Source organism: Mesorhizobium sp. M0243 (assembly GCF_040321775.1).
Classification (GTDB): domain Bacteria; phylum Pseudomonadota; class Alphaproteobacteria; order Rhizobiales; family Rhizobiaceae; genus Mesorhizobium.
The window spans coordinates 1-115,343 of record NZ_JAMYSF010000006.1 but is presented as its reverse complement, the minus strand read 5'-3'; the positions used below and the strand labels follow the sequence as shown (position 1 = coordinate 115,343).

Sequence of the window (115,343 nt, the reverse complement as noted above, 5' to 3'; positions counted from 1 at the left end):
GCGTGCTCAGCCGCGACCTGATGGCGCCGGTCGCGGTGGCGCCGGGAGACTGGGTGTTCACCTCCGGCTACACGCTAAGCTATCCCAAGAGCCGCGATGCGCTCACCGATTGGATCGAGGCACTTCCGGCAGATATTCCCTTCGTCTTCGATCCGACGCCGGTCATCTCGGACATTCCGCGTCCCATCCTGTCGCGGGTGCTTGCCCGCACCACATGGCTGAGCTGTAACACGACGGAAGCCGCCGAGATTGCCGGCCCAGGCGATGTCGAGGGACTCGCGGCACGACTTCTCGCCGACCACTGCCCCAAGGCTGCTGGCGTGATCATTCGCGCTGGCGCGAAGGGTTGCCATATCAGGCTGGCCGACGGCACAGCGCAGACCATTGCCGGCTTCAACGTCAGCGCCATCGACACCAATGGCGCCGGCGACACCCATATCGGCGGTTTCGTCAGCGCGCTGGCGCACGGCATCCCGCCCTTCGAGGCAGCGCGCTATGCCAATGCTGCAGCGGCCATTTCGGTCACCCGCCATGGCGGCTCGTCGGCGCCGACGAACCGCGAAATCCAGACATTCCTGAGCCATGCCGCCGACCCATCGGGAGCAGGCCGGACACAGAAGGCCAATGCATAACAGCTGGAAAGCCTGACAAGCCCGGGAAGCGGGCAAACCCACAGAGAGGAACCAACCATGCGCATGCCTGACTTGACTGCTCTGCTGACGGCGACCGCCGTCTTTACCTCCGCACTCACGTTCGCCGCCAAGGCCGACGAAGTGCATGTGCTCAACTGGAAGGGCTACGGCGCCGACGAGCCGTGGGCCGTCGAGGCTTTCGAAAAGGCGACCGGCAACAAGGTCGTCAACGATTTCTTCAATTCCGAACAGGAAATGCTGACCAAGATCCGGACCAATCCCGGCCTCTACGACGTCGTCATGATCAACGCCGCCTTCAACGACCAGGCGATGGACGGCAAGCTGATCCAGCCGATCGACGTTTCCAAGCTGCCGAACTACGCCGACATCAGCAAGGACAAGGCGGGATCGCCGATGCTCGTCCACGACGGCAAGGTCTATGGCGTGCCGTGGGTATGGGGCCTGACGGCGCTCGCCATCAACGAAAAATCCTTCGACAAGCCGCCGACGAGCATCGCCGAGATGTGGGATGCCGCGCACAAGGGCCGTGTCGTCATTCGCGACGACGCCGTTGAAGCGGTGCAGTTCGGCGCCATCGCCACTGGCCAGAACATCAACGACATCAAGGATATGGATGCGGTCAAGACGAAGCTGACCTCGCTGATGCCGCAGATCAAGACCTTCTGGAGCTCGGAGAACGACTGGAACCAGATGGTCGCCTCCAACCAGATCGACATCGGCACCTACTGGAGCGGCTCGGCCGATCGCGCCAAGACGCATTTCAAGCTGCCGGTCTCGCTGGTCGTGCCGCAGGAAGGCGCCGTCGCCTGGCTCGACGCGTTTTCCATTCCGGTCGGCGCCAAGAACGTCGCCGGCGCCGAGGCCTTCATCAACTACATGATCGACCCGAAATTCTACGTCGAATGGGTCACCAAGGTCGGTGCTCCCGTCTCCGCCAACACCAAGGCGGTGGAAGCGCTGCCCGAGGATGCCTTCAACCGCAAGGTCATGGGTGATCCCGAAGTGGCCAAGCGCATCCAGTTCCAGGCGCCGATCACCGACGCCCAGCGCGAAGCCTATCTGGCGCTCTGGCAGCAGCTTAAGGTCGACGTGAAGTAAGATCACAGCCAGGCCAGCCGGCGGTTCGCGTCGGCTGGTTCTTCCAATACTGGGAGGAGGGTACCATGGCAGCTGCGACAGCGTCGCGAAGCGGGCTGAGATCGGCATTGCCGCTGCTGGCGCCAGCCTATCTCTGGCTGACGGTGGCGATCTTCCTGCCGCTATCCGCTATGGTCTTCTTCTCGTTCATGACCGAGCTGCCGCTGTCGGGAAAGCCGTGGGCGTTCACGCTTGGCAACTATGCCGCCTTCTTCTCGCAAAGCCTCTATCTGACGCTGCTGCTGGCCTCGCTGCGGCTTGGCCTCGAAGTGACGCTGTGGTGCGTCGTCATCGGCTATCCCGCGGCTTACGTGCTCGCCAAGGTGCTGAAGGGGCGCAGCCGCGAGGCGATCTTCCTGCTCGTCATCCTGCCGTTCTGGTCGAACGGGCTGGTGCGCATCTTTTCCTGGGCGATGGTTTTGCGCGAGGGCGGCATTCTCGACACCGCGCTCAACGCGGTGCTGCCGTTCAAGATCAACATCGACCTGATGTATTCCTATCCAGCCGTCATCATCGGGCTGGTGCACTCCTATGTGCCCTACATGGTGCTGACCTGTTATCTGACGCTGCAGGCGATCGACGACTCGCTGATCGAGGCCGGGCGCTCGCTTGGCGCATCGCGGTTGCAGGTGCTGAAGCGGGTGATCATCCCGCTGTCGATGCCCGGATTGGTCGCGGGTGCGGCGCTGATCTTCGTGCCGGTCGTCGGCTCGTTCATGGAACCGCGCATCCTCGGCGGCCGCACCGGCACCTTCTACGGCACGGTCATCGAGGACCAGTTCGTCGCCGTGTTCAACTGGCCGCTCGGTGCAGCGCTCTCCTTCATCCTGCTGGCGGTGGTGCTGGTCATCCTGGCGGTGGCGTCGCCGGTGCTGCGGAGGGCCGCGTGATGGTGACGACCCGCATCCTCGAATGGCTCGGCCGTCTCTACATCTTTATGCTGCTCGCCTTTCTTTATCTGCCGATCATCATCATGGCGCTGATGTCGTTCAATGTCTCGCCCTTCTACCAACTGCCGTTCGAATGGACGACCGAATGGTACGCCTCGCTGTGGCAGAACGACCAGCTGATCGCGGCCACCTGGAACAGCGTCGAGATCGCGGTCATCACCACGATCATCTGCGTGGTGCTCGGCTCGGCTGCATCATTGGCGCTCTATCGCTACGAATTTCGCGGCAAGAAGTTCCTGCAGGCGATGCTGTTTCCGCCGATCGCCATACCGTGGCTGATCACCGGCACGGCGATGCTGATTTTCTTCTTCGGTGTCGGCATCGGCCGCGGCCTGCATGCGATCCTGCTCGGCCATGTCGCGCTGGCGCTGCCCTATGTCATCGTCGTCGTCTCGGCCCGGCTGCAGACCTTCGCGCCGGAGCTGGAAGAGGCGGCGCGCTCGCTCGGCGCCAACCAGTGGCAGGTGACGAGGCGCGTTACGCTGCCCTGGATCATGCCCGGCGTCATCGCCGGCGGGCTGTTTGCGTTTGCCGTTTCGTTCGATCAGTTCGTCGTGTCCTATTTCCTGGCGACGCCGGGCCAGACGACGCTGCCGGTCGAAATCTACGCCGCGATCCGCAAGGGTTTTACGCCCGAGATCAACGCGGTCTCGACCATCATCATTGTCGTGTCGATGGCGCTGATGCTGCTGACAGCGCGGTTCTTCAAATTCGGCGGAGAGAAATAATGGCCGGCGTGCAGGTATCTGATGTCTCGCGCAGTTTCGGCGCGCACAAGGCACTGGACGATGTCTCTATCGATTTCGCCGATGGCGGCTTCTATGCGCTGCTCGGGCCATCGGGCAGCGGCAAGACCACGCTGCTCAGGCAGATCGCGGGGTTCGATTTTCCCGATTCCGGCCGCATCACCATCGGCGGCGAAAGCGTTGAGCGGGTGCCGGTCGAAAAGCGGCGCATCGGCATGGTGTTTCAGAACTATGCGCTGTTTCCCAATATGAGCGTCGCCGACAATGTCGCCTTCGGCCTGTCGGTGCGCGGCGAGGCCAGGGCGATCATCGCTACCGAGGTGCAGCGCGCGCTCGATCTGGTGCAACTCGGCAAGCTCGGTGGGCGGCGGCCGCATCAGCTGTCGGGCGGCCAGCGCCAGCGCGTGGCGCTCGCCCGCGCCATCGTCACCAAGCCGCGCGTGCTGCTGCTCGACGAGCCGCTCGGCGCGCTCGACAAGGCGCTGCGCGTCGATATGCAGATCGAGCTCAAGCGCATCCAGCGCGAGATCGGCATCACCACCATTTTCGTTACCCATGACCAGGAAGAAGCGCTGACGATGAGCGACCGCATCGGCATATTGCGCGACGGCAGGCTGGTGCAGGAAGGACCACCGGAGGAGATCTACGACCGGCCGAAGAGCGAATTCGCCGCCACCTTCCTCGGCGACGCCAACATTTTTCGCGGCGATACGACGGGCGATGGCATCCGGCTGCCGGACGGCACGGCGATTGCCGCCGGCGCGGGTGCTCGCCTTGCTGCTGGTGCCAAGGCGAGTTGTGCGGTGCGGCCCGAACGCATCCGTATTGCTATTGATGGCGGGGCTTCGGATGGCAACGCCAACATGCTCAAGGGGCAGGTCTCCAAGCGCATTTTCGCCGGCAACAACAGCACATACTTTGTCGAGCACGCTGGTCAGACGTTGAAGGTCATCGTGCAGAACACCGGTGCCGAAAGACTGGCCGAGGGTCAGGAGGTAATGCTCAGTTGGTCGCCGAAAAGCACCGTGCTGATTGCGGCAAACTAGTCGACGCGGTTCGATAGCAGGGACTGTTGGCGTTCCTTCGCACCCCCCTCTGTCCTGCCGGACATCTCCCCCGCAAGGGGGGAGATTGGCGGTTTGAGCGTCACTGCCCTTTTTGCAACGTCGAAAATTTGCGAAAGCAGGTATGACGGCTAATCTCCCCCCTTGCGGGGGAGATGCCCGGCAGGGCAGAGGGGGGTGCTGTCCCTCCATCGGGCTAGATAGGGCCGGGAGCACATCTATGACGCTGGAATTGACGGCTAAGGACCGATCCATGCTCGACGGCGAGCAGGGCCCGTCCGCCGCCGCTGCCATGAAAATCCTCGTCGCATTTTCCAATGCGGTTGGGGCGCGCGGTCTGCTCGACATCACTGGCGCCCATATCGATGGCTGTCTCTACCACGGCAAGGCAGGGCTCGATTTCGTCGAGCGGCTGGTCGAAGGCGGTGGCCGGGTCCAGGTGCCGACGACATTGAATGTCGGCTCATTCGACCTCATCCATCCCGGCATGGTGAAGATGCCGGCAGCGGAAGAGGTGCCGGCGCGGCGGCTGATGAAGGCGCATCTGGAGCTCGGCTGCCAGGCGACCTTCACTTGCGCACCTTACCAGACGCGGTTCAGGCCGGAGTTCGGCGAGCAGATCGCCTGGGGCGAATCCAACGCCATCGTCTTTGCCAATTCGGTGATCGGCGCGCGCACCAACCGCTATGGCGATTTCATCGATCTGTGCTGCGCCATGACCGGCCGCGCGCCGGCCTGGGGTCTGCATCTGAGCGAGAACCGGCGCGGCCGGATCCTATTTGAGCTGGATGTTCCGGACGGCGAGCCGAGCGACAGCCTTTTCGTCGGCGTCGGGCTATTCATCGGGCAAGCGAGCGGCGACCGCGTTCCGGTGATTGCCGGTCTGCCGCAGCCGCGCGATGAGGACCAGCTAAAGGCGCTGGGCGCGGCGGCTGCAACGACGGGTGCTGTGGCGCTGTTCCATGCGGTCGGCATCACGCCGGAAGCGATGACGCTCGATGAGGCGTTCCAGGGTCATGCGCCTGACGAAACGATCCGCATCACCCGCGCCGATATCGACCATGCGCTGGCCAGGCTATCGAGCGTACGGGATGGCGCGCCGGTGGCGGCCGTGTCGCTCGGCACGCCGCATTTTTCGTATGAGGAGTGGATGCGACTGTTGCCGTTGCTGCGCGAGGCAGCACCCGGAAGGCGCATCCCGATCTACGTCAACACGGGCCGTGCGACCTTGGCGCGACTGCAGGAGGAGGGCGCGCTGGCGGGGATGGAGGCGTTTGGTCTGGTCCCGGTCGCCGACACCTGCACCTATGTCACATCGATCCTGGAACGCCTCGACGGCGTCGTGATGACCAATTCCGGCAAATGGGCGCATTATGCACCGGGCAATATCGGCGTGTCCGTCGCCTTTGCCGAGATGGAGGATTGCATCCGCTCCGCTGCCGTCGGGCATGTCGTGCGGAGCGCCTCATGACGCGACCGGTGGCACGAACCGGCACCTTCCAGTTGGCCGGCGAAGCCAAGGGCCAGGCGCTGGTGTTCTCGCAACCCCTCAGCTTCTGGGGCGGTATCGATGCCGAGACCGGCGACATAACAGACCATTCGCATCCCGGCCTCGGCCAAAATGTCGCCGGCAGGATTTTGGTCATGCCGAGCGGGCGCGGCTCATCGTCTTCATCCTCGGTGCTGGCCGAGGCGATCCGCAGAGGCACGGCGCCGGCCGGTCTTCTTCTGGAGCGGCCGGACCCGATCCTGGCGGTGGGCGCCATCGTTGCCGAGTTTCTTTATGACATCCGCATGCCGCTGGTGGTGTGCGATATTTCGAACCTTGTCTCCGGTGATCAAATTGATATCGGCATCGGCAAAGACGGCGGGCCGATCATCAGAGTTCACCCCGCCATCAATCCGGCAGAGCCACGCCGCCAATAGGCAGCCGCCAGCGTCTGATCGCGACCAAGTCCCAGCGTGTCGCGCCAATATTCGCGCACGATCTTGGCGGCAGCGGCTTCCGCCGCGAACCAGCCGAAGGCCGAACCGTCCTGCGGCCACGCCACCGAGCGGACAGCCTCGGCCAGCCGTCTGTCCTCGCCCGCCGCCACGCCATCCCGTGTCAGCCAATGCACTTCGATGCGGGTGGGGTTGGCGATCTTCTGCCGTTCACCGTCATTGGCGATCTCGACGAAGGCAACGCCTTTTGTCTCGGCCGGCAGCGTCTCCAGCAGCCGCGCCAGCGCCGGCAGGCCGGTTTCATCGGCACCCAAGACATACCATTCTGCCTGCCGCACCGGACGGCCGACCGGTCCCATGATGCCGACCTTCATGCCGGGCGCTGCCTGCATGGCCCAGGTGGAGCCGACGCTCTCGCCGGTATGAATCAGGAAGTCGACATCGATGATGCCCTTTTCCACGTCGAGCGCGCGGATGGTGTAGACGCGCGCCACCGGGCGCCGGTCATCGGCGGGCCAGACCGGCAAGCCATTGCCGCCGAGCACCGGCCACAGCGGATCGGGCACCTCCCTGGTCGGAAACAGCATGCGGATATGCATGCCGCCGAATTTGGCGAAACGGCTGAGATCCTCGCCGGCCAGCCGGATGCGGCGCATATGCGGGGTGAGGTCGCGAATATCCGTCACCACCATCTCGCGGAACTGAGCGAGGCTGGTTTCGCCTGAGAGATCGCCGGTCCAGACGATCTCGGGATTTTCCTCCTTGGCGTAGACCTGTACGGCCGTGGCCAGCAGGTCCTTGATACGGGCCAGCCCGTCGCGGTCGGCGGCATTGGCCCGCATCACCAGCCGTTCCATGTCGAAAGAGGCGCCACCGAAGGCAAAGCGGAAATCGATGCGCTGTCCCTGATGCGAAGCATCGGCCTCGAAGCTCTGCAGTCTGTCGCTGATGCTGTCCATGTAATCGGGCAGATGTCGCAGGTTGAGCTGTGCCTCACAGGCCAGTTCACGCACCGATGCTTGGCTCATTGTCAGCCTCCGATCCTGCCGGTGAGCGCCACCTTGAAGGTGCGGCCCTTGCCCTGTTCGGTTGCCGCCGAGGTCGACCATGCGCTTTGCGGGTCGGTGTAGGCGGTGTTGAAGATGTTATCGACGCCGAAGCCGAGCTTGAGGTTGTCATTGACGCGCCAGTTGGCGAAGACGTTGACCAGATCGAAACCGTCATCGACGACCGGCACGGCGTTGGGATTGGTGCGGCTGGTGCGGGTGATCTTGCCGACGCTGAGATATTGCGCGCCGACGGTGAGCTGGTCCTCCAGCATGCGGAAGCCGATGGTGGCCGAGAAGCGGTCGAGCGGCGTGTTGTTCAGCGCCTGGCCGGAATAGACGCCGCTGACGACCTTGGCGTCGATCAACGCGCCGGCAAGGTTCACAAAACCCCAGTTGTAGTCATAAACCATCTCGGCCTCGATGCCCTTCAGCCGGGCGTCGCCGATGTTGATCGCGGTGCGCGGCAGGACGGTCAGGTCGACGTCGATGTAATCCTCGACGGCAGTGTGGAAGACGTTGAGCTTGGCGCGCAACCGGTCGCCCGCCGTCAGAACATCGTCATACTTGACGTTGATGCCGGCCTCCCAGTTCTTCGCCGTCTCGGGCTGCAGCAGAAGATTGGGCCGGTATGTATCGCCGCCGCCATGCGCGCCGCCGCCGCGGAAGACATCCTGCAGGCCCGGCGCCCGATAGCCTTCGGAATAGGTGCCATAGAGCTGGAAGCCATCGAATGGCGTGACGCCGACGGTGAGGCGCGGCGACCAACGATCGCCGGAGATCGAGGCTTCCTGCGGCGACGGGATGCGCGTTTCGCCATCGAGCTGGTAGCCGTCATACCGCATCGCAGTGATAACCTGCAGCCAGTCCTCGTAATCGCCCTGCCACTGCAGGAAGCCGCCATAGCCCTGCTGTTCGCCAGCGCCGAAATGCGCCGCTTCCGAGGAGGCCTCGAGATAGTAGTAATCGAGTCCGTAGGTCAGCGTATGTGCTAGTCCCCAGGCGTCGAAACGTGAGGAGTTCTTCACGTTGAAGCCGGATGTGGCGACATCGTAAAAACGGAAATTGCCGATCCCTGAGGCAGGCGCGACCTGCGTCTGCTCGGTGCGGGTGCGGTTGTGGTAGGCATTGGCGCTGAAGTCGATCAGCTCGTTGTCGTCTGGCTTCCAGGTGTAGGCGGCGGTGTAGGTCTGGTTGGTGGTGTTGGTGTCGTAGCGGCTCAGCGTCGGCGAGGTCGAGCCGCTGGATCCGGTGATCTGGTCGTTGTAGCGCTGCAGGATGGCGCCGAGCTTCAGCTCATGGTCATCGGCCGGCCGCAGCGTCGTCTTCAGATAGCCGCTGGTCACCCGCTCGCCGGTCCATGGCACGGTCTCGCCATTGCCGTCGGTGTAGCTGTCGCGGTCGCGGTAGATGAGGTTGCCGATGATGTCGGCATCGTCGCTGAAGCGGTAGGCACCGGTGGTGCTGGTGGTGAAGCCGTCGCCATTGTCCTCGTAGCCGAGCTTCTCGCTCAGCGCCCAGCGCTCGTCCTTCTTGAGGAAATCGCCGGCGTCCTTGGTCTCGAAGGAGACGACGCCGCCGATGCCGCCTGACCCATAGGCATTCGACACCGGGCCACGAATGACGGTGGCTTCCTTGATCAGGTCCGGTTCGACATAGAACGAGCCAGAGCCATGACCGACGCGCCAATAGTCCTGACGGGCGCCGTCGAGCGTCACGACGACGCGGCCATATTGCTCCAGGCCGCGAATGTTGATGGCGGTTGCGGGATCGTCGCCATTCATCGAGGCAGCGACGCCGGGCGTGGTGCGGAAGATGTCGGCCGCTGTGTCGGGCTGAATGCGGTCGAGTTCGTCCTGATCGACGGCGCTGATGGCGGCCATCGATTCGATCACCGCCGTTTTGATCATCGTCGCCGAGATGGTGATCACGTCGAGCATCGTCGCCGGCTGATTCTGCGCGGCACTGGCCGGCGCCAGGCGGCCGGCCTTGGCGGCGGCCTTTTTCTCCTGGTCCTGTTCCTGCGCGCTGGCAAGAGGCACGGCGCAGAGGCCGAGCACGAAGGCGAGCGCGGTGCTCGCCATCAAGGTCGTGTTTGTTGTCGTTGTCATCGTCATGCAGCCCCCAAGCAAAAGCAAAACTGCTGGCGGTGGCTGAAGGGCCTTGGCTGGCATGATCGAGAATCCCTCGACCAGGCGGGCCGGGGCAGGGGTCACATATTAAAACATGATGACACAAGTCAACTTTAAATTTATAGCCGACCATCATCGAGAAGCATCTGGCACGGGAACAGCGGCATGGTCGGCAGTTTAGGCGAAGGCAAGACGACCCACTGGTCGCAACCTGGCAGGATCGCGGCGGTGCTGCTTCTGGCGCTGTCGGTGCTGGCGCCTTCCTGTGGTTTCCAGGCGCTGGCCGCCGAGGGCGTTGTCGACGCGCTGGGGCGAACCGTCGTGCCGGGCGCGGCGACCCGAATCGTGACGCTCGGCTCCGACGTCACCGAGATCGTCCACGCGCTGGGCGCCGGCGAGCGGATCATCTCCGTCGATCGCGGCAGCAAATATCCGCCTGAAGTCGCGCAAAAACCCAATGTCGGCTACCGCCGCCAGCTTTCGGTCGAGGGGCTGGCCAGCCTGCGTCCCGACCTGATCCTGGCGGCCGAGGACAGCGGACCGCCGGAGGCGGTCGAGGTGCTAAAATCACTGGCGATCCCGATCGTCTTCGTCCCGCAGGACAACAGCCCGCAAGGCATCGAGCGGAAGATCACCCTGATCGCCGCCAGCCTTAGGCTCGAGGACAAGGGCAAGGTGGTTTCCGCCGAGGTGCTCACCGCCTTTCAGACGGCAGCCGATCTGGCAGCAAAAATCCCGCCGGAGCGGCGCAAGAAGGTGGTGTTCTTCCATGGCCTCGTGAAGCTGAGCGCTGCCGGCGCCGGCACCTCTGCCGACGCCATCATTCGCTATGCCGGCGGCCTCAACCCGATGGATGTCGTGCATGGCTACAGGGCGGCATCGGAGGAAAAGCTGATCGAGATGGCGCCTGACGTCATCCTGATGATGAGCGACGGCAAGAGCGGGCCGACGCCCGAGCAGGTGTTCGGCAACCGCGCGCTGGCGGCAACGCCGGCGGCGGCCAACAAGGCGCTGGTCGTGCTTGACGGCGCCTACATGATCGGCTTCGGGCCGCGCACATCAGATGCGATCCGCGATCTGGCGAAGGCGCTTTATCCGGAAGGGGAATGACGCCGTAAAATCGCAAGGCGGTTCGGCTGGGCAGTACCAATTCGTCGGCGAACCAGTTGAGCTTGATAAATCCTGTCCGTCCGGATTTCTCCGGATCGGCTTCCGCCCGAACAAACTTGGCGGCTCGGCCTGAAACATTGGCACGATATTCTAAGCCGCGCGGTTGACCGCGAATGCGCTATCCAGCCTATAATTATACTAAATTCATAGACTAACTGCGGACGTTCAGGGCGCTCGCACCTTGGCCTGTGAAAATAGTTGCACAAGGGAGCGCATCGATGCCGAAGACAGAGTCCAATCCGATCGACCTCGGCACCAGGGCGGCCGATTTCCTGTTGCCCGACGCGCAAGGCGTGCTGCACCGCCTCGCCGATTTCGACGCCAAGCCGGCCCTGCTCGTCGCCTTCATTTCCAACCGTTGCCCGTTCGTCGTGCTGATCCGCGAGCAGCTTGCCGCTTTCGCCAGGGATTATGCGGGCAAGGGGCTGCAAGTGGTGGCGATCAACGCCAACGACCACGAAGCGCATCCGGAAGAAACGCTTGCCCGTATCGGCGAAGAGGCCGAAAAATTTGGCTATTCCTTCCCCTATCTCAAGGATGCGTCGCAGCAGACGGCGAAAGCCTATGGCGCGGCCTGCACGCCCGACTTCTTCCTGTTTGATACCGACCGGCGGCTCGCCTATCACGGCCAGTTCGACGAGGCGCGGCCGGGCAACGGCAAGCCGGTGACGGGTGCCGATCTGCGAGCGGCGGTCGACACGGTGTTGGAGGGCGGCAGGCCCATTGCCAGCCAAGTGCCGTCGATCGGCTGCAACATCAAATGGAGTGCCGGCAACGAGCCGGTCTGGTCTTCCAGCGCGGCGCGCGCGGCCTAGCGCCGGCCTCGACGCATTCGCCAGGTGTCCATGCACAAGCCGCAAAAATCCGCTTCCGACAGCTTGCTGCTCCAGGCAGACGTGCTGGTGCTGGGCGGCGGCCCGTCGGCCGCCTGGGCGGCAGTCGCGGCGGCCGAGGGCGGCGCCAAGGTGGTGCTGGCCGACAAGGGCTATCTCGGCACCAGCGGCGCCACCGCGCCGTCCAACACCGGCACCTGGTGCGTGCCGCCGGGTGACAACAGGCACGCCGTGGTCGAACGACGCTGGCAGCGCACCGGCGAACTCGCCGACCCGCGCTGGATGCTGCGCTGCGTCGACACCGCCTACCGCAACCTGCTCAGGCTGTCCGAATGGGGCTATCCCTTTCCGAGCGAGGATGACGGACGGCTCTACATCGCCAATCTGCGCGGCCCGGACTACATGCGCTTCATGCGCCGCCGGGTGCTTTTGGCCGGCGTCACCGTGCTCGACCATCATCCGGCGCTCGAACTTCTGTCCGACGGCGATGCCATTGTCGGCGCCGCCGGTGTTGCGAGACAGATCGGCCAGGACTGGCGCGTCGACGCCAACGCCGTGGTGCTGGCGACCGGCGGCTGCGCCTTTCGCGAACGCATCCTCGGCGCCACCGGGCTGACTGGCGACGGCTATCTGATGGCGGCCGAAGCCGGCGCCAGCCTGTCGGGCATGGAGTTCACCGGCAAATACACGCTGGCGCCCTATGGCTCATCGCTGAACAAGGGCCTGCCGTTCCGCTGGGCCTCGTTCCATCGCGAAGATGGCTCGCCGATCGTCGGACCGACCGGCGAGCCGTTGCGTAACGGCATCGGCGACCGCGAGGAGGAAGTGGCGCGCGCGCTGATCGACGGCCCGGTCTATGCGCGGCTCGATCAGGCCGAACCGGCGCTGCAAGGCTGGCTGCGCCAGGGCCAGCCGAATTGCTTCGTGCCCTATGACCGCGTCGGCATCGACCCGTTCAGCGAGTTGTTCCGCATCACCTTGCGCGCCGAAGGCACGGTGCGCGGCACCGGCGGCATCGACATCGTCTCCGACGATTGCGCCACCGGCGTGCCCGGCCTCTACGTCGCCGGTGATGCCGCCAGCCGCGAGATGATGACCGGGGCCGTGTCGGGCGGCGGCGCCGTCAATTCATCCTGGGCGCTGGCCAGCGGCTGGTGGGCCGGCAAGGGCGCCTCGACCCATGCCAAGCGCCGCACCGGCAAGGCGTTCCGCAGTGCGGTGCAGTCGCTCGGCCAAGCCGGGTTGCGTCCGGCATCGTCGGCGAGTGCCGACATCTCGGCGAGCGAAGTTATCGAGGCGGTGCGTAGCGAAGTGACGCCGCTCGGCAAGAATTTCTTCCGCACTGGCGAGGGCCTGGAGAAAAGCGGCGAGCGGCTGGAGAGTGTCTGGCGCGACGTGCGCGACCATCTGCAAGGCGAGGGGCTGGATCGGGTCCGCACGCGCGAGGCGGCATCGATCGCCGCTGCCGGGCGCTGGTCCGTGGCCGCAGCGCTGCACCGCACCGAGAGCCGCGGCATGCATCGCCGCACCGACCTACCGGGCAAGAGCCCGGCCTTCGCGCACCGGCTGGTCATCACCGGTGTGGATGAGTTCCGCATCGCAGGTGCGCCTGAGCGGCTGGCGGAGCTGGCGTCATGATCGAGATCGTCTCGGCCACGCGCTGCGTCGAATGCGACATCTGCGTCAAGGTGTGCCCGGCCAACGTCTTCGACGCGACCGACAATGGCGTGCCGGTGATCGCTCGCCAGGAGGACTGCCAGACCTGCTTTCTCTGCGAGATCTACTGCCCGACCGACGCGCTTTATGTGGCCGAGTTCGCCGAAGGGCCGACCGGCATCACGGAAGCTCAGGCCGACGCCCGACGGCTGTTCGGCTCCTATGCCCGCGCGCTTGGCTGGAAGCGCGGCAAGGCGGGCGGCTCGGAATTCGACCCGACGCACCGCATCCGCGTGGCGCAGTGAACCGATCGGAGACAGATATGGATCGCCCGAACATGGACCGGATCGTCGTCAGCGACATCAGCAAGACGTTCCAGCTCAAGCCGGGGCAGTTCGTCACCGTCGATGGCGAGGCGACCGACCGCGTCACCGTGCTCGACGGCGTTGATCTCTCGATCCGCAAAGGCGAGTTCATCACGCTGGTCGGCCCGAGCGGCTCGGGCAAGTCGGTGCTGCTCGATATCATTGGCGGGCTGACGCAGGCGACCGGCGGCAATGTCCAGCTCGACGGCAGGCGCATCACCAGGCCCGATCCAAAGACCGGCTATGTCTTCCAGCAATATGCGTTGTTTCCCTGGCGCACGGCGCTCGCCAACATCGAATATGCGCTGGAAGTGCGCGGCGTGGCCAAGGCCGAGCGTACCGCCACAGCCCGCCATCTGTTGGCGCTGTTCGGCCTTGCTGGTTTCGAGGACCGTTTTCCCAACCAGCTGTCCGGCGGCATGCAGCAGCGTGTGGCAATCGCGCGTGCGCTGGCCAGCAACCCGGAAGTGCTGCTGATGGATGAGCCGTTCGCGGCGCTCGACCAGCAGACGCGTGAACTGCTGCAAGGCGAGCTGCTGCGGATCTGGGGCAAGATCAACACGACTGTCATTTTCGTCACCCACTCGATCGACGAGGCGATCTTCCTCGCCGATCGCGTGGTGGTGATGACGGCGCGGCCGGGCGCGGTGAAGGAGATCATCGATATCGACCTGCCACGGCCGCGCGACGGCGACATCCGCGCCAGCGCCGAATTCAACGCCTATCGCGCCCGCGTCTGGGACGTGCTGCGCGACGAGGTCAACAAGGCGCAGAAGGACTGGACCCTGTCGCCAGCCTTCAGTCACTGAGGAGCTGGACCAATGGCCTATCTGACCGAGAAGTTTGGCTCCGCTGGAGCGCTCCACCTGTTTGCCGGCGCTGGCGAAACGGTCGCCGTCGCTAGGGTCCCGGCCATCAAGGCCAGCGCCAAGAACCGGAGCAAGAAAGCGAGCCACGGCACGTTCCTCTATGGCTTGCCGCTGCTCGGCCTGTTCTTCCTGCTGTGGGAGATCGCGCCCCGGCTCGGCTGGCTGAACCGGATCTTCTTTCCGCCGCTGAGCGAGGTGCTGGTCGCCTGGTGGGCGCTGCTCGCCTCGGGCGTGCTGATCGAGCATATCGGCATAAGCCTGCAGCGCGCTGCGATCGGCTTCGCACTCGGCGTGGTGGTGGCCATCCCGCTCGGTCTGTTGATGGGGCGCTATTGGCTGTTCGAGAAGGTTTCCGACCTTCTGGTGCAGACGCTGCGCAACACATCGCAATTCGCACTGCTGCCGGTGTTCATCCTTTTGCTCGGCATTGGTGAGGAATCGAAGGTGGCGATCACCTTCTACTCCTCGGTTTTCTTTCTCCTCGTCAACACGATCAGCGGCGTCAAGTCGGTGGATCCGCTGCTGATCAAGGCGGCGCGCTCGATGGGCACGTCCGACTTCGATCTGTTCCGGAAAGTCATCCTGCCGGCCAGCATTCCCTCGATCGTCGCCGGCGCGCGGCTGGCGGTGAAATCCTCGCTGTTCGCGGTCATTGGCGCCGAGATGCTGGCGGCCAAATCCGGCCTCGGTTTCCTCATCCAGAACTCGCAGCTGATGATGGAAACGGCCGACATGTATGCCGGCATCCTGACGCTGACCGTCATCGGCCTGACCGTCAACTACCTGCTTGTCTGGTTCGAGCGCTGGGCGACAGCCTGGAAAGGCCAGTCCGAGACCTCGCTCATCTGAGCCGTCCATTCATTCCAATCAGGAAGGATTTTTCCCATGCCCAGCATTCCATTCGATGCACTTCGCCGACTGCTCCTGAAGGGCGCCATTGCCGTCGTCATCGGCCTTGGCGGCATGCCTGCCTTCGCCCAGGACAAGCCGGAAATCATCCGCATCGGCAGTACCGCGCCGGGGCATCTCAAATTCATCCTCGCCCAGAAGGACGGCTGGTGGGAGAAGGAATTCGCCAAGGACGGCATCAAGGTCGAACTGGTGACTTTCAATGGCGGTTCGGAGGCGACGACAGCGTTGGCCACCGGCGCGATCGAATTCACCTATACCGGCAACAATCCAGCGCTGCGCGTTGCGGCGTCCGGCGCCGACATCAAGCTGATCGGCCTGTCGAGCTATGTGAAGGCTGGCGGTTCCTACATCGTCGTCAAGACCGACTCGCCGCTGAGGACACTGCAGGATCTCAAGGGTAAGAAGGTCGCCTATTTGACCGGCACGGTGCGGCATTCGAATTTCAGCAAGGCGCTGAACAGCGTCGGCCTGACCACCAATGATGTCGAAGGTCTGAACCTGCCTTTCGAGGCATCCGGCCCGGCGCTGCTGCGCGGCGATATCGACGCCATTGTCGAGACTGATTCGACGGCGGCCAAGCTGGTCGACACCGAGGCGCGCGTCCTGTTCGACACCAGCACCCATCCGGAATGGAACGTGCCCAACGTCATCTCGGTCAACGGCGCCTTCGCGGCGAAATATCCCGATCTGGTCAAGCGGCTGCTGAAGGTCGATATCGAGATTTCGCGCTGGGCCGACGCCCATCCGGACCAGACGATCAAGACCTTTGTCGAGGCGACCAAGTCGTCGGAAAAATCCGTCCGCAAGACCTATGCCGACGGGGTGTTCCATCAGGATCCGAAACTCACGGACGACGCGATCGCCGCCTTGCAGGGCGAGGAGAAATTCATGGCCAGCGCCGGGCTCCTGAAGGGCTCGATCGACTATGGCAAATGGGTCGACAAGAGCTTTGTCGATGGCGCCGCGGCTGAGGTCGCTGCCGTCCAATAGGCCCGGAAAGATCGAGTTGGCGGCGCTTTGCGGCGCCGCCTCGTACAGGTCAAATCTCCGGAATGTTCTCCTTGAAGATCACCTGCAGCCTTGGCTGGTGCAATTCGTAGGGCAGCCCCCGGACCGCATGGATCAGGGTGTTGAGCGCTTCGCGGGCCTCGACGCGCGGGTTCTGGTCGATGACCGCGTCGAGCGTGCCGTCGAGCAGAAGGTCCTTGGTGCCGTCCGTCACTTCGTGGCCGAGGAAGACCATGGATTGGGCGCGGCCGCGCTCCTTGAGCGCGCGGGCGATGCCGGTGTTGCCGGCGCCGACATTGTAGATCGCGGCAAGGTCGGGGTGCCGCTCCAGCAGGGCCGATGCCTCCGAATAGGCCTTCTCGCGGTCGTCGAGCATTTCGCGCATCTCGACGATCTGCAGACTGGGCGATTCCTCCGTCAGGATATGGCGGAACCCCATCTCGCGTTCTTCGTGGCCGCGATAAGACAGCGAGCCGGCGAACAGCGCCACCTTGCCCGGACGCCCCGATCCCATGAAGCGGTTGAGCAGATAGCCGGCCAGCCGCCCGGCGGCGCGGTTGTCGATGCCGATATAGGCGACCCTGGGCACATGCAGGATGTCGGAGGCGATGGTCACCACCTTGATGTCGTTGGCCGACAGGGAGCGGATTGCTTCGCGCACCGTCGGATGGTCGAGCGCGATGACGCCGACGCCTTGCGTCTGTCCGCGTAGATCCTGCAACAGGCGAGCGAGCCGGTCAGGATTGAAGCCCTCGATGGTGGCGATATGGACATCGAGGTCGGGCCGCGCCAGAGCCTGTGCCTCGATCTGGCGGTGCAGCATCTTGATGAAGGAATTGGTGCCGGCCGGCAGGGCGAAGTCGAGCCGGATGACCTCGCCGGGCGAGGGTCGTGGCGGCGCGCCGTTCGGACCTTCGGCGATGTAGCCGAGGCGCTGCGCCATTTCGAGCACGATTTCCCGCGTGCGCGCCCGCACGCCGGGTCGGTTGTTGAGCACTCGGTCGACGGTGGCGGCCGAGACGCCGGCTTCCCGGGCTATGTCAGTCAGGGTGGAACGCACCGTCTTTCATCTCCTGCATGCGTCGGATCGGCTGGTGACGGCTTCCCCGCCATCCGCGATTCTGATGGGAAATGATGTATCCGCCCTTGGCCGATGTGCAAGCCGCCGCGCTAAATCAAATGGTCCGGCAGGGCTGCGCGGGGCAGGGAAGGGCCGGGCGCCCTCAAAATGAGGCATCCTGCGTGACGTATGGGTCCCGTTTTTGTGCATTTCCTTGCCCTGTTGCAATATTATGAGGTGTTTTGATTATTTATGATGTTGACAGCCTTGCCATGCTGCCGTCAATATCCCTCATAAGGGTCGTGGAGGAAACGTGGCCCTGAGGGAGGAGTTTCAATGTCTGACTTGATCCGCATCTCGCGGCGCCGGCTGCTGGCATCCGGAGGAAAGGCGGCTGTGATCATGACCGCCGCTGGTATCGCACCCCAATTCATTCGTCCCGGTCGCGCCTATGCGGCCGACGCGCTGGCGCCCGGCATGATCGGCGGCCCGACGGGCTTCGAAGGGGCCGAGCGCTACCAGTATGGCGCCGACACGCCGGAAGGCCGTGCCATCGAGGCAGCCAAGGCGCTGAAGGGCGCCGGCAAGGCGCCGGCCAAGATCGTGCTCGGCCTGTCCGACGGCTCGATCGGCCAGCTCACGCAGCCGTTCCCGGCCGGTGCGCCGTCGATCAAGGAGCTGTGGGAAAAGGAAACCGGCATCGCGATCGAAATCGTCGGTTTGCCGAACGGCCAGGAATTCACCAAGACGATGCAGGACATCTCCACCAAGGGTGGGGCCTACGACATCTACTCGACAGAATGGAACCGTCTTGGCGACCTCGCCGAAACCGGCGGCATCGCCAAGCTCGACGACTTTGTCGCGCAGCATAAGCCTGAATGGGACGATCCGGTCAGCGGCTATGTCAACGGCGCCAAGGGCGTGTCGCTGCTCAACAAATACCGCGGCTCGAACTATGGCGTGTCGCTGGACGGCGACTTCCAGACCTGGGTCTACCGCACCGACCTGTTCGGCGACGAAGCCGAGAAGAAGGCCTTCAAGGACAAATACGGCTACGATCTGGCGCCGCCGAAGACCTGGAAGCAGCATGGCGACATAGCCGCCTTCTTCCAGCGACCGGACAAGGGCCTGTTCGGCTCGACCGACCTGCGCAACCAGGGCTGGGGCTATACCAACTGGTACCAGCGCTATGTTTCGATGGCTTCGCCCAACCAATTCCTGTTTGGCGATGACGGCAAGCCGATGATCAATTCCGAGCAAGGTATTGCCGCCACCAACGAATATGTCGCTTCGCTCGCGCATCATTCGCCGGATGCGATCTCCTGGGGTTGGCCGGAGCAATACGGCAACTTCGCCAAGGGTGGTGCGGCGATGACCTGCGCCTTCTCCAACTTGCCGAAATTCCTCGACAATGCCGGCAACAAGGATTCAGCCGTCACCGGCAAGATCGGCTCGATGCTGCCGCCCGGCCGCGAGATCGGCGGCAAGCTGATCAGCCGTTCCGTGCTGTGGTTCTCGCTGACCGGCATGGTCTCGTCGCAGTCGAAAAACCAGGAGGTCGCCTATCTCCTGCTGCAATGGCTGGGCTCGGCCCGTATCTACGCATGGATGAGCGCCAACCCCGGCGGTTACCTGGACCCGTTCCGGCTTTCGGACTTCTCCGATCCGCTGGTGCGCCAGACCTATCATGCCTACCACATGGACGTCGTGCGCGAGACGGTCGCCCGCACCGTGCCAACCATCAATTATCCCGGCGCGACAGCCTTCCACAATGCGCTCGACGAGAACCTGATGGCGGCGCTGACCAAGGCCAAGACATCGGAGCAGGCGATGGCCGATACCGAGGCAGAGTGGAAAAAGATCGCCCGGCGCACCGGCGAGGACAAACTGCTCGAAGCCATCAAGACCAACAAGGAGGCCTGGCCGACAGTTCTCGATCCAATCGTCTGATCCTCCTCCCGGGATCGCACCGAAGGAGGGGAGGAGCTTGCTTCTCCCCTCCGCCCACAACGCCACCAGCAAAGCCGCCAGATGAAGCGTTCCGTTCCTTTCCTGATATTCCGCTATGCCGCGATCTTCGCCGCTATGGCGGTGACGCTGGTGCCGATCCTGTGGATGGTGTCGATGGCTTTCAAGCCGATCGCCGAATGGTCGGCGACCGGCGCCGACCTGACATGGTGGCCGAAGAACCCGACGCTCAGCAATTTCCGTTTCGTCTTCGGCGAGTCGACCAACAATCTGATCGTCGCGCTCGACCGTAACGCGCTGAAGCCGATCCTCGCATCGCTGCTGTCGGCGGTTTTCGGCACGGTGATCGCCATGTCGGCGGGCACTGCCGCGGCTTATGGGCTGTCGCGTTTCGGCTCCGGCCAGAACCTGCCGCTGGCGCTGATCCAGCTCCGGATCTTTCCGCCGATGGCGGTCATGATCCCGGTGATGATCATGTGGGCTTTCCTCAACTTCACCGATAGCTGGTGGGGCCTGGCGCTGATCTACGGCATCGTCACCTTGCCGTTCGCCTTCTGGCTGATGAAGACCTTCTTCGACGACATGCCGCGCGAGATCGAGGAGGCGGCGCTTGTCGAAGGCTGTTCGCGGCTGCGCGTCTTCACGCGCATCACGCTGCCGATGATGCGCGCGCCGCTCGCCAGTGCCGCGCTCTTCGTCTTCATCCTCAACTGGTCGGACTATTTGATCGCGCTGCTTCTGACGACGCGCGAATGGGTGACCATCCCGGTCTACATGGCCTCTCTGTCCTCCTCGATGACTGGGCAGCTCTATGGCGCCAAGGCGGCGCTTGGGCTGATCGCGGCCGTGCCGCCGGTCATCATGGGCATCGCCATCCAACGCCATCTGGTGCGCGGGTTGACGTTCGGGGCGCTCAAGCAATGAGCGCGGTGACTGTCATGACTTCCAAGGATGAGATGAAAGCCGTCGGAACAAGGCCGGGTTCGCGTGACGAGGGCGCAAGGCTGGGTTTCCGGCTGACATTGCCCGCTCAGATCCTCGTGCTGTTCATCTCGGCCTTCCCGCTGTTGATGCAGCTCTACATCAGCGTCACCGACTGGTCGCCTCTGTCGGGCACCGGCTGGTGGAGCGCCTGGTCGATGTGGAACAGCTTTGCCAACTACACCGATCTCGCCGCCGACGCGCGCTTCTGGAGCGCGCTGAAGCGTACGGCCATCGTCATGATCGTCTGCGTGCCGGCGGAATTCCTGCTTGGCCTGGCACTGGCGACGCTGTTTGCCGACGATTTCCCGGGCAAGCGCGTCTTCTACTCGATCCTGCTGATGCCGATGATGGTGGTGCCGGCGGTGGCCGGCTACATGTTCTTCATGCTGTTCCAGTCAGGCGGCCCGGTGAACGACATCTTGTCGTCGCTGACCGGTTCTCCCGTCACCATCGCCTGGCTGTCGGATCCGACGCTGGCGCTGATCGCGGTGATGGTCGCCGATATCTGGCAATGGACGCCGCTGATGTTCCTCATCCTGCTCGCCGGCCTGGTCGGCGTGCCGGAGGACCAGATCAAGGCGGCGACGCTGCTCGGCGCCAATCCCTGGCAGCGCTTCGTCACCATCGTGCTGCCGAAGATGAAGACGATCATCATCATCGCGCTGGCGATCCGGGTGATAGAGAACTTCAAGATCTTCGACACGCTCTACATCATGACCGGCGGCGGTCCAGGCGTCGCCACCGAAACCATCTCGGTCTACATCTACAAGCTCACCACGCAGGACCTGATCTGGGGCTATGTGGCGGCGATCGCGCTGGCCATTTTGGTCGTGCTGTCGATCGTCGCGGTGTTCGCGATGAAGCGCATGGCGCGGGCACGCGAGGTAGCGGCATGAGCGCGATCCACTTGCAGAACCTGGTCAAGAAATTCGGCGACTTTACCGCGCTCAAGACCATGGACCTGGCAATATCAGACGGCGAGTTCATGGCGCTGCTCGGCCCGTCGGGCTGCGGCAAGTCGACGACGATGAACATGATCGCCGGCATGGAAGAGCCGACCGGCGGCAAGATCCTGTTCGGCGAGCGCGACATGGCCGGCGTACCGATGGGCCGGCGCGGCGTCGGCTTCGTCTTCCAGAACTACGCCATCTTCACGCATATGACGGTGCGCCAGAACCTTGCCTATGGACCAAAAATGCGAGGGGCTGCCAAAGCCGAGATCGATCGCCGTGTCGGCGCCATCGCCGAGATGCTGCAACTGACGCCGCTGCTCGACCGCAAGGCCGACAGGCTGTCAGTCAACATATTGCAGCGGGTGGCGATCGGCCGCTCGGCGATCATGGAGCCGGCGATCTTCCTGCTCGACGAGCCGCTGTCCAATGTCGACGCGGCTTTCCGGGCCGTCATGCGCACCGAACTGAAGCAGCTGCAGCGGCAGTTCCGCCAGACCATGGTCTACGTCACCCACGACCAGCTCGAGGCGATGACCATGGCCGACCGCATCGCGGTCATGGATCATGGCGTGCTGCAGCAGGTCGGCACGCCGCTCGAGGTCTACAACGATCCAGCCAATGTCTTCGTCGCCCGCTTTATCGGTGCGCCGGGCATGAACCTGCTCAAGGGCAGGCTGGCGGAGAGCGATCGCGGACTGGTCGTCGATCTCGGGCCGTTGGGCGTCACGCCGCCGCTGCCGGGCGAACTCGCGGCGGCCATGCGCGGTGCGCGCGGCGAGGTGCTTTACGGATTCCGTCCTGAACAGGCGACGTTGGTGCAGAATGGGCAGGGCCTCGCAATGCCGGTGACCTTCGTCGAACGGATCGGTGCGCGCACCATCGTTCATCTCGGCCAGGGCGAGGCGGCTGTGAAAACGGTGTTCGACAATGATGTCGGACTGGCTATCGGCGACACCGCTGTCATCGCTCCCACTACGTCGTCGGTGCGCGTCTTCGACGCCGCTACCGGCCTTGCGATGAAGGCAGGTTGAGATGGCCGATATCGTCTTCCGCAATGTGACCAAACGCTACGGCAATACACTCGCCGTCGACGACGCCTCGTTCACGGTCAACGACAATGAGTTCTTCTGCTTCTTCGGACCGCCGCTATCGGGCAAGTCGACCATCCTGCGCCTGGTGCTTGGGCTTGAGACACCCGATACCGGAGAAATCCTGATCGGAGGCAGGCCGGTCAACGCGATGTCGCCGGCCGAGCGCAACGTGGCGATGGTGTTCCAGAACCTGGCGCTATTCCCGCATATGAGCGCGCTCGACAATGTCCGCTTTCCCCTGGTCGAACGCCGGGTCGCCGAGGTCGAGATCAAAAGGCGGGTCACGGACGTCGCGGCGAAGCTGCACATCGGCCATATCCTGCACAAGCCGCCGGGACAGCTTTCGGGCGGGGAGCGGCAGCGCGTGGCGATCGCGCGGGCTCTGGTGCGCGATCCCAATGCCTATCTGATGGACGATCCGATCTCGGCGCTAGACGCCAGGCTGCGCGAGGAAACGCGCGTCGAGCTGAAGCGCATCCAGCGCGAACTCGGCAAGACGCTGATCTATGTCACGCATGACCAGGAAGAGGCGATGTCGGTCGCCGACCGCATCGCTATCCTGGAGGACGGCAAGGTCAGGCAGATCGGCACGCCGGCAGAGATCTACGACCGCCCGGCCAGCACCTATGTGGCAAGGCTGCTTGGCTCGCCGATGATGAACATTCTCAGATCGGCGCGCGGCGAGGGCGGTGTCGAAGCGGCTGAAGGCACGATCCGCATCGAAGACAAGACAGCGCCCGCCGACGCCGTGGAGATCGGCCTGAGGCCGGAAGACATCAAGGTCAGACCGTGGGCGGATGGGGGCCCGGGCCGCCCGGCGCGAGTGTTCGAGGTCGAGCCGCTTGGCGGCTACACCGTGGTGACGCTCGCTGCCGGGCAGGCGCGGCTGAAGGCATTGCTGCGCGGCCAGCCCGACATTCGGCCGGATGCCATGGTGGCGATATCCTGCGAGCCGGCCAGAGTGCATTATTTCGAACAGAGCGGCGGGGCGTTGGCACGATGACGGCCGCCGCAAGGAAAGACTTTCGGGAGGAAGAGATGGCAAACAAGGGCTTCGAGCCGGACGTGAAGGTCCGCACGAAGGAATACAGGATCGGCTGCGTCGGCGCCGGCATGATCATGGCCGAGTGCCATCTCGCCGCCTACAAGGAAGCTGGATTCCCGGTGGTGGCGATCGCCTCGCGCACCAGGGCCAGCGCCGAGAAGGTGGCGACGCGCTGGAGCATCCCCACGGTCCACGACACGCCTGAAAAACTGATCGAGGACGAGAATGTCGAGATCATCGATCTTGCTTTCCCGCCCGACCTGCAGCCGGCGCTGATCCGTCACGCGCTGAAGCAGAAGCACATCAAGGCAATCCTGGCGCAGAAGCCGTTGGCCTTGTCGGTCGATGAAGCGGTCAAGCTGCGTGACGAGGCGGCCAAGGCCGGCAAGATCCTCTCGGTCAATCAGAACATGCGCTACGACCAGTCGATGCGCGTCTTGAAGCAGATCATCGACAGCGGCGCGCTGGGCGACATCGTCTTCGCCCAGATCGACATGCACGCCATCCCCCACTGGCAGAGCTTCCTCGAGGATTACGACCGGCTGACGCTGGCCAATATGAGCGTGCATCATCTCGACGTTCTGCGCTTCCTGTTCGGCGATCCAGATGAAATCACCACGCTGATGCGGAAGGATCCGCGCACGACATTCGACCATTCCGACGGCATCACCGTGTCGACGCTGCGCTTCCCGTCCGGCGTGCTCGCCGTGTCGCTGGAGGATGTCTGGTCCGGTCCGCGCCAGGATGGCTACAAGGACGACCAGCACATCAACTGGCGCGTCGACGGCACCAAGGGCGTCGCGAAGGGCACCATCGGCTGGCCGACGGGCGCGGCCTCGACGCTGACCTATGCCTCGACCGAGACGACCGGCGGCGAATGGGTCAGCCCGAGTTGGGACACGATGTGGTTCCCGCATGCCTTTATCGGCGTGATGGAGCAGCTCCAGCATGCGGTGAAGACCGGCACGCCGCCGGCGCTGTCGGTGGCCGACAACGTCAAGACCATGGCGCTGGTCGAGGCGGGCTATCGCTCGATCGACGAGGGCCGCACTGTCAAGCTTTCCGAAATCGCTATCTGATCACCGCAACTGAAACACCAGACAACTGAATCGCTTACAGGGAGGAATTCACACCATGATGCAGGCAGGTATTTTCACGGGCTATTTCCCGTACGGCCTCGAAGAGACGGCGAAGAAGATCCGCGGGCTCGATTTCAACACGGTGCAGCTCGACCTGCATTTCAAGGACGTCGACCTGTCGGCGGGGCAGATCACCAAGGACAAGGCCAAGAAGGTGCGCGACGTCTTCCGCGATCATCACCTGCCGGTGTGCTGCATTTCCGGCTACACAAACATCATCCATCCCGACAAGGCCGAGCGCGACAAGCGTGTTGGCTATCTCAAGGAGATTATCCGCAACGCCCGCCATTTCGGCAGCCCGTATGTGATCTCGGAAACCGGCACCTACAACACCGAATCCGACTGGGTGCATCACCCCAAGAACAAGACCGAGGAAGGGTTCGAGGAGTGCCGCAAGGTGGTCGCCGAGCTCGCCCAGACGGCCTATGACCACGGCGCGGTCTTCCTGCTCGAAACCTACGTCAACAACGTCGTCGGCTCGGTCGAGGAGACGGTGAAGATGTTCGCGCAGGTCGACCATCCCGGCCTTGGTCTGCTGATGGACCCGACCAATTATTTCGAGACGCATAACATCGACAGGATGGACCAGATCCTGAACCAGGTGTTCGACACGCTGACCGACAAGATCAGAATAGCTCACGCCAAGGACGTCAAGCGTTCGGGCGGCGACAAGTCCGAGAAGCACGCCGATATCGGCGACGAGGACGCGCTGGAGAGCCACACCTTCCGTGGCGTCGGCGAGATCGAGCTGCCGGCACCGGGCCTCGGTTCGCTGAACTATGATCTCTACCTCCAGCGGCTGGCGGAAAAGCATCCGAACATTCCTGTGATTATCGAGCATCTCTCGGAAGACGACGTGCCGCGCGCCAAGAAATTCCTCGATGGGAAGTTCCGCGCCAACGGTCTGTGACGGTCACTGCGCGCTGTCGGTTCGCGGCGGCGCGGCCCAAAAGCAAGGGAGGAAAGAATGTTGAAGTTCGCATTGAAACTGGCGGCTGCCGCAACGCTGCTCGCCAGCGTCGCGCTAGGCTCGCCGGCAATGGCGCAGGATGGCCAGAAGACGTTTTACCTGCTGTCGCATGGCGGTCCCTCGGATGCGTTCTGGCTCGACTGGAATGCCGGCGCGACCAAAGCCTGCGACCAGCTCAAGGTGACCTGCAAGATCTCCTTCAGCGGCGGCGACATGGCGGCGCAGAAGGAGGCCTTCAATTCCGCGCTTGCGGCCAAGCCCGACGGCATCGCCACCACCTCGGCCCAGCCGGGCTTGTGGACCGAGGAAGTGAAGGCTGCCAAGGCGGCCGGGATCCCGATCGTGTTCTTCAACACAGACGATCCGGCGACCGGACGGCAGGCCTATGTCGGCGCCGATCTCAAGGAGGCGGGCGTCATCTGGGCCAAGTATCTCGTCGACCGCAAGATGGTGAAGCAGGGCGACAAGGTGTTCCTGCCGGTGGAAGTGCCCGGCGCCAGCTATCAGCAGCTGGAGACCGAAGGCATCGCCAGCGTCTTCGATCCGTTGGGGATCAAATATGATGTGGTCGATTGCGGCACCGACCCGGCCGGCATCATTGCCAAGATGACCGACTATATGGTGGCCAACAATCCGCCGGCGATCATCGCGCTCGGCGATTCCGTGGCGGCCAGCGTCAAACGGGTGTTCGACGGCGCAGGTGTGCCGGCCGGCAAGATCCCGGTCGTCGGCTGGGGCAATTCGAAGGAAACCGCCGAGGCCGTCAAATCCGGCTTCGTCAACGCGGCCGCCTGGCAGTTTCCGTCTGCGCAGGGCTTCATGCCGGTGGCGCTGCTCGGGCTCGCCGCGTCGGGCGAACCGATCGGCTACGACATCCATACTTTCAGCCTCTACGACGCCTCGAGCGTCGAACCGATCCTGAAACTCTACGACACGAAGTGAAAACCGGTGCCCGCGGCGCAGGCCGCGGGCACCATTTCAAAGCATGGTTCAAGCAGTCATGATGATCGCCGCAGAAGACGAAATGCCTGTCGGGAAACGCAGATCGAGCCTTATGCGCTCGCCGCAATTCTCCTCGCTCATCATCCTCATTGTCCTGCTCGCGGTGTTCGCCATCGCCGATGCCAATTTCCTGTCGCCGCTCAACATCTCCAACATGATGGCGTTCCTGCCTGAGCTCGGCATCATCGCGCTCGGCATGACGCTGCTTCTGACGGCGGGCGAATTCGACCTGTCGGTTGGTGCCGTGTTCGGGCTGGCGCCGGTCGTCGTCATGCTTCTGGTGCAGAACGGAGGCGTCGATATCGGCATCGCGCTTCTGGCCGGGCTTCTGCTGTGCGTCGCCATCGGCGCGATCAACGGGTTGATCGTCACCAAGATCGGCATCTCCTCCTTCCTGGTCACGCTGTCGATGCTGCTCGTGGTGCGCGGGGCGGCGCTCTACATCACGCAGGGCTTTCCGCTGAAATCCTGGGACCAGCCAGGCTTTTTCGTCACGCTGCTGGCCGGCAGCTTCAATGTCGGGTCGTTCCGGTTCTACACCTCGCTGTGGTGGTTCATCGGTCTCTCGCTGCTGGCGATCTACGTGCTGCGCTATGCCAAGCTCGGCAACTGGATCAGCGCCATCGGCTCCAACCGGAACGCGGCGGTGGCGCGCGGCGTGCCGGCGGACGCCGTCAAGGTGTGGCTGTTCATCCTGACTTCGGTCCTTGCGGGACTGGCCGGCATGATCAGCGCCTTCCGCATCTCGGCCGCCTCACCGGTGGCCGGCACCGGCTACGAGCTCGAAGTGATCGCCATGGTGGTGGTCGGCGGCACGGCGCTGACCGGCGGACGCGGCACGATCCTCGGCACCATCGTCGGTGCGCTGATGCTGCGCGCGATCCGCAACGGCATCGTGCTGATCGGCGTGCCGGGCCTCGCCTACAACATCTTCGTGGGCCTCATCATCCTCGCCATGCTCATCCTGCACGCTTTGCTGCAGAAGAACGCCGCAAGGGGCTGACGATGGAAGTGCTTCGGCTGCAGAATCTGCAAAAATCCTTCGGCAGCGTTCGGGCGCTGAAGAATGCGTCCTTTGCCCTCAACGAAGGCGAGGTGGTGGCCTTGCTCGGAGACAATGGCGCCGGCAAATCGACGCTGATCAAGGCGATCTCGGGCGTGTTTCCAGCCGATCGGGGCGACATCTATGTGCGCGGCGAAAAGGTCTCGATCCGCTCGACGCGCGATGCGATGGACCTCGGCATCGAGACCATCCACCAGGATACGTCTCTGGCGCCGGATCTCAGCATTGCGCGCAATCTTTTCCTTGGGCGCGAACCGGTCAAGCTGAAATGGCTGGGCGTGTTCGCGCCGCTCGATTTCGCCAAATTGCGCGACGCGGCGTCGGCGCTGTTGAGGCGCGTCGGCATCTCGAAGAAACTCGACGCCGATGCGCTGGTCTTAACGCTGTCGGGCGGCGAGCGGCAGTCGATTGCGATTTCTCGCGCTATGCAGTTCGCCGCCAAGGTCATCATCCTCGACGAACCGACCAACAATCTCGGCGTCGAGGAAACCCACGGCGTGCTGCGCTTCGTCAAGGAGGTGCGTGACGCCGGCCATTCGGTGCTCTTGATCACCCACAACATCCATCACGTGTTCCAGGTAGCCGACCGCATCATCGTCATGCGCCGCGGCGAGATCGTTGCCGAGCAGACGGTTGCCGATACCGATCTCCTGACCGTGGAAAGCATTATCACCGGCGCCGACATGTCGGCCCTGCTGAAAGAGACGAGAGCGAAGTGAAGAAGTTGGCCGTCACATGGTAGAACTCTATGGCAAGACGCTTTCGCGCCGGCAGGTGTCGGAACGTTCGGGCATGCTGTCGCAATTTGCCGGCGTGCGGCTGATGACGCTTGGCGACGGTGTGGAACGCGGCATTCGCATGCTGGAGTTCCGCACCGGCTCAGGCCTGCGCTTCACCGCGCTGGTCGACCGGGCGCTCGACATCGCCGACTGCGACTATAGGGGACAGGCGATCGGCTGGCATTCGCCAAGCGGCTTTCGTCATCCCGGCCTGCACGATTACGAGGGGGAGGGCGGGCTCGCCTGGGCGCGCTCGTTTTCAGGTCTGCTTGTCACCTGCGGCCTCGACCACATATTGGGCCGCGAAGAGGTGCCTGCCGATAGCTACAACTACCCGGGCAAGAAGACCGTGATCCATTCGCTGCATGGCCGCGTGGGCACCATTCCAGCGCGGCTGACCGGTTATGGCGAGGCCTGGGATGGCGACCGCTGCGTGCTTTGGGCCGAAGGCATCGTTCAGCAATCGGCGGTGTTCGGCGAGGATTTGCATCTGATCCGGCGTATCGAGGCCGATGTCGGCGGCAACGAGATCCGGCTGTCGGACCGCGTCGTCAACCATGGCTTCAATCGCACGCCGCATATGTATTTTTACCACGTCAATGTCAGCCACCCCTTGCTCGACGAGGGTTCGCGCTATCTGGCGCCGATCCGCGACGTCGTCTGGGCTGGCCATGCAGGCGAACGCTACGAGGCGCAGAAGGTCGGTTACCGCACCGTGCCGGCGCCGCGACTGGGCTTCAGCGAGCAGGTCTGGCAGCACGAGATGGCGGCGGACGCCAATGGCGAGGTGCCGGTGGCGGTGGTCAATGACGGCATAGGGCTTGGCCTGGAAGTGATCACGCGCAAGGACCAGCTGCCTTGCGCCTATCAATGGCAGAATTTCCAGGCGGGGCAGTATGCGTTGGGCATCGAGCCCTCGACGCACCATGTGCTCGGCAATCTCGCCGCACGTGAGCGCGGCGAAATGATCTGGCTGGAGCATGGCGAAAGCCGTTCCTACGACGCGATGTTCCGAGTGCTCGACGGTGCCGGCGAGATCGCCGCGACGGAAGAGAGGATCGCTTCGATCGCCAGGCAACCGCAACAGGATTATCCTGCGCCGTCGGGCAATTTTCCGGGATTGGCGGACAGGGCATGATGCGAAACGAATGCTCCGGCTGGCGGGCCGGAAATCGGAGGTCGATGTGATGGCGAAAAAGCGCGACTACAGCCTGGTCGGGGAAAGCACGCGCACCGCGATCGAGACCGGGCTGGCCTCGGCCGAGTGGTATCACACCGATGTGCCGCGCAAGGCGATGAAAGAGCTGATGCAACGCTCGGACGGGCCGGCGATCCGCGACACGATCATCTGGATCGTTGCCATATTGGGCTCTGCCGCCGGGATCGCCTGGTTCTGGGGCACGTGGTGGGTGGTGCCGTTCCTGCTCGTCTATGGCGTGCTCTACGGCTCGTCCAGCGACTCGCGCTGGCACGAGTGCGGCCACGGCACCGCTTTCCGCACGCGCTGGATGAACGATGCCGTCTACCAGATCGCCAGCTTCATGCTGATGCGCAACCCGGTGACCTGGCGCTGGAGCCATGCGCGCCATCACACCGACACGATCATCGTCGGCCGCGACGCCGAGATCGCGGTGATGCGTCCGCCGGACCTGCTGCGCGCCGCACTCGCCTTCACCGGCATTCTCGATTTCCGCTATTCGCTGCCGACGCTGGTGCGCAATGCGTTCGGCAGCATCTCGCCCGACGAGAAAAGCTTTATCCCCGAGATGGAGCTTCACAAGGTGGTCACCGCCGCGCGCTGGCATGTCGCCATCTATGTCGCGGCGATCGTGCTGGCGCTTTATCTGTGGTCGTTCCTGCCGCTGGTGCTTATCGGCCTGCCGCGCCTCTACGGCAGCTGGCACATGGTGCTGACCGGCCTGCTGCAGCATATCGGCCTGGCCGATAATGTCACCGACCACCGGCTGAACACGCGCACCGTCTACATGAACCCGATCAGCCGCTTCATCTACTGGAACATGAATTATCATGTCGAACATCACATGTTCCCGATGGTGCCGTATCACGCGCTGCCGAGGCTGCATGAATTGATCAAGCATGATCTGCCCGAGCCGAACCCTTCGATGTGGCATGCCTATCGCGAGGTCTGGCCGGTGCTGCTGAAGCAGCTTCAGTACGAGGACTATTTCCTCAAGCGCGAGCTGCCGCCGACGGCGCGGCCGTATCGGGACGAGTTCCATGCGCTGACCGTTCCGGCGGCGGCGGAATAGGGGAGAGGCAGATGGCCGACTGGGTTGAAGCGTGCGGCGTCGACGATGTCGAGGAAGAGGATGTCATCCGCTTCGATCATGGCGGCCGTACCTTCGCCATCTATCGCAGTCCCGATGACGAGTACTTCGCCACCGACGGATACTGCACGCACGAGAAGGCGCATCTGGCCGATGGGCTGGTGATGAACGACATCATCGAATGCCCCAAGCACAATGGCCGCTTCAACTACAAGACGGGTGTGGCCCGAGGCGCACCGGTATGCGTCAATCTCGCCACCTATCCGGTGAAGGTCGAGGCTGGCAAAGTGATGATCCAGATCGGCTGACCTGCCGCCGAATGCAACTGAGGGAACCCATTTGATGAGCCGAAAAAGACCAACGGTGGCGGATTTGCGCGCCATGAAGGGCAAGCGACAGCTGACCATGCTGCGCGTGCTGACGATGGACGAGGCCGAGGCCGCCGAGCGCGCGGGGGTCGACATCGTCTCGGTGCCGCCCGAACTGGTGCTCAACCCGCAATACCGGGACGCCGCACCCAGCCTGTTCACCATGCCGGGCGACAATTTCTACGAGATCGGCACGGCGGACGATTTCGTGCGCTGGGCTTTCCTGCTCTACAAGGCCGGCGCCGACGCGGTCTATTGCAGCGCCGGCTACGCCACGATCAAGCGGATGGCCGATGACAATATCCCGGTGATCGGCCATGTCGGGCTGATCCCCTCGCGGGCCACCTGGACCGGCGGCTTCAAGGCGGTCGGCAAGACCGCCGATACCGCCATGGAGGTCTTCGCGGCGGTGAAGCAGCTGGAAACTGTCGGCGCCATCGGCGCCGAGATCGAGGTCGTACCGGTCGAGGTGGCCAAGGCGATCTCTGAACGGACATCGTTGATCATGCTGTCGATGGGAGCGGGCACCGGTTGCGATGCGCAATATCTGTTCGCTGACGACATCCTCGGCCAGAACCGTGGCCACATGCCCCGTCACTCCAAGGTCTACCGCAACTTCGCCGCCGAGTATGATCGTTTGCAGGCCGAGCGTATCGCCGCGTTCTCGGAATATGTTGCCGATGTCAACAGTCTTGCCTATCCCGAAGACAAGCATGTGGTGCATATGGATCCGGCTGAACTCAGCCTGTTCATGAAGAGGGTCGACGGGGCGTGAAATCTCAAGACAATGATGCGACGGGCGAAGTCGCGCCGGTTCATATTCTTACGCTTTCCTGCGAGGACCGGCCGGGGATCGTCGCCGCTGTCACGGCGGAGCTTGCCGCGAACGGCGCCAACATCGCCGAAAGCAGCCAGTTCTGGGACCGGCAGACCAATCGCTTTTTCATGCGCATCGCCTTCATCAGCCCGCCAGGCTCGACCAGGGACAGCCTGGAACGGGCCCTGAAATCAAGCGTCGATCGCTTCGGCATGAAGACCGCGCTGGTCGATCAGGGACGCCGCCCGAAGATCATCGTCATGGTCTCCAAGTTCGACCACGCGCTTCTGCATCTGCTGTACCAGATCAGGGTCGGCTGGCTGAACGCGGAGGTTGCCGCCGTCGTCTCCAACCACGAGGATGCCCGCCGCTTCGCCGAGCTGGAGGGCATTCCCTACCACCATTGGCCGACCACCAGGGAGAACAAGGCCGAGCAGGAACAGAAGCTGCTGGACCTGGTGCAGCAAACAGGGGCCGAACTGGTCATCCTGGCGCGCTACATGCAGGTGTTCTCGAAAAGCCTGTCGGACCGGCTGTTCGGACGGGCGATCAACATCCACCATTCCTTCCTGCCGAGCTTCAAGGGCGCCAAGCCGTATCACCAGGCCTTCGACCGCGGCGTCAAGCTGATCGGTGCGACGGCGCATTACGTCACCTCCGACCTCGACGAGGGCCCGATCATCGATCAGGAGACCGAACGCGTCACCCATGCGATGAGCGCCGAGGATTTCGTCGCCGTCGGGCGCGACATCGAAAGCCGGGTGCTGGCGCGCGCGGTCAAGCTGCATCTCGAAGCCCGCGTCATGCTCAACGGCCACAAGACCGTCGTCTTCTGAGAAGCCGCGTCAGGCCGGCCAATTTCCACCGGCGAGCGCGGCGTAGAGCGTCTCGGCGTCGATGCCGAGCGGCCGGTCCTCCTTCAGAGCAGGGACCAGCGCGCGGATCGCCGTGTGAATTGCGGCGGTGCGTGGCGCTGGCGTGAAACCGTCGCGCAGGTCGACCGCTTGTGCGGCCGCCATCAGCTCGAAAGCGATCAGGCGGCGCCATAGCGCGATCATCCCGGCGCATTTCGCAACCGCCAGAGGTGTCTGCGTGGCGTGATCCTCGACGCCTTCCGACACGGCCAGGAAGTCGAGCATCACCGGATTGGCCTTGTGGCGGATGGCGGCCAGGATCGAGGTCACTGTCTTCTGTAGCGGCACGAAGCCGGCCGAGGCGCCGCCGACCGGCGACAGATATTTCGGCAGGCCATTGCGGCCCGAACCGGTGAGCTGGATGAAGCGCGCGGCACTGGCCGCGGCACATTGGGCGATCGCCAGGCCGAGCGTCTCAAAGGCGAGCGCCAGTGCGGCGGTGTGGAAATTGCCGGTCGACAGCACCAGCTCATCATCGCCCAGCACCAGCGGGTTGTCGGCGGCGGCGTTGAGTTCGATCTCGACAGCCTGTCTCGCCTGACCGATCGCCTCGATCAGCGCGCCATGGATCGACGGCATGCAGCGGATCGACAGCGGGTCCTGCAAGGTGGTCGGCACCAGCGCCTCGTCGCGGACGAGCAGATCGTGCAGCACCTTGGCTGCTTCCTGCTGGCCGGCCGCCGGGCGCGCCATATGCAGGCGCGGATCGAGGATGGTGCGGTTGGCACCAAAACCTTCCATGGTCAGCGCCCCGGCCTGCTGTTGCTGGGCAAGGGCGGACAGCGCATCCGTCACCGCAAGCGCGCCGCTGCCGGCGGATACCGCCGAAGCGTTGATCAGCGACAGCCCGTCCTTGGGCGCCAGGCTGATAGGGGCGAGGCGCGCCATCATCAACGCCTTGGCTGCCGGCATGCGACGGCCCTGATAGTCGGCTTCGCCTTCGCCGGTGAGCATGCGGGCGAGTGCCGTCATCAGCACCAGGTCGCCGGCGCCGATCGAGCCGAGCGACGGCATGACGGGATGGACGCCGGCATTGAGCGCGTCGACCAAAGCGACGAAGACGAAGGGCGAAAGGCCGGAGCCGCCAACCGACAGCATCGCGGCGCGGGCAAGCATAGTAGCGCGCACGGCTTCGACCGGCAGCGCTTCGCCGACCGCGCCGCTGCGTCCCTCCAGCAATTGGCGCTGGAAAGCGCTGGCGTCGCCCTCTACAGCAGTGCCGAGATTGGCGCCGAGCCCGGTGTTCAGGCCATAGATCTGCTGGCCGGATGCGGCGGCCTGGTCGAGCACTTTTCGCGCCTTCTGCAGCCTGCCGATGACATCGGGTCCGATCTCCACCTTGCGACCATCGCGGGCCACGGCGGCGACATCGCCAATGCCGACGCCGGCTCCGGAGAGGACGAGCACGGTCATGCGAAGCGCAGCCGCTGGCCAATGCCTTGCACTTGCGCCTTGGCCAGCATCGCCTTGCCCAGCGCAATGTCGGACAGCGACAGGCCACGATGCCAGAACAGGATCGTTTCGTCGTCGCTTTCGCGCCCGACTTTCAGACCGGCGGCGATCTGGCCAAGCTCGGCGTGCAGCGTCTTCTCGCTCAGCCGCCCGGTCTCGACATGGGCGCGCAGCGAGCCGAACTTGCCGCCCTTGCACTGGCCCCAATCGTCGACGACAATTTTCTGCATGATCTCGGTCAGCGACAGTTCGACCGCGCTCATCGTGCCATAGGGCACGACCAGCGCGCCGGGCTTGATCCATTCGGTCTTCAGCAATGGCTGCGGCTCCGGCAGCCGCGAGGCTTCGACGACGATGTCGGCGCCCTCGATGCAGCTCTTCCAGCCGGCCACCGCCGTAACCGTCTTGCCGAGATCGGCGGAGAGTTTGGCGGCAAAACCGTCGCGGCTTTCCGGCCGACGCGAATGGACGCGGATTTCGTCGAAGTCGAAGAGATGGTCGAGCAGGCGCACATTCCAGTAGGCGGTGCCGCGCGCGCCGATATGGGCCAGCACCTTCGAATTCCTGCGCGCCAGATGTTTGGCGCCGATGGCGGTGACGGCGCCGGTGCGCATGTCGGTGATGACGGTGGCGTCGAGGATGGCGCGGGGCGCGCCGGTGCGCGGGTCGAACAGGTTGAGGATGCCGAATTCGGAAGGCAGCCCGTGCAGGTAATTGTCGACATAGTCGCCGACGATTTTCACGCCCGCCGTGTCGAGCGGCGCGACGTAGCCACGCAAGACATTGAAATGACCGTGGAAGGACGGGTCCGGTTCGAGATGGACGCGCGGCTCGATCACCGTCTGGCCGTTGCCTTGCGCCACCAGGCCAGCCTCGACGGCGGCAATGATTTCACCATCGGTCATGGCAAGGGCATCGATGTCGAGGGCATTGAGGTAGTCGATATAGATGGGCTTCATTTTACGCAGACACTTTCCTCGGCCACCCCGTCCATCCCATAGCAGGCCATAGCGGGACACGAAAGTTTGTTGCGCCGTCTCTGGACGCGGCCGGTGAGATGCTGTTCAAACCGGTTCCGTCATGACTGCCATTCCCGAGACCGCAACCTTATCCGAAACGGCCACCAATGCGCGGCGCGTGGCGCTGATCGTCGCCATCGCCTTCTTCATGCAGTTGCTGGATTCGACGATCATCTCGACCTCGCTGCCGCAGATGGGCGCATCCTTCGGCGTGTCGCCGGTGGCAATGAGCATCGGCATCACCGTATACATGCTGACCATGGCGGTGTTCGTGCCGCTGTCGGGCTGGCTCGCCGACCGGTTCGGGGCGCGAAACATCTTCCTGCTGGCGATCGTCCTGTTCACCCTGGCTTCGCTCGCCTGCGGCCTCTCGCAAACCCTGACCCAGTTTGTCGCCGCCCGTGTCGTGCAAGGGCTCGGCAGCGCGCTGATGACGCCGGTCGGGCGGATTCTCGTCCTGCGCAATGCGTCGAAATCCGAATTGCTCAACGCCACGGCGCTGATCACCTGGCCAGCACTGTTTGCGCCGGTGGTCGGGCCGGTGCTCGGCGGCTTCATCACCACCTATCTGTCCTGGCACTGGAATTTCTTCATCAACATCCCGCTCGGCGTGATCGGGCTGTCGCTGGTCGCCCGCTTCATTCCGGGCGACCGTGAGGCTGACCCCAAGCCGCTCGACTGGCCGGGTTTTTTCCTGACATCGGCCGGACTTGCCCTGCTGCTCTATGGCCTTGAACGCATTGCTCATCCGGAGGACGGCGTGCTGCCGACAGCGCTGCTGATCGTTGCCGGCATCGTCATAGGCTGGCTGGCGGTACGGCATCTCCGGCGGGCGCCGCATCCGCTGCTCGATCTCTCCTCGTTCAATGTGCTGACCTTTGCCATCTCGACATTGGCCGCCGGCACCATTTTCCGGGTGGCGATCAACGCCACGCCGTTCCTGCTGCCACTGCTGTTCCAGGTCGGCTTTGGCCTCTCGCCCGTCGATGCCGGCTTGATGATCCTGGCCTATTTCCTCGGCAATCTTGGCATGAAGACGGTGACGACGCCAACGCTGCGGCGTTTCGGTTTCCGCTCGGTGATGGTCGTCAACGGCATCATCGCCTCGGTCTCGATCATGGCTTGCGGGGCGGTCTCGCCGCAGACGCCACAGGCGCTGGTGGTGGCGCTGATGCTGATTGCCGGCCTGACGCGCTCGATGCAGTTCACCGCGCTCAACACACTGGCCTTCGCCGACATCGATGCGGCGCAACGAAGCTCGGCGGCGACCCTGTCCTCGATGCTGCAGCAGGTGGCGATGCTGTTCGGCGTCGCGGTGGCGGCGGCGATCCTCAATTTGTCGCAGATCGTCAGGGATCGCCCCGCTCTCGACCTTCTGGATTTTCGAATCGCCTTCCTGGCGATCGGCGCCATCGGGCTGGTGGCGGCGTTGCGTTTTCTCGTGCTGCCGCCAAGTGCGGGCGCGGAGGTTTCCGGCCACTCGCCGGGAAATTGAGATCGATTTTTCCGCCTGATGCGGAGATAAATTCCGTCTCGTCCTTTCGCCGTAGTGCAGCGCTTTCGCGAGCGGCCGCAATGGCGCAACCAATTGCCAAAAGTGCAGGCCTTTCCATGCATTGCGCCAGCTTCGGCAATCGACGCGTCCACTCGGTGAATATCGCTGCCGGCCTGGGTTCCGAGCGCGGATTCATTTGACGAACCGGCGTTGGGCCGATTAGCGTTCTTTCCCAGGGATGGCAGCGCTGCCATCGGGGCAAACGCAGACATGAACACGATCGGCTGGCCGAATTTCAGGAGCCTGAATCAGGAAGGCATTGTCTTTGCCATCGCGGTGGTGCTGTTCGTTGCAGCGGCCATCGGCCTGCCGGGCTTCATCGACCCCAACAACCTTGTCGCCATTGTCCGCTCGGTGTCGGTGCTCGGCATTCTGGCCCTTGGCATGGCTGTCGTCATCATCGGCCGCGGCATCGACCTCTCCGCCGTCGCGATCATGGCGATGTCTGTCGCCTGGTATCTGCAACTTCTGAATTCGGGGACGCCGGACGGGCTGGCCTTCGCCTATGTGCTGGCTGGTGTGCTGGCCATCGGCCTGCTCAATGGCTTTCTCGTCGCCTATGCCGACGTGCCGGCGATCTTCGTGACGCTGGCGACAGGCTCCTTCGTCTTCGGCTATGTGCGCTCGCAACTGATCACGCAGGATGCCGTGCCGGTGCCGCAGGGCCATTGGGTCGAGCTGCTCGGCGGCCTGCGCTTCCTCGATGTTCCCATCGAGGTGTTCGTCTTCGCCGGCCTGGCATTCCTGTTCTTCCTGTTCCTGCGCTACACCAAATGGGGACGCTACATCTATTTCGCCGGCGACAATCCGGTGGCGGCGCGCAACATCGGCATTCCGGTGCGGCCGATGCTGGTGCTGCGCTATGTGCTTTCCGCCCTGGTCGCACTGGTCGCCGGCCTGCTGACGGCGGCGAGCCTGCATTCGATCAACACCCGGGTCGTCAACTCAACGCTGCTCTACGATATCGTGCTGGTGGCGGTGATCGGCGGCATCGGCCTGTCCGGCGGGCGCGGCGGGGTGCGCAACGTGCTGGTCGGTGCGGCACTGATCGGCATCCTGCTCAACGCCATGACCATCATCGACATTCCGCTGCTCTACCAGAACCTGATCAAGGCAGCGATCCTGCTCGGCGCCATCATCGTCGACGGCATCATCAATCCACGTGACGAGCAGACCGCCCAGCAAGGCGATATCTAAACCTACCGCGGACGGTTGGGGCCGGCCGTGAACAGCAACAGCAAAAATAGAGGATCTGACATGAAACTGATCAAGACACTTATGGCCGCCGCCACGGCGCTTGCCGTTACCACTTTCGTGGCGCCAACCTTTGCCGCCGATGATCCCGGCCCGGCCGCCTATGCGCAGGCGCTCAAGGGCAAGCGCGTCATGCTGGTGCCGCTGGCGATGGGCTTCGACCTGGCGCAGGGTTGGTCGCATTACCTGAAGACAGAAGTCGAGGCCTGGGGCGGCGTATTCGAGACGCGTGACCCGAACTGGGTCGTCGATGCCGGCGCGCAGGCGATCACCGACGCCATCTCGTCGGACACCAGGCCGGACGTGCTGATCATCCATGCGCCGGACCTCAACTCCTATTCCAAGCTGATGAAGAAGGCGCAGGCCGCGGGCACCTACGTGATACTGGTCGACAATCCGGCGAACTTCCCGGCTGATGCCTTTGTCGGCAGCGACTGGGACCGGCTCGGCCAGCTCGAGGCCGAAGCGGCGATCAAGGGCTGCGGCCCGAACTCGTCAAAGAAGATCGGCCTTGTGCAGGGTGACCAGGCCAACTCCTCCAGCCTCTATCAGTATGCCGGCATCATGAAGGTGCTGGACAAGAATCCCGACTTCAAGGTGGTGGCAAAGCCCGATTCAAACTGGGATGCGACGACCTCGCGCAACGTGACGACGACGATGCTGCAGCAGAACCCGGACATCTGCGCCATCATCGATTTCTGGGATGGTGACGCCACCGGCGCTTCCGCCGCGATCCGCGACGCCAAGCTCGACGGCAAGGTGTTCCTAGTCACCACGGGCGGCGGCGAAAAGGCGGCCGATTGCGACAAGCTGCAGGACGGCACCTATGGCGCCGTGGTGATGACCGATCTTGCTCGCCAGTCGGGCGACATGAACGCGATCATCAAGTTCCTGCTGCAGAGCGGCCAGCCGGCCGGCACCTCGCACACCTACATCTACACGCTGGAAAAGGCGACGACCAAGGCCGACCTGAAGCCCGACAGCTGCTGGGACCTGAAGGCGCTGCAGGCGCAAGCGGCTGCGAAATAAGCCGATCCTTGCCAACACCGATCAACGAGGTGGCCGGATTGCCCGGCCACCTCTTTCTCATGGAATAGCAGCTGCCGATGTCCTTTCGCGAACGCCTCCAGTCCTGGCGCTACAATCTCGTGCCCGACCACGTCGTCGGCGAGATCCTGACCAAACGCTGGACCGACAACGCCATTCCGTTCCTGGCGCTGGTGGCGACGCTGGCAACCTTCGGCTCGATCATCCCGGGCTTCTTCAAGCTGACCGCGCTGCAGGAATCGACCCGGCAGCTCGGCGAGTTCTCGATGGTGGTCACCGGCATGACGGTGGTGATGCTGGGCGGCGGCATCGACCTGTCGGTCGGCTCGATCTTCGCGCTATCCTGCTTTTCCGCTGTCTATGTCTTCTTTATCCTCGAACAGTCGATCTGGCTGGCACTGGCCGCTTCGCTCGCCACCGGCCTCATCTTCGGCGCCATCAACGGCTATCTCGTCGGCTATCTCAGGCTGCGCGCCTTTCTCACCACGCTGGTCACCTTCATCTTCGGACGGGCACTGTTCGACATCCTGGTCACCACCTATGCCGCAGATGTGCAGCTCTCGACAGCCACATCGGATGTGCTCGACTTCATCGGCGACAGCACGTTCTGGGGGCTGTCGGTCTCGGTCTGGCTGGCGATCATCCTGGCCATCGTCACCCATATCGCGCTGACGCGCTCGCGGCCGGGCTGGCACGTGCTGGCGGTCGGCGGCTCCAGGCGCTCGGCGCACAATGCCGGCATCCGCGTGCGCCGCACGGTGTTCATGACCTATGTCTTCTCGGGCTTCTGCGCCTCGATCGGAGGCTTCCTTATCGCCTGCCGCCTAAGCGGGGCAGGGCCGGGCACCGGCCTCAACCTCGAGATCATGGTACTGACGGCGGCGGTGGTCGGCGGCGTCAGCCTCGGCGGCGGGCGCGGCTCGGTGATCAAGGGGCTGATGGGCGCGATCATCGTGCTGACCATGACCAACGGGCTGATCCGGCTGGGCTACGGCACCGGCACCAACCAGATGGTGCTGGGCATCATGCTGGCGGTGGCGGTGACCATCGACATCCGCTGGCTGAAGAACCGCCACAAGGTGCTGAACGAGGTCTATGTCGCGCCTGTCTATCTCAAGATGGGCGTGACACAGTCGGCCGCACCCGGCTCAGGCACACCCTACGAGCTCGACAACAGGCTGTCGGCCGCCGACCATATCGGGCTTGGCGAGCTGGAAGGGCCGGAAGACGTCATCCTCGACCGCGACGACAACCTCTATTGCGGCACGCGCCACGGCGAGATCGTCCGCTTCTTCGCGCCGGATTATGTCAGGTCGGAAGTGTTTGCCCACATCGGCGGCTTTCCGCTGGGCCTCGCCTTCGACAAATCGGGCAATCTGATCAGCTGCGTCGGCGCCATGGGCCTCTATTCGGTCTCGCCGGATCGGGAGGTCAAACGCCTGTCAGCGGAGACATCGCGTTCGTGGACCTCGATCGTCGACGATGCGCGGCTGCGCGACCCCAACGACTGCGACATCGCACCCGATGGCCGCATCTATTTCACCGACTCGACCAAGCGCTATGACGCGCATGACTGGGCGCTGGACTCGATCGAGAACCGCGCCACCGGCCGGCTGCTGGTCTACGACCCGAAGGACGGTTCGACGAAGACGCTGCTCGACGGCTACCGCTACACCAATGGTGTGTGCATGGCGCATGACGGCAAGTCGCTGTTCTTCGCCGAAAGCTGGGCCTGCCGCGTGCATCGCTACTGGCTGGAAGGGCCGAAGGCCGGCACCGCCGAATGCGTTATCCGCGACATGCCGGGCTATCCCGACAACATCAACCGCGCCTCCGACGGCAATTACTGGATGGCGTGGCTGGGCATGCGCACGCCGAGCTTCGACCTGTCGTTGCGGCACCCCGATATGCGCAAGCGCATGACGCGCCGGCTGCCGCAGGATGAATGGCTGTTCCCCAACATCAACACCGGCGGCGTGGTGAAATTCAACGAAAAGGGCGGCATCGTCGAGGCGATGGGCGATCTCACGGGTGGCGCGCACCCGATGGTCACCTCGATGCGCGAGCACAAGGGATATCTGTTCGTCGGCGGCATCCTCAACAACCGCATCGGCCGCTACAAGATTTCAGGCGCAGACCCGAACTGGACCAGCCCCGCTTCCTATTGGGGAGCAAAGCCATGATCCTCGATCCTGTGCTGGACCTGTTTCGCGGCAAGGCGGTGACCATCCCGCCGCTCGATGGCGCTTTCCGACCCAACACATTGCTGGATGACGCGCTGGCTTTTACTGAGCTGACCGAGCCGGACAATCTGCTGGTTGCCGATGGCAGGCTGCTGGCCTCCAGCGGCAACGCAATCTATTCGATTGCTGCCGGAACCGAGCCCAGGGTTGTCGAAACCTTTCCGTCTCCGGTCACGGCGCTGGCGCTGTCGCGATCCGGCGAACTGACGGTCGGGCTGGAGAGCGGCAAGCTGCTGGTATCAGGCGAGGAGGTTTCGCTGCCGGCTGACCTCAGCTGCATCACCGCACTTGCCTATGCGGATGACGGCACGCTGTGGCTGGCCAACGGCTCGGCCGAGCATGCGCGGTCGCAATGGGCCGCCGATCTGATGAAGAAGGGCGCGTCCGGTTCGCTTTGGAAGCGAGACGCCGCGGGCGGTGATTTCCGCAAACTCGCCGGCGACATTGCCTTTCCCTATGGCCTGCACCCCGTCGGCAGGGATGTGCTGGTCAGCGAGAGCTGGCGCCATCAGTTGGTGCGCTTCAGCGCAGACGGCAATCGCGCCACGGCGCTGACGCATCTGCCCGGCTATCCCGCGCGGCTATCGCCGTCCGCCGATGGTGGCGCCTGGCTGACCTTGTTTGCGCCGCGCAACCGGCTGATCGAATTCGTGCTGCAGGAAACGCATTACCGTCAGGACATGCTGAGCCAGGTGCCGCCCGCCTACTGGATCGCGCCGGCGCTGGCCTCCAGCCGCAGCTTCCTCGAGCCGCTGCAATGCGGCGGCATCCGCACCATGGGCATCCACAAGCCATGGTCGCCGAGCCGCTCCTACGGGCTGGTGGTCAGGCTCGACCAGAAGATGCAGCCGCAATTCAGCCTGCACAGCCGCGCCAACGGCACGCGCCACGGCATCTGCAGTGTTGCGGAAAAAGACGGCCTTCTGTTCGTCGCCTCCAAAGGGGGCGACTGCATCCTTTCCGTCGCCACGGGAGGTTTCTGATGGAACCGATCGTCCGTCTGGAGAATGTCACCAAGAACTACCGCGGCGTGCCCGCGGTGAAGAATGTCAGCTTCGACCTGCGCAAGGGTGAGATCCATGCGCTGCTCGGCGAAAATGGCGCGGGAAAATCGACGCTGACCAAGATCATCGCCGGCGTGGTCGATGCCACCTCAGGCAAGATGTTCCACAAGGGCCGGGAGATCGCCTACGCTTCGCCGCATGCGGCCCTCGAGGCCGGCATCGCAATGGTGTTCCAGGAGACCAGCCTGGTCCCATCGATGACGGTCGCGCAGAACCTCTATCTCGGCACCGAAAAGTTCCTCAACCGGCTGCGCGGCACCTACATCTCCGCGCAGCAGTTCCTGCAATCGCTGAATTTTCCAGTCGACCCGAACGCGATGGTGGCGACGCTGGGTGCTGCCAAGCGGCAGATGGTCGAGATCGCGCGCGCGGTGCACCACAATGCCGAGATCATCATCTTCGACGAGCCGACGGCGACGCTGACGCCAGAAGAAAAGCGGCACTTCTTCGCGTTGATCCGGCGGCTGAAGGCGAGCGGCGTGTCGATCGTCTTCATCAGCCACGCGCTGGAAGAGGCGCTCGATATTGCCGACCGCATCACCATTCTGCGCGACGGCGAGCTGGTCATCACCGACGACACGTCCGCCTTCGACCGCGACAGGATCGTTTCCGCCATGGTCGGGCGCACTTTATCGGGGGAGATCTACCGCCAGCGCGACGAAGCAAAACTGCGCAAGGCCGGCAAGAAAGTGCTGTCGGTGCAGGACATTTCGATGAGCAATGTCGTGCGCAACACGTCCTTCTCGATCTTCGAGGGCCAGATCACCGGCGTGTTCGGGCTGATCGGCTCGGGCCGCACCGAGACCTTCAAGATCGTCTCCGGCATCTACAAGCGCGATTTTCTGCGCGGCGGCGCCATCGAGCTGGACGACAAGCCAGTGCGCTATCTCGTGCCGAGCGAAGCGGTGGCCGACGGCATCGTCTATGTCACCGAGGACCGCAAGAGCGAGGGTATTTTCGAGACGATGGGCATTTCCGAGAACCTGTTCGGCGGGCTTTTGGCGGCAGGCCGCGAAAAGGCCTGGGTGATCAACGCGCAAGAGATGCGCGTGCTGTCGGCGGAATGGACGAAGACGCTGAACATTAAGGCGATCAACGACAATGCGCGTGTGGTGGAACTGTCAGGCGGCAACCAGCAGAAGGTGGTGATCGGCAAGGGGCTGGTGCAGCAGCCGCGCATCGTCATCTTCGACGAGCCGACGCGCGGCGTCGATGTCGGCGCGATCGCCGAGATCCACCAGATCATCAACCGGCTGGCCGACGAGGGCCTGGCCGTCGTCGTCATCTCGTCCTACCTGCCGGAGATCATGAATTTGTCGGACCGGATTTTGGTTTGCCGGCAAGGGCGTATCGTCGAGGAGTTTTCGCCGGCGGAGGCTACGGAGGAGAAGATCATGTATGCGGCCGTGCATTAGGTTTTTGGCTGGTGCCTACGTTGATAATTGGCCGGGATCCCTTCGTCATCCACGGGCGAAGCAAGGAGCGCAGCGACGCGGCGCAGACCCGAGGAGCTGCTCCGCAGCCCAAGGGATCCATGCCGGGACTCCGTAGCGCTGCTGCGGTGCAGGATTCCGCTCCGCAGCACTCTTCGGCTAAGGTCACGGAATGGATCCCAGGTTCTCCGCGACGGCGCTTCGCGCCTGCTTCGCCCTAGGATGACGAAGTTTAGGTGCCTCGGCTAATCTTCAACGCTATTGCGGGCAAAAACTGAGTCAAAGAAGCTGGTTGGCCGCCTTTGCTCGAAACTTGATTCAACGAGCCAGTTCATCGATCGAAAGGAAAGGAAATACCATGGCCACCACAAGACTTCTGAGCGACGCCGAGGTCGAAAAGATCCCGGCCGTGAAGGCCGTCTTCGATGACATCCGCGCGACGCGCAAATCCGATTTCGTCAACAATTTCTGGCGCGGTCTGGCCAATGATCCTCCTTCGCTGAAGCGGATCTGGGAACAGTTGAAGGTGGTGATGGTGGCCGACAGCGCCATCGATCCGCTGACCAAGGAGATGATCTACATCGCTGTCTCGACCGCCAATGGCTGCTCTTACTGCGTCCACTCGCACACGGCGGCGGCCCGCGCCAAAGGCATGACCGATGCGCAGCATGGCGAGCTTGTGTCGATCATCGGATTGGCTGGGCAGACCAACCATCTGGTGACCGCGTTGCAGATCCCGGTTGATCCACAGTTCGAGGTGAAGTGAAGCGTCACACCGGCCGGTAGACCTTCTCCGCCGTGTTCCAGAAGATGTCCGCCTCTGCCGCCGCGCCATGGTTGGCCACCGCATTGCGGTGCGCCTTGATCAGCTCCGCGTGGCTGGTCCATAGCTTCTCGATCGGGAAGTTCGAGCCGAACATCAAATGGTCGGCACCCAGGATCTCGATCGTGTTGTCGACGATGTAGGCGATCAGCGCCGGGTCGTTGCGGTGGACGAAGGTGCCGAGGCCGGAGAGCTTGGCGTAGAGATTGGGCGCCGCCGACAGCGTGCGCAGGCCTTCTTTCCAGGCTTCGGTGGTTTCCGGTTCCATGCCGGTCAGCATGCCGGCATGGGTGAGGATGAAATTGGTCTGCGGGTTTTCGCCGACAAGCGTCAGCCCGTCCTTCATCTGGGCGGGGAAAAGCTGCAGGTCGAAGGACAGGTCATAGTCCTTCAGGCGCGCTACATTCGCTCGCACCTTGCGGTCGATGACCTGATCGGCCGAGGCGGCGAAACGGAAGGCCGGCGTTTCGTGCCAGTGCAGTTGCATGCGCACGCCGCGCAGCAGCTTGTATTTCATCAGCCGATCGATCTGGGGCCTGATATCGTCGACGGTCATGTCGGTGTAGCCGACGATGGCATGCGGCCAGCCGGTTTCGTCGGATGTCTTCTGCAGGAAGGCGACTTCCTTCTCGAAATCCTCCTTGGCCCAGTTGGTCTGGACATAGACGGCCTTCTCGACGCCCGACCCCTTCTGGTCTTCGAGAAACTCCTCGATCGGATAGTCGCGGCGGATCGGCTCGTAGGGACCAAAAATGCGCGGCACCATCGGCCCGACCAGCCAGGGCTGGTCCTTTTGGCGCCAGATGTGGAAATGCGCGTCGATGGCTTTCTGCATCACGAAACCCTCTTCCAGATTGTCGCCGCCGCCGGAGCAGGGCGGGCGAGCGACAGGATGAAATCGGTGAGGCTTTTCACCGACGAGCCGTCGACGAGGTCGTCCAGCACCGGCAGGATGGCGCGCAGTGCCGCCGTTGCCGGCCGGAAGCGCGGATCGCCGGCCAAGGGTGTGGCCAGCGACAGTCGGAAAGCGCGGGCGCTCAGCCGTCGCATGGCTGTCTCCAACTCGCCATGATCGCCGCGCTCCAGCGCGTCGGACAGGATCACGACCGTGGCACCGCGTGCAAACGACGAGAAGCGCGGCACCGAGAGGAAGGCGAGCAGCGTCGGCCCCATGCGGGTGCCGCCGTCCCAATCGTCAACCTGCGCGGCCGCGCGCGCCAATGCCTGATCGCGGTCGCGGATGCGCAATGCCGTGGTGATGCGGGTCAGCCGCGTGCCGAAGGTGAAGATCTCGGCGCGGTCCGCGCCTTGCACGGCGGCATGCGCCAGCTTGAGGTAATCCGACGTGTGCAGCTTCATCGAGCCGGACACGTCGATCAGCAGCAGCAGCTTTCGGGGGACGGTCTGGCGGCGGCGCAGCAGCGGCGAGGGCACGTCGCCATCGGCGCTGACGATTTCCCGCAGCGACCGGCGCAGATCGAGCTTGCCGCGCGAATGCGTGCGTACGGTGCGGAAGGAGCGGCGGGCGGGCAAGGCTGAAGCGAGTTTGCGGCGGAAAGCGGCAAGGCGGTCATCGTCACGCTGGAAGTCGCGGCTGCTCAACTGCTCCAGTGCCGAGGACAGCTCGCCGCCCTCTTGGGTTTGTTCGGCTTCGATCCGTTCGTCGTCGGCGCCGCCATCATCCTTGATGCGGGTTTCCTCGTCGGCGTCGCCTTCCACCACGGCGGATGTGTTGCCATAAAAGTGGCTCTGGAAATGCGCTTCGAATTCGTCGTGGCGGTCGGGCGGCGGCGCCAGCGTCGCGAGCGCCGCCTCGCGGATGTCTGCCATCGAGCGCGGCCCGAGCAATGTCACGGCCTGCATGAAGCTGGAGACCTGCTCGGGCGCTATGGCGAAGCCGTAGCGGCGCAGCAACCGGGCGAAGCTGAGCAAGGGCGCTGCCGCGCGGGGTAAGCTTGTTTCCCGCATCATTGCGTGGCGCCCCCCTCTGTCCTGCCGGACATCTCCCCCGCAAGGGGGGAGATCAGCAGCTTCGATGCTTCGCTCCGTTCTGCGACGCTGGAGATTGTCGAAAGCCGGAATGACAGCCAATCTCCCCCCTTGAGGGGGAGATGTCCGGCAGGACAGAGGGGGGTGCTGTCCCGCCAGCGTTGCGGAATGAACGGGGAGAACGTGCCGTTGAGGTCTCGGCTCACGCCAGCGCCTCCTCGACAATCCGGCCAAGCTCGGGCTCGATGTAGGAGAGATCCTCCTCGTCCTTGATCAGCACGCCGATGGCGCGGCGGAAGGCTTCCGGCCACGGGCTGCCGCCTTTTTCCAGGATGGTCGCGGCGTTGGCCCATTCGACCGCCTCGGCAATGCCGGGCGGCTTGGCGAGCGGGCGGGCGCGAATGGTCTGCACGGCCGCCGCCACCGCGCGTGCGGTGGCTTGCGCTACATCGCCGGCGCGCAGCATGATGATGGCGGCCTCGCGCTCGGCGTCGGGATAGCCGATCCAGTGGTATACGCAGCGGCGGCGCAGTGCTTCGGCCAGTTCCCGGGTGCGGTTCGAGGTCAGGATGACGATCGGCTGTGCCGTGGCGCGGATGGTGCCGCGCTCGGGAATGCTGATCTGGAAGTCGGAGAGGAATTCCAAAAGCAGCGCTTCGAATTCGTGGTCCGAGCGGTCGATCTCGTCGACCAGCAGCACGCGCTGCTCGGGCGCCTTCAGCACCTGCAGCAGCGGCCGGGCGATCAGGAAACGGTCGTCGTAGATGTCGATCTCATGCTCGCCGGCATGGCGGATGGCGAGCAGTTGGCGCTGGTAGTTCCATTCGTAGAGCGCATGCGCGGCATCGATGCCTTCATAGCATTGCAGCCGCACCAGATCACGGCCGAGCAGCGCGGCGATCGCCTTCGCCGCCTCCGTCTTGCCTACGCCCGGCGCGCCTTCGAGCAGCAGCGGCTTGCCCAGCCGGATTGCCAGGAAGATCGCGGTCGAAAGGCTCTCGTCGGCAAGGTAGCGCGAGGCGGCCAGGTGCTGCGCCACCGCCTCCGGCGAGGTCGCGACAGTCTCGGCGCTTGTCCCTGTCATTCCAGCCCTCAATTCGCCGTTTGCGCCTTCAGCGCGCGCAGGATGCGCTCCGGCGTGATCGGCAGAGTGTCGATGCGCACGCCGACGGCGTCGAAGACGGCATTGGCGACGGCCGGGATCTGCGGGTTGGCGCACATTTCGCCCGGCCCCTTGGCGCCGTATGGTCCGTCCGCCGAAGGCCGCTCCAGAACGATGATCTCGGTCTCGGCGAGATCGCCGGGGCCGGGCATCAGATACTGGTTGAAGTCGGTGCCGCCATGGTCGCGGTTGGGATAATAGGGCTCGGTTGTCTCATAGAGCGCATGGCTGATGCCCATCCAGGAGCCGCCAACCAGCTGCTGTTCGACCATCTTTGGGTTCAGCGCGCGGCCGATCTCGAAGACGTTCTTCACCGTCAGCACGGTAACCTCGCCGGTCTCGTCGTCGACCTCGACCTCGGCCACCGTGCAGGCATGGGCATAACAGGTCGACGGCTTCATCGCGCCGGTTTCCTTCTCGGGATAGGAGCGCGGGATCAGGAACATGCCGCGGCCGGAGATCGAGCGGCCACGCTTGAAATGCGCCGACAGCGCGACATCGAAGATCGAGATCGACTTTTGCGGTGCGCCTTTGACCAGGATGTTGCCCTGTCCATCGGTCTCGAGGTCGGAGGCGTTGACCTCCAACTCCTCGGCGGCCACTTCCAGCATCACCTGGCGCGCTTCCCTTGCCGCCTGGATGACGGCGTTGCCGGCGCGGTGGGTGCCGCGCGAGGCGAATGTGCCCATGCAGTGCGGGCCGGTGTCGGTGTCGGCGGTGTCGACGACGACACGGTCGGTCGGCACGCCGATCGTCTCGGCGCAGATCTGCGCCATGATCTGCTTCATGCCCTGACCGAGATCGACGGATGACAGCGTCACCATGAAATTGCCGGTCGGCGTCGAGTGCACCAGCGCCTGCGTCGGGTCGCCGCCGAGGTTCATGCCGGTGGGATAGTTGATCGCGGCAACGCCGCGTCCACGCCTGATCGCCATCTCAAGCTCCCTTCACGTAGGACGACATGGCCATGTATTTCTCCGCCACCGGCCAGTTGGCGGCGCGCGATGCTTCCTGCATGCACTCGATCAGCGCGGCGCCCTCGGTCGGCTGGCGATGCGCCTTCATGTCGCCGTCGCGATAGGCGTTGATGAAGCGGAATTCGAGCGGATCCATGCCGATCAGCCGTGCCAGCTTGTCCATCTGCACCTCCAGCGCGAAATCGCCGATGGTGACGCCGAAGCCGCGCATGGCGGATGAGGGCGTGCGGTTGGTGTAGACGCAGTAGGTGTCGATCCAGACGTTCGGGATGGTGTAGGGGCCGGGATAGTGCCCCGCACCCTTCTGCGCGCCATAGGGCGAGTGGCGCGAATAGGCGCCGGCATCCGTGTAGCCGGTGACCTTGCGCGCGACGATGCGGCCATCTTTCATGACGCCGTCCTTGATGACGACCTTTTCAGCGGCGCGTGGCGACGAGATCTGCATCTCCTCCTCGCGGCTGTAGATAAAACAGACTGGTCGTCCTGTTAATTTTGCGCCGAGGATGGCGATCGGCTCGACGATGACGTCGACCTTGCCGCCAAAACCGCCGCCGACGGTGCCGCCGACGAAATGCAGTTTGCTGCCCGGCATCTGCAGGATGATCGAGGTGTTGTCGAGCGTGAAGAACATCGCCTGCGTGTTGGTGTAGCAGGTGAAGCGGTCATTGCCCTCGGGTGCCACCACGCAGCCGGTGGTCTCGGTCGGCGCGTGCTCGATCGGCGAGGACTGGTAGCTCTCCTCCAGGATGTGGTCGGCGCCGGCGAAGCCCGCCTCGACATCGCCGAAGCGCACCTTGCGGCACTCGCCGCTGTCATAGAGGTAATAATTCTGGCCGTGATATTCGTTGACCAGGGGTGCGCCGGGCTTCAGCGCCTCTTCCATGTCGAAGACGGCCGGCAGCACCTCATAGTCGACCTTGACCTTGGCTGCGGCCTCTTGCGCGGCACGCTCGGTTTCGGCCAGCACGGCCACCACGGCCTCGCCCTTCCAGCGCACCTTGCCGTCGGCAAGCACCGTCTCGTCCTCCGGCCCGACCTGGATCAGGATCAGGATGGTGTAGACATTGTGCGGCACGTCCTTGGCGGTCAGAATCTTCACCACGCCCGGATGCTTTTCCGCTTCCGAGGTGTCGATCGAGCGGATGCGGGCATGGTGATGCGGGCTGCGCACCATCTTCAGGTGCAGCATGCCAGGGAAATTGCGGTCGGCGAAAAAGGCGGTCTTGCCGGTGACATGGCCGGGTGAATCCGAGCGCGGCCGGGGCTGGCCGATCTCGTTCAGATCGTCCTTGCGGACATCGGCGAAGTAGTTCTTGCGCAGTTCCATTGCTTTGGACCCCTCAGGCCGCGTTCTGCGAATTGGCGCGGGCGGCGGTCAGCACCGCCTGGATGATCGGCTCGTAGCCGGTGCAGCGGCAGATGTTGCCCGACAGCGCCTCGACCACCTCGTCGCGGCTGGGGTTGGGCGTATGGTCGAGCAACACCTTGGCCGCCATGATCATGCCCGGGGTGCAGAAGCCGCATTGCGTGGCGAACGTGTCGAGGAAGGCGCGCTGCAGCGGGTGCAGCACGCCGCTTTCCGAAAGCCCTGAAGTCGTGCTGATGACGGCGCCATCGCAGGTCTCGGCAAGCGTCAGGCAGGAGAGCCTGAGTTCGCCGTCGATGATGACCGAACAGGCGCCGCAGGTGCCTTGATGGCAGCCGCCTTTCGGTGAGGTGTCGCCGATCTTGTCGCGCAGGGCCTGAAGCAGCGTCGTGCCGCTGTCGATGAATTCGGCCTTTTCCGAGCCGTTGAGCGTGAATTGAACCGGAACCTTTGCCATGTTTTCCTCCCAGCGCGCCTGCCCGAACCGGCGGACAGACGCGCGCCCCCGAACGAAATATTATGCGAGCAGCAACCGGCCGAGATGAACCGGCAAGACTTCGGCGCGATACCAGGCGCTGGCGATCGGGTCGGTGATGGGCGAGGTGCCATCACCGGCCGCGGCCAAGGCCGGCGCGATGCCGTCAGCGGTCAGCTTTCGGCCGATCAGCGCTTTTTCCGCCGCCCTGGCGCGCATTGGCCGATCCGCCATGCAGCCGAGCGCGATCCGCGCCGAGGTCACGGTGCCATCCGACGACAGTTCCAGAGCACCGGCTATGCTGAGCACCGAGACGCCCTTGGGCTTGACCCTCGACACTTTCAGGAAGCGGAAACTGTCGGCCTTCGGAAGCGTGAAGCTCACGGAAGTGACGACGGCACGGCTGCCGTCCCGATTGGCCAGAAAAGTCTCGATCGGCGTTTCGCCGCCATCGGTGCCGACCGTGGCATCGAGTGCCAGCAGGGCAACAGCGAAATCGCCATAGGGGGCCGGGGCAAAAAGATTGCCGCCGACGGTCGCCATGTTGCGGATGGCCGGGCCACCGACGGCGCGGGCGGCCTTGGCGAGCGTGCCGAGCTCCGGATGGCCGGCGATCGCCGCCATTGTCACCGAGGCGCCGATGCGGACTTTGCCGCCGGCCACGGCGATGGTCGACAGGGACGGCTCGGTCGACCTGATGAGGCCAGAAACCGAAACATCGCCTTCATTGGCCGCGCGGACGACCAGCGTGCCGCCGCCGAGATAGCGTGTGCCCTGGGCTTTCAGTGCCGCGTTCGCGTCCTTCACCGTTGCAAAAGTCTGCAGTGCCAGCGCCATGGTTTGGCTCCTGTCAGCTCTGGCCGGCGAAATGGCTTTTCAGGGCGTTGAAGCCGCCCTGAAAGACATTGGCGCCCATGCCCTCGGCCAGCTTGTCTGCCTCCTCGGGCGCGGCGTCGAAGCTGGCGGTCCATTCGGCGTAGGTGCGGTCGCCATCGGTCACACGCCGCAACTGCAGGGTCGCCTTGTGATTGGTCAGCGGCTGCGGCGTCTCCAGGATGGAGTAGCTGACCAGGAAATTCTGATCGGAAAAGTCGAGCAGCTTTTCGCGCAGGCGGGCGCCGCTGGCGAGCTGGAAATTGCGCACGCAGCCAATCGTGGTGGCGTCCTGGCCGTCTTCAATGTGGCTTTCCACCATGCGCGGATGCCAGCCCGGCAGTCCGTTGAAGTCGCGTATGCGCGCCCAGACCTTTTCGACCGGTGCGTCGATGACGCTGGATATGGTGACTTTGGCCATTCAAATGTTCCCTTGCAAAAGCGATCCGGTGCAAGGGTAGGGCGGCCATTTCAGCGGCGCTTATCAATGCGTCTTGAGCGTGTATCAAGGAGTCTGAAAAACAGTCGACCTTGACTAAACGAGGACAGGTTCAGGCAATCGCCCGCGCGGCCTCGCGGTAGAGCGTCGGCGGCACGCCGACATGGTCGCGGAAGAAGCGTGAGAAATTGCCCTGCGTGGTGAAGCCGAGATTGCAGGCGACCGAGATCAGCGGCTCCCGCGACCATTGCAGCTGCCGCACCGCTTCCTCCATGCGCAGCGTATTCCAGTAGACATTGGGCGTCAGATTGGTCTGTTCCTTGAACAAAGCGAAGAAATGCGGTCGCGACAGGCCGACGCTGCGCGCCACGTCGTCGAAGCAGATGCGCTCGCAGACATTGGCCTTCATCAGCTGGATTGCCTTGCGGACACGGAAATCCTGCATGGTGTTGATGCGGACACGGGCCTCCTGCGGCGCCGAGGCGTCGGCGGCGTCGAGCACGCTATCGATGAAACGCTCGATCTCGTAATTGGCGATATCGTCGACGCTCTCATTGTCGCTGAGGTGGTCGAGCAGATTGGCGGCGGCCTGATGCAGCCACGGTTCCAGCGTGATCGCGGCTTGTGAGAACAGCGGCGCAGACGAAGGCAGGTCGCGGCGGCGCCGCGCCCAGTCGGGATCGATGTAGAAGGCGAGAAACAGACCGGGCGTCCCGTTTTGCGACAGAACATGGCTGTGCGGCTGGAAGGAGTTGATGCCGGCGGCCGTTCCAGGTCCAAGCCGGACGGTCTCGCGGCCGATGGTCATTTCGCCGGCCGTACCTTCCAGCCAGATGATCAGATGGGCCTCGACATGGGCATGAGTGACGAAGTCGCTTGCGACATTCAGGATAGAAACATGTCCGAACCGGCCCCAGTAGAGCCTGATCGCTTCCGTCATGGGTATATCCTCCCGCAGACGACTGGCCTCCCTTCGCCTGCAACAGGGATTGTGCGGCGGAGTTCGGGGCGGCGTCAAGACGCGCGGCGGCGGCGAGGGCCAATGACGGCCGATTCGGCCGGATTTTCAGACTGAGCGATAGGTTTCTTCTTCTCCCACAAGGGAAGAACGCCCTTCAAACCGAAGCCGTCATGCCGCCATCGACATACAGCGTATGGCCGTTGACGAAAGACGATGCGTCGGAGGCAAGGAACACGGCGGCGCCGATCAACTCGTCGACATTGCCCCAGCGCCCGGCCGGCGTACGCTTTTCCAGCCAGGCGGAAAATTCCGGATTGTCGACCAGCGCCTGGTTCATCTCGGTGCGGAAATAGCCGGGTGCGATCGCATTGATCTGCAGGCCGTGTTTGGCCCAGTCGGCGCACATGCCCCTTGTCAGGTTGCGGATCGCGCCTTTGGTCGCGGTGTATGGCGCGATGTTCGGCCTTGCCAGCTCGCTCTGCACCGAGCCGATGTTGATGATCTTGCCCTTGCCGCGGGGGATCATGTGGCGGGCGACCGCCTTGCCGACATGGAAGGCGCCCGATACATTGGTCTTGAACAGGCGCTCCCATTGCTCCTCGGGAAAGTCCTCGAGCGGGGCGCGGAATTGTATGCCGGCATTGTTGATGAGGATGTCGATGGCGCCGATCTCGGCCTCGATGCGGGCAATGTCCGCGTTGACCGCCTGAAAATCGGTGACGTCGAATACCGAGGCGTGCGCCTTGAAGCCGACATCGCGCAGCTTTTCGACGGCGCTGTCGATCCTGGCGGTGTCGCGACCGTTCAGCACTATGCTTGCACCGTGTCCGGCGAGGCCCCGAGCCAGCGCAAAGCCGATGCCTTGACCGGAGCCAGTCACCAGCGCCACCCGCCCCTTGAGGCTGAACAGGGAGTTGGCCATCAAACCGTCTTTTGTTTGACCATGATCTTGCCCGAAAACCGGTTTCCACTTTTCGGGATCATGGTTCTAGTCGCTGCGGCGGAAATTGCGGATGCGGTCGAACAGCACCGCCAGCAGGATGGCGCCGCCGATGAACACACCTTGCCAGAAGGCATTGATGCCGAGCAGACCGAGACTGTTGCGGATCACCTCGATCAGGGCCGCACCGACGATGGCGCCAAAGGCGGTGCCGACGCCGCCAGCCAGATTGGCGCCGCCGATGACGGTTGCGGCGATTACCTGCAGTTCCATGCCGGTGCCGAGATTGGTGGTGACGGCACCCAGCCAGCCGGTCTGGATGATGCCGGCAATGCCGGCCGACAGCGCCGAGATCATGTAGACGGCAACCTTGATCTGGCGCACCGGAACGCCGGTCAGCGTTGCCGCGTGCTCGTTGCCGCCAATGGCAAAGATGTGGCGGCCGAACTTCGTCCAGCGCAGGATAAAGCCGGTGATCAGCGCCAGAAGGATCATGTAAAGCACCGGATTGGCGATGCCGAACACCCAGGCGCCGCCGCCCAATGACAGAAGCTTGGCGTGGTCCGGCCCGAACTGGAAGACGACCGTGTTGTTGGAGGCGACCATGGCGAGGCTGCGGGCGATCGACAGCATGCCGAGCGTCACCACAAAGGGTGGAAAGCCGAGATAGGCGATCAGCACGCCGTTGAAGGCGCCAATGGCGAGCGCGGTGGCGATCGAGGCCAGGATGCCGACCTCGATTGAGTAGCCGGCATGCATCGTGACGGCCAAAATCATCGACGACAGGCACAGCACCGAGCCGACCGAGAGGTCGATGCCGCCGGTGATGATGACGAAGGTCATGCCGAGCGCGATAATGGCGACGAAGGTGATGTTGCGGGTGATGTTGTAGAGGTTCTTCGACGTGGCAAACGCGTCGGTGGCAAACGACAGGAACACGCAGGCGAGGATAACGGCGATCACCACCCAGAAGGTCTGGCTGGCAAACACTCTTGCCGGCAGGGATTGCTGCTTGTGTTCGATCGGCTGGTCAATTGTCAGTGCCATCGTCGACCTTCATCTGCTGTGCGTGGTGAAATTCGCTGAAATCAAACCTGTTCGATAGCGCCGGTGATCAGCCCGGTGACTTCCTCGGGCGAGCTCGACGCAATCGTCTTGTCGGCGACCTTGCGGCCGCGCCGCATGACTATGACGCGGTCGGCGACGGTGAAGACGTCAGGCATTCGGTGGCTGATCAGCACGACGGCAATGCCTTGATCGCGCAAATGGCGGATCAGGTTCAGCACTTCGGCGACCTGGCGCACCGAGATAGCGGCCGTCGGTTCGTCCATCAGCACGATCTTGGCCTGCGACAGCATGGTGCGGGCGATCGCCACCGCTTGGCGCTGGCCACCCGACATCTGCTTGACGAGGTCGCGCGGACGGGTTTCGGACTTCAATTCGGCGAAGAGCTGGCCGGCGCGCTTGTACATCGAGGCATAGTCAAGGATGCGGAACGGCCCGACGCCGCGCCGCAACTCGCGGCCGAGATAGACATTGGCGGCGGCGGTCAGATTGTTGCAGAGCGCAAGGTCCTGGTGGACGATCTCGATGCCGTGCTGGCGGGCTTCCGCCGGCTTGTGCAGGATCAATTCCTTGCCGTCCATGTGCATTGTGCCATGGCTCGGACGGAAATTGCCTGCGATCATCTTGACCAGCGTCGACTTGCCGGCGCCGTTGTCGCCCATGAGGCCGACCACCTGTCCGGGCTCGATCGACAGCGAAACGTCGTTGACGGCCTGGATGGCGCCGAAATGCCTTGAGATGTTGGTGAGTTCGAGAACCGCCACCAGCCTTTGCCTCCCCGTGATTTGCGACCTGCCGCTGTTCCCGGCGTGGATGCCGACGCTGCTTTGGCCTCGCTCTCCCCGGCTCCTCCCGAAGACGGCGTTAGCGTTCTTTTACGCAAAAGCCGGCGCACGTCAATCAATTGTCGGACGAATTGGGCCAGGACTATTTTAAAAATCCGTTTTGTAGGACAAATAGCATTGACGTTGGCGCCAAGCCGATATTAGCTAAGCGTCGGAGGAGATTATGCCGATCCCCGCTGGCGGTTTGCCGGCCGGAATCGGCGGAGGTTTGACGGCCCAAGATCCAGCGGCACCTGTGTGTGAGTTGATCTGAAGCCGAATCTGGAAATGCTTATCGATCTGTCCTGGCGACACGAGCGCTCGCGAAACGACCCTCGGTCATCACGCATCCGGTCGATCTGTATGGCGGGCACGCCGTGTCCGTTTGTTTCAAGGGAGGACTGACATGAGGAAAACACTTTTGCTCGCCGCCGTCGCCGCAATGGCGTTGGGTGCCGGGCCGGCTTTGGCCAAGAAACAGCTCGTCATTGTCGTGAAAGGTCTCGACAATCCGTTCTTCGAGGCCATCCACCAGGGCTGCGAGAAATGGAACAAGGAAAACGCCAGCTCGGAGTATGAATGCTTCTACACCGGTCCGGCGTCGACTTCGGACGAGGCCGGCGAGGCGCAGATCGTCCAGGACATGCTGAGCAAGGCCGACACGGTCGCGATGGCGATCTCGCCGTCCAACGCGCCGCTGATCGCGCAGACGATCAAGAGCGCCAATCCGACGATCCCGATCATGACGGTCGATGCCGATCTCAGCAAGGAAGACGCAGGTCTTCGCAAGACCTATCTCGGTACCGACAATTACCTGATGGGCAAGAAGATCGGCGAGTACATCAAGAAGGGCAAGCCGAATGGTGGCACGATCTGCACCATCGAAGGCAACCCGGCAGCCGACAACATCCTGCGCCGTGCGCAAGGCATGCGTGACGCACTGTCGGGCAAGGAAGGCCTTGCCGCACTTGCGGGTGAAGGTGGTTGGACCGAAGTTCCCGGCTGCCCGGTGTTCACCAATGACGATGGCGCCAAGGGCGTGCAGGCGATGACCGACATCCTCGCCGCCAACCCCAAGCTGGACGCCTTCGGCATCATGGGCGGCTGGCCGCTGTTCGGCGCGCCGCAGCCCTACCGCGATCTGTTCGGGCCGCTCAAGGACCGGATCGCCAGCAACGACTTCGTCATCGGCGCCGCCGACACGATCGGCGACGAAGTGGCGATCGCTCGTGACGGCCTTGTAACGGCTCTGGTCGGCCAGCGGCCGTTCGAAATGGGCTACAAGGCACCGTCGGTGATGATCGACCTGATCGAAGGCAAGGCGGTCGCCGATCCGGTGTTCACCGGCCTCGACGAGTGCACCAAGGATACGGTCGACACCTGCATCCAGAAGTAGGTTCTCGATTTCGGGGCGCCCGGTGCGGGCGCCCCGTCATTCCTGAACGGAAGCGGTAATTCCCGAACGGACGCAATAGTTGGGGCAATCGGCTCCGGCTTTGCCGCGCCCGTGATCTGGATTTTTCGGCAACGAGATCGGCGCCCGTACGGTTCGGACCAGTCCGGACGACAGACGGTCGACGCATTGGAACGTGGATGCCGGACGAGAAGTCAAGCAAGCGAACCGACCGAACCAAGGCACAAGCGAGCCACGGTCCGGCTGTCATGCGGAAGGCTGGTGCCGCGCATTTTGCGGGGGCGAGCGTCCATGTCTCGTTGGCCGGCGAGATTGGCCTGCGGATCGTGCGTGGCGACTATCCGCCCGGCACCATCCTGCCCAACGAGTCCAAATGGGCCGAGATCTTCAATGTCAGCCGTTCGGCGGTGCGCGAAGCCATCAAGATGCTGATGGCGAAAAGCCTGTTGGCCTCACGCCCCAAGATCGGCAGTTGGGTCGAGCCGAAGGAGCGCTGGAACCTGCTCGACCGCGACGTTCTGGCCTGGTACGCGACGGCGCCCGACCGCGAGGCGTTCCTGCGAACCGTGCAGGAGTTTCGTCATATCATCGAGCCGGAAGCGTCGGCCTTTGCCGCCATGCGGCGCAGCGACGAGCAAATGGCGGAAATCAGCCAGGCCTGCCGCGACATGGGCGAGGCCTTGAGCCTGCAGGAGCGTATCCGCGCCGATACGCGCTTTCATCTGGCCATCCTGCGCGCTTCCGGCAACGACCTTCTGGTGCCGCTCGGCGTGCTGATCGAGTCGGCGCTCGACCATCTCTTCGCATTCACGACACAGCAGGTCGCCGATCAGCGCCAGGCGCAGAAGCTGCATGAGGCGATCGAAAAGAACATCCGCCTGCAGCGCCCCGCCGCCGCGCGCAACGCCGTGCACAAGCTGCTTGCAGATACCGACGATGGGATAGGGCGGTGGCGGCGGTGATCGGCGCCAGCGTTGGGCAATCGGTTAAATGGTCTGTTTCTTGCCATCCTTCATCGGCATCAGGTCGACACCGTTCACCCCAGCGATATGCGTCGCCAGCATCGGTACGAATTGCTCGGCCGGGCCGGTTGCATGGGCACCGGCGAAGGAGTTCTTGGTGGCGTTGCCGAGCGGGTTGGCAATGCCGGCCGCACCCGCCATCGATTCCAGATAGGTCAGGTCCTTGAAGGCATTGGCGATGGTGAATTTGTGCGCGTCGCGGTCACCTTCCAGCGTCCAGCGCATGAAGGTCTGGTAGAAGCCGCAATCCATGCGGCCATTGCGAATGACGCTGTCGAAGCGCGGCGGCGAGATGCCGACCTTCTCAGCCAGTGCCAGTGCCTCGGAATATATCGCTGCGTAGCCAAGCGAGATGAAATTGTTGAGCAGCTTCATGCGATGGCCATCGCCGGTGTCGCCGATATGGACGATGCGGCCGGCCCAGGTTTCGATCACCGGTTTCACCCTGGCAAAGAGGGCGTCCGGTGCGCCGACCATGGCGTCGAGCGTGCCTTCCCAGGCTTCCTTCGGCGTGCGGCTGAGCGGTGCGTCGACAAAATCGATGCCGAGTGCATTGAGCTCAGCGGCAAGCGCAATGGTCGAGACTGGGTCTGAGGTCGAGCAATCGACGACGACCGAACCTTTCTTCAAACCCTCCTTGAGGCCGCCCGGGCCGCGAATGATGGCTTCGACCTCGCGCGAACCGGTGACGCAGATGAAGACGATATCAGACGCCGCCGCCACATCGCGCGAGGTTGATGCTTCCTTCGCACCTCGACCGAGCAGATCCTCCGCCGGCTTGCGGTTCTTGCGGCCGAGGAACGTCAGGCTGTAGCCCTTGTCGACGATGTTCTTGGCGATCCCGTGCCCCATCAGACCAAGGCCGATGAAGCCGATCTTTTCGCTCGCGGCAGTCGTGTTCATGTCTTCAAGTCCTGTTGCAATGATTGATGTCAGGCGCTGCCGTTTTGCAGGCGAGGATGGTTGCGGATGGCGGTATTGTCTGACAATACACATAAATTCCTGAGAATGTGGAGAGCAAAATGACGAAGCGGATCATGTTCACCGGCGGCAGCGGCAAGGCCGGACGCCATGTCGTCCAGTATCTGGTGGAGCAAGGCTGCCAGGTGCTCAACATCGACACCAGGCCGCTCGACAATCCCAAGGTGCGCACGCTGATCACCGACATCACCGACAGCGGGCAGGTGTTCAACGCACTGTCGAGCTATATGGGCCTGCATGAATTCGACCCGTCGCTGCGCCCGCAGCCGGTCGATGCGGTGGTGCATTTCGCCGCCATCCCGCGCATCATGATCACCACCGACAACGAGGTGTTCCGCATCAACGCGCTCGGCACCTACAATGTCATCGAGGCGGCGGTGAAGCTCGGCATCCCCAAGGTTATCATCGCCTCAAGCGAGACGACCTATGGGCTCGTGTTCGCCAACGAGCCGCGCGATCCCAAATATTTCCCGCTCGACGAGGAGTATGACGTCGATCCGATGGACAGCTATGCTTTGTCCAAGGTCGTCAACGAGAAGACGGCGCGGGCCTTCACCCAGCGCAACGGCACCGACATTTATGCCCTGCGCATCGGCAACGTCATCGAGCCGCACGAATATTCACTGTTTCCGAAATGGTTCGCCGATCCGGGTTTCCGCAAGCGCATCGCCTGGAGCTATGTCGACGCGCGCGACCTTGGCCAGATCACGTTGCGCGCCATAGAGAAGGACGGGCTCGGCTATCAGGTGTTCAACGCGGCCAATGACGACACCTCGTCCGACCTACCGACCGCCGAACTCTTGAAGCGGTTCTACCCCGGCGTGCCGGTCAAGGCCGAACTCGGTGAATACGAGACGCTGCTGTCGAACCGCAAGGCGCGCGACGTGCTCGGTTTCCGCCCGGAGCATAGCTGGCGCAGATACGTCAAGCAGGACTGATCCGCGAAGCAAGCGAGGCTGATCTGTGCACAGCGGGCGGCTTTGCGGTGCAAGCCGCTTGCCGCGCTTGACAGCCTGCTTAATACGGACTTTCTGGAACCCATGCGGGACGCGAAGCCGAACAAGGAAAAATCGTTGGGGAAAGCGGCCTCCGGGGACCGTCCGGGCGGCGTTCGCCGGGCGGACGCCGCGCGGATTCCAGGCTCCAGCGTCCACGCCTCGCTGGCCAGCGAAATTGGCCTCAGGATCGTGCGCGGCGACTATCCGCCCGGTACCATCCTGCCCAATGAAGCGAAATGGTCGGAGACCTTCAGCGTCAGCCGCTCGGCGGTGCGCGAAGCGATCAAGATGCTGATGGCCAAGAGCCTGCTCGCCTCACGTCCCAAGATCGGCAGTTGGGTCGAGCCGAAGGAGCGCTGGAACCTGCTCGATCGCGATGTGCTTGCCTGGTACGCGACGTCGCCGGATCGCGAGGTGTTCCTCAAGACCGTGCAGGAATTCCGCCACATCATCGAGCCGGAGGCGACCGCGTTTGCCGCCATGCGAAGAACCGACGAGCAGATGGCCGAGATCAGCCTGGCCTGCCGTGAGATGGGAGAGGCGACGAGCCTGCAGGAGCGGACCCGCGCCGACACGCGCTTCCATCTTGCCATCCTGCGGGCTTCGGGCAACGACCTGTTGGTGCCGCTCGGCGTACTGATCGAATCCGCGTTCGATCACCTCTTTGCCTATACGACGCGGGAGATCGACGATCTCAACCACGCGCAGAAGCTGCACGAGGCAATCGAGAAGAACATCCGCCTGCAGCGCCCCGACGCGGCGCGCAATGCAGTGCGCAAACTGCTCGCCAACACAGACGGCGTCATCCGCGCCCGGTAGGCCGGCCGCCGCTAATCATCCTTGTCACGTCCGAAGGCGCTGCGCAGTTCGTCCTTGGCGTCCTCAAGCACTTTTTTGCGCGCGGCAGGCAAGTTCTTGCCGGCGCGGTTGATGTAGAAGTTCAGCATCGACATGGCCGACTGGAACGGCTCGGCCTTGCGCCGGTGGCTGTGTTCGGCGGATCGCTTGAGCGAGGCGGCGATCTTCCTGGCGTCGTCCGATTCGAAGACGTGATCCTCAAGATCCATCGCGTCGCTGTGCTCGGTCACCTCGGCCGACCATTTTTTCCTGGTGGCGGTCATCGCAGGACTCCTCTGCAGGGTGGGCTGCCAGGAAACTCCGCACATCGGCATCGGTTCCGCCCTGGCTCTGGAGCCACGGATTTGCCAGCTGTGGCGCTGCTGCGACCCGAGAATGCGCCGATACTGGCGCAAACGGCAGCCGATCTCCGAGACCGCCGACAGGAAACGCCTTGACCCGAACCGACAGCATCCAGCCCGGCCCCGGCATCGACAGCTCCTATGCCTGGATGCGGCTTGCCATCTCGATGCTGCTGGCGACGATCGGCGCCGTCGGCATGTGGGCAGTCGTCGTCGTGCTGCCCGCGGTGCAGGCCGAGTTCGGCGTCGACCGCGCAGCGGCGTCCATGCCTTACACTGCGACCATGGTCGGCTTTGCCGCCGGCAACGTGCTGGTCGGCCGCGCCATCGACCGGATGGGATACTGGATCCCGGCGCTGCTCTCTTCGATTGCGCTTTCCGCCGGCCTGCTTCTCGCGGCGCTGTCGACCTCGATCCTGCAATTCACGCTTGCCCAAGGAGTGCTGATCGGTATCGGCACGTCGGTGATCTTCGGGCCGCTGATCGCCGATATCTCGCACTGGTTCAACCGCCGGCGCGGTGTCGCGGTGACCGCGGCGGCCGCCGGAAACTACCTCGCCGGAGCGATCTGGCCGACCATCATGCCGACGCTGATAAAGGCGGAAGGCTGGCGCTTCACTTATGCCGCCATCGGCATCTTCTGTCTGGTGACTATGGTGCCGCTGGTGCTGATGCTGCGGCGCGGTGCCCCAGTTGCGGCTGCCGCCGATTCGCCCGGAAGCCGGCCGGTGCAGTCGATGCCGCTGTCGCCGGCGGCGTTGCAGGTGCTGCTGGTCGTCGCCGGCCTCGGCTGCTGCGTGGCGATGTCGATGCCGCAAGTGCATATCGTCGCCTATTGCATGGACCTTGGCTACGGCGTCGCACATGGCGCCGACATGCTGTCGATCATGATGGCAGGCGGCGTCGTCAGTCGGCTGGCATCGGGCTTTCTCGCCGACCGCATCGGCGCGGTGTGGACACTGATGATCGGCTCGGTGCTGCAATGCCTGTCGCTGCTGTTCTACATCCCATTCGACGGGCTTGCCTCGCTCTATGTGGTGTCGCTGGTGTTCGGCCTGTCGCAGGGCGGTATCGTGCCTTGCTACGCGATCATCGTGCGCGACTACATGCCGGCCAAAGAGGCTGGCCAGCGTATCGGCATCGTCTTGATGGCGACGATCTTCGGCATGGCGATCGGCGGCTGGATGTCGGGCTGGATCTACGATTTGACCGGCTCCTATGCGGCTGCGTTCCTCAACGGCATCGCCTGGAATTTGCTGAACATACTGGCGATCGGGCTGCTGTTGTGGAAGGCACGGCGCAGCACAGCCGTGATGGCCTGAGCTCACCCTGCCCAATGGTCCGGGAGCTGCGCGGCTTGACAACCACCCAAGGCTGCGCGACGCCGGAGGGCGGATGGGTGCGGCAACAGGCCGATTTGGCATGACGACGGTGGCAAAGACCCTGAATATGGTTCTAAAGGCGCTTGGCTGCACAAGCCCGTCGCCAGGAGTGCGCCCTTGACCAAGCCGCGCTCGCGCCGGGGCGGCGGCCGCCCTACCATCGCGGATGTCGCGCGCAAGGCCGGCGTTGGTGCGATCACCGTGTCGCGCGCCCTGCGCGAGCCGGAGCGTGTGTCCGAAGAGCTGCGCCGCCAGATCCAGGCCGCCGTCGACGAACTGGGCTATGTGCCGGACCCGAATGCCCGGGCCCTGGCCTCGGCGCGCGCGGAGGTGTTCGGCGTGCTGGTGCCGTCGCTTACCAACAACGTCTTCGCCGAGGTGGTGCGCGGCATCTATGACAGCCTGTCGGCCAGCCCCTTCCGCATCCAGCTTGGCAACACCCACTATTCCGGCCTCGAGGAAGAGCGGCTGCTGCAGGTGTTCGGTTCGCAACGGCCGGCAGCGTTGATCGTCGCCGGCATCGATCAGACACCGGCTTCGCGAAAGCTGCTGGAAAGTGCCGGCTGCCCTGTGGTGCAGGTCATGGAAACGGGTCCCGATCCGGTCGACATGATGGTCGGCTTCTCGCATCTGGATGGCGGCAGGGCGGCGAGCGAGCATCTGATCGAGGCGGGCTATCGCCGCATCGGCTTCATCGGCGCGCGCATGGATCCGCGTTCGCAGCGGCGCCTTGCCGGCTATCGCGCGGCGATGGAGGCCGCGGGCCTGTTCGACCCGCGCCTCGTCACCACTACGCCGGTGCTGTCCAGCGTGTCGCTCGGCCGCGAGATGTTCCGCGATGCGCTGGCCAAGGTGCCGACACTCGACGGTGTCTTCTGCAACAATGACGATATCGCGCTCGGCGTCTTGTTCGAATGCCATCGCGCCTCGATCGCGGTACCGAAGACGATCGGCATCGTCGGGTTCAACGATCTCGACATGATGCAGGTGGCGTTTCCTTCGGTCACCAGCATCCGCACCCATCGTTATGAGATCGGCCGGCGTGCCGTTGCCCTGGCGCTTGCGGCGATCGCCGGCAACAGACCGGAGCAACGGATCGTCGACCTCGGTTTCGAGCTCAAGCGCCGCGAGAGCACGGCGCGTTGAAACGCACAGGAGCGACTGTGCAAATGCCGGTTTACACGCCAATTTGGTAGCGCTACCATTTCCCGCAGGCAGGTGCATAAACGACAGGGCGTACCTGTTTATTATACATAAGCGACAACTAATACTTGTTTATTATGGATAATATGATAGTTTTCGTACCGCTGGGGGCGACAAGGGAGGAACCGGGTCGGCCAAGGACGCGCATGGCGAGGCGGGAGGTGCCGGTCCATCGCGCGAAAATTCGCGTTGCGAAACGAACAATCTGAACTGCAATCGGGAGGATTATCGATGATCAAGTCACTTGTTGGTGGCGTCGTTGCCGCCACTGCATTCGTCATGCTCAATTCGGCCGCCATGGCCGCCGGACCCGAAATCGTGTCGGGTCCCGCCGCTCAGGCGGACTGTTTCGCGCCGTGGAGCGCGGAGACCAAATTCTTCAAATATCCCAAGAAGGAAGGGCCGTTCCGCATCGCCTTTGCCAATGGCTATATCGCCAATACCTGGCGCATCCAGATGGTGCAGACGGCCAAGGCCTACGCCGCACAACCTGAAGTCAAAGCCAAGATCAAGGAATTCAAGGTCGTCTCGACGGGCGAGGACGTGCCGGCACAGATCTCGGCGATCAACAATTTCATCGATTCCGGCTATGACGCCATCGTCACCGACGCCCAGAACCCGACGGCCTTCGGTCCGGTCATCAAGCGCGCCAAGGAAGCCGGCATCGTGCTGGTCGCCTTCGACAACATCCTCGACACCAAGGACGCCATCAACGTCAATGTCGATCAGAAGGGCCTTGGCGAATTGTGGGCCAAGTGGCTGGTCGCCAAGATTCCGAACGGCGGCAAGATCCTGGAAGTGCGCGGCGTCGCCGGCACCTCGGTCGACACCGATCGTCACAACGGCATCCACGGGGTCTTCGATGCGTCCGGCAAGAAGTGGGACGTGACCGAAGTCGCCGGCAAATGGGATGACGGCGTGGCACAGAAAGTGACCGCGGATGCGATCGCCACCAACGGTCCGTTCGACGGCATCACCGGGCAGGGCGGCGACACCGGCATCGTGCAGGCGATGATCGACGCCAAGCATCCGTTCGTGCCGTTTGGCGGCGAGACCGAGAATGGCTTCCGCAAGTTCTGCGCCGCGCATTCGGCCGACGGGCTGAAGTGCTCGTCCGCAGGCTCGGGTCCGGCTCAGGTCGCCGTCGCCATCAAGACCGCGATCGCCGCACTCGAAGGCGAGGTGGTGCCACAAGAGGTGAAGCTGCCGCTGGCGATCGCCGAAGACCCGAACTTGAAGGAAGGCACGGATTATTTCCCCAAGGAATCCGATAATTTCTTCGTCGGCAATTCCTTCCCGACCTGCGGCATCAATTTCAGCGCCCAGGAAATCATGGGTCAGACCAAGGAAAACCAGTAAATCATCGCTGGCTGTCGCCTGGCGCCGCGGCTTGCGCCGCGGCGCTTGTCTCAATCCCACAATCGCCCTGGGAGGGCCGATGGACGGTGCGGCTCCGCTCTTTCGTATGGAAGGCATATCCAAGCGCTATGGCGGCGTACGTGCGCTGGAGAAGGCCGAGCTTGTCGTCGAAGCCGGCAGCATCCACGCCATTCTCGGTGAAAACGGCGCCGGCAAATCGACGCTGATCAAGGTCATGGCAGGTGTCGTGGCGCCCGATGAGGGCCGCATGACGCTGGACGGGCGCGAGGCGACCTTCGCTTCTCCGGGGGCCGCCAACAAGGCCGGCATCGTCTGCATCTTCCAGGAACTGTCGCTGGTCCCTGAGCTCAGCGTGGCCGACAACATCGTCATTTCCGATCCGCCCAAACGCTTCGGCATGATCGACCGCAAGGCGCAGCGCCGCATCGCCGAAGAAGCACTTGCTCGCGCCGGCGCAGCCGACATCCACCCGCTGGCGCTGGTCAAGGACCTGCCATTGTCGCGCCGCCAGATGGTCGAGATCGCCAAGGCTTTGGCACGCAAGCCGCGCATCCTCATCCTCGACGAAGCGACCTCCGCGCTGACCGCCGCGGATGTCTCGAATATCTTCGCGGTGCTGAAGCGGCTGCGCTCGGAAGGGCTGGCGCTGCTTTACATCTCGCACCGCATGAACGAGATCGCCGAACTGGCGGATCAGTGCACGGTGTTCCGCAACGGCCGCAATGTCGCCAGCTATGCAGCCGGCTCGAAGAGCGACAATGAGGTGGTCGAACTGATGATCGGCCGCGAATACAGCCATATCTTTCCGCCCAAGCCGGCGGCCGTGCCTGCCACCGCGGCCCCCAGGCTCGAGGCCCGCAAGCTCTCATGGGCCGACCGGCTGCACGATATCTCGCTGACCGTCAGGGCAGGTGAGGTGGTCGGCCTTGGCGGCCTCGACGGCCAGGGCCAGCGTGAATTGCTGCTCGCCTTCTTCGGCGTGCTGCGGGGCCTCAGCGGCCAGATCCTGATCGACGGCAAGCCTGTCTCGATCACCAGTCCATCCGTTGCGCGCGACGACGGCATCGGCATGGCGCTCATTCCCGAGGACCGCAAGACCGAAGGGCTGATGCTGCCGATGACGGTGCGCGAGAACCTGTCGTTCGCGGCGCTCGACCGGCTGTCGAAAGCCGGCATTATCGATCGCGCCGCCGAGCAGCGGCTGATCGACGACATGGTCGGCCTCTTGGCGATCAAGACGGCGGGCCTCGACATTCCGGTCGGCGCGCTTTCGGGCGGCAACCAGCAGAAAGTGGTCATCGCCAAATGGCTGATGCGCCAGCCGCGCATCATCCTGCTCAACGATCCGACGCGTGGCATCGACGTCGGCACCAAGCAGGAGTTGTACCAGCTGATGCGCAAATTGGCCGACGCGGGTGCGGCGATCCTGTTCTACTCGACCGATTATGACGAACTGATCGGCTGCTGCGATCGCGTGCTGGTGCTCTATGACGGGGCGGTCAAGCGCGAGTTGGTCGGTGCCGAGATCACCGAGCGGGCGCTGATATCAAGCGCGCTCAACATCCATGGCGAGGAGAGCCCAGTGGGCCTGGGAGCAAGCGCGTGAAAGATTGGCGCTACTGGCTGGCCGAGCAGCGCGGAACGCTGCTGGCGTTCGGCATCTTCATCGTCATGTTCGTCATCTACACCTCGAACCATCCGGCGGGCTTCACCGCCAATGTCGTGCAGACGGCGTCGAACAAGGGTGTGCTGCTCGCCTTTGTCGCCATGGCGCAGACGCTGGTGGTGATCACCGCGGGCATCGACTTGTCCGTCGGTATGATCTTCCTGCTCACCAACTGCCTCGCCTCCTGGCTGGTGGTCGGCACGCCGATGCAGACGACGCTCGGTGTCATCGCCGTGCTGGCGGTAGGGCTGCTGTGCGGCGCGATCAACGGCGCCATCGTCATCTATGGCCGGCTGCAGCCGATTGTCGCCACCATTGCCACGGGGGCCGTCTATTACGGCATCGGCCTTTTGCTGCGGCCATTCCCGGGCGGCTCGGTCAATGAGGATCTGGCCGATGCGCTGACCGGCCGTGTGTTTGGCGTGGTGCCGGCGAGCCTGGTCGTCCTGCTGGCCGTCGTGCTGGTGATCTGGGTGCCGTTCAGCCGCTCGGTGCTCGGCCGCGCCGCCTACGCGGCGGGCTCATCGGAGACGGCGGCCTACATGTCGGGTGTGCCGATCCGGCGCGGCAAGTTCGCCGCCTACACGCTGGCCGGCCTGCTGGCGGCGATCGGCGGACTGTTCCTGACCTTCTTCACCTATACGGGTGAAGCGGCCTATGCCAGCGGCAACTCCTACACGCTGTTTTCGATCGCCGCCGTGGTGCTCGGCGGCGTTTCGCTGTTCGGCGGCAAGGGCAGCGCCATCGGCGCCATCTTCGGCGCACTGGCCTTCCGTACCATCGGCGACCTGTTGTTCGTCTTCGATTTCGATCCGCTCTGGCAGCCGCTGTTCCAGGGCGTTATCCTGCTGGTCGCCGTCAGCCTCGGCGCCTTCGCCCTGTTTCGGGTCCGCAACCGGCTGGAGTGGTTCCTGTGAGCGAAACGACGCTTGGCGGCATTGCCGGCCGCATGCCCAGATTCATCCGCCGCGCCGATCCGGCGGTGCTGACGGCCTTTGCCTGCATCGTTCTCTTGCTGTTCCTGGGCAGCCTCTATTCCAGAAGCTTCCTGTCGCCTGAATATCTTCTGCAGCAGCTCAAGGTGGCTTCATTCCTCGGCGTCATCGCCACCGGGATGATGCTGGTCATCCTGCTCGGTCAGATCGACCTGTCGGTGCCGTGGGCGGTGGCGGCCGGCGCCATGATGGCCTGCGCTGCGGCGGCGTACGGCCCGGTCGGCGTGGCGCTGGCCATTCCGTTCGGTATTTTCTGCGGCATGCTGATCGGCGTCGTCAACGGCATCGGCGTCGCCTATCTGCGCATCCCCTCGATGATCATCACATTGGCCACCAACGCTGTCGCGCAAGGGCTGATGGTGGTCTACACAGGCGGCTTCTCGCCGCAGGATTCGGCGACGGGCGCGATGCGCTACCTGGCGACCGGCTTCGCCATTCCGGGCGTGCCCAACGCGGTCATCATCTGGGCGCTGATCGGAGCCGCGATGGTGTTCGTGCTGACCCGTACCAGCTTCGGCCGCACCGTCTACGGCATCGGCAACCGCGAGCGCGCGGCCTATCTCTCCGGCATCGACACACGGCGTGTGGTGATGATCGCCTTCGCCGTCTCCGGCGGGCTCTCGGCTTTCGGCGGCGTGCTTCTGGCGGGCTATGCCTCCAAGGCGGCGCAGTCGATGGGCGACGCTTATCTGCTGCCGTCGATCGCCGCGGTGGTGCTTGGCGGCACCTCGATCCTGGGCGGACGCGGCTCTTATCTCGGCACTGTCGCCGGTGTCATCCTCATCACGCTGCTGCAGTCCATCCTCTCCGTCATGCAGATGCCGGAGGCGGGGCGGCAGATCATCTACGGTGTCGTCATCGTCGCCATGCTGCTGCTCTACGGCCGCGCGCCGGCAAGCCGCTGACAGTGGACGAAAAGGCAGCACAGGCGCCAGCGGGCGCTCCCGGCTCGGTGTCTCCGGCCATCGTGGTGATGGGCGTCGCCGGCTGCGGCAAGTCGGCCGTCGGTATTGCGCTGGCGGCCGCGCTGGGCGTTACCTTCATCGAGGGCGACAGGCTGCACCCGCCGGAAAACGTCGCACGCATGGCAAGCGGCGAACCGCTTACCGATCAACTGCGCGAAGGCTGGCTCAACGCGATCGGCGAGCGCATCGCGGAGTCGGTGGGCGGCGGACAGGGCGTGGTTGCCGCCTGCTCGGCACTGAAGCGCAGCTACCGCGAACGGTTGAGCGGCTTCTGCCCGGAAATCGTCTTCCTCTATCTGGAGATCGACCCTGCCACGGCCAGGCAGCGTGTCGGTAACCGCAAGGGCCATTTCATGCCGGCAAGCCTGGTCGACAGCCAGTTCGCCATCCTCGAGCCGCCGGCAGTGGAGGAGCGGGCCTTGTCGCTCGATGCGACGCGCCCGGTCGGTGAGCTCGTCGCTGCCGCGGTCCGCCTGATACCCCGGTCATGAACTTTCATCGTCAGTGCCGATGCCGGTGCTGTCCTGGGCCTCGGTCAGCCGCTGCCGGCGGGATCACGTCAGCATCTGCTCGGGGTAGAGCCTCAGCGCCTCCAGCAGGCGGTCATGCTTGAGCAGGATGTAGTGCGCCTGCACGGCCATGTTCTTGGCGCCATCCCTGGCGGTGTCCGTTGCCGGGGTGACAGACGCCCCCGGCGCCAGCGCGGGGCTGAGCACGGCCCGGTACTCATGTCCGTGCTTGAGCCGGCGCCCGCGACGCCGGACCGCCGATCGGCAGACACAACTTCAGAAATGTTGATTTCGAGGGTCGGACGAAGATATTCGTGTCGCTATTCCATATATGGCGTCAGCACATCTTCGATCCATTTCATGAATGCGCGGACTCGGCGCGACAGATTGCTCCGATGCGCAACGACAAGGGACACGGCGAGCGCCCGGCGACGAAAATCGGGTATGATCTCGACAAGCGCTCCACTCTCCAAGTATCGGCCAATGCCCAAGAGTGGCGCCTGAATCACACCAAGGCCGGCGAGGGCGGCGGCTTCGTAGGTCTGCGCGCTGTTGACGTGTAGCGCACCTGGCAACTGAAGCGTCGCATAGCTGTCGCCGTCCGGATATTCCCATCCATAGGGTCTCGCGCCCAGCACCGTCGAAAAGTGAATTGTCCTATGTTCCTGACGCTGGAGATCTTCCAGCGACCGAGGGACGCCATGGCGCGCCAGATAGGCGGGGCTGGCAGCGTTGGCCATGCGCAACAGGCCCAGTGGGCGGGCAATCAGCGTCTTGTCCCGAATGGGTCCAAGCCGCAATACACAATCGAACCCCTCTTGAACCAGATCGACTTGCCGATCCGTACTCGACACCTCCAGCTCCAACTCGGGGTGCGCCGCCATGAAATCCGGCAAGGCCGGCACGATCGTTGTGCGCGCCACTTCGGTTGGAAGGTCGACCCGCAAACGCCCGCGAAGTGCCACGCGATCGCCGGCGAACATCGAGTGCAGATCATCGACTTCAGCAAGCAGATCGCGGGCACGGGCATGAAATGCGCGTCCGTCTTCCGTCAACCGCACGCTGCGCGTCGTCCGGTGCAGGAGCCTGACACCGAGATCTTCTTCCAGCTTCCGGACCGCCGTTGAGGCTCTCCCCTTTTGGATGCCCAGGCTGTCGGCTGCGCGGGTGAAGCTCCCCATTTCCGCTACCGTTATGAAAATGAGGATGGGTTCGAGATTTTGCATTTTCGTGCCCCGGTATTGTTTCCCGAAAAGAGAACAGTCGGTTCATTTCCTCGGTGTTTATCACGTCTTGGGGGCACAGTAAGCTTGGAACATGGGATATTCCCAATGGAGAATGACAAGTGTCGGAAACCGTGAACCTGCATCAGACACCTGAAACTATGACCTTGCATCGCGCCCTGTGGGTCGGCCGGATAATGAGCGCGTTTGTCGTTATCGCTTTGATGGCAGACGGCACTGTTCAGCTTTTCGCGCCGGCACGGATCGCGAGCATGTTGCAGGAAACCGGGTTCGCGATGGACCTGACCCGTGTCGTGGGTCCGATCATACTCGCCTGCGCCATCCTCTATGCCATCCCGTTCACCGCCGTCCTCGGCGCGATCCTGGTGACTGGCTTTCTGGGAGGTGCCATCTTCGCCCATCTCCGCATCGGTGAGTTGGGGTCGCCGCCGGAAATCATTTCCCTGCTTCTGGGCGCGATGACCTGGGGCGGCCTCTATCTGCGCGATCCCCGTATCCGGGCCATTCTGCCGCTCATCCATTGAACCAACAGGGGCAGCTCTGTCCCTAAACATCAGGAGAAAACACATGTTCTTAGTAATGGGAATCACGGGAAACGTGGGCGGCGCGACGGCAAGGCATTTGCTAGCGCAAGGCAAGAAGGTGCGCGCGCTGGTCCGCGACCGCGAGAAGGCGTTGAGCTGGGCGAACCGGGGCGTGGAGCTCGTTGACGGCGATTGGAACGATTCGGCAGCCATCGAGCGAGCGCTCGAAGGCGTCGAAGGCGCGTTCGTCATGCTGCCCCCTGTCTGGGCGCCTTCGCCCGATTACAAGGAAGCAAAGGGCGTGATTGCAAGCTATGTCGAGGCGCTCACCAAGACAGCGCCGCCGCGAGTGGTTGCGCTTTCGTCTATGGGGGCGAACAGAACCAGCGGGCACGGGGTAATCGCGGCCTTGTCCCTTCTGGAGCAAGGTTTTCGCGACCTGACATCGCCAGTTGCTTTTGTGCGCGCAGGCGGATTCTTCGAGAATTTTCTTTTCGGGTTGCAGGTCGCCCAGGGCGGAACGCTGCCGGCTTTCTACAATCCGACAAACCGGAAATCGACAATGGTCGCGACGAACGACATCGGCGCGGAATTCGCAACGCTTTTGACCGGGCCAATGTGGTCAGGGCAGCGCATCGTCGAGCTTGGTTCGATGGTCAGCGCGGACGACGTCGCCGAGCAATTGGGCGAAGTCCTGAATCTCGACGTGAAAGCCTTTGCAATCCCGCGTGCGGGGTGGGCGGAAGCGCTCGAGCAATTCGGCATCCCGAAGGGCCACAGCGGACCTGCCGAAGAAATGTACGAGGCCGTGAATGCGGGATGGATGGACCTCGGTGTGGCGGGTACGGAGCACGTGGCGGGTACGACGTCCGCACGCGATATATTCGAGGCTGCGTCCAATTTGAACGGGTAGGCCAAACTGTATGGGGTTCTCCTGTGATTTCAGGTCTTCGCAACCCGGGATTTGGAGAACTCCCTCTTCAATGGAAGAATCTCATGTCTGTCTGAGCGCGGTCAGCTTGCAGTCGGTGGTTTAGATCTGCGACGTCAGCTCGACCGGAAAATCGTCATTGTCCGCATCGCGCATGGCGGCGAGGCTGCGATTGTCCAGCACCTCGGCGATAGCCTGCCGCACCTCCAGCATCATGTGGCGGACCTGGCAGGTCGCCTCGTCGCAATCCTCGCAGCGCTGATACTGCGTGCGGCTGGCGCAAGGGATCGGCGCCAGCGGCCCGTCAAGCACGCGCACGACATGGCCGATCTTGATTTCGGAGGCCAACCGGGCAAGGCGGTAGCCGCCTTCCTTGCCTTTGCGGCTCTGGACGAAGCCGGCATTGCGCAACTCGCCCAGGATGGCATCGAGGAATTTCTTCGGGATATTGTTGGCCACAGCGATGTCATTGACGAAGGCCAATTGGCCGGCCGGCAGGCCAGACAGATGCACGAGGGCCTTGAGGCCGTATTTGCCTTTTTTTGTCAGCATGCCCAGATCAACCCATAAAAGCCCCAACCACTCGCATCTGCCGACTGTTTGTGTGCAAATAATGACGTCTTCGCCCTGCGATGATGTTTCGCAAACAGCCACCAGATTGCACGTTAGGCATAAACGCGTTGATTCTTTGTAACGTTTTGCACTGAGAAGGCGGATATTCTGCTGATAACCAGGTTTTCGGCGTTCAAAAACGAAAAAAGCCGGCAGGGCGCCGGCTTTTCCGTCTACTCCGCAGATATCGCGGCCTTCAGCGGCTGCCGTAGGTCTGGTCGAGCAGGCCGCCAGCGGCGAAATGCTCTTTCTGTACTTTGTCCCAGCCGCCGAAGACGTCTTCCACCGTCAGCAGCCGGATATCGGGGAAATCGACCTTGTATTTTGCCGCCACAGCGGCGTCGCGGGCTCTGAGGCCGTTGCGGGCGGCGATGTCCTGGCCCTCCGGCGTGTAGAGGAAGTCGAGATAGGTCTTGGCCAGATCGCGCGTGCCGTGCTCGTCGGCAACCTTGTCGACGATCGCGACGGGGAATTCGGCCAGCAGGCTGACCGAAGGCGTGACCTGCTCGAACTTGCCGTCGCCATACTCCTTGCGAATGCCGCGCGTCTCCGACTCGAAGGTGATCAGCACATCACCGATCTCGCGCTGCACGAAGGTGGTGGTCGCGGCGCGGCCGCCGGTGTCGAAAATCGGCACGTTGTTGAACAGCTTGGTGATGAACTCCTTCACCTTGGCGTCGTCGCCCTTGAAGGCCTCCTTGGCGTAGGCGGTGGCCGCCAGATAGGTGTAGCGCGCATTGCCGGAGGTTTTCGGATTGGGGAAGATCACCTGCACGTCGTCGCGCACGAGATCGTTCCAGTCCTTGATATGCTTGGGGTTGCCGGCGCGTACCAGGAAGGACGGCAGCGAATAGAAGGGCGAGGCGTTGTCGGGAAAGTTCTTCTGCCAGTCTGCCGACACGAGGTCCTTCTTGACCAGGAAGTCGATGTCGGTGACCTGGTTGAAGGTAACGACATCGGCGCCAAGGCCCTCCGCGATGGCGCGCGCCTGCGCCGAAGTGCCGGCATGCGACTGGTCGACGGTGACGCCCGGATGCTGCGCGATGAAGGCCTTGTTGACCTGAACAAACAATTCGCGGCCGACGTCATAGGACGCGTTGAGCAGTTTGTCGGCCGACCAGGCTTGGGAGGATGCAAGGAACAGGCCTGCGACGGTGGCAAGCCCGAGGAAAAATCGTTTCATGAAAACAGGCTCCGATGCAATGCGTTTATAGCCGGACCATAGCCGGGGTGCGTGGTGTGCGACGAGGCATGGGTCCGAGGATCAGTACATTGCTGCTAGAAAATTTGTTCTCGAGACAGAAGGTTCGTAGTTTTTTCTTTCAAACACGACTTCGCCTCGGTGGACGCCGATCGTTCCAATTCGTTTGACTGTTCCGAAAAAAGATACACATTGTGTATGCAGGTGTGCTACGGGAGCGACAAGGAGCGCTGCCATGACAAAGACCACACCCGAGACCCACGCCAAGCCTGTCAATCTGCGCATCCGAGAGGATGTGCGCATATTGATCGACCGTGCTGCGAAAATACGCGGGAAGACCCGTTCCGACTTTATGATCGATGCTGCATATCGTGCGGCCGAGGACACGCTGCTCGACCAGGCACTGATCAAGGTGGATCCCGAGAGCTATCGGCACTATCTCGACATCCTCGATGAGACGCCAAGCGGTGAAGGTTTTGCACGCCTTATGAACGTGCCCAGGCCGTGGCAGGGATGATACTATCGGCGCCCGCGCCTCTGGCCGAAAACCACGATCTCGACCTTTTTCGAAGCGGGACGGAAAGTCTCGACCAATGGCTTCGCCTGAGGGCGCGAGCCAACCAGGTCAGCGGCGCGTCGCGTACCTATGTGGTGGCGGAAGACGCGCGCGTTGTCGGTTATTACTGCCTCTCTTCGGGCGGGCTTGATCTCGCGCAGGCACCCGGCGCCATTCGTCGCAACATGCCTGATCCCATTCCGATGGTCGTGCTCGGGCGTCTTGCCGTCGACGCGGGCTGGCAAGGCAAGGGGCTGGGTGCCGCGCTGCTGCAAGACGCCGTTTTACGGGCAGGTCGCGCCGCGACGATCCTCGGGATTCGCGGGATATTTGTTCATGCCATATCGGATGAGGCGAAAGCCTTTTACGAACACTACGGTTTTGCGGCTTCGCCGAAAAACCCAATGACCTTGGTGCTGTCGCTGAAAGGCGTGACGAAAGGATAGTCGTGTCGCTCGAAGCATGAATTAAGCCGACCGCCATCAGACCGAAACGTTCCGGGGTGCGATGGCAAGGCGATGTCTCCTGTGCCGAGTTTTCCCGGGCCTTGCACCGTGGCGCTGTTTGGCATATACAAATGGCATATACAAAAGAGCTGCAACATGCCCCAGAACCGTCATTCAACAACGCCGCCCAAGGAGGCGAAGCTGTTTCGCAACAACCGCAGCCAGGCGGTGCGCATTCCTGTCGAGTTCGAGCTTCCCGGCGAAAAAGTCCTGATCAGCCGGGAAGGCGATCGTCTTGTCATCGAGCCGGTTCGCAAACCTGGCCTCACCGCGTTGCTCGCCCAGTGGGCGAAAGAGCCGCCGCTCGATCCTGAAGACGACTTCCCCGAGATCGACGACACGCCAGTCAAATCCGAGGACATTTTCTAGATGCGGTTCATGCTGGATACGAACATCATCAGCGACATGATCCGAAACCCGGCTGGCAAGGCCGCGAGGGCAATGTCGCGCGAGGGAGATGACGCGGTTTGCACCAGCATCGTGGTCGCCTCGGAATTGCGATATGGCTGCGCCAGGAAGGGATCGGCCAAGCTGCTCAAGAAGGTTGAAGACTTGCTGGCCGAGATTCCTGTCTTGCCGCTCGATGTGCCGGTGGATGCCGAGTATGGCGGACTTCGCGCCGAGCTTGAAGCGGCAGGCCAGACCATTGGCCACAACGATCTTTTTATTGCCGCTCATGCCTGTGCATTGGGCGCCATGCTGGTGACCGCCAACACGGGCGAGTTCAACCGGATCAAAGGCCTGAAGGTCGAGAACTGGCTGGCGTAGCCCTCGACCAGAGGATCAAGCCGCCGGAAAAAGCTTCCAGCGTCCGGGGCGGAACGCTACCCGGCTTTTTTGGGCCGCGGGGTGATCGACCGGCAGTTCGATTTCGACCCGCTGGCGCTCTCCGCCGATCTCAAGCTCGACCCGGCGCGTGCCGGCGACGCGGCGGCTGGCGGCGACCGTGCCGGCGATGCAGCCGCTGCAGCCGTCCAGCAGTTCGACATCATGCGGGCGGAAATAGAGCGTCGCATCGCCCGAGGGCTCGTTGGGCGCGGCAATCCCGATCGGACGATCGGCGAGCCAGATCTCGCCATTCTCGACCTTGACGGGAAGCGAACTCGATTCACCGATGAAGCCGTAGACGAAGGGCGAGTTCGGCGTGTCGTAGATATCGTCGGCGGTGCCGACCTGCTCGATGCGGCCCTGGCTCATCACCACGACGCGGTCGGCAAGCTCCAGCGCCTCTTCCTGGTCGTGGGTGACGAAGACGGTGGTGTGGCCGGTGGCGTCATGGATTTCGCGCAGCCAGCGGCGCAATTCCCGGCGCACCTGCGCGTCAAGCGCGCCGAACGGCTCGTCGAGTAGCAGCACCTTGGGCTCGATCGCCATGGCGCGCGCCAGCGCCACGCGCTGCCTCTGGCCGCCGGAGAGCTGCGCCGGATAGCGCTTTTCGAGCCCTGAAAGCTGGACGAGGTCCAGAAGCTCGGAGGCGCGACGGCGGATCTCCTGCGCCGGCGGGCGCGACGGTCCGTGCCGGACCTTCAGGCCGAAGCCGATATTGTCCGCCACCGTCATATGCCGGAACAGCGCATAGTGCTGGAAGACAAAGCCGACATTGCGCTCCTGGATCGACTTGTGCGAGGCGTCCTCGTCGCCGAAGAATATCTTTCCCCGTGTCGGCCGCTCCAGCCCGGCAATCAGCCTGAGCAGCGTCGTCTTGCCGGAACCGGACGGTCCCAGCAACGCGATCAGTTCGCCCGACTTGATGTCGAGCGACACGTCGTGAAGCGCCGGAAAGCGGTCAAACTCCTTGCGCACGTTGGCAACGCGAACTTCCATAGTGGTCCCTTTGTCAGTGCCCGCGTGTCGCGGCGATCTCGGCGCCGTAGCGCATCTCGAGAAGTGTTTTCAAGACCAGCGTGACGAGCGCCAGGCCCGCAAGCAATGAAGCGACGGCGAAGGCACCGACGGCGTTGTACTCGTTGTAGAGGATTTCGACATGCAGCGGCATGGTGTTGGTCAGGCCGCGTATGTGACCCGACACCACCGATACCGCGCCGAACTCGCCCATGGCACGCGCATTGCACAGGAGCACGCCGTAGAGCAGTCCCCATTTGACGTTGGGCAAGGTCACGTACCAGAAGGTCTGCCAGCCATTGGCGCCGAGCGAAAGCGCTGCCTCCTCGTCGCCATTGCCTTGTTCCTGCATCAGTGGGATCAACTCGCGGGCGACGAAGGGGAAGGTGACGAAGATTGTGGCCAGCACGATGCCCGGCACGGCAAACAGGATGACGATGCCATGCGCTTTCAGCCAGGTGCCGAGCAGCCCTTGGGCGCCGAACAGAAGCACATAAACGAGGCCCGATATGACCGGCGAGACCGAGAAGGGGAGGTCGATCAGCGTGGTCAGGAAGGCCTTGCCCTTGAACTCGAACTTGGCGATCGCCCAGGCGGCGGAGATGCCGAAGACGATGTTGAGCGGCACCGAGATCGCCGCCACCAGCAGCGTCAGCCGGATCGCCGAGCGGGTGTCGGCACTGCCGAGCGCTTCGGTGTAGGCACCGATGCCCTTGGCGAAGGCTTCGTTGAAGACGATGATCAGCGGCAAGAGCAGGAAAATGCCGAGGAAGGCGAAGGCGACGGCCATCAGAGCCAGGCGCGCAGGGCGGCTTTCCGTGACCGCCGCCGACTGGCTTTCATGATGCGGTTCGTAGGATTTGATCTCCGGGTCAGCCATAGCGCTTGCGGCTCCATGACTGTGCGAGGTTGACGACCAAAAGCATGATGAACGACAAAGCGAGCATGATCGCCGCGATCGCGGTTGCCGCCGGATAATTGTATTCCTCCAACCGAATAACGATCAGCAGCGGTGCGATTTCTGATTTGTAGGGCAAGTTGCCGGCGATGAAGATGACCGAGCCATATTCGCCGACGCCACGCGCGAAGGCGAGCGCGAAGCCGGTGACGATGGCCGGCGCCAGGCCCGGAAACAGGATGCGGGTGATGATCTGGAAGCGATTGGCGCCAAGCGTGGCGGCGGCTTCCTCCACTTCCTTGTCGATCTCCTCCATGATCGGCTGCACGGTGCGCACGACGAAGGGCAGGCCAATGAAGATCAGCGCGATGACGATACCGAGCGGCGTATAGGCTACCTTGATGCCGAGCGGCATCAGCAATTTGCCGATCCAGCCGTTCGGCGCGTAGAGCGTGGTCAGCGCGATGCCGGCCACAGCCGTCGGCAGGGCGAAGGGCAGGTCGACCATGGCATCGACGATGCGGCGGCCGGGGAAGCGGTAGCGCACCAGCACCCATGCGACCAGCGTGCCGAAGACGACGTTGACCGCAGCTGCGACGAAGGCGGTGCCGAAGCTGATTCTCAGCGCATTGATGGTGCGGCGATCGGTGGCGATCGCCCAGAATTCAGGCCAGCCAAGGGCGGCCGAGCGCCAGAGCAGCCCGGATAGCGGGATGAGGATAATGAGGGTGAGGTAGGCAAGCGAGAAGCCGAGCGTCAATCCGAAACCCGGAATTACGCTCGGCTGCCTGAATCGCCACCCCGCCTGGGCGGGTGCTGTGGTCATGTCGTCCTGAATATCGACTGCTTACTGGGGCTTGTAGATCTGGTCGAATATACCACCATCGCCGAAATGATAAGGCTGTGCTTTTTTCCAGCCACCAAACTGTGGATCGTCGATGGTTACGAGCTTGATCGGCGGCAGCTTGGCGAGGTCTTCGGCCGGCACCAGATCGGGCTTGGCAGGACGATAATGGTTCTTGGCGATGATCGTCTGCGCTTCTTTGGAATAGAGCCAGCTCAGATAGGCTTCGGCGACCTTGCGCGTGCCCTTGGCATCGACATTGGCGTCGACCACCGCCACCGGCGGTTCTGCCAGGATCGAGGTCGGCGGGTAGACGATGTCGAAATTGTCGGCACCGAACTCGTCGAGCGCCAGATAGGCCTCGTTTTCCCAGGCGATAAGCACATCGCCCAAGCCCTTTTGCGCGAAGGTCACGGTCGAGCCGCGCGCGCCGGTGTCGAGCACCGGGGCATTGGCGTAGAGCTTGCCGACGAACTCCTTGGTCTTGGCCTCGTCGCCGCCGTCATTGGCGTTAGCGTAGGCCCAGGCGGCGAGATAGTTCCAGCGCGCGCCGCCGGAGGTTTTAGGATTAGGCGTAATCACCTGGACACCGTCCTTGACGAGGTCGCTCCAGTCGTGAATGCCTTTGGGATTGCCCTTGCGAACGAGGAAGATGATGGTCGAGGTGTAAGGCGCTGAATTGTTTTCGAATTTGGTGCGCCAGTCCGGATTGATCTTCTTCGCCTTCGAGACGATGGCATTGATGTCGCCTTCAAGTGCCAGCGTCACCACATCGGCGTCGAGGCCATCGATCACGGCGCGGGCCTGGGCGCCCGATCCGCCATGCGACTGCTGGACGGTGACCGTCTCTCCGGTCTCGGCCTTCCAATGCGCGACGAAAGCTTCGTCATAGGCCTTGTAGAGCTCGCGTGTCGGATCGTAGGACACGTTGAGAATGGTGGTATCGGCAAACGCGAAACCGAGCGTGCCGAACTGGACAGATGTGGCGACCAGTGCGCCGAGCAGTTTCCTGAAATGAGGTTTGGTCATTTCTGCCTCCGTTGAACCCGCGCCAAATCTACCGAATTGGTAGAAATTAGATGCATTCAATGTTGCCTTTTTTGCCCCTCTTGAGAAAATGTTCGACGCCATTTCGCCGTTAGGAGAAATATTTTCCTCTTGCGGCCAAAGGAAGAATCCATGGCCCGGCCACTCAGCCTATCTAGCAAGGGGCGGTGCCGAGGCAAGGTGTGGAATTTGGTCCGGTGCATCAATCGGCGGTGATGGGAAAGTCGAAACGCTGTCTGGCGAACGGTTCGCTTTTCAGCGTGAAGTGCCACCATTCCCTTGCATAGTTCTTGAAGCCGCCAGCGCGCATGGCGTCGACAAGCATCTTGCGGTTTGCCGCCGCTTCACTGGCAAGGCCGCGGTGGGCGGTTTCGCTCATCGGATCAAAGCAGTCGAAGCCGGTGCCGAAATCGAGCGTGTCGGCATCAACCGCGCCACAGGCCGGGTTGGGGCTGGACCTGCGGTCCGTCCGGGCGATGGCGACGTCGACGGTCGAGCCTCGTGAATGGGTCGACAGCTCTCCGACATAGCCGTTGGCGATCAGGTCGCTGCGCCTGACCTTCGGATACCATTGCGGATCGGGCGGCCCGCCCTCGCGCGTCCATTCATTCATGTCGGCGACGGCGCGGGCAGGGCGGTAGCAATCGAACAACACCAGGGTCAAGCCTTTGGCGGCGATCGCTTTCTGGACGGCGGACAGTGCCTTTGCCGCCTGCCCAGTGAGGATGCAGGCCGGGGCGTCATAGCCGTCCACCTTGCGATGCAGGAAATTATCCGATCCGGCGTAGCGTATGTCCTGGCGGATCGAGGGATCGACATCGGCGAGCCGGACAAAGCCGGCGGGCAGGGCATCGGCCAAAGCGGGGAGTGTGGTTGCCGCGATAAGGATTGTTGCTGCCAGTGCTGAGGCTGCTGACGATAGAAGATGGCGCGAGGCACCCCCCTCTGCCCTGCCGGGCATCTCCCCCGCAAGGGGGGAGATTGGCAGCTTTGCCGTTGCGTATTGTCTTTGACAGTTGGCGAAAGCGGAAAGGACATCCGATCTCCCTCCTTGCGGGGGAGATGGCCGGCAGGCCAGAGGGGGGTGCCTCGGAACAGGCATGGGGTGAGTATCCTGCTATCCGCTGAGCCTGTGGAAAGCCAATTCCATGAATCGCTTCTTGGCGCGATCTATTCGACAAACACCTTCACACTCGCCGCACGCCCCGCGGCGTCGATGACGGTCAGCGTCGAATAGCCGGCGCCGTCGGGCTGCCAGGTCGCGGTGCGGCGACGATCGATGCCTACCAGCGGCTTGCCGTTGGCGAGCCAGCGGAACGGCGCCCGGCCGCCTTGCAGCTTCAGCACCAGTGGCGAGGCGTCGGCCGAATTGGTGCCGAGATCGACGCGGGCGCCGTCGGGCGGGAAGATGATGGTCGGTGCGGGTTCGGTCACTGTCGCCTGCACCAGTCCGTCCGGCCCGGCGCCGAAGCGGGCGAGGGTCACCGGGAGGTCCTCGCGCCTGGGGCTGAACACGCCGGGCGGCTTGCCCGGCAAGGGGACGGTGGCGAGGCCCGAGCGGACAAAACCCTCGAAGAGGATGGGAGCCGCCGAGACATAGCCGGATAGGCCGGGCACCGCGCCGGCGTCGGGGCGGCCGACCCAGACACCGAGCACATAGCGGCCGTCGAAGCCTACCGACCAGGCGTCGCGATAGCCGTAGGAGGTGCCGGTCTTGTAGGCGATGCCGCGCTGCAAGGCACCCTCGGGCGGCTTGACGCCCGACAATATGTCGATGATCTGCCAGTTGGCCTGACCGTCGAGGATGGTGGCGCTGGTGCGCTCGGCATTGGCAGGCTCGGTGCCATCATGCAGCGTGTGCGTCTTGCCGCCATTGGCGAGCCCTGTGTAGAGCTGGACGAGGTCGCGCAATGTCACCCCGACGCCGCCAAGACCGATGGCCAGGCCCGGGGCTTCGTTGACCGGCAGTATGGGGCTGACGCCGGCCTGGCGGAAGCGCGCCATCAGCCGCGTTGGCCCGACCGCGTCGAGCACGCGGATCGCCGGCACATTGAGCGACAATTGCAGCGCTTGCCGGATGCTGACATCGCCCTGGTAGCCCATATCGAAATTCTTCGGTCGGTAGCCGGAGAAATCGACGGGGCTGTCGTCGATCAGCGTTTCCTGCGCCACGAGGCCCTGTTCGAAGGCCAGACCGTAGATGAAGGGCTTCAGCGTCGAGCCGGGCGAGCGGACGATCTTTGTCATGTCGATCCAGCCGGAGCGGCTGGCGTCGAAGAAATTGGCCGAGCCGACTTCGCCAAGGATGTCGCCGGTGCGGGAGTCGGCCAGCACCATAGCGACCGACAGGCGAGGGCCGAGCTTGGTGGCCGCGTCCCTCGCCACCTGTTCCAGCCCCTCCTGGACGCTCTTGCGGATCGTCAGCTGCAAGGGCTGGCCGGGGACGGCCTTGGGCAACATCGCATAGGCGGCGTGCGCGGCGAGCGCCGGCAGCGTGCGGCGCAGGTCCGAGACATCGTCGAGGGCGGCCCGTGCGGCCTCGCGCTCGCCGAGCAGGCGGGAGGAGACCATTCGGGTCAGCACCCGGTCGCGGGCGGCGTGGGCGATCTTCAAATTGCGGTCGGGCCGGCGCTTTTCCGGCAATTGCGGCAGAGCGACGAGCAGGGCGGATTCGGAAACGGTGAGCCGTTTCGGCTCCTTGCCGAAATAGGCGAGCGAGGCGGCGCGCACGCCTTCCAGATTGCCGCCATAAGGCGCCAGCGTCAGGTAGCGTTCGAGGATCTCGCGTTTCGACAATCGCCGCTCGATCTGGATGGCGCGCAGCATCTGCTTGACCTTGGAGCCGAGGCTGCGGCTTTCGCGCGGCTCGATCAGCCGGGCAAGCTGCATCGAAAGCGTCGAGCCGCCGGAGACGATGTGGCCGCTCGTGGCGAACTGGCCGGCGGCGCGGGCCAGCGCCAGCACGTCGACACCTTCATGGTCCCAGAAACGCTTGTCTTCGTAGGTGACCAGCATGTCGACGAACTGCTTGTCGACCTGGTCGAGGCGGGTTTCGAGCCGCCAGTAGCCGTCCGGCGTGGCAAAGGCGCGCAACAATTCGCCGTCGCGATCCTGGACTTCGGTGGAGACCGTGAGTTCGGCTGGAAGCGGGGGTGGGAAAGCACGGTCGAGTTCCCAGAGGCTGGCTGCGGAGAGCGCCAAAAGGCAGGCGCCCCCTGCGGCTCCAATAGCGAGTTTGCGAAGTATCTTCATGGCTGGAAAGACGCCCCCTCATCCGGCCGCTTCGCGGCCACCTTCTCCCCGATGGGGAGAAGAGACTGGCGCCGGCGCTGGTCGTCTCCTCTCCCCTCGGGGAGAGGTCGACCGAGCGAAGAGGAGGGCGGGTGAGGGGGCACTTTGCTTATCGCGTCCATCACCATCGGAGCCTTACGGCGCCTTGACCTCCATCATGCCGGTGGCGGTGCGGGCCGAATATTGCGGCCGGTACATGTCCTCCACCGTTGCCGCCGGGTGCGCATAGGTACCCGGCGTCACCGCGCGCACGACATAGGCGAGTGTCAGATTGTGGTCATGATCGCCATCGGCCGGGTTGAACGCCGCGACGAAACGGTCGTCGCGGAATTCGAGATGGGCCGCATCGGTCTGCGCCAGCCAGGAGAAGTTCGTCAGCTGGGCGCTGGAGACCAGGCCGGGATTGTCGATCTCGAAGCCGGCCGGCAACAGGTCGGTGACCAGCAGGCGCGACGGCCATTTGTTCTGCTCGTTGACCTTGAGCACGACGACATAGCGTTCGTTCTGCGTCGCCTCGGTGACATTGGCCTCGGTGCCGTCGAGCTTGTAGTAGGTGCGGCTGATGGTGAAGCCGTCGCCGCCGGCCGGCAAGGGCTGGACCGGCGACGCCACGGTGGTAACGACTGCCTGCAGCGGGGTCTTGCCGGTGTTGGCGATGGTCAGCGGGCTGTCGGCCAGGTCAGAGCCTTCCACCTGGTTGGAGTAGCCGCCGGAATGCGCCGCGCCATTGACGGCCAGCGTGATCGAATCATTGCCTTCCTTCAGCGCGCGGGCCGCAAGCAGCATCCAGGATTCGTCCTGGGTGCTGGTCCAGCGGGCTTCGGCGCGTTCCCTGGTCACCAGCTTGATCAGTTCCGGCACGATTGTCGGCACCGGCTTGGATTCCGCCGCCAGCGCCAGCATCGCCGCGCCATCACGCAGCCGCGAACCGTAGTCGGAGCGGTAGTAGTCGTAGTCGGTGGTGGACTTTGCCAACTGCAAGGCAGTCTTGAAGGTGGCTTCGGCGCGCGGTGTATCGCCGTAGAGCGCCAGGCTTGCCGCCAGCTGGGCAACGGCCATCGGGCTTGAGAAAGCTTCGAGCTGGGTGTCCGCATAGTAGCGCAGGTCGCCGATCGAGGCCTTCTTGTTGCGGGCCAGAACGTAGAGGGCGTAGGCGATCTCGCTGCCACGGTCCTGGACGCTCTGGTCGTAGCCGAGCGAGTTCTGCAGATTGCTCAGCGCCTGGTTCATGGCCAGGCTCGGCACGTCGTATTTCTGCTCGCGCGCCCTGGTCAGGAAGTCGGTGACATAGGCATCGAGCCACAGATCGCCGGAGCCCGGACCCCACAGGCCGAAGCTGCCGCCCGAAGCCTGGTAGCTCAGAACCTTGTAGATGGCGTCCTGGATGCGGCCATGGATATCGGGATCGCTGGCCATGCCGATGCCGGATGCCAACTCATTGACGTAGAGAAGCGGCATGGCGCGGCTGGTGGTCTGCTCGGCGCAACCATAGGGGTAGCGGTCGAGCGTCATCAGCAGCGACGGCACGTCGAAGGCGGCGGCCTGCGAAACGCCGACGCTGACGGAGGCGCCGTTGAGCAGGCTGGCTGCCAGCAGTTCCTTGTCGACGCGCAGCGCTCCGCCATCACCTTTGAGGTCAACCACCAGCCGGGTGGTCACCGGTAATTGCGCCGGGCGCACCGGCACATAGAGCGTCTGCTCGACCTTGGTGCCGTCGGCATGGGCGAGCTTGATGGTGAGCGAGGCATTGCCGGCCGTCTGAGCGATCAGCGGCACGGTCAGCGTCTGGCGCTTGCCCTGGGCGAGCGTCAGCTTCTGGGGCAGGGGCTTGTCGCCGGTCGACAAGTCGCCCGTCGTTTCGATCGAGAACGCATAGTCGCCAACCGGACCATCGGTGTGGGCGACATCGAGGCGCATGACGGCGGCGTCACCAGGCGCCAGGAAGCGCGGCAGGCCGGCGGTGATCACGATGGGATCGCGCACGATGACATCGGACTGGGCGTGGCCGACCGCATCCTTGGTCCAGGCGACGGCCATGACGCGCACGGTGCCGTTGAACTGCGGGATGTCGAAGTCGACCCGCGCCTTGCCGTCGGCATCGAGCTCGACGATACCGGAGAAGAAGGCGACCAGCTTTTCGGTCGGCGGGCTGCCTTGCGCCTGCATGTTGGCGCCGTCGCCGCCGGTCCTGAGCTTGCCGGTGTTGCCAAGCGAGCCGTCGATCAGGCGGCCGTAGATGTCGCGGATTTCCATGCCCAGCATGCGCTGGCCGAAGAACCAGCTCTCCGGGTCCGGTACCTTGTAGTTGGTCAGGTTGAGGATGCCGACATCGACGGCGGCAACCATGACATAGGCATTGCTGCCCGGCTGCACGCCGGCGACCGAAACCGGGATCGACAGCTGCTGGCGCGGCATGGTCTTGTCCGGCGGCGTCAGGGTGACCGCGAGCTTCTTCGAGCCCGGATCGACCTTCAGCCATTTCACGCCGATGGCGCGCGCCGGCATGCGCGTTTCCTGCGCCTCGCCCGGCCGGAACAGGGTTGCGGTGACATAGGCGCCGGCGCCCCAGTCGTCGCCGACCGGGATGTCGACGGTGCTGCCGCCGGCCGGCACGGATGCCGTGACGGTCTTCAACAGCTTGTCGGAACCGATGTTGATGAGAAGTTCGCCGGCAAAGTGCGGCGAGACTTTCAGCCTGGCCACTTCGCCGGCGGCATAATTGTCCTTGTCGAGGGCGATTTCGAGGCCGTCAGGCGTTTCGGTGGTGGTCGAGGAGACATACCAGCCGGCATCGAACTCGTAGCTTGTCGCCGGTCCCTCGGGATCCGATGTCTCGACTTCGAGGCGGTACTGACCCCAGTCGACCGGCACGGAGACCGTTGCGTCGCCGTCGGCGCTGAGGTCGACCTGGCCGTTGGCGATCGACTTGGTGAAGTTGACCGGCTCGTAGTTCCAGGAATTGTTGGAGCGGTACCACTGGTAATTGCGCTCGACTTTGACCAGCGTCCACTGCGCGCCTTTCAGCGCCTCGCGCTTGCCGTCGGGATCGACGGCGATCAGGCTGAACTTGGCGGTGCCGCCCTGCGGCACCTCATTGTCGGCGAAATCCGGACGGATGCCGATCATATGGCCTTGCGGGCGGATCCCGATGTTGAGCGAACGCTCGATGGCGCGGCCGCCGGTTTCGCGCATCCTCACCGTCACCTTGGCGTCGACCAGCTTGGTGGTCGAGGGCAGTTGCTCGACGGAGACCGGGAAGGTCGCCTTGCCGTCATCGCCAACCACCGGCAGATCGGCCAGGGGAGTGACCGTGGGTTCGGCGGACTGCTCGTCGGCGAGACCGAAGGAAAAGCCCTGGAAGCGGTCCCAGTCGCGCGACGTCGACAGCGTCAGCTCGCCTTCCAGCGCCAGGCCCGCCGCCGGCGCGCCATAGAGGAAGCGGCCGTCAATGTCGATATTGGCGGTTTCGCCCAGGGCGATTTCCTGCTTGTCGGCCTTCATGTCGAATTCGATGCGATCCGGTACGAAATCCTCGACCAGGAACATGTGGCTGGCCACCGCCGGCTGCTTGGGATCGGTGTAGATCGACACCGACCAGGTACCGCGCATGGCGTTGGGTTCGAGCGGCAGGTCGACGGCATGGCCGCCCGCGGATGCGCCGTCACTGACGATACGGCGGTTTTCGACACCGTCGGGGCGCGAGAAGATGAAGGTCAGCGGCAGGTTCTCGACTGCCTTGGCGGCGCCGTCGCGAGCAAGGGCCGCGACATGAACATCCTCGCCGGCGCGGTAGATACCGCGTTCGGTCCAGGCATAGACGTCAAGCGCACCGGGCGCCGCGCGCCCGGTGACGCCGCGGTCGGACAGATCGAAGCCGGCCCGGCCCATGTCGAGGAAGACGAAATCATTGTCGCCCTGCTTGGCCATCAGCACGGCCGGCACCATGCCGCCGTCGCCGCGCGTCAGGCCGGGGTTGAAGACGGCATGGCCGTCAGCATCCGATGTCGCCGTGCCGAGAACCTCATTGTTCCTGGCAACCAGGGTCAGTTCGGCGCCTGCTATCGGCTTGGCACTGCCCAGCGAACGGGCAAAGACATTGAGCCCGTCCTGGCCGGTATAAGTCGACAGGCCGATGTCGGAGACGACGAACCATTGCGTGGCCATCGAATTGTAGTCGTCGCTCTTGTCGTTGACGGCCTGGGCGGTCAGCACGTAAACGCCGGGCTTGCGCTGCGGCACCGCCTCGTCGACCGGGAAGGAGGTGGTGACCTCCTTGTTGAGATCATTGGCGATGTCGAGCTGGCCTTGCCAGACCGGCGCGCCCATCTGCTCGGAAATGTTGGAGATGTCATAGCCGTCGAGCTGGTGCAGGAACTGGTAGCCCGACAGAAGCTGGGCCAACGAACGGTCGCCGATGCGGTAGAGCTTTATTTCGGCGGCGTTCATGTTGACGGTGACGATCGGAATGCCGCGGCGCGCGCCGGCCGGCAGCACGAAGCTGTCACCCGTGAAGCGGGCGGACGGTGCGCGGTCCTGCACATAGATCGACAGCACCACGGGTGCCGCGGTCACTTCGCCGATTGCCGCCGGCAGGCCGGCGCGGAAGGTGACGTCGTAGTGCTGGCCATGCTCCAGTCCTTCGACGCAGATTTGCTTGTCCTTGGCCTCGACGCCCTTGGGTGGCGCGTTGTCGACGGTGACGAACTGCGCGTAGTCGACGCCGGTCTTGACCAGATCCTCGGAGAATTGCGCGCAGATGCGCGGCGCGCTGGTGTCGGCGTCGACGGTATGGTCGATCACGCGAAAACCCTTGCGGGCCTTGAGATCGGCATAGTCGGCCTGGACCGCCGGCGAAGGGTTCAGCGCAAGGCTGGCCTCATAGGCCTGCAGCGCCGGCCGGTAGAGATCGCGCTTGTCGAGCCCATTGCCGAGCAGCGCCAGCACTTCGGCGCGCGTCTTGGTGGTGCGCAGCAATTTATAGGCATTGAAAGCGGCCGACGTGCCGTTCGCCGGCAAAGTGGATGCTTCGGAGGTGCTTGCGGCGGGCTGAACGGCCAGCGTTTCACGCGCCAGGTTGAGCCAGAGCTGGCCATCATCGGGCAGCACCGAGACCGCGGCCTCGTATTTCAGCATGGCGGAGCGGTGATCGCCGGTCAGCACGGCCTGTTCGGCGGCGTTAAGCAAGGCAGCCATGCCTTCTGTCGGTCTATCATAGGCCGGGCCGAGCAGCTTGTTGCGGTATTGCTGGGCCTGATCGGCCATCCAGTTGGGGAAGAAAGCGAGTTCCGGCGGCGCGCCGATATCAGGATCGCCATCGATGTTGACGACCTTGCCCGCGACCGCGCCGTTGAAGGTTTTCAACTGGTTGTAGTCGGATTTGAGGAAGCACCATTTGGCTTTTTTGTTGTAGGTGAAGGCGCGGCAGGCCGGGTCTCCCAGGCACGTCGTCTTGCACTGGTCGATTGTCACATTCTGGTCGGACCTGAGATCAAAGCCGAAATAGTCGGAATTGTCCGTTGTCGCTATTCGCCGGGCCTCGGCCGCTTGCGCGGCGCTGCTCCAGGCCAGGACATTGGCCCAGGCGAAAAACAGAAGAATCAGGATAGACAGACCACGAGCCGCGCGCATTGCCATAACACCCCTCCAGACACAGCTGACGTCCGGGCATGATCAAGCTTCAGTCAGGCTTGTCAACACAAGGACGCGGCAGGGTTCCGCCTGCCAGCGGTTTCCTTTCCGGCCGATGACCGGTAGTACCTCCATAGGACAGGGGATCACGCATTCTTGCGGCGACGCAAAAGGTGTGAATTCCAAGCCCGCCCTATTTCAGACAATTGGATTGTGGCCCCTTTACGAGCGCTTCAGAACTTCATTCCAATTTTAGTTTTGTAATCTAGGTTGTCTTAATGCCGGCGCATGAAGAGCAGATGTCAGGAGGTCGCGCGCCAGGGCGTGCGCTTCCGCGCGCCCTGCTGCTGGCCATGATGTGCTCGACCGTGCTCGTCGCCGAATCGCGCCCGGCGGCCGCTTTCGAGCTTTTCGGCATCAAGCTGTGGGGATCGTCCAGCGACGAGGATGCCGATATCGTCGATCCCCTGCGCTACGCCGTGACCATCAATGCCCCCGACGCCGACAAGGATCTGGTCAAAAAGCTCGAAAATGCCTCGGCGCTGAAGAGTGACGAGGAGCGTCCGGTTTCAGGCTCGCTCGGGCTGATGGCCAAGGCGCGCAGCGACCGCGAACAGCTTGTCGCCGCGCTTTATGCCGATGCCCGTTACGAAGGCGTCGTCACCGTCACCATAGACGGCAAGCCGCTCGACGATTTGCCGCCGGATGCCGAATTCAAGGGCCCCCAGCCGATTCCGGTGGTTGTCGATGTCGCCAGCGGGCCGAAATTCACCTTGGGCAATATCAGGCTGCAAGGCGACGCGGCAGGACTGATGAGCGCCGATTATGGAATGATATCAGGCGGCGACGCCGGATCCGGCGCGGTGCTCAAGGCCGAGGCGCTGATCGTGCGGACGCTGAAGGAGCAAGGCAGACCGCTGGCCAAGGTAACGGCCCGGCAGATTGTCGCCGACCATGCGACTTCGACGCTGGACGTGACGCTGACGGTCGCCGCCGGGCCGGTCGCCGGCTATGGCGACACAACGGTGGAAGGCACCGAAAAGGTCGACCGCGACTTCACCGAATACATGACCGGCCTCAAGCGCGGCCGGCAATATTCGCCGCAAGAAATCGACGATGCGCGCGACCGGCTGCTGGCGCTCGAGGTCTTCAACAGCGTGACGTTCAAGGAAGCCGACACGCTCGATGCCGACGGCAACATTCCGATCGGCGTCCAGCTCAGCGAGCGCAAGCCACGCTATTTCGGCGTCGGCGGCACCTTCTCCAACACCGAGGGGCTGGGCCTGGAAGGTTATTGGGGCCACCGCAATTTGTTCGGCCGGGCCGAGAAGCTGCGCATCGAGGGCAAGATCAGCGGCATCGGCAGCAACGATCTCGGCGAACTCAACTACAATGCCGGCATCATGTTCGAGAAGCCGGGGGTCATCGGGCCGGCATCCAAGTTCTTCGCCAGCGTCAAGACGGTGCTCGAACATCCTGACGCCTACGACCATTTCTCGGTCAAGGGCAGCACCGGCCTGTCCTACGAATTGACGAAGAAGCAGACGGTTTCCGCCGAGGTAGCGCTCGACTATTCCCGCATCCACGATGCTTTTGGCAAGCACAAATACTTGATCGCCAGCATTCCGCTGCAATATGTCTACGACAACCGGGACAACCGGCTGAACCCGACAAGCGGCTTCCGGGTGCTGGCCTATGCCGAGCCGAGCTACGACATTTTGAGCGGTGCGGCGTTCCTGAAGCTGAAGGGCGAAGGGTCGGCCTATCAGTCGCTGGATTCGGCTTCGAAGTTCGTGCTGGCCGAACGTGTCGCCATCGGTTCGATCGTCGGCACCAGCCTCGAACATGTGCCGGCCGACCGGCGCTTTTATTCCGGGGGCGGCGGCTCGGTGCGCGGCTACGCCTATCAGGGCATCGGTCCGAAGGATTTCACCGGCCAGCCGATCGGCGGCCTGTCCTTCTTCGAAACCTCGGTCGAGATGCGCATCGCCATCACCGACACGATCGGCATCGTGCCGTTCGTCGACGCCGGCACCGTGTCGACCAAGCCGGTCCCCGATTTCGCCGACGTCAAGGTCGGCGCCGGCGTCGGCCTGCGCTATGTCACGCCGTTCGGGCCGCTGCGCATCGATGCCGCCGTGCCGCTCAACCGCGATCCGGGTGACCCGCATTTCGGCATCTATGCCGGCATCGGACAGGCATTCTGAGCGATGAAAACAGTCTGGCGCATCCTCCGCATTGTTCTCTACACGCTGCTGATCGTGGTTGCAGGAGCGATCGGCGCGCTGGTGGTGCTGACCAAGACCGAGCGCGGCCGCGACAATCTCGCCGGCATCATTTCGCGGCTTGCCTCGAACGACGACCGCAAGATCACGGTCAGCGGCATAGACGGCATCTGGTCCGGGGCGCTCAGCGTCGATCATGTCGTGCTGGAGGATCGCGAGGGCGCCTGGCTGGTGGCGCGCAAGGTGGCCGTCGACTGGTCGCCGCTGGCGCTGCTGTCGAAAAGCTTCAGCGCCGACCGTATCGCTGCCGAGCGCATCGAACTGGCCCGCCTGCCGGTGGCCGGCACGCAACAGCCGGCGCCGAGCGGCACGACGACGCTGCCGGTTTCCATCGACATCAAGCAGATCGATCTGCCCGAGATCGCGCTTGGCCAGCAACTGGCCGGCAGCGGCATCGCAGAGCTTGCGGCCAAGGGATCGGTCAAGGCCGATGCCGCGCCACTGGCGGTCGAGACGGTGCTCTACATCACCCGCCATGACGGCAAGCAAGGTAATGTCGACGCCAAGATCCACTTTGCGCCGGCAGACAACAGGCTCGATCTCGACCTGAAGGCCTCGGAGCCGGCAGGCGGTATCATCGCCAACCTGCTCAAGCTGCCCGACACGCCGCCGGTCGACATAAATGTCTCGGGCACCGGGCCGCTCGCCAATTGGAACGGCATCGGCACGTTCTCGGTCGACGGCAAGATCGTCACCCAGCTGACGGGTCGCCACCAACTGACCGACAAGGGCAATCATATCGAGGCCAAGGGCGATGGCGATTTCGCTCGCTTCCTGCCTGAGAATCTCAAGCCGCTGTTTGCCGGCAAGACCAGTTTCGACATTGCCGGCACCGCCACATCGGCCGGTGGCGTCAGTGTCGACCGCGCCAACATCGACAGCGATGCGGTGCACGGCACCGCGACCGGCATTGTCGATCCTGCCGGCGCCAGCGACCTCTCGGTCGAATTTGCCGCCAAGGGGCCGCCCGTGGTGATCAGCGTCGGCAGCAAGGCGCAGCCGATCACGCTGGCGATCAGCAATGCCACCGCCCGCGCCTTCGGCGACGGCAAGGCGCCGATCATCGACGTCGGCGCCTCCTTCGTCTCCATCGTCGCCGGCGGCACGCGGCTGGATGATCTGGCGGCCCAGATCCATTCCGACGGTTTTGACATCCAGAACCGCGCCGGGCCGGTCACCGTCAAGCTGGAGGCGGGCGGCCTCAACACCGACGTGGCGACGCTGGCGCCGCTGATCACCGGCAAGATCGATGTCGACCTGGCCGGGTCGGTCAGCAAGGACGCCATTGCCATCGACCAGGGCACGCTGCGTTCCGACGCGCTCAACGCTTCGCTGACCGCGACGGTGGCGCTTGCCGACCTGTCGATGCAGCTCAAGATGAACGCGGATGCCGTGGCGACGGCCTTTCCGCCGCAGATCGCCTCGGTGCTCGGCGCTAGGGTGAAATTCTCGGCGAGCGCGGCCCGCGACCCGCAAGGGTCTTTCGCCGCCAACTCGATCGAGTTCACGTCCGGCACGCTCAGCGCCGCCGGCACGGCCAGCATGCAAGGCACCGACATCCAGGCCGACATCAAGGGCAAATTGGGCGACGTTTCCGTGCTGTCGCCGACAGTCGGCGTGCCGGTTGCCGGTGGCGTCGATTTCGCGCTGTCGGCAAGTGGCGCGATGACGGCGCCGGATTTCACCGTTACCGCCGACAGCGACAGCCTGACGGCATCGGGCCGCACGGTGAAGACCATCAAGCTGACGGCGAGCGGCAAGGCCGATATCACCAGTCCCGCCGCCAACGTATCGCTGACCGGCTCCGTCGACGACCAGCCGCTCGACATCAAGGCAGCGCTGGTGACGAGCGAAGGCAAGCGTTCGATCAACGGATTCCTGGTCTCGCTGGGCGACAACAAGGTCTCGGGCGATCTCGCGCTCGACGACAAATTCATGCCGCTCGGCACGCTGACGCTCGATGCACCCGCTATCGACCAGCTGGCCGCACTTGCCGGCCAGGCGATAACGGGCGACATCAACGGAACCATCCGCTTCGCCAAGGATGGCGACGCGCCCTCCGTTGCGATCGATGCGAAGAGCACATCGATCGCGCGCGGTGAGGTGACGGCCAAGGCCATCACCGTCAATGCGCTGATCGCCAATTATCTCAAGGCGCCTGCGATCGCGGGTACGATCAAGGCCGACAGCGTCACCTCCGGAACCACCGAAATCGGCGGCATCGGCGTCGACCTGAAGCGCGAAGGCGACTGGACTAATTTCACCGGCGGCGCCACCATAGCGGGCATTCCGGCAACCGCTGCCGGCCGGGTGAAGATCGCCGATGGCACGACCAGCGTCGAGATTGCCTCGGGCGAAGCCACTGTTCGCGGCATCAAGGCGGCAATCGCTCAGGCGTCGACAATGAGCATCGCCAACGGCACGACCAGCATCGAGAAACTGGCTCTCGATGTCGGCGGCGGTTCGGTGACGCTGTCGGGCACTGCCGGTCAGACGCTCGACCTTGCGGCGCAATTTTCGGCACTGCCCGCGGCGCTCGCCAATGAATTTTCGCCCGGCCTCGATGCTGTGGGCACGCTCAGCGGCACGGCTGGTGTGACCGGACCGCCGGCCGCGCCCGATGTCCGCTTCAATGCGCAACTGGCCGGTATCGAAACCAGCCAGACCCGGCAGGCCGGGCTCGGGCTGCTCGCCGTCGATGCGGCCGGCAGCTACACCTTGGCCGGCGGCGTGATGCTCGATCAGGCGACGCTGACCGGCGACAAGATTTCCGGCAAGGCGGCCGGCACCCTCAACCCGAACGGCGCCAGCGATTTTGCGCTGGATCTCATATCATCCGGCCCCAGCCTGCCCCTGACTGTCGGCAGCGCCGAGAGCCCGGTCAAGATCGAGATCCAGTCGCTGTCGGCAAAGGTGGCGGGCGAGAGCACGCGGGCCCGCCTGGATGTCTCCGCGATCCTGCCCTCGATCGTCACCAGTCCGGCGAGGGTGGACGGGCTTGCCCTGGCGTTGCATTCGGATGCGTTCGATCTCAAGAACCGTGCAGGGCCGGTTTCCGGCACAGTGTCGGTGGACAAGGTCGGTCTCGACAATCCGGTGATCGCGCCGCTGATCGCCGGCAAGGTCACGGCAGCCGTCAGCGGCCGCCTGACGGCCGACCTGTTTGCCATCGACAGCGGCTCGCTCAAGAGCGATGCGTTGAACAGCCAGGTCGCCGGCCAGGTATCGCTGCGAGACGGTGCCATCGACCTCAATCTCAAGGCGGATGCCCCATCGTCGGCCTTGCCGGCGGCGGCGCGCGGCATGCTTGGCGAACGCGCTGAGATCAGCGCCACGCTGAAGCGCGATCCCAAGGGCAGCATCAACATAGGCGGATTGAAGCTGGCCTCGGGTGCGCTGACCGCCGACGGGCAAGCCAGCCTTGCCGACAACAAGGTGGCCGCCGACATCAAGGGCGCGCTGAGCGACATCTCTCTGCTGTCGAAGGATGCCAAGGGCGCCATCGCCTTTGCGTTGAACGCACAGGGGCCGGCCACCGCGCCGGACCTGTCACTGACGGTCGACAGCGACAGGCTGCTGGTGGCGGCGCGAGAGATCACCGGGTTGAAGCTGACCGCCACCGGCAAGGCCGATGCCGCCAATCCGGCAGCCAACGTGCAACTGACCGGCAATGTCGCCGGCCAGGCGCTGCAAGGCAGCGCGGTGCTGGCGACGGCTGACGGCAAGAGCGCCATCAACGGCCTGCTGCTGTCGCTGGGCAAGAACAGGATCTCCGGCGATCTGGCGCTGGACGAGAAGTTCGTGCCTGTCGGCACCATCGCGCTCGACCTGCCCGATATCGGCCCGCTGGCGGCACTGGCGCTGGAAAAGGCCGAAGGCGACGTACGCGGCACGATTGCCTTCTCGAAGAATGGCGCAGCACCCCAGGTCGCCATCAAGGCGGCGACAGCGTCGATTACGCGCGGCGACCTGCAGGCGAAAGCCGTCTCGATCGATGCGCTTGTCGCCAACTATCTGGCGGCGCCCGTGATCTCCGGAAAGGTCCGCGCCGACACCGTCATTTCGGGCGGCACCGTGATCAGCGGCATCGATGTCGATTTGAAGCGCGACGGCGACTGGACCGGTTTTTCCGGCGGCGCCACAGTCAAGGGCATTCCGGCACAGGCTGCTGGCCGCGTGAAAGTGGCCAACGGCACGACGACCATCGAGCTTGCCTCCGGCCAGGCGACCGTCCAGGGCATCAAGGCGGCCATTGCTCAGGCCTCGACCGTCAGCATCGCCAATGGCACGACGACGCTGGACAGGCTGGTGCTCAACCTTGGCGGTGGTACGGCGACGGTAACCGGCAAGGTCGGCACGGCGCTCGACATCAACGCGACGCTGGCGCGGGTGCCGATGTCGCTTGCGAACAGTTTCTCGGCCGGCCTCGACGCCGCCGGCTCGATTTCGGGCACGGTGAAGGTGACGGGTGCGCCGGCCAGCCCTGCGGTCGCCTTCAATATCGATGCGGCCGGCGTGCAAACATCGCAGACCCGAGGCGCTGGTGTCGGGGCGGTGAGTGTTTCCTCGTCCGGCACCTTTGCCGCCAACAAGCTGGCCTTCACCGCCAATGTCAGCGATGGCGCCGGCCTTGGCCTGAAGGGCGGCGGCGGCACCGTGACGACGGCCGGCACGCCGGCGCTGGTGCTCGACTTCAATGGCGCCGTGCCGTTCGGCCTGCTGAGCCAGAAGCTCGCCGCGCAAGGCATGTCGCTGACGGGCACGGCCAATGTCAACGTGCAGGTGCGCGGTCCCGCGACATCGCCCGTCATCGGCGGCAGCGTCAGCACCTCCGGTGCGCGCCTTGTCGATGCGCGCTCCGGCCTCGCCGTCAACGATCTCGCCGCCGATGTCACGATTGCCGGCGGCGTCGCCAGGATCAACCGGCTGACCGGAACGCTGTCGACGCGCGGCAGCCTGTCGGCCAGCGGCACGGTCGGCATCAACCCGGCGCAGGGTTTTCCGGCCGATTTGTCGATCAAGCTGGTCGACGGCCGCTATACGGACGGAAGGGTGGTGACCGCCAATCTCGGGGGCGACCTGACGATCAAGGGACCGCTGACCTCCGCACCGGTCATTGCCGGCACCGTGAATCTCGCCAAGACGGTGATCACGGTTCCGGACAAATTGCCGGGCTCGCTGGCGGCGCTCGACGTCAAGCACAAGAACGCGCCAGCTGCGGTCAAGGCACAGGACAAGGCGCTGCGGCCGCCGACGACCAGCGGCAAGGGCGGCGGTAGCGGCCTTGCGCTCGATGTCACGGTCAACGCCCCGAACCAGATCTTCATCCAGGGCAGGGGCGTCGATGCCGAACTTGGCGGCTCGCTCAGGCTGACCGGCCCGGCCTCGTCGCCGCAAGCGGTCGGCACCTTCACCTTGCAGCGCGGACGGCTGTCGATCCTCGGCAAGCGGCTGACCTTCACCGAAGGCACGGTCGGGTTTTCCGGCTCGCTGGTGCCCTATCTCAATTTGACGGCGACCACGACGACGACCGGCGCTACCGTCACCATCGTGGTGTCGGGCGAGGCGACCAATCCGAAGTTCACCTTCTCCTCGGTGCCGGCGCTGCCCGAGGACGAGGTGCTGGCGCAATTGATCTTCGGCCGCTCGATGTCGAACCTGTCGCCGCTGCAGATCGCCCAGCTCGCAGAGGCCGCCGGGCAACTGGCCGGCGTCGGCGGCTCGACGTCGCTGCTGGAAAACCTGCGCAGCGCCATTGGCGTCGACGATCTCGACGTCACCACCGACGACCAGGGCGGCACGGCGGTTTCGGCGGGCAAATACCTCAACGACCGCACCTATGTCACGATCCAGAAGGGCGACAAGCCGGGCTCGGGCAAGGCGACGATCGACCTCAATGTCGGGCGTGGCGTCAAGCTGCGCGGCGAGGCCAACGATGCCGGCGAAGCCAAGGGCGGCATCTTCTACGAGAAGGAATACTGATAGTTCGGTGGGACTTTTGGCCTCATGGTGGATCGATTCTGGCGCTGTCCGGGCTGGAGTAAATGTCTCAGTTTAATCGACTATCGCGATTCCAGAAGAATCCGTCGGACAGTAGCAAATTTGCGCCAAGACTGTCGTTATCACGCGAACCGCTCCCCTTTCAAAGTTGCACATTCCCTAACATGTTCTCAATCCACGCCGTCTTTGACATCATGGCCTGGATGCGGAATGTTAAAAGGCGGAAAGCCAACAATGGGAGTTAAGTCATGACAATTTATAAGAGTAATGGCGATCGCGTTCCGGATCACATCCTGGCCATGGCCGAAGAAGCCAAGGCAGGCAAGGTGGACCGCCGCGAATTCCTGGCCATGGCCAGCGTCTTCGGCGCATCGACGGCAATGGCTTACGGCTTGCTCGGGCTCGCCGATCCGACGCCGGCGAAGGCCGAAGAGGTAAAGGGCAAGAAGGGCGGCACGCTGAAGATCGCCCAGTGGATCAAGGATCCCAAGGACCCGCGCAAGGCCGACTGGTCGGAAATCGCCAATGCCGAGCGCCAGGCGCTCGAGCCGTTGGTCAAGTACACGTCCGAATACACGTTCCGCCCCTATCTGCTGGAAAGCTGGGACGTCAACGACGATGCCACGCAGTACACGCTGCATGTGCGCAAGGGCGTCACCTGGTCGAATGGCGATGCCTTCACCGCCGCCGACGTCGTCTTCAACCTGAAGCGTTGGGCCGACAAGAAAGCCGAAGGCAATTCCATGCCAGGCCGTCTTGGCTCGCTGGTCAAGGACGACAAGCTCGACGAAAGCGCCGTGACCATGCCGGACGACCACACGGTCGTGCTGAAGCTCACCAAGCCGGACATCGCGCTGATTCCGAACATGTGCGACTATCCCGGCCTCATCGTCCACAAGACCTTCGACGAGAAGGGCGGCGACTTCAAGGCCTGCCCGATCGGCACCGGTCCGTTCGAACTCGTCTCCTACGATGTCGGTCAGAAGGTGGTCTACAAGCGCCGCGCCGACGACAAGTGGTGGGACGGCGAAGTGTTCCTCGACGGCCTGGAATTCATCGACTACGGCACCGATCCGGCAGCCATGGTCAGCGCTTTCGAAGCCGGCGAAGTGCACACCAATTTCGAGACTTCGGCCGACTATGTGTCGATCCTCGACGGCATGGACCTGGTGAAGTCGGAGATCGTCACCGCGTCGACCATCGTCTGCCGCACCAACGTCAACAACAAGCCCTATGGCGACCAGAAGGTGCGCAACGCGCTGCAGCTTGCGGTCGACAACAATGTCGTCTTGCAGCTCGGCTACGGCAATGCCGGTTCGGTCGCCGAAAACCACCATGTCTGCTCGATCCATCCGGAATATTACGAGCTGCCCAAGGTTGCCCGTGATCCGGCCAAGGCAAAGGCGCTGATGGCGGAAGCCGGCCAGGCCGACTTCGAACACGAGCTGATCACTGTCGATGAAGACTGGCACAAGAACACCGGCGATGCGATCGCCGCCCAGCTGCGCGACGCCGGCATCAAGGTGAAGCGCACCGTTCTGCCGGGTTCGACGTTCTGGAACGACTGGACGAAGTATCCGCTGTCGATGACCAACTGGAACATGCGCCCGCTCGGCGTCCAGGTTCTGGCCATCGCCTATCGCACCGGCGAGGCCTGGAACGAGGCCGGCTGGTCGAATCCGGACTGGGATGCCAAGCTCAATGCGGCGCTCGCCGTTGCCGACGCCGCCAAGCGCAAGGAGATGATGAAGGAAATCGAGCAGATCCTGCAGGATTCCGGCATCATGATCCAGCCGTACTGGCGCAAGCTCTACAGCCACTCGGTCAAGGCGGTGCAGAATTACAAGATGCACCCGACCTTCGAGCGCGACTACGGCAAGATCTGGCTCGACCAGGCTTGATCGCACCGACATTGGGGGAAGAGGCTCGCTCCCTTCCCCCGCTCTTTGCATCGTCCGTCCCTGCTGGTCCGCACTTTCTCAAAAAAATTGCGGACTCGCGGGCAAGGCCATGCAACAAAAACAGGGTTGATCGCATCCGAAGGCCTGTTTGACAGCCAGCCCCGCCGGTTACGGCAGGGTTGGCTTTCATAGCCGGCTCAAACCCCAACCCATCGGCAGGGGGCCGCCATGCTTTCCTTCGTTATCAGGCGTCTTGGCACCATGGCATTGACGATGCTGTGCCTGACCATGGTCGTCTTCTTCCTGATCAACCTCGAACCCAATCTGAAGAAGCTGGCGATCAGCCAGACCGAAATGCATACGTCGGCCGAGCAGCTCGAGAGCTGGCTGGTCAACCATGGCTATCGGCAGAACTTCTTCGTCCGCTATGGGCAGTGGCTGGGCGTGGTGCCCAAGCAACCTGTGACAGACCCGGCGACCGGCAAGCCGGCGCAGCGTTTCTCCTTCTGCAACGATCCGCTCGTGCCGACCCTCGCCGGCGTTTTCCAGGGCGATTTCGGCTGCTCGACCAAGTTCAAGGCGACCGTCGCCTCAAAACTGTTTCCGGCACTCGGCGCTACGGGCATCCTGATGTTCTGGGTGCTGGTGGTGATGGTGCCGATCTCGCTGCTGATCGGCATTCTGGCCGGCATGCGCGAGGGGTCGCGAACCGACCGCGTGCTTTCGGTGGCATCGATCGCCTCGACGGCGACGCCTGAATATGTGTCGGGCGTCATCTTCACCGTCATCTTCGCCTCATGGCTAGGCTGGCTGAACGGCTCGGCGGCTTCGGCCAGCCAGGGCATCACCTTCTACAATTTCACTTTGCCGGTGATGACGCTGGCGATTTACGGCATCGGCTACATCGCCCGCATGACGCGTGCCTCGATGGTCGAAGTGATGACGCAGCAATATATCCGCACTGCCCGATTGAAGGGTCTTTCCTTCGGCAGCGTCGTGGTCAAACATGCCTTGCGCAACGCGCTGATCGCACCGTTCACCGTCATCATGCTGCAATTCCCGTGGCTGCTCACCGGCGTCGTCATCGTCGAGGTGATGTTCCGTTACCAGGGCTTCGGCTACACGCTGGTCGAGGCGGCCGGCAACAACGACATCGACCTTTTGCTCGGCTGCTCGCTGGTCTCGGTGTTCATCGTCTTGATCACGCAGCTCATTTCCGATGTCGGCTACGCGTTTCTCAATCCGCGTATCAGAGTCCAGTAGGAGATCAGACGGATGCAGGTCGAGTATATCAGCGCCGTCAGTATCGTGCTCGGAGTGCTGTCGCGCTTCTGGCCAGTCTGGATCGCGCTCATCATCGTCATGGGAGCGAGCTTCGTCTACAAGAAGAAGCTGGCGCTCTACGGCCAGTTGTTCGACAGCGGCGTCGGCATCGTCGGCGTCGGCATCTGTCTGTTCTGGCTGTTCACGGCGATCTTCGCCGCAACCATCGCGCCCTTCGATCCGCTGGCCCAGATCCCGGCAATGAAGGATACGCTGCCGGGCGCCATCGAAGCGAAATCGGGACTGGCCTATCTGTTCGGTGGCGACAAGCTGGCACGCGACGTGTTTTCGCGCATGGTCTATGGCAGCCAGATCGTGCTGATCATCGCGCCGGCGGCAACCGGCTTCGCGCTGATGGTCGGCATCACGCTCGGCCTACCCGCCGGCTACTACGGCGGCAAGATCGACACCGTGCTGTCGTTCCTCGCCAATCTCGTGCTGGCCTTCCCTGTGATCCTGCTGTTTTATCTTTTGGTGACGCCGGGCATCATGGACACGCCGATCCCCTATGGCATGGCCGGCGTCTTCTTCCTGTTCCCGATCATCTTCTTCACGGTGCTGTTCTGGACGCGCTACAAGAACCGCCCCGACCGGCTCTACATCTTGCTCGGCATCACCTTGATCCTCGGCGGCTGGATCTATGCCGGCCTTGTCTTCGACGCCGATCCGCTGAAGATCGTGCACATCGATCCCAACCAGCTCAACATCTTCGTGGCGGTGGTGTTCGCGTCCAGCCCCGGCGTGTTCCGCATCGTGCGTGGCCTGGTGATGGACATCAAGACGCGTGACTATGTGGCGGCGGCGCAGACGCGCGGTGAATCGCCCTGGTACATCATGCTGTGGGAGATCCTGCCCAATGCGCGCGGGCCACTGATCGTCGACGCCTGCCTGCGCATCGGCTACACCACCATCCTGCTCGGCACGCTCGGCTATTTCGGCCTTGGCCTGGCGCCGGAAAGTCCGGACTGGGGCACCGCGATCAAGGACGCCAGCCGCCTGCTGCGCTCCTTCATCCACCCGGCGCTGCCGCCGACGATCGCACTGATGTCGTTCGTGCTGGGCTTGAACCTGCTCGCCGACTCGCTGCGCGAACAATCGATGAAAGACTGATCTCGCGGGTTTCGACCCGATGCGCCTGAGAGAAACAGGCTTAGAAGAACCAGGATTGGAGCGACCCATGAACGAGGCAGTTCGAAATCCCGCGACGCCAACCAATGGGCCGGCCAACGCGCCGATCATCGAGATCGAGAACCTGTCGATCTCCTTCTTCACCCGCAAGGGCGAGATCCCGGCGGTCATGGATTTTTCCTGCACCGTCATGCCGGGCGAGGCGATGGGCATCGTCGGCGAATCCGGCTGCGGCAAGTCGACCGTGTCGCTCGGCATCATGCGCGACCTCTCCAACATCGGGAAGATCGTCGGCGGCAAGATCAAGTTCCAGGGCAAGGACATGGGCGAGCTCTCCGACGAGGAGTTGCGCTCCATTCGCGGCAACAAGATCGCGATGATCTACCAGGAGCCGATGGCGAGCCTGAACCCGGCGATGAAGGTCGGCCAGCAATTGATGGAAGTGCCGCTGATCCACGACAAGGTGTCGAAGGAAGAGGCCCATAAACGCGCGCTTGACATGGTGCGCGCGGTCAAGCTGCCTGATCCCGAGCGCATGATGCGCTCCTATCCGCACCAGCTCTCGGGCGGCCAGCAGCAACGCATCGTCATTGCCATGGCGCTGCTGTCGAAGCCGGCGCTGCTTTTGCTCGACGAACCGACGACGGCGCTCGACGTGACGGTGGAGGCCGGCATTGTCGACCTGGTCAAGGGGCTCGGCGAGAAGTTCGGCACGTCGATGATTTTCGTGTCGCACAATCTCGGCCTGATCCTGGAAACCTGCGACCGCATCACGGTTATGTATTCGGGCGAAGCGGTCGAAACGGGCAAGATCAAGGACGTGTTCGACCGGATGCGCCACCCCTATACGCAAGGGCTGTTCCGCTCGATCCCGCTGCCCGGCGCCGACAAGAATTCGCGGCCGCTAATTTCGATCCCCGGCCAGCTACCGCTGCCGCACGAGCGGCCCAAGGGCTGCAATTTCGGCCCTCGCTGCCACCATTTCGTCGAGGGCGTCTGCAACGCCGCCGAAATCCCGATGATCGAGGTCGCGGGCCACGAAGGCCATTTCTCGCGCTGCGTGCGCTTCAACGAGATCGACTGGGAGGCGCTGCCGCCCGGCGCCAAGAAGGTCAATGAGCGCGTCGTGCCCGGCGCTCCGGTGCTCAAGATCGAGGATCTCAGAAAATACTACAGGGTCGGCGGCAGCGAGGTGTTCGGCTCGAGCGAGGGCCGCGTCGTCAAGGCCAACGAGACGATCTCGTTCATGGCGCGGGAATCCGAGACGGTTGCCATCGTCGGCGAATCCGGCTGCGGAAAGTCGACGCTGGCCAAGGTGCTGCTTGGGCTGGAGACGGCAAGTGCCGGCACGGTGACGCTGGGCAACAAGGAAATCCAGTCGACCGGCATCGAGAAACGGAGCGTCGACACGGTGTCGTCGATCCAGATGGTGTTCCAGAATCCGTTCGACACGCTCAATCCCAGCCATTCGGTCGGTTCGCAGATCATCCGCACGCTGGAGAAGTTCAACGTCGGCAAGACGGTTGCCGATCGCCGCAAGCGCATGCTGGAACTGCTCGACCTGGTGAAGCTGCCGCGGGCATTCGAAACCCGCAAGCCGCGCCAGCTATCGGGCGGCCAGAAGCAGCGCATCGGCGTGGCGCGCGCCTTTGCCGGCGACGCCAAGGTGGTGGTGGCCGACGAGCCGGTCTCGGCATTGGACGTGTCGGTGCAGGCGGCGGTGACCGAACTGCTGATGGACATCCAGCGCAAGAACAAGACGACAATGCTGTTCATCAGCCATGATCTGTCGGTCGTGCGCTACATCGCCGACCGCGTCGTGGTCATGTATCTCGGCTATATTGTCGAGCAAGGCACGACCGACCAGATCTTCGCGCCGCCCTACCATCCCTATACCGAGGCGCTGCTGTCGGCGATCCCGATCGCTGACACCAGCGTGGTCAAGCGGCACATCGTGCTGGAGGGCGACATTCCCTCGGCGATGAACCCACCGTCCGGCTGCCCGTTCCAGACCCGCTGCGGCTACAAGAAGCTGGTGCCTGACAATCTGTGCGAGACCAAGGTGCCACCGGTCAAGCATCTCGGCGGCGGCCATATGAGCCTGTGCTGGCTCTCCGACGATGTGCTGGCAACGATGGAGCCGGTGATCAAGTTCGACAAGGAGCACGCCGCGCACGAAGGCGTGCCGGATGACGCGCCGCATGGCGATGGCCCCGGTTTTGCCGGCACGCCACCGAAGCGTCCGCGCGGCAAGACGGGCAGCGCGGAAGCCGATGCAGCGAGGCAGGCCGGCGAGGAGACGGAAGCCGTTTCGAAAGCCCGCCGTCACGAGGTCCGCGACGAGGTTTCGGAAACCGGCGATACCCCAAAGCCGGGCGTTTCTAGGAAACCGAACTGACCGGCATCAGGCAATGCCATCAATTTCATATGCTGCGCAAAACATGCGTCCCTTGAGAATCTCAGTCTGTTGCTCTATGTGATGCGTGATGTTTGATGCTTGGAAAGGAGGACGAATTGTGAGAACGACACTTGCAATCGATGATGATGTCCTTCTTGCCGCCAAGGCTATGGCGCGGCAGCAGGATCGCAGCGTGGGAGAAGTCATTTCCGATCTGGTTCGCCGTTCGCTGCGTCGGCCGCAGGCGGGCGGTGAGCGCAACGGCATTCCCTTGCTTTCGTCGCGGCCCGGCGGGCCGATGGTCGATCTCGAAACGGTCAATGCGCTTCGCGACGAGCTGCCGTGACCTTCCTGCTCGACGTCAATGTGTTGATTGCGCTGATCGATCCGGCTCATGTCGCGCATGACGATGCCCATCGGTGGTTCGAATCCACCGGGCATCACTCATGGGCCACTTGCCCCATCACCGAGAATGGCGTTATCAGGATCGTGGGCAACCCCAAATACCCCAACTCTCCTGGCTCCCCTGCCGTCGTCGCGCCGATCGTCGGCAAATTGCACGCACTTGCCGGACACCAGTTCTGGCCCGATGACATTAGCCTTGTCAGTTCCAGAGAGATCGACGCGGGCAAGATCCTGACTTCGACGCAAGTAACCGACAGTTATCTGCTGGCGCTGGCCAAGTCGCATGACGGCGAGTTGGCGACGTTCGACCGAAAGCTATCGACGACGGCGGTAAAATCAGGGAAGGCAATCCTTCATCTGATCCCAAGCAAATGAATCGCTGAGATCTTTTCTGCTCGAGGGGCGACATCGCTTTTCGCAGCGCCAAGTGATTTCACTTGGCTGCGTAATGCTCCGGCAAAGTCAGTTGCCGCACTCGCTCAGTTGCTGCGCATAGTCCCGCGCCATCTTGTCGGTGGCCCGGGCATAGCCCTGGACGCCGGCATCGCCCCGGTTGCCGCGGCCATAGGCGGTCCAGCCGAGATAGTAGGCCAGATAGAGGTTGTAGGTATCGTTGCGGGCAACGCCATACGTGTCTGCGGTCTTGGAATGATACCAGCCGACAAAGTCGACGGCGTCGGCGAATTTCGTCCGCCGTGCCGCCCAGTTGCCGGTTTCGCGCTGATATTGCGACCAGGTGCCGTCCAGCGCCTGCGAGAAGCCGGTGGCCGACGAGACATGCTTCCACGGAATGAAGCCGAGCAGCTTGGTGCGCGGCGGCCGTGCATTGCTCTTGAAACCGGATTCCTTGCGCACCGTCGCCATCAGCACGGGAACGGGGATGCCGTATTTCTGCTGGGCGCGCTCGGCGGCCGACTGCCAGTTGTCGAACCAGCCGTCATTCTGGTCGAAGACGGCACAGACATTGTTGATGTGGCTGGGCGGCGTGGCGCAGGCCGAGAGCGCCAGCAGCACGCAAACCGCACCAATTTTACTAAAACTCGAACTACGCATGGGCAGAGCAATAGGCCGAAATCATAAAGGGAATCTTGCGGCGTCCGTTAACGCTTCGCCGGCGCAGTCTCTCAAGGAAATCCAGTATCGATAATCCGACGCACTTCGTCGCTTTTTCTAAACAGACATTGCAGAAATGCCGCCGTGGCTAAAATCGCGCCCGCAGACGACGTATTTCTGACAGCTTGCCCGGTTTGCCGGGGCTTTGATACCGGCATGAACGAACCAAGACGCAAACGCGGCGCCGAGCGCACCAGCAACAGAGGGCCATCGGCCATCCCGCAACTGTCGCTCAGGCGGGTGACAAATCCCTATCCGCCAATGGCGATGCTGTCGCCCGACCAGATCGAGCAGATCCATCAGGCGTCGATGCACATATTGGAGAATTTCGGCATCGAGGTGATGAGCCCGCGGGCGCTGTCGCTGTTCGAGAAGGCCGGCGCCAAAGTCGATCATGCCTCGGCGAATGTCCGCATCGATCGCGGCCTGGTCGAAGACGTGCTGAAGACCACGCAGTCCAGCTATGTGTTGACGCCGCGCAACCCGGCCAACGCGGTTCATCTCGGCGGCAACACCATCAATTTCACGCTGGTTGCCGGACCGCCCAATGTGCACGATATGGAGCGCGGCCGCCGCGCCGGAAATTTGCGCGACTATTCGGATCTGACCCGGTTGGCGCAGCATTTCAACTGCATCCACATGCTGGGCAACCAGGTCTGCGCACCGGTCGAACTGCCGGCCAATTCCCGCCATCTCGACACCTATTTCACCAATCTGACGCTGACCGACAAGAGTTTCCATGTCTCGGCGATCGGGAGGGGCAGGGCGCTTGACGGCATCGAGATGATGGCGATTTCGCGCGGGCTGACGCTCGATCAGATGCGCGACGATCCCGGCATCACCACGATCATCTCGGTCAACTCGCCGCGCCGCTTCGATGAGATGATGGCCGAAGGACTGATGACCATGGCCGAGTTCGGCCAGTCGGTGGCGGTGACGCCGTTCACGCTGATGGGGGCGATGAGCCCGGTGACGCTGGCCGGCGCGCTGGCGCAGCAGAACGCCGAGGCGCTGTTCGGCGTCGCGCTGACGCAGCTTGTCCGTCCAGGCGCGCCGGTCATGTATGGCGCCTTCACCTCCAATGTCGACATGAAGTCGGGCGCGCCGGCCTTCGGCACGCCGGAGAACACCAAGGCCAACATCGCGTCGGGGCAATTGGCGCGGCGATACGGGCTTCCGTACCGCACGACGCCGGGCTCGGCTTCCAACGCTGCCGATGCGCAGGGCGCCTATGAGACGCTGATGGCGCTGTGGGGCGCGGTGCTCGGCCACGGCAACCTCGTCTACCACGCCGCCGGCTGGCAGGAGGGCGGGCTGACGGCGTCGTTCGAAAAATTCATCATCGATGTCGAGATGATCCAGCACATGATGGAGTTCTTGCGCCCGATCGAGGTCAATGAGGCCGAGCTCGCCGTCGAGGCGTTGGGCGCGGTGCCGACCGGCGGCCATTTCTTCGGCGAACCGCACACGCTGGAGCGCTACGCCACCGCCTTCTACCAGCCGATGCTGTCCAACTGGCAGAATTACGAGGCGTGGCAGGAGGCTGGCGGGCTCGACGCGACGGCGCGCGCGACGCGGCTGTGGAAGAAGGCGCTGGAAGACTATGTCGAGCCGGTGATGGATATCGCCGTGCGCGAGGCGCTGGAGGCTTACATGGCCAGGCGCAAGGAAGCGATCGGGCAGGGCGAGCCGTGATCGTTCCCAGCTTGAATCCACTCACCCATCCAACTCACTGATAACAGAGCAAAACTCATGAAATCGCATGCAAAGGTCGTGGTCATTGGCGGTGGCGTCGTCGGGTGCTCCGTGCTGTTCCATCTCGCCCGCCACGGCTGGACCGATGTTGTCCTGCTGGAGCGCGACGAATTGACGTCCGGCTCGACCTGGCACGCGGCCGGCGGCATGCACACCATTAATGGCGACCCTAACGTCGCCAAGCTGCAGAAATACACCATCAACCTCTACAAGGAGATCGAGGAGCTTTCCGGGCAGGCGACCGGCGTGCATCTGACCGGTGGCGTGCTTCTGGCGGCAACCGAGGCGCGGCTGGACTGGCTGCGCGGCGTCGTCGCCAAGGGCCGCTATCTCGGCATCGAGCTGGAGGAGATCTCGCCCAACGAGGCGGCCGAACTGATGCCGCTTCTCGACCCCAGGCAGTTCGTCGGCGCCGTCAGGAACAAGGAGGACGGCCATCTCGACCCCTCGGGCGTCACCCATGCCTATGCCAAGGCCGCGCGGAAACTTGGGGCGGAAGTGGAGCGTTTCACCAAGGTCGAGGACATCGTGCGGCGTCCCGACGGGCTGTGGCGGGTCATCACCAACAAGGGCGAGGTGGTGGCCGAGCATGTCGTCAATGCCGGCGGCCTGTGGGCGCGCGAGGTCGGCCGCATGGTTGGTCTCGAACTGCCGGTGCTGGCCATGGAGCACATGTACCTGATCACCGAGGATATGCCGGAGGTCGCCGCCTGGAACGCCAAGACCGGCACCGAGATCATCCACGCGGTCGACTTCGATGGCGAGCTTTACCTGCGCCAGGAGCGCGGCGGCATGCTGATGGGCACCTATGAGAAGGCCAACAAGCCGTGGTCCGAATACCAGACGCCATGGAATTTCGGCCATGAACTGCTGGCGCCGGACATCGACCGCATCGCGCCGTCGCTGGAGGTCGGCTTCCGCCATTTCCCGGCCTTCCAGAACACCGGCATCAAGCAGATCATCAACGGCCCCTTCACCTTCGCGCCGGACGGCAACCCGCTGGTCGGGCCGGTGCGCGGGCTGCCGGGCTTCTGGGTCGCTTGCGGCGTCATGGCCGGTTTTTCGCAAGGCGGCGGCGTCGGCCTCGCTTTGTCGAACTGGATGATCGAGGGCGATCCCGGCGCCGATATCTGGGCGATGGATGTCGCGCGCTACGGCGACTGGGCGACGATGGCCTATACCAACGCCAAGGTGCGCGAGAATTATTCCAGGCGCTTTTCGATCCGCTTCCCCAATGAGGAGTTGCCCGCCGGGCGGCCGCTGAAGACGACGCCGATCTATGATCTGCTGTCTGCTGGGGGTGCGCAATGGGGCGTTGCCTATGGGCTGGAAGTGCCGCTGTGGTACGCGCCGGAAGGCGTCAAGGACGAATTCTCGTGGCGCCGCTCGAGCGACTTCACGCAGGTCGCCAGGGAGGTCGCGACGGTTCGTGACGGTGTCGGCCTGTCCGAGATTTCGAGCTTCGCCAAATACAAGGTGACGGGTGAGGGGGCGGCCGCCTGGCTCGACCGGATGCTTGCCTGCAAACTGCCGAAACCCGGCCGCATGACGCTGGCGCCGATGCTGAAGCAGGACGGCAGGCTGATCGGCGACTTCACGCTGGCCAATCTGGGGGAAGACGGCTGGTTCCTCGCCGGCTCCGGCATCGCCGAGCAATACCACATGCGCTGGTTCGAGCAGCACCTGCCAGACGACGGCTCGGTCCGCATCGAGGCGCTGGGCCAGAAGCTCAGCGGCTTGTCGATCGCGGGGCCGAAGGCGCGGGATGTGCTGGCAAAGGCCACGCGTTCGGATGTCTCCAATGCGGCATTTTCCTTCATGGCCATTGGCCGGATGGATATCGGCATGGCGCCGTGCCTGGTCGGCCGTGTGAGCTATACCGGCGATCTCGGCTACGAAATCTGGGTGACGCCGGAATACCAGCGCGCCGCCTATCAAGCGCTGATGGCGGCGAGCGAGGAATTCGGCATCGGCCTGTTCGGCTCGCGCGCCCTCAATGCGCTGCGGCTGGACAAGAATTACGGCTCATGGGGGCGCGAGTACCGGCCGATCTACGGACCGCTGGAAGCGGGGCTCGACCGCTTCGTTGCTTACGGCAAGGACGCCGATTTCATCGGCAAGGCCGCGGCGCTGGCCGAGCGCAAGCTGGGCGGCAAATTGCGCCTGCGCGCCTTTATCGTCGATGCCGACGATGCCGATGTCATTGGCGACGAGCCGATCTGGTTCGATGGTGCGGTGCGCGGCTGGGTGACGTCGGGCGGCTATGCGCATCATTCGAAGAAATCCGTCGCCATCGGCTATGTGCCGAAGGAGATCGCCGATGAGAGCGACGGCTTCGAAATCGAGCTGCTGGGCAAGCGCCATGCGGCGCGCATTCAGGTGGTGCCGCTTTTCGACGCCAATTTCGAACGGATGCGTGCCTGAAGCGCTTCGGCTTCGCCGATGCGCTTCAGATTCCTGTTTTGTACATGTCGTTGTCCCAAAACCGCGGGCACTTTTGGGCGACATGCACTAGGCCCGCCCCTTCTTCTGGGCGTCAGGCGCTGCGGCGGTTGTCCAGCGCGAAGGCGCCGGCGCCCGCAAACACCAGATAGAGGAAGATGAAGCAGAATGAGATCGCCGAATCGCCGCCATTGTTGACCGGGAAGAAGTCGCGCGGCGCGTGCGCCATGAAATAGGCGATCGCCATTTCGCCGGCCAGAAGGAACGCGACCGGCCGGGTGAACAGGCCCAGCGCCAGCAGGATGCCGCCGGCGAATTCGAGGATGCCGGCGGTCATGGTCAGCCCGGAAAGGGCGTGGGGATCGGCGCTGACGGGGAAGTTGAACAGTTTCTGGCTGCCATGCTCGATGAACTGCAGCGCGGTCACGATGCGCAGAATGCCGAGTGCCTGCGGCTGATATTTGGCAAGGCCGTCGAAAAGCTTCATCTAAAACTCCCTTTAGCTTCCGGGATCGGCCATAGTTTATCGCCCGGCATTGGACCATTCATTTCCCCTGGTTTGCCATCAACAATCAGTGATTGGGAATGTTCCCAATTCCCTTCAAATGTTTCTCGCCAGGGTTGCATTAATACCTCTATGGTTGTATTAATGCGTGTACAACAATCTGAATGTGTGGGGGTCTTGCCATGAAAAAAGTCGTCATCAGCCTGTTCGCGATCGTCGCAGGCACCAGCTTCGCCATGGCCGAGGACGCCGGCTGTGAGGCCTTCAAATGGCCGGTGACGCGGGAGCAGACCCTGTTTGCCGCGGCACCGGCAACGCCGTCCGGAGCGGCGCTGGCGGTTGGTGCGGCTGCGGACCTGGCGCTGGTGCCGGTAGAGAAAGCCGGTTTTGCGGTGGCGCCCGAACGTGCGCCGGCATCAGACACGTTTGGGGCCGTCGCCAGCGTGGAAGTGCCATCCGAGGGAGCCATCCAGATCAGTCTCTCGGGGGAGGCCTGGATCGATGTCATCCAGGATGGCCAGGCCATCAAGTCGGCGGGCTATAGTGGCGTGAAAACATGCCCTGGCATCCGCAAGAGCGTGCGCTTCAAGCTTGCGCCCGGCCCGGCCACCGTCCAGTTCAGCGGCGCGAAAAAAGCTGAGTTGAAGGTTGCGGTGCTGGCGCCGGAATGAGACGGCGCCAGGCAGGGGTAGCGGCCTTCATCGGTGGTCTGATGAAAACCCGCGCTTTGTGTCAGCGGTTTTCGATCGCGGTCAGCGGACTGGCGCCATCAAGGCGAAGTGCGCGTCTTGCGGGTCCTGGCATTGGACGATCCAACTGCCGCCGGGGACCTCCATCGGGCCCATCAGGATCTTGCCGCCATTGTCGGTGACCCGTTTTGCGGCCGCGTCGATGGCCGCAACGTTGAAGTAGAATTGCCAGACCGGCACCGGGATCTGCTCCGGCTTGTTCATGATGCCGCCGCCGGATTCGGGGCCAGCCGTAAAAGTCTGGTAAGTGCCCATCGGACCCATGTCGAAATCGCCGGCGTCGATCCAGCCGAACTGCTCGGAATAGAAATCGAACGCGGCTTTCCAGTCGCTCGTATAAAGCTCGTGCCAGCCGATGTGGCCCGGCGTGCCGGCCGGCACGACAGGCTGGTCGGGACCGTTCGGCTGCAGGAACATGAAGGTCGTGCCTTGCGGATCGGCGACGACGGCAAAGCGGCCGACACCCAGAATGTCGTCGGGCTGGCGGTGAACGGTGCCGCCGGCTTTCTCCAGCGATGCCGTGGCGGCGTCGACATCCTTGGTGTGAATATAGCCAAGCCAGGCAGGCGGCATGCCCATCTTGGCGGCATCCTCGGGCAAGGTCATCAGTCCGCCGACGCCACGTTCGCCGACATTCATCACGATATAGCGCGGCATGCCGGGTGCCTTATCGAAGGGCTGCGCCGTCCAGCCGACCACTTGGGTGTAGAACGCCTCGGCGGCGTCGAGATCTGATGTCATCAATTCGTACCAGAAGAAGGGCATCGGGGTTTTCGGCATTTTCGGTCTCCTCACCTTTCATGGATCGATCGTCGTCCATCTTAGGACGATCCTCACGACGGAAATCCGACACGCCCGGACAACAATGGGTGTGTGTGCCAAGCGTTCCCTGGTTGCGCGAGCTCTGGTTTTCGATTTCTCTGCGGTGATGAGGGGTTGTCGTCCATGCGCTTGATGTCGCTCACGCCCGAGCTTGTCGCACTGTGCCATCGGGAAGAGGCCGATCCCGGCCCGGACCCGAGTTGGACAGACATGAACGACGAGGATTTCCGCACCCTTGCCTTGCGGCTGTCCAATGAAGCCGATGAGGGACCACTATGGGTGTTCGCTTACGGGTCCCTGATCTGGAAGCCGGAATTCGAGTCGGTCGAGCAACAGCTCGCCACGGCCTTTGGCTGGCACCGCTCTTTTTGCCTCGACATGGTGCGTTGGCGGGGCAGCGCCGAGCAGCCGGGGTTGATGATGGCGCTCGAACGGGGCGGACGCTGCAACGGCGTGATCTACCGCTTGCCGGAGGGCGAAAAGCCGGCGCAGATCGAAAGGCTGCTGCGACGCGAGATCAGCGACCACGAAAGCATCGAGACGGTCCGGTGGCTGCCGGTGCATACGCCGCAAGGTACGCTGCGCGCGCTTGGCTTCTGGGTCGGCGTGAAGGGCAGGGGAACGTCGCTGAACCAGCCGCTGGACAGAGTGGCGAGCGTGCTGGCCAGAGCCTGCGGGCATATTGGATCCGGCGCCGAATATCTCTACAACACGGTCAGCCATCTCGAGGAATTCGGCATCCATGACCGCAATCTGTGGCGGCTGCAGCAACTGGTAGCCGACGAGGTCAAGACCATTCATGGCTGTAAGCTTGAACCCGGCCATTCGCGCGCACTGAAAAGTGGCCCTCGCCTCCAATAACATGACTAAAAAAATCATGTTATTGTCGAGCCTTTTCAGGGGCTTGCGCCGAAAATTGACCAATTGATAAAAAAATAAAACGTGCTAGCCTTCCTCAAAAGAAAACATGGGGAACTGACGATGCCAGAAGGCCAATTCAGGGAAGGCATTGCGGGCGGCAGGCTCTCGGCCGACCAGTATGCGGACAATTTTTCCGACCTGCATCCGCCGCTCGATCACCACGAGGCGCTGGTCGAATCCGATCGTTGCTATTTCTGCTACGACGCGCCGTGCATGAATGCATGCCCGACCTCGATCGACATTCCGCTGTTCATCCGCCAGATCTCGACCGGCAATCCGATCGGTTCGGCCAAGACCATCTTCGACCAGAACATATTGGGCGGCATGTGCGCCCGCGTCTGCCCGACCGAAACGCTGTGCGAGGAAGTCTGCGTGCGCGAGGTGGCGGAAGGCAAGCCGGTGCAGATCGGCCGCCTGCAGCGCTACGCCACCGATGTCGCCATGGGCGAGAACAAGCAGTTTTATCCGCGCGCCGAGCCGACCGGCAAGACAATCGCCGTGGTCGGCGCCGGGCCGGCCGGCCTTGCCGCCGCGCACCGGCTCGCCCGCCACGGCCATGACGTGACCATCCTGGAAGCGCGCGCGAAGGCCGGTGGCCTCAACGAATACGGCATCGCCGCCTACAAGAGTGTCGACGATTTCGCCCAAGCCGAAGTCAACTACGTGACCGCGATCGGCGGCATCGACATCCAGAACGGCAAGGCGCTCGGCCGCGACTACCAGATGTCGGACCTGATCCGCAATTACGATGCGGTGTTTCTCGGCATGGGCCTTGGCGGCGTCAACGCGCTGCGTGCTGATGGCGAGGAGGCCGACGGCGTCATCAACGCGGTCGAGTTCATTGCCGAACTGCGCCAGGCCAGCGACCTTTCCGGCCTGCCGGTTGGCCGCCGTGTCGTCGTCATCGGTGGAGGCATGACGGCCATAGACGCCGCGGTACAGTCGAAGCTGCTCGGCGCCGAGGAGGTGACGATCTGCTACCGGCGCGGCCAGGAGCACATGAACGCTTCCGAATTCGAACAGGATCTGGCGGCAGCCAACGGCGTCAGCATCCGCCACTGGCTGCAGCCGAAGCGGGTGATCGCCGAAGGCGGCAAGGTCACCGCCGTCGAACTCGAATACACGGCGCTGAACGGCGACAGGCTTGCCGGCACCGGCGAGACACTGACGCTCGTTGCCGACCAGGTGTTCAAGGCGATTGGACAGAGTTTTGTGCCGGTCGCCCTTAATGGCAGCGGTGCGTCGATCGATCTTGAAGCCGGCCGCATCAAGGTCGATGCGGAAGGGCGCACTTCTCTCGCCAGGGTCTGGGCCGGCGGCGACTGCATCTTCGGTGGCGACGACCTGACCGTCTCGGCGGTCGCGCAAGGCCGCGACGCTGCGGAGAGCATCAATCGGGCACTGACCTCGAACGGGAGGGCATGAGCATGGCAGATATCAGAAACAATTTCGTCGGCATCAAATCGCCAAATCCGTTCTGGCTGGCCTCGGCGCCGCCGACCGACAAGGCCTACAACGTCATCCGCGCCTTCAAGGCCGGCTGGGGCGGCGTGGTGTGGAAGACGCTGGGCGAGGAAGGCCCACCGGTGGTCAACGTCAACGGCCCGCGCTACGGCGCGATCTGGGGCGCCGACCGCCGCCTGCTCGGCCTCAACAACATCGAGCTGATCACCGACCGCGACCTGCAGGTCAATTTGCGCGAGATCAAGCAGGTCAAGAAGGACTGGCCCGACCGCGCCATCGTCGTCTCGCTGATGGTGCCATGCGTCGAGGAGGCCTGGAAGGCGATCCTGCCGGTGGTCGAGGAGACGGAGGCCGACGGCATCGAGCTCAATTTCGGCTGCCCGCACGGCATGTCGGAACGCGGCATGGGTGCCGCCGTCGGCCAGGTGCCGGAATATATCGAAATGGTGGTGCGCTGGTGCAAGCAGAACACCCGCATGCCCGTCATCACCAAGCTGACGCCCAACATCACCGATGTGCGCAAGCCCGCACGGGCGGCACATGCCGGCGGCACTGACGCGGTGTCGCTGATCAACACCATCAATTCAATCACCGGTGTCGACCTCGACAGCTTCGCGCCGCAGCCGACAATCGACGGCAAGGGCTCGCATGGCGGCTATTGCGGCCCGGCGGTGAAGCCGATCGCCATGAACATGGTGGCCGAGATCGCGCGCGATCCCGAAACCCGCGGCCTGCCGATCTCCGGTATCGGCGGCATCACCACCTGGCGCGATGCTGCCGAATTCATGGCGCTCGGCGCCGGCAATGTGCAGGTCTGCACGGCGGCAATGACCTATGGCTTCAAGATCGTGCAGGAAATGATCGCGGGCCTCGAAAACTGGATGGACGAGAAGGGGCACGCCTCGCTCAACGACATCGTCGGCCGCGCCACGCCCAATGTCACCGATTGGCAGTATCTCAACCTGAACTACGTCGCCAAGGCGCGTATCGACCAGGATGCCTGCATCAAATGCGGCCGCTGCCACATCGCCTGCGAGGACACTTCGCACCAGGCGATCACCAGCATGGTCGACGGCGTCAGGCACTTCGAGGTGATCGAGGCCGAATGCGTCGGCTGCAATCTGTGCGTTAATGTCTGCCCGGTCGAGAACTGCATCACCATGGAACCGCTGGCGGCAGGCGTGATGGACCAGCGCACCGGCAGGCCGGTATCGCCGGTCTATGCCAACTGGACGACGCACCCGAACAATCCGATGGCCAAGGTGGCTGCGGAATAGGGACTTACCCCAACAAAAGAGCGGCGCTTTCGAGCTAATGCAGTTCACTTAAGTTGGGCTGGATGAGGATCTGGTAAGACCTATCGAACAGGATGGAGATTCGTTTCCATCCTGTTCGTGTTTTGAGATG

General features: G+C 63.5%; 100 protein-coding genes (1 of these 100 running past the window's edge). 67 read left to right on the top strand and 33 right to left on the bottom strand.

All coding sequences use genetic code 11. From position 1 onward, the window contains the following. The 7 genes from NKJ11_RS10105 to NKJ11_RS10075 form a co-directional block, all read left to right on the top strand. On the top strand, nucleotides 1-632 hold the 3' portion of the coding sequence (locus tag NKJ11_RS10105; protein ID WP_128304630.1) for a PfkB family carbohydrate kinase. Its footprint begins 340 nt before the window's first position; 632 of the gene's 972 nt are visible here — the last part of the coding sequence; its start codon lies beyond the left edge, outside the window; its stop codon occupies nucleotides 630-632. Between the two features lie 57 nt (nucleotides 633-689). Next, nucleotides 690-1,751, top strand: coding sequence for an ABC transporter substrate-binding protein (locus tag NKJ11_RS10100; RefSeq protein ID WP_128304631.1), 1,062 nt, complete (start codon nucleotides 690-692; stop codon nucleotides 1,749-1,751). Between the two features lie 65 nt (nucleotides 1,752-1,816). Next, nucleotides 1,817-2,680, top strand: coding sequence for an ABC transporter permease (locus NKJ11_RS10095; protein ID WP_127317861.1), 864 nt, complete (start codon nucleotides 1,817-1,819; stop codon nucleotides 2,678-2,680). After that, nucleotides 2,680-3,468 carry an ABC transporter permease gene (locus NKJ11_RS10090; RefSeq protein ID WP_352630498.1) on the top strand — a complete coding sequence of 263 codons (789 nt, stop codon included), beginning with the start codon at nucleotides 2,680-2,682 and terminating at the stop codon, nucleotides 3,466-3,468. Before NKJ11_RS10095 ends, NKJ11_RS10090 begins: the two co-directional genes overlap by 1 nt. Next, nucleotides 3,468-4,532, top strand: coding sequence for an ABC transporter ATP-binding protein (locus NKJ11_RS10085; protein WP_352630452.1), 1,065 nt, complete (start codon nucleotides 3,468-3,470; stop codon nucleotides 4,530-4,532). The genes NKJ11_RS10090 and NKJ11_RS10085 overlap by 1 nt, the downstream gene beginning before the upstream one ends. Before the next feature lie 238 nt (nucleotides 4,533-4,770). Then, nucleotides 4,771-6,021 (top strand): aconitase X, encoded by a 1,251-nt coding sequence (locus NKJ11_RS10080; RefSeq protein ID WP_352630454.1) that lies wholly within the window; start codon nucleotides 4,771-4,773, stop codon nucleotides 6,019-6,021. Then, on the top strand, nucleotides 6,018-6,476 hold the full coding sequence (locus NKJ11_RS10075) for an aconitase X swivel domain-containing protein (protein WP_352441197.1): 459 nt from the start codon (nucleotides 6,018-6,020) through the stop codon (nucleotides 6,474-6,476). The genes NKJ11_RS10080 and NKJ11_RS10075 overlap by 4 nt, the downstream gene beginning before the upstream one ends. Here the strand turns inward: NKJ11_RS10075 and NKJ11_RS10070 are convergent. After that, nucleotides 6,437-7,522: a siderophore-interacting protein gene (locus NKJ11_RS10070; RefSeq protein WP_128303399.1), complete on the bottom strand. Its 1,086-nt coding sequence runs from the start codon at nucleotides 7,520-7,522 to the stop codon at nucleotides 6,437-6,439. The genes NKJ11_RS10075 and NKJ11_RS10070 overlap by 40 nt on opposite strands. 2 nt (nucleotides 7,523-7,524) lie before the next feature. After that, nucleotides 7,525-9,651 carry a TonB-dependent hemoglobin/transferrin/lactoferrin family receptor gene (locus NKJ11_RS10065; RefSeq protein ID WP_352612621.1) on the bottom strand — a complete coding sequence of 709 codons (2,127 nt, stop codon included), beginning with the start codon at nucleotides 9,649-9,651 and terminating at the stop codon, nucleotides 7,525-7,527. A 186-nt stretch (nucleotides 9,652-9,837) separates the two neighbouring features. Here NKJ11_RS10065 and NKJ11_RS10060 point away from each other — a divergent pair, with 186 nt between their 5' ends. From NKJ11_RS10060 to NKJ11_RS10030, 7 genes are all read left to right on the top strand, one after another. Further along, complete coding sequence (locus NKJ11_RS10060) at nucleotides 9,838-10,782, top strand: heme/hemin ABC transporter substrate-binding protein (protein ID WP_352554747.1); 945 nt, start codon at nucleotides 9,838-9,840, stop codon at nucleotides 10,780-10,782. Nucleotides 10,783-11,060: 278 nt separating this feature from the next. Next, entirely contained in the window at nucleotides 11,061-11,657 is a 597-nt protein-coding gene (locus tag NKJ11_RS10055) for a thioredoxin family protein (RefSeq protein WP_023814046.1), read from the top strand. Nucleotides 11,658-11,687: 30 nt separating this feature from the next. After that, nucleotides 11,688-13,313: an FAD-binding protein gene (locus NKJ11_RS10050; protein ID WP_352612619.1), complete on the top strand. Its 1,626-nt coding sequence runs from the start codon at nucleotides 11,688-11,690 to the stop codon at nucleotides 13,311-13,313. Then, complete coding sequence (locus NKJ11_RS10045) at nucleotides 13,310-13,636, top strand: 4Fe-4S dicluster domain-containing protein (protein WP_023814043.1); 327 nt, start codon at nucleotides 13,310-13,312, stop codon at nucleotides 13,634-13,636. Before NKJ11_RS10050 ends, NKJ11_RS10045 begins: the two co-directional genes overlap by 4 nt. 32 nt (nucleotides 13,637-13,668) lie before the next feature. Next, entirely contained in the window at nucleotides 13,669-14,505 is an 837-nt protein-coding gene (locus NKJ11_RS10040; protein WP_031213850.1) for an ABC transporter ATP-binding protein, read from the top strand. 12 nt (nucleotides 14,506-14,517) lie between these two features. Continuing rightward, nucleotides 14,518-15,414, top strand: a complete 897-nt coding sequence (locus NKJ11_RS10035) for an ABC transporter permease (protein ID WP_352554749.1) — start codon at nucleotides 14,518-14,520, stop codon at nucleotides 15,412-15,414. Between the two features lie 36 nt (nucleotides 15,415-15,450). Beyond that, complete coding sequence (locus tag NKJ11_RS10030; protein ID WP_352793198.1) at nucleotides 15,451-16,467, top strand: aliphatic sulfonate ABC transporter substrate-binding protein; 1,017 nt, start codon at nucleotides 15,451-15,453, stop codon at nucleotides 16,465-16,467. Nucleotides 16,468-16,516: 49 nt separating this feature from the next. On the opposite strand, the gene NKJ11_RS10025 is transcribed toward NKJ11_RS10030, so the two are convergent. Next, nucleotides 16,517-17,545 (bottom strand): LacI family DNA-binding transcriptional regulator, encoded by a 1,029-nt coding sequence (locus NKJ11_RS10025; RefSeq protein WP_352612615.1) that lies wholly within the window; start codon nucleotides 17,543-17,545, stop codon nucleotides 16,517-16,519. Between the two features lie 336 nt (nucleotides 17,546-17,881). Here NKJ11_RS10025 and NKJ11_RS10020 point away from each other — a divergent pair, with 336 nt between their 5' ends. From NKJ11_RS10020 to purU, 15 genes are all read left to right on the top strand, one after another. Further along, the gene (locus tag NKJ11_RS10020) at nucleotides 17,882-19,495 is read left to right on the top strand and encodes an extracellular solute-binding protein (protein ID WP_128303406.1); all 1,614 of its coding nucleotides are present in this window, start codon (nucleotides 17,882-17,884) and stop codon (nucleotides 19,493-19,495) included. An 81-nt stretch (nucleotides 19,496-19,576) separates the two neighbouring features. After that, nucleotides 19,577-20,437, top strand: coding sequence for a carbohydrate ABC transporter permease (locus NKJ11_RS10015; protein ID WP_013530821.1), 861 nt, complete (start codon nucleotides 19,577-19,579; stop codon nucleotides 20,435-20,437). Beyond that, nucleotides 20,434-21,393 (top strand): carbohydrate ABC transporter permease, encoded by a 960-nt coding sequence (locus NKJ11_RS10010; RefSeq protein ID WP_352758683.1) that lies wholly within the window; start codon nucleotides 20,434-20,436, stop codon nucleotides 21,391-21,393. The genes NKJ11_RS10015 and NKJ11_RS10010 overlap by 4 nt, the downstream gene beginning before the upstream one ends. Further along, nucleotides 21,390-22,481: an ABC transporter ATP-binding protein gene (locus NKJ11_RS10005; protein ID WP_352793197.1), complete on the top strand. Its 1,092-nt coding sequence runs from the start codon at nucleotides 21,390-21,392 to the stop codon at nucleotides 22,479-22,481. The genes NKJ11_RS10010 and NKJ11_RS10005 overlap by 4 nt, the downstream gene beginning before the upstream one ends. A gap of 1 nt (nucleotide 22,482) precedes the next feature. Further along, nucleotides 22,483-23,544, top strand: coding sequence for an ABC transporter ATP-binding protein (locus tag NKJ11_RS10000; protein WP_352793195.1), 1,062 nt, complete (start codon nucleotides 22,483-22,485; stop codon nucleotides 23,542-23,544). A 35-nt stretch (nucleotides 23,545-23,579) separates the two neighbouring features. Continuing rightward, nucleotides 23,580-24,665, top strand: coding sequence for a Gfo/Idh/MocA family protein (locus tag NKJ11_RS09995; protein ID WP_352793194.1), 1,086 nt, complete (start codon nucleotides 23,580-23,582; stop codon nucleotides 24,663-24,665). Nucleotides 24,666-24,720: 55 nt separating this feature from the next. Further along, nucleotides 24,721-25,635 (top strand): sugar phosphate isomerase/epimerase family protein, encoded by a 915-nt coding sequence (locus tag NKJ11_RS09990; protein ID WP_023814032.1) that lies wholly within the window; start codon nucleotides 24,721-24,723, stop codon nucleotides 25,633-25,635. Nucleotides 25,636-25,692: 57 nt separating this feature from the next. Continuing rightward, entirely contained in the window at nucleotides 25,693-26,637 is a 945-nt protein-coding gene (locus NKJ11_RS09985; RefSeq protein WP_352441184.1) for a sugar ABC transporter substrate-binding protein, read from the top strand. An 82-nt stretch (nucleotides 26,638-26,719) separates the two neighbouring features. Next, complete coding sequence (locus NKJ11_RS09980; protein ID WP_352674316.1) at nucleotides 26,720-27,700, top strand: ABC transporter permease; 981 nt, start codon at nucleotides 26,720-26,722, stop codon at nucleotides 27,698-27,700. Further along, the gene (locus tag NKJ11_RS09975; protein WP_164892899.1) at nucleotides 27,697-28,479 is read left to right on the top strand and encodes an ATP-binding cassette domain-containing protein; all 783 of its coding nucleotides are present in this window, start codon (nucleotides 27,697-27,699) and stop codon (nucleotides 28,477-28,479) included. The genes NKJ11_RS09980 and NKJ11_RS09975 overlap by 4 nt, the downstream gene beginning before the upstream one ends. A 16-nt stretch (nucleotides 28,480-28,495) precedes the next feature. After that, a complete protein-coding gene (locus tag NKJ11_RS09970) occupies nucleotides 28,496-29,677 on the top strand; it encodes an aldose 1-epimerase family protein (protein ID WP_128303414.1) in 1,182 nt (393 codons plus the stop codon). Between the two features lie 49 nt (nucleotides 29,678-29,726). Continuing rightward, nucleotides 29,727-30,809, top strand: a complete 1,083-nt coding sequence (locus NKJ11_RS09965; RefSeq protein ID WP_352793191.1) for a fatty acid desaturase family protein — start codon at nucleotides 29,727-29,729, stop codon at nucleotides 30,807-30,809. A gap of 11 nt (nucleotides 30,810-30,820) precedes the next feature. Continuing rightward, nucleotides 30,821-31,135 carry a MocE family 2Fe-2S type ferredoxin gene (locus NKJ11_RS09960; protein ID WP_352793190.1) on the top strand — a complete coding sequence of 105 codons (315 nt, stop codon included), beginning with the start codon at nucleotides 30,821-30,823 and terminating at the stop codon, nucleotides 31,133-31,135. Between the two features lie 34 nt (nucleotides 31,136-31,169). Then, complete coding sequence (locus NKJ11_RS09955; protein WP_352793189.1) at nucleotides 31,170-31,970, top strand: 3-methyl-2-oxobutanoate hydroxymethyltransferase; 801 nt, start codon at nucleotides 31,170-31,172, stop codon at nucleotides 31,968-31,970. Next, nucleotides 31,967-32,848 carry a formyltetrahydrofolate deformylase gene (gene purU, locus NKJ11_RS09950; protein WP_352793188.1) on the top strand — a complete coding sequence of 294 codons (882 nt, stop codon included), beginning with the start codon at nucleotides 31,967-31,969 and terminating at the stop codon, nucleotides 32,846-32,848. Before NKJ11_RS09955 ends, purU begins: the two co-directional genes overlap by 4 nt. Before the next feature lie 9 nt (nucleotides 32,849-32,857). On the opposite strand, the gene NKJ11_RS09945 is transcribed toward purU, so the two are convergent. Both NKJ11_RS09945 and NKJ11_RS09940 read right to left on the bottom strand, forming a co-directional pair. Continuing rightward, entirely contained in the window at nucleotides 32,858-34,339 is a 1,482-nt protein-coding gene (locus NKJ11_RS09945) for an HAL/PAL/TAL family ammonia-lyase (RefSeq protein WP_352793186.1), read from the bottom strand. Continuing rightward, the gene (locus tag NKJ11_RS09940; RefSeq protein ID WP_352793184.1) at nucleotides 34,336-35,337 is read right to left on the bottom strand and encodes an ornithine cyclodeaminase family protein; all 1,002 of its coding nucleotides are present in this window, start codon (nucleotides 35,335-35,337) and stop codon (nucleotides 34,336-34,338) included. The genes NKJ11_RS09945 and NKJ11_RS09940 overlap by 4 nt, the downstream gene beginning before the upstream one ends. Before the next feature lie 121 nt (nucleotides 35,338-35,458). On the opposite strand from NKJ11_RS09940, the gene NKJ11_RS09935 reads away from it, so the two are divergent. The 7 genes from NKJ11_RS09935 (at nucleotide 35,459) to NKJ11_RS09905 (ending at nucleotide 44,759) form a co-directional block, all read left to right on the top strand. Beyond that, nucleotides 35,459-36,892, top strand: a complete 1,434-nt coding sequence (locus NKJ11_RS09935) for a DHA2 family efflux MFS transporter permease subunit (protein WP_352612593.1) — start codon at nucleotides 35,459-35,461, stop codon at nucleotides 36,890-36,892. A gap of 270 nt (nucleotides 36,893-37,162) precedes the next feature. Continuing rightward, on the top strand, nucleotides 37,163-38,149 hold the full coding sequence (locus NKJ11_RS09930; RefSeq protein ID WP_128303419.1) for an ABC transporter permease: 987 nt from the start codon (nucleotides 37,163-37,165) through the stop codon (nucleotides 38,147-38,149). Between the two features lie 60 nt (nucleotides 38,150-38,209). Further along, nucleotides 38,210-39,235, top strand: a complete 1,026-nt coding sequence (locus NKJ11_RS09925; RefSeq protein ID WP_352612591.1) for a sugar ABC transporter substrate-binding protein — start codon at nucleotides 38,210-38,212, stop codon at nucleotides 39,233-39,235. 77 nt (nucleotides 39,236-39,312) lie between these two features. Beyond that, a complete protein-coding gene (locus tag NKJ11_RS09920) occupies nucleotides 39,313-41,436 on the top strand; it encodes an ABC transporter permease (RefSeq protein WP_352793182.1) in 2,124 nt (707 codons plus the stop codon). Beyond that, nucleotides 41,433-42,479, top strand: a complete 1,047-nt coding sequence (locus NKJ11_RS09915) for an SMP-30/gluconolactonase/LRE family protein (protein WP_352793181.1) — start codon at nucleotides 41,433-41,435, stop codon at nucleotides 42,477-42,479. The genes NKJ11_RS09920 and NKJ11_RS09915 overlap by 4 nt, the downstream gene beginning before the upstream one ends. Then, nucleotides 42,479-43,975 carry a sugar ABC transporter ATP-binding protein gene (locus tag NKJ11_RS09910; RefSeq protein ID WP_352793179.1) on the top strand — a complete coding sequence of 499 codons (1,497 nt, stop codon included), beginning with the start codon at nucleotides 42,479-42,481 and terminating at the stop codon, nucleotides 43,973-43,975. The genes NKJ11_RS09915 and NKJ11_RS09910 overlap by 1 nt, the downstream gene beginning before the upstream one ends. A 376-nt stretch (nucleotides 43,976-44,351) precedes the next feature. Then, nucleotides 44,352-44,759, top strand: a complete 408-nt coding sequence (locus NKJ11_RS09905; protein ID WP_352775258.1) for a carboxymuconolactone decarboxylase family protein — start codon at nucleotides 44,352-44,354, stop codon at nucleotides 44,757-44,759. Nucleotides 44,760-44,763: 4 nt separating this feature from the next. Here NKJ11_RS09905 and NKJ11_RS09900 read toward each other — a convergent pair whose 3' ends face one another. From NKJ11_RS09900 to NKJ11_RS09845, 12 genes are all read right to left on the bottom strand, one after another. Beyond that, nucleotides 44,764-45,651, bottom strand: coding sequence for an amidohydrolase family protein (locus tag NKJ11_RS09900; RefSeq protein WP_352793178.1), 888 nt, complete (start codon nucleotides 45,649-45,651; stop codon nucleotides 44,764-44,766). Then, nucleotides 45,651-46,787 (bottom strand): vWA domain-containing protein, encoded by a 1,137-nt coding sequence (locus NKJ11_RS09895; RefSeq protein ID WP_352793176.1) that lies wholly within the window; start codon nucleotides 46,785-46,787, stop codon nucleotides 45,651-45,653. The genes NKJ11_RS09900 and NKJ11_RS09895 overlap by 1 nt, the downstream gene beginning before the upstream one ends. Before the next feature lie 220 nt (nucleotides 46,788-47,007). After that, a complete protein-coding gene (locus NKJ11_RS09890) occupies nucleotides 47,008-47,889 on the bottom strand; it encodes an AAA family ATPase (protein WP_127295448.1) in 882 nt (293 codons plus the stop codon). 8 nt (nucleotides 47,890-47,897) lie between these two features. Next, on the bottom strand, nucleotides 47,898-48,902 hold the full coding sequence (locus NKJ11_RS09885; protein ID WP_127295450.1) for a xanthine dehydrogenase family protein molybdopterin-binding subunit: 1,005 nt from the start codon (nucleotides 48,900-48,902) through the stop codon (nucleotides 47,898-47,900). A 1-nt stretch (nucleotide 48,903) separates the two neighbouring features. Further along, nucleotides 48,904-50,271: a xanthine dehydrogenase family protein molybdopterin-binding subunit gene (locus NKJ11_RS09880; RefSeq protein WP_352793175.1), complete on the bottom strand. Its 1,368-nt coding sequence runs from the start codon at nucleotides 50,269-50,271 to the stop codon at nucleotides 48,904-48,906. Between the two features lie 13 nt (nucleotides 50,272-50,284). Continuing rightward, nucleotides 50,285-50,767 carry a (2Fe-2S)-binding protein gene (locus NKJ11_RS09875; protein WP_023813250.1) on the bottom strand — a complete coding sequence of 161 codons (483 nt, stop codon included), beginning with the start codon at nucleotides 50,765-50,767 and terminating at the stop codon, nucleotides 50,285-50,287. Nucleotides 50,768-50,827: 60 nt separating this feature from the next. Next, complete coding sequence (locus NKJ11_RS09870) at nucleotides 50,828-51,622, bottom strand: FAD binding domain-containing protein (protein ID WP_352793174.1); 795 nt, start codon at nucleotides 51,620-51,622, stop codon at nucleotides 50,828-50,830. 13 nt (nucleotides 51,623-51,635) lie between these two features. Next, the gene (locus tag NKJ11_RS09865) at nucleotides 51,636-52,079 is read right to left on the bottom strand and encodes an SRPBCC family protein (RefSeq protein ID WP_352793172.1); all 444 of its coding nucleotides are present in this window, start codon (nucleotides 52,077-52,079) and stop codon (nucleotides 51,636-51,638) included. A 130-nt stretch (nucleotides 52,080-52,209) separates the two neighbouring features. Next, the gene (locus tag NKJ11_RS09860) at nucleotides 52,210-53,037 is read right to left on the bottom strand and encodes an AraC family transcriptional regulator (RefSeq protein WP_127266791.1); all 828 of its coding nucleotides are present in this window, start codon (nucleotides 53,035-53,037) and stop codon (nucleotides 52,210-52,212) included. Nucleotides 53,038-53,212: 175 nt separating this feature from the next. Further along, a complete protein-coding gene (locus NKJ11_RS09855; RefSeq protein WP_352551679.1) occupies nucleotides 53,213-53,980 on the bottom strand; it encodes an SDR family oxidoreductase in 768 nt (255 codons plus the stop codon). A 66-nt stretch (nucleotides 53,981-54,046) separates the two neighbouring features. Further along, entirely contained in the window at nucleotides 54,047-55,045 is a 999-nt protein-coding gene (locus NKJ11_RS09850) for an ABC transporter permease (RefSeq protein ID WP_023813245.1), read from the bottom strand. A gap of 41 nt (nucleotides 55,046-55,086) precedes the next feature. Beyond that, a complete protein-coding gene (locus tag NKJ11_RS09845; protein ID WP_013530854.1) occupies nucleotides 55,087-55,827 on the bottom strand; it encodes an ATP-binding cassette domain-containing protein in 741 nt (246 codons plus the stop codon). A gap of 466 nt (nucleotides 55,828-56,293) precedes the next feature. Here NKJ11_RS09845 and NKJ11_RS09840 point away from each other — a divergent pair, with 466 nt between their 5' ends. Together NKJ11_RS09840 and NKJ11_RS09835 are read left to right on the top strand one after the other, a co-directional pair. Continuing rightward, nucleotides 56,294-57,283 (top strand): sugar-binding protein, encoded by a 990-nt coding sequence (locus tag NKJ11_RS09840; protein ID WP_023813244.1) that lies wholly within the window; start codon nucleotides 56,294-56,296, stop codon nucleotides 57,281-57,283. Between the two features lie 197 nt (nucleotides 57,284-57,480). Continuing rightward, nucleotides 57,481-58,263: a FadR/GntR family transcriptional regulator gene (locus tag NKJ11_RS09835; protein WP_352793171.1), complete on the top strand. Its 783-nt coding sequence runs from the start codon at nucleotides 57,481-57,483 to the stop codon at nucleotides 58,261-58,263. Between the two features lie 24 nt (nucleotides 58,264-58,287). Here NKJ11_RS09835 and NKJ11_RS09830 read toward each other — a convergent pair whose 3' ends face one another. After that, entirely contained in the window at nucleotides 58,288-59,226 is a 939-nt protein-coding gene (locus tag NKJ11_RS09830) for an NAD(P)-dependent oxidoreductase (RefSeq protein WP_352611333.1), read from the bottom strand. A 119-nt stretch (nucleotides 59,227-59,345) separates the two neighbouring features. On the opposite strand from NKJ11_RS09830, the gene NKJ11_RS09825 reads away from it, so the two are divergent. Further along, entirely contained in the window at nucleotides 59,346-60,242 is an 897-nt protein-coding gene (locus NKJ11_RS09825; RefSeq protein ID WP_352793170.1) for an NAD-dependent epimerase/dehydratase family protein, read from the top strand. 102 nt (nucleotides 60,243-60,344) lie between these two features. Further along, nucleotides 60,345-61,121: a FadR/GntR family transcriptional regulator gene (locus tag NKJ11_RS09820; protein ID WP_023813240.1), complete on the top strand. Its 777-nt coding sequence runs from the start codon at nucleotides 60,345-60,347 to the stop codon at nucleotides 61,119-61,121. 11 nt (nucleotides 61,122-61,132) lie between these two features. Here NKJ11_RS09820 and NKJ11_RS09815 read toward each other — a convergent pair whose 3' ends face one another. Beyond that, a complete protein-coding gene (locus NKJ11_RS09815; RefSeq protein WP_031213606.1) occupies nucleotides 61,133-61,423 on the bottom strand; it encodes a DUF3175 domain-containing protein in 291 nt (96 codons plus the stop codon). Between the two features lie 170 nt (nucleotides 61,424-61,593). Between NKJ11_RS09815 and NKJ11_RS09810 the strand changes: the two genes are divergently transcribed. The 7 genes from NKJ11_RS09810 (at nucleotide 61,594) to NKJ11_RS09780 (ending at nucleotide 69,583) form a co-directional block, all read left to right on the top strand. Then, complete coding sequence (locus tag NKJ11_RS09810) at nucleotides 61,594-62,823, top strand: MFS transporter (RefSeq protein WP_352551682.1); 1,230 nt, start codon at nucleotides 61,594-61,596, stop codon at nucleotides 62,821-62,823. A gap of 177 nt (nucleotides 62,824-63,000) precedes the next feature. Further along, nucleotides 63,001-64,029 (top strand): HTH-type transcriptional regulator GntR, encoded by a 1,029-nt coding sequence (gene gntR, locus NKJ11_RS09805; protein WP_352793169.1) that lies wholly within the window; start codon nucleotides 63,001-63,003, stop codon nucleotides 64,027-64,029. A 288-nt stretch (nucleotides 64,030-64,317) separates the two neighbouring features. Further along, nucleotides 64,318-65,445, top strand: coding sequence for a sugar ABC transporter substrate-binding protein (locus tag NKJ11_RS09800; protein ID WP_352775249.1), 1,128 nt, complete (start codon nucleotides 64,318-64,320; stop codon nucleotides 65,443-65,445). Between the two features lie 79 nt (nucleotides 65,446-65,524). Next, nucleotides 65,525-67,072, top strand: a complete 1,548-nt coding sequence (locus tag NKJ11_RS09795; RefSeq protein ID WP_352793167.1) for a sugar ABC transporter ATP-binding protein — start codon at nucleotides 65,525-65,527, stop codon at nucleotides 67,070-67,072. Then, nucleotides 67,069-68,049: an ABC transporter permease gene (locus tag NKJ11_RS09790; RefSeq protein WP_127295462.1), complete on the top strand. Its 981-nt coding sequence runs from the start codon at nucleotides 67,069-67,071 to the stop codon at nucleotides 68,047-68,049. Before NKJ11_RS09795 ends, NKJ11_RS09790 begins: the two co-directional genes overlap by 4 nt. Beyond that, nucleotides 68,046-69,032: an ABC transporter permease gene (locus tag NKJ11_RS09785; protein ID WP_127295464.1), complete on the top strand. Its 987-nt coding sequence runs from the start codon at nucleotides 68,046-68,048 to the stop codon at nucleotides 69,030-69,032. Before NKJ11_RS09790 ends, NKJ11_RS09785 begins: the two co-directional genes overlap by 4 nt. A gap of 2 nt (nucleotides 69,033-69,034) precedes the next feature. Then, a complete protein-coding gene (locus tag NKJ11_RS09780; RefSeq protein ID WP_352551687.1) occupies nucleotides 69,035-69,583 on the top strand; it encodes a gluconokinase in 549 nt (182 codons plus the stop codon). 63 nt (nucleotides 69,584-69,646) lie between these two features. Here NKJ11_RS09780 and NKJ11_RS09775 read toward each other — a convergent pair whose 3' ends face one another. Together NKJ11_RS09775 and NKJ11_RS09770 are read right to left on the bottom strand one after the other, a co-directional pair. Then, nucleotides 69,647-69,808 carry a hypothetical protein gene (locus NKJ11_RS09775; protein ID WP_352551689.1) on the bottom strand — a complete coding sequence of 54 codons (162 nt, stop codon included), beginning with the start codon at nucleotides 69,806-69,808 and terminating at the stop codon, nucleotides 69,647-69,649. 113 nt (nucleotides 69,809-69,921) lie between these two features. After that, nucleotides 69,922-70,827, bottom strand: a complete 906-nt coding sequence (locus tag NKJ11_RS09770) for a LysR family transcriptional regulator (RefSeq protein ID WP_352793166.1) — start codon at nucleotides 70,825-70,827, stop codon at nucleotides 69,922-69,924. Between the two features lie 119 nt (nucleotides 70,828-70,946). Between NKJ11_RS09770 and NKJ11_RS09765 the strand changes: the two genes are divergently transcribed. Further along, nucleotides 70,947-71,369, top strand: coding sequence for a DoxX family protein (locus NKJ11_RS09765; protein ID WP_352793165.1), 423 nt, complete (start codon nucleotides 70,947-70,949; stop codon nucleotides 71,367-71,369). Nucleotides 71,370-71,412: 43 nt separating this feature from the next. Beyond that, on the top strand, nucleotides 71,413-72,282 hold the full coding sequence (locus NKJ11_RS09760) for an NmrA family NAD(P)-binding protein (RefSeq protein ID WP_352793163.1): 870 nt from the start codon (nucleotides 71,413-71,415) through the stop codon (nucleotides 72,280-72,282). Nucleotides 72,283-72,402: 120 nt separating this feature from the next. On the opposite strand, the gene NKJ11_RS09755 is transcribed toward NKJ11_RS09760, so the two are convergent. After that, nucleotides 72,403-72,852, bottom strand: coding sequence for an RrF2 family transcriptional regulator (locus tag NKJ11_RS09755; RefSeq protein ID WP_023813227.1), 450 nt, complete (start codon nucleotides 72,850-72,852; stop codon nucleotides 72,403-72,405). A gap of 256 nt (nucleotides 72,853-73,108) precedes the next feature. Then, entirely contained in the window at nucleotides 73,109-74,095 is a 987-nt protein-coding gene (locus NKJ11_RS09750) for a sulfate ABC transporter substrate-binding protein (RefSeq protein ID WP_352679158.1), read from the bottom strand. Between the two features lie 253 nt (nucleotides 74,096-74,348). Here NKJ11_RS09750 and NKJ11_RS09745 point away from each other — a divergent pair, with 253 nt between their 5' ends. The 4 genes from NKJ11_RS09745 to NKJ11_RS09730 all read left to right on the top strand — a co-directional run bounded on the left by NKJ11_RS09745 (nucleotide 74,349) and on the right by NKJ11_RS09730 (nucleotide 75,943). Continuing rightward, a complete protein-coding gene (locus NKJ11_RS09745) occupies nucleotides 74,349-74,630 on the top strand; it encodes a type II toxin-antitoxin system TacA family antitoxin (RefSeq protein ID WP_023813225.1) in 282 nt (93 codons plus the stop codon). Next, nucleotides 74,630-75,115, top strand: a complete 486-nt coding sequence (locus NKJ11_RS09740; protein ID WP_352793301.1) for a GNAT family N-acetyltransferase — start codon at nucleotides 74,630-74,632, stop codon at nucleotides 75,113-75,115. Before NKJ11_RS09745 ends, NKJ11_RS09740 begins: the two co-directional genes overlap by 1 nt. Nucleotides 75,116-75,271: 156 nt before the next feature. Continuing rightward, complete coding sequence (locus NKJ11_RS09735; protein WP_023813223.1) at nucleotides 75,272-75,544, top strand: AbrB/MazE/SpoVT family DNA-binding domain-containing protein; 273 nt, start codon at nucleotides 75,272-75,274, stop codon at nucleotides 75,542-75,544. After that, nucleotides 75,545-75,943, top strand: a complete 399-nt coding sequence (locus NKJ11_RS09730) for a type II toxin-antitoxin system VapC family toxin (RefSeq protein ID WP_352551696.1) — start codon at nucleotides 75,545-75,547, stop codon at nucleotides 75,941-75,943. A gap of 15 nt (nucleotides 75,944-75,958) precedes the next feature. Here NKJ11_RS09730 and NKJ11_RS09725 read toward each other — a convergent pair whose 3' ends face one another. The 7 genes from NKJ11_RS09725 to NKJ11_RS09695 form a co-directional block, all read right to left on the bottom strand. Next, complete coding sequence (locus NKJ11_RS09725) at nucleotides 75,959-76,999, bottom strand: sulfate/molybdate ABC transporter ATP-binding protein (protein WP_023813221.1); 1,041 nt, start codon at nucleotides 76,997-76,999, stop codon at nucleotides 75,959-75,961. Between the two features lie 13 nt (nucleotides 77,000-77,012). Further along, nucleotides 77,013-77,897, bottom strand: coding sequence for a sulfate ABC transporter permease subunit CysW (gene cysW, locus NKJ11_RS09720; RefSeq protein WP_127270916.1), 885 nt, complete (start codon nucleotides 77,895-77,897; stop codon nucleotides 77,013-77,015). After that, nucleotides 77,890-78,741 (bottom strand): sulfate ABC transporter permease subunit CysT, encoded by an 852-nt coding sequence (cysT, locus tag NKJ11_RS09715; protein ID WP_013530875.1) that lies wholly within the window; start codon nucleotides 78,739-78,741, stop codon nucleotides 77,890-77,892. Before cysT ends, cysW begins: the two co-directional genes overlap by 8 nt. Before the next feature lie 21 nt (nucleotides 78,742-78,762). Beyond that, nucleotides 78,763-79,788: a sulfate ABC transporter substrate-binding protein gene (locus tag NKJ11_RS09710; protein WP_127271865.1), complete on the bottom strand. Its 1,026-nt coding sequence runs from the start codon at nucleotides 79,786-79,788 to the stop codon at nucleotides 78,763-78,765. A 220-nt stretch (nucleotides 79,789-80,008) separates the two neighbouring features. Continuing rightward, nucleotides 80,009-80,665: a M15 family metallopeptidase gene (locus NKJ11_RS09705; RefSeq protein ID WP_502895930.1), complete on the bottom strand. Its 657-nt coding sequence runs from the start codon at nucleotides 80,663-80,665 to the stop codon at nucleotides 80,009-80,011. A gap of 311 nt (nucleotides 80,666-80,976) precedes the next feature. After that, nucleotides 80,977-83,058 (bottom strand): penicillin-binding protein 1C, encoded by a 2,082-nt coding sequence (pbpC, locus tag NKJ11_RS09700; protein ID WP_128303433.1) that lies wholly within the window; start codon nucleotides 83,056-83,058, stop codon nucleotides 80,977-80,979. Between the two features lie 174 nt (nucleotides 83,059-83,232). Continuing rightward, on the bottom strand, nucleotides 83,233-88,731 hold the full coding sequence (locus NKJ11_RS09695; protein WP_352793162.1) for an alpha-2-macroglobulin family protein: 5,499 nt from the start codon (nucleotides 88,729-88,731) through the stop codon (nucleotides 83,233-83,235). A gap of 272 nt (nucleotides 88,732-89,003) precedes the next feature. Between NKJ11_RS09695 and NKJ11_RS09690 the strand changes: the two genes are divergently transcribed. The 8 genes from NKJ11_RS09690 (at nucleotide 89,004) to NKJ11_RS09655 (ending at nucleotide 104,540) form a co-directional block, all read left to right on the top strand. Continuing rightward, the gene (locus tag NKJ11_RS09690) at nucleotides 89,004-90,932 is read left to right on the top strand and encodes an autotransporter assembly complex protein TamA (protein WP_352793161.1); all 1,929 of its coding nucleotides are present in this window, start codon (nucleotides 89,004-89,006) and stop codon (nucleotides 90,930-90,932) included. Nucleotides 90,933-90,935: 3 nt separating this feature from the next. Next, nucleotides 90,936-96,992: a translocation/assembly module TamB domain-containing protein gene (locus tag NKJ11_RS09685; RefSeq protein WP_352793160.1), complete on the top strand. Its 6,057-nt coding sequence runs from the start codon at nucleotides 90,936-90,938 to the stop codon at nucleotides 96,990-96,992. A 266-nt stretch (nucleotides 96,993-97,258) separates the two neighbouring features. Then, complete coding sequence (locus NKJ11_RS09680; protein WP_352758708.1) at nucleotides 97,259-98,911, top strand: ABC transporter substrate-binding protein; 1,653 nt, start codon at nucleotides 97,259-97,261, stop codon at nucleotides 98,909-98,911. Nucleotides 98,912-99,139: 228 nt separating this feature from the next. Further along, nucleotides 99,140-100,174, top strand: a complete 1,035-nt coding sequence (locus NKJ11_RS09675; RefSeq protein WP_352679174.1) for an ABC transporter permease — start codon at nucleotides 99,140-99,142, stop codon at nucleotides 100,172-100,174. 12 nt (nucleotides 100,175-100,186) lie between these two features. Further along, nucleotides 100,187-101,344, top strand: a complete 1,158-nt coding sequence (locus NKJ11_RS09670) for an ABC transporter permease (RefSeq protein WP_352722518.1) — start codon at nucleotides 100,187-100,189, stop codon at nucleotides 101,342-101,344. 67 nt (nucleotides 101,345-101,411) lie between these two features. Further along, a complete protein-coding gene (locus NKJ11_RS09665) occupies nucleotides 101,412-103,760 on the top strand; it encodes a dipeptide ABC transporter ATP-binding protein (RefSeq protein WP_128303439.1) in 2,349 nt (782 codons plus the stop codon). A gap of 118 nt (nucleotides 103,761-103,878) precedes the next feature. Further along, on the top strand, nucleotides 103,879-104,106 hold the full coding sequence (locus NKJ11_RS09660) for a ribbon-helix-helix domain-containing protein (protein WP_023813213.1): 228 nt from the start codon (nucleotides 103,879-103,881) through the stop codon (nucleotides 104,104-104,106). Next, the gene (locus tag NKJ11_RS09655) at nucleotides 104,103-104,540 is read left to right on the top strand and encodes a TA system VapC family ribonuclease toxin (RefSeq protein WP_023813212.1); all 438 of its coding nucleotides are present in this window, start codon (nucleotides 104,103-104,105) and stop codon (nucleotides 104,538-104,540) included. Before NKJ11_RS09660 ends, NKJ11_RS09655 begins: the two co-directional genes overlap by 4 nt. 87 nt (nucleotides 104,541-104,627) lie before the next feature. Here the strand turns inward: NKJ11_RS09655 and NKJ11_RS09650 are convergent, their stop codons facing one another. Next, the gene (locus NKJ11_RS09650; RefSeq protein WP_023813211.1) at nucleotides 104,628-105,218 is read right to left on the bottom strand and encodes a transglycosylase SLT domain-containing protein; all 591 of its coding nucleotides are present in this window, start codon (nucleotides 105,216-105,218) and stop codon (nucleotides 104,628-104,630) included. Nucleotides 105,219-105,434: 216 nt separating this feature from the next. Here NKJ11_RS09650 and NKJ11_RS09645 point away from each other — a divergent pair, with 216 nt between their 5' ends. Continuing rightward, complete coding sequence (locus tag NKJ11_RS09645) at nucleotides 105,435-106,973, top strand: trimethylamine methyltransferase family protein (protein ID WP_352611321.1); 1,539 nt, start codon at nucleotides 105,435-105,437, stop codon at nucleotides 106,971-106,973. A gap of 57 nt (nucleotides 106,974-107,030) precedes the next feature. Further along, a complete protein-coding gene (locus NKJ11_RS09640; protein ID WP_352793158.1) occupies nucleotides 107,031-109,457 on the top strand; it encodes a GcvT family protein in 2,427 nt (808 codons plus the stop codon). A 112-nt stretch (nucleotides 109,458-109,569) separates the two neighbouring features. Here NKJ11_RS09640 and NKJ11_RS09635 read toward each other — a convergent pair whose 3' ends face one another. Continuing rightward, the gene (locus NKJ11_RS09635; RefSeq protein WP_128303442.1) at nucleotides 109,570-109,962 is read right to left on the bottom strand and encodes a DoxX family protein; all 393 of its coding nucleotides are present in this window, start codon (nucleotides 109,960-109,962) and stop codon (nucleotides 109,570-109,572) included. Between the two features lie 200 nt (nucleotides 109,963-110,162). Here NKJ11_RS09635 and NKJ11_RS09630 point away from each other — a divergent pair, with 200 nt between their 5' ends. Continuing rightward, nucleotides 110,163-110,651, top strand: coding sequence for a hypothetical protein (locus tag NKJ11_RS09630; RefSeq protein ID WP_206638022.1), 489 nt, complete (start codon nucleotides 110,163-110,165; stop codon nucleotides 110,649-110,651). A gap of 81 nt (nucleotides 110,652-110,732) precedes the next feature. Here the strand turns inward: NKJ11_RS09630 and NKJ11_RS09625 are convergent, their stop codons facing one another. Then, nucleotides 110,733-111,509 carry a VOC family protein gene (locus tag NKJ11_RS09625; protein ID WP_023813206.1) on the bottom strand — a complete coding sequence of 259 codons (777 nt, stop codon included), beginning with the start codon at nucleotides 111,507-111,509 and terminating at the stop codon, nucleotides 110,733-110,735. Between the two features lie 165 nt (nucleotides 111,510-111,674). On the opposite strand from NKJ11_RS09625, the gene NKJ11_RS09620 reads away from it, so the two are divergent. The 3 genes from NKJ11_RS09620 (at nucleotide 111,675) to preA (ending at nucleotide 115,213) form a co-directional block, all read left to right on the top strand. Continuing rightward, nucleotides 111,675-112,412: a gamma-glutamylcyclotransferase gene (locus NKJ11_RS09620; protein WP_128303445.1), complete on the top strand. Its 738-nt coding sequence runs from the start codon at nucleotides 111,675-111,677 to the stop codon at nucleotides 112,410-112,412. 120 nt (nucleotides 112,413-112,532) lie between these two features. Beyond that, the gene (locus tag NKJ11_RS09615) at nucleotides 112,533-113,897 is read left to right on the top strand and encodes an NAD(P)-dependent oxidoreductase (protein WP_352793156.1); all 1,365 of its coding nucleotides are present in this window, start codon (nucleotides 112,533-112,535) and stop codon (nucleotides 113,895-113,897) included. A 2-nt stretch (nucleotides 113,898-113,899) separates the two neighbouring features. Further along, nucleotides 113,900-115,213 (top strand): NAD-dependent dihydropyrimidine dehydrogenase subunit PreA, encoded by a 1,314-nt coding sequence (gene preA / locus NKJ11_RS09610; RefSeq protein ID WP_027035003.1) that lies wholly within the window; start codon nucleotides 113,900-113,902, stop codon nucleotides 115,211-115,213. Nucleotides 115,214-115,343 lie beyond the last annotated feature (130 nt).

Coding starts and splice junctions, on each gene's coding strand:
- NKJ11_RS10100 (WP_128304631.1), top strand. CDS start 690: ATGCGCATGCCTGACTTGACTGCTCTGCTGACGGCGACCGCCGTCTTT.
- NKJ11_RS10095 (WP_127317861.1), top strand. CDS start 1,817: ATGGCAGCTGCGACAGCGTCGCGAAGCGGGCTGAGATCGGCATTGCCG.
- NKJ11_RS10090 (WP_352630498.1), top strand. CDS start 2,680: ATGGTGACGACCCGCATCCTCGAATGGCTCGGCCGTCTCTACATCTTT.
- NKJ11_RS10085 (WP_352630452.1), top strand. CDS start 3,468: ATGGCCGGCGTGCAGGTATCTGATGTCTCGCGCAGTTTCGGCGCGCAC.
- NKJ11_RS10080 (WP_352630454.1), top strand. CDS start 4,771: ATGACGCTGGAATTGACGGCTAAGGACCGATCCATGCTCGACGGCGAG.
- NKJ11_RS10075 (WP_352441197.1), top strand. CDS start 6,018: ATGACGCGACCGGTGGCACGAACCGGCACCTTCCAGTTGGCCGGCGAA.
- NKJ11_RS10070 (WP_128303399.1), bottom strand. CDS start 7,522: ATGAGCCAAGCATCGGTGCGTGAACTGGCCTGTGAGGCACAGCTCAAC.
- NKJ11_RS10065 (WP_352612621.1), bottom strand. CDS start 9,651: ATGACAACGACAACAAACACGACCTTGATGGCGAGCACCGCGCTCGCC.
- NKJ11_RS10060 (WP_352554747.1), top strand. CDS start 9,838: ATGGTCGGCAGTTTAGGCGAAGGCAAGACGACCCACTGGTCGCAACCT.
- NKJ11_RS10055 (WP_023814046.1), top strand. CDS start 11,061: ATGCCGAAGACAGAGTCCAATCCGATCGACCTCGGCACCAGGGCGGCC.
- NKJ11_RS10050 (WP_352612619.1), top strand. CDS start 11,688: ATGCACAAGCCGCAAAAATCCGCTTCCGACAGCTTGCTGCTCCAGGCA.
- NKJ11_RS10045 (WP_023814043.1), top strand. CDS start 13,310: ATGATCGAGATCGTCTCGGCCACGCGCTGCGTCGAATGCGACATCTGC.
- NKJ11_RS10040 (WP_031213850.1), top strand. CDS start 13,669: ATGGACCGGATCGTCGTCAGCGACATCAGCAAGACGTTCCAGCTCAAG.
- NKJ11_RS10035 (WP_352554749.1), top strand. CDS start 14,518: ATGGCCTATCTGACCGAGAAGTTTGGCTCCGCTGGAGCGCTCCACCTG.
- NKJ11_RS10030 (WP_352793198.1), top strand. CDS start 15,451: ATGCCCAGCATTCCATTCGATGCACTTCGCCGACTGCTCCTGAAGGGC.
- NKJ11_RS10020 (WP_128303406.1), top strand. CDS start 17,882: ATGTCTGACTTGATCCGCATCTCGCGGCGCCGGCTGCTGGCATCCGGA.
- NKJ11_RS10015 (WP_013530821.1), top strand. CDS start 19,577: ATGAAGCGTTCCGTTCCTTTCCTGATATTCCGCTATGCCGCGATCTTC.
- NKJ11_RS10010 (WP_352758683.1), top strand. CDS start 20,434: ATGAGCGCGGTGACTGTCATGACTTCCAAGGATGAGATGAAAGCCGTC.
- NKJ11_RS10005 (WP_352793197.1), top strand. CDS start 21,390: ATGAGCGCGATCCACTTGCAGAACCTGGTCAAGAAATTCGGCGACTTT.
- NKJ11_RS10000 (WP_352793195.1), top strand. CDS start 22,483: ATGGCCGATATCGTCTTCCGCAATGTGACCAAACGCTACGGCAATACA.
- NKJ11_RS09995 (WP_352793194.1), top strand. CDS start 23,580: ATGGCAAACAAGGGCTTCGAGCCGGACGTGAAGGTCCGCACGAAGGAA.
- NKJ11_RS09990 (WP_023814032.1), top strand. CDS start 24,721: ATGATGCAGGCAGGTATTTTCACGGGCTATTTCCCGTACGGCCTCGAA.
- NKJ11_RS09985 (WP_352441184.1), top strand. CDS start 25,693: ATGTTGAAGTTCGCATTGAAACTGGCGGCTGCCGCAACGCTGCTCGCC.
- NKJ11_RS09980 (WP_352674316.1), top strand. CDS start 26,720: ATGCCTGTCGGGAAACGCAGATCGAGCCTTATGCGCTCGCCGCAATTC.
- NKJ11_RS09970 (WP_128303414.1), top strand. CDS start 28,496: ATGGTAGAACTCTATGGCAAGACGCTTTCGCGCCGGCAGGTGTCGGAA.
- NKJ11_RS09965 (WP_352793191.1), top strand. CDS start 29,727: ATGGCGAAAAAGCGCGACTACAGCCTGGTCGGGGAAAGCACGCGCACC.
- NKJ11_RS09960 (WP_352793190.1), top strand. CDS start 30,821: ATGGCCGACTGGGTTGAAGCGTGCGGCGTCGACGATGTCGAGGAAGAG.
- NKJ11_RS09955 (WP_352793189.1), top strand. CDS start 31,170: ATGAGCCGAAAAAGACCAACGGTGGCGGATTTGCGCGCCATGAAGGGC.
- NKJ11_RS09945 (WP_352793186.1), bottom strand. CDS start 34,339: ATGACCGTGCTCGTCCTCTCCGGAGCCGGCGTCGGCATTGGCGATGTC.
- NKJ11_RS09940 (WP_352793184.1), bottom strand. CDS start 35,337: ATGAAGCCCATCTATATCGACTACCTCAATGCCCTCGACATCGATGCC.
- NKJ11_RS09935 (WP_352612593.1), top strand. CDS start 35,459: ATGACTGCCATTCCCGAGACCGCAACCTTATCCGAAACGGCCACCAAT.
- NKJ11_RS09930 (WP_128303419.1), top strand. CDS start 37,163: ATGAACACGATCGGCTGGCCGAATTTCAGGAGCCTGAATCAGGAAGGC.
- NKJ11_RS09925 (WP_352612591.1), top strand. CDS start 38,210: ATGAAACTGATCAAGACACTTATGGCCGCCGCCACGGCGCTTGCCGTT.
- NKJ11_RS09920 (WP_352793182.1), top strand. CDS start 39,313: ATGTCCTTTCGCGAACGCCTCCAGTCCTGGCGCTACAATCTCGTGCCC.
- NKJ11_RS09915 (WP_352793181.1), top strand. CDS start 41,433: ATGATCCTCGATCCTGTGCTGGACCTGTTTCGCGGCAAGGCGGTGACC.
- NKJ11_RS09910 (WP_352793179.1), top strand. CDS start 42,479: ATGGAACCGATCGTCCGTCTGGAGAATGTCACCAAGAACTACCGCGGC.
- NKJ11_RS09905 (WP_352775258.1), top strand. CDS start 44,352: ATGGCCACCACAAGACTTCTGAGCGACGCCGAGGTCGAAAAGATCCCG.
- NKJ11_RS09900 (WP_352793178.1), bottom strand. CDS start 45,651: ATGCAGAAAGCCATCGACGCGCATTTCCACATCTGGCGCCAAAAGGAC.
- NKJ11_RS09895 (WP_352793176.1), bottom strand. CDS start 46,787: ATGATGCGGGAAACAAGCTTACCCCGCGCGGCAGCGCCCTTGCTCAGC.
- NKJ11_RS09890 (WP_127295448.1), bottom strand. CDS start 47,889: ATGACAGGGACAAGCGCCGAGACTGTCGCGACCTCGCCGGAGGCGGTG.
- NKJ11_RS09885 (WP_127295450.1), bottom strand. CDS start 48,902: ATGGCGATCAGGCGTGGACGCGGCGTTGCCGCGATCAACTATCCCACC.
- NKJ11_RS09880 (WP_352793175.1), bottom strand. CDS start 50,271: ATGGAACTGCGCAAGAACTACTTCGCCGATGTCCGCAAGGACGATCTG.
- NKJ11_RS09875 (WP_023813250.1), bottom strand. CDS start 50,767: ATGGCAAAGGTTCCGGTTCAATTCACGCTCAACGGCTCGGAAAAGGCC.
- NKJ11_RS09870 (WP_352793174.1), bottom strand. CDS start 51,622: ATGGCGCTGGCACTGCAGACTTTTGCAACGGTGAAGGACGCGAACGCG.
- NKJ11_RS09865 (WP_352793172.1), bottom strand. CDS start 52,079: ATGGCCAAAGTCACCATATCCAGCGTCATCGACGCACCGGTCGAAAAG.
- NKJ11_RS09860 (WP_127266791.1), bottom strand. CDS start 53,037: ATGACGGAAGCGATCAGGCTCTACTGGGGCCGGTTCGGACATGTTTCT.
- NKJ11_RS09855 (WP_352551679.1), bottom strand. CDS start 53,980: ATGGCCAACTCCCTGTTCAGCCTCAAGGGGCGGGTGGCGCTGGTGACT.
- NKJ11_RS09850 (WP_023813245.1), bottom strand. CDS start 55,045: ATGGCACTGACAATTGACCAGCCGATCGAACACAAGCAGCAATCCCTG.
- NKJ11_RS09840 (WP_023813244.1), top strand. CDS start 56,294: ATGAGGAAAACACTTTTGCTCGCCGCCGTCGCCGCAATGGCGTTGGGT.
- NKJ11_RS09835 (WP_352793171.1), top strand. CDS start 57,481: ATGCCGGACGAGAAGTCAAGCAAGCGAACCGACCGAACCAAGGCACAA.
- NKJ11_RS09830 (WP_352611333.1), bottom strand. CDS start 59,226: ATGAACACGACTGCCGCGAGCGAAAAGATCGGCTTCATCGGCCTTGGT.
- NKJ11_RS09825 (WP_352793170.1), top strand. CDS start 59,346: ATGACGAAGCGGATCATGTTCACCGGCGGCAGCGGCAAGGCCGGACGC.
- NKJ11_RS09820 (WP_023813240.1), top strand. CDS start 60,345: ATGCGGGACGCGAAGCCGAACAAGGAAAAATCGTTGGGGAAAGCGGCC.
- NKJ11_RS09815 (WP_031213606.1), bottom strand. CDS start 61,423: ATGACCGCCACCAGGAAAAAATGGTCGGCCGAGGTGACCGAGCACAGC.
- NKJ11_RS09800 (WP_352775249.1), top strand. CDS start 64,318: ATGATCAAGTCACTTGTTGGTGGCGTCGTTGCCGCCACTGCATTCGTC.
- NKJ11_RS09795 (WP_352793167.1), top strand. CDS start 65,525: ATGGACGGTGCGGCTCCGCTCTTTCGTATGGAAGGCATATCCAAGCGC.
- NKJ11_RS09770 (WP_352793166.1), bottom strand. CDS start 70,827: ATGCAAAATCTCGAACCCATCCTCATTTTCATAACGGTAGCGGAAATG.
- NKJ11_RS09760 (WP_352793163.1), top strand. CDS start 71,413: ATGTTCTTAGTAATGGGAATCACGGGAAACGTGGGCGGCGCGACGGCA.
- NKJ11_RS09755 (WP_023813227.1), bottom strand. CDS start 72,852: ATGCTGACAAAAAAAGGCAAATACGGCCTCAAGGCCCTCGTGCATCTG.
- NKJ11_RS09750 (WP_352679158.1), bottom strand. CDS start 74,095: ATGAAACGATTTTTCCTCGGGCTTGCCACCGTCGCAGGCCTGTTCCTT.
- NKJ11_RS09745 (WP_023813225.1), top strand. CDS start 74,349: ATGACAAAGACCACACCCGAGACCCACGCCAAGCCTGTCAATCTGCGC.
- NKJ11_RS09735 (WP_023813223.1), top strand. CDS start 75,272: ATGCCCCAGAACCGTCATTCAACAACGCCGCCCAAGGAGGCGAAGCTG.
- NKJ11_RS09730 (WP_352551696.1), top strand. CDS start 75,545: ATGCGGTTCATGCTGGATACGAACATCATCAGCGACATGATCCGAAAC.
- NKJ11_RS09725 (WP_023813221.1), bottom strand. CDS start 76,999: ATGGAAGTTCGCGTTGCCAACGTGCGCAAGGAGTTTGACCGCTTTCCG.
- cysW (WP_127270916.1), bottom strand. CDS start 77,897: ATGGCTGACCCGGAGATCAAATCCTACGAACCGCATCATGAAAGCCAG.
- cysT (WP_013530875.1), bottom strand. CDS start 78,741: ATGACCACAGCACCCGCCCAGGCGGGGTGGCGATTCAGGCAGCCGAGC.
- NKJ11_RS09710 (WP_127271865.1), bottom strand. CDS start 79,788: ATGACCAAACCTCATTTCAGGAAACTGCTCGGCGCACTGGTCGCCACA.
- pbpC (WP_128303433.1), bottom strand. CDS start 83,058: ATGAAGATACTTCGCAAACTCGCTATTGGAGCCGCAGGGGGCGCCTGC.
- NKJ11_RS09695 (WP_352793162.1), bottom strand. CDS start 88,731: ATGGCAATGCGCGCGGCTCGTGGTCTGTCTATCCTGATTCTTCTGTTT.
- NKJ11_RS09690 (WP_352793161.1), top strand. CDS start 89,004: ATGCCGGCGCATGAAGAGCAGATGTCAGGAGGTCGCGCGCCAGGGCGT.
- NKJ11_RS09685 (WP_352793160.1), top strand. CDS start 90,936: ATGAAAACAGTCTGGCGCATCCTCCGCATTGTTCTCTACACGCTGCTG.
- NKJ11_RS09680 (WP_352758708.1), top strand. CDS start 97,259: ATGACAATTTATAAGAGTAATGGCGATCGCGTTCCGGATCACATCCTG.
- NKJ11_RS09675 (WP_352679174.1), top strand. CDS start 99,140: ATGCTTTCCTTCGTTATCAGGCGTCTTGGCACCATGGCATTGACGATG.
- NKJ11_RS09670 (WP_352722518.1), top strand. CDS start 100,187: ATGCAGGTCGAGTATATCAGCGCCGTCAGTATCGTGCTCGGAGTGCTG.
- NKJ11_RS09665 (WP_128303439.1), top strand. CDS start 101,412: ATGAACGAGGCAGTTCGAAATCCCGCGACGCCAACCAATGGGCCGGCC.
- NKJ11_RS09650 (WP_023813211.1), bottom strand. CDS start 105,218: ATGCGTAGTTCGAGTTTTAGTAAAATTGGTGCGGTTTGCGTGCTGCTG.
- NKJ11_RS09645 (WP_352611321.1), top strand. CDS start 105,435: ATGAACGAACCAAGACGCAAACGCGGCGCCGAGCGCACCAGCAACAGA.
- NKJ11_RS09640 (WP_352793158.1), top strand. CDS start 107,031: ATGAAATCGCATGCAAAGGTCGTGGTCATTGGCGGTGGCGTCGTCGGG.
- NKJ11_RS09635 (WP_128303442.1), bottom strand. CDS start 109,962: ATGAAGCTTTTCGACGGCCTTGCCAAATATCAGCCGCAGGCACTCGGC.
- NKJ11_RS09630 (WP_206638022.1), top strand. CDS start 110,163: ATGAAAAAAGTCGTCATCAGCCTGTTCGCGATCGTCGCAGGCACCAGC.
- NKJ11_RS09625 (WP_023813206.1), bottom strand. CDS start 111,509: ATGCCGAAAACCCCGATGCCCTTCTTCTGGTACGAATTGATGACATCA.
- NKJ11_RS09620 (WP_128303445.1), top strand. CDS start 111,675: ATGCGCTTGATGTCGCTCACGCCCGAGCTTGTCGCACTGTGCCATCGG.
- NKJ11_RS09615 (WP_352793156.1), top strand. CDS start 112,533: ATGCCAGAAGGCCAATTCAGGGAAGGCATTGCGGGCGGCAGGCTCTCG.
- preA (WP_027035003.1), top strand. CDS start 113,900: ATGGCAGATATCAGAAACAATTTCGTCGGCATCAAATCGCCAAATCCG.